Origin of the sequence: Paenibacillus phoenicis (assembly GCF_034718895.1) — a bacterium.
GTDB lineage: Bacteria > Bacillota > Bacilli > Paenibacillales > Paenibacillaceae > Fontibacillus > Fontibacillus phoenicis.
Map to the genome: position 1 here is coordinate 1,956,041 of NZ_JAYERP010000001.1, position 115,343 is coordinate 2,071,383.

Annotated in this window: 100 protein-coding genes, 2 tRNA genes, 1 other RNA gene and 2 pseudogenes (1 of these 105 cut by a window edge); 14 read left to right on the top strand and 91 right to left on the bottom strand. The window is 52.7% G+C overall.

Annotated features, from left to right (window positions below):
• Nucleotides 1–448 precede the first annotated feature (448 nt).
• The gene (locus U9M73_RS09305; protein WP_323076132.1) at nucleotides 449–1,567 is read right to left on the bottom strand and encodes an IS110 family RNA-guided transposase; all 1,119 of its coding nucleotides are present in this window, start codon (nucleotides 1,565–1,567) and stop codon (nucleotides 449–451) included.
• 164 nt (nucleotides 1,568–1,731) lie between these two features.
• On the opposite strand from U9M73_RS09305, the pseudogene U9M73_RS22260 reads away from it, so the two are divergent.
• The 3 genes and pseudogenes from U9M73_RS22260 to U9M73_RS09320 all read left to right on the top strand — a co-directional run.
• Nucleotides 1,732–2,168: pseudogene (locus U9M73_RS22260) on the top strand (IS3 family transposase); the annotation flags it as partial.
• 184 nt (nucleotides 2,169–2,352) lie between these two features.
• Entirely contained in the window at nucleotides 2,353–3,243 is an 891-nt protein-coding gene (locus U9M73_RS09315; protein ID WP_323076948.1) for a hypothetical protein, read from the top strand.
• A gap of 102 nt (nucleotides 3,244–3,345) precedes the next feature.
• On the top strand, nucleotides 3,346–3,615 hold the full coding sequence (locus tag U9M73_RS09320; RefSeq protein WP_323076949.1) for a hypothetical protein: 270 nt from the start codon (nucleotides 3,346–3,348) through the stop codon (nucleotides 3,613–3,615).
• A 222-nt stretch (nucleotides 3,616–3,837) separates the two neighbouring features.
• Here U9M73_RS09320 and U9M73_RS09325 read toward each other — a convergent pair whose 3' ends face one another.
• Nucleotides 3,838–4,227: a hypothetical protein gene (locus U9M73_RS09325; protein ID WP_323076952.1), complete on the bottom strand. Its 390-nt coding sequence runs from the start codon at nucleotides 4,225–4,227 to the stop codon at nucleotides 3,838–3,840.
• Between the two features lie 434 nt (nucleotides 4,228–4,661).
• Between U9M73_RS09325 and U9M73_RS09330 the strand changes: the two genes are divergently transcribed.
• Nucleotides 4,662–5,960, top strand: coding sequence for an IS110 family RNA-guided transposase (locus tag U9M73_RS09330; protein ID WP_323076954.1), 1,299 nt, complete (start codon nucleotides 4,662–4,664; stop codon nucleotides 5,958–5,960).
• Between the two features lie 685 nt (nucleotides 5,961–6,645).
• On the opposite strand, the gene U9M73_RS09335 is transcribed toward U9M73_RS09330, so the two are convergent.
• The 9 genes from U9M73_RS09335 to U9M73_RS09375 form a co-directional block, all read right to left on the bottom strand.
• The gene (locus tag U9M73_RS09335) at nucleotides 6,646–6,864 is read right to left on the bottom strand and encodes a LexA family protein (protein WP_323076955.1); all 219 of its coding nucleotides are present in this window, start codon (nucleotides 6,862–6,864) and stop codon (nucleotides 6,646–6,648) included.
• A 565-nt stretch (nucleotides 6,865–7,429) separates the two neighbouring features.
• Nucleotides 7,430–7,503 (bottom strand) — tRNA-Ile (locus U9M73_RS09340).
• Nucleotides 7,504–7,517: 14 nt separating this feature from the next.
• Nucleotides 7,518–7,591, bottom strand: a tRNA-Met gene (locus U9M73_RS09345).
• 61 nt (nucleotides 7,592–7,652) lie between these two features.
• A complete protein-coding gene (locus tag U9M73_RS09350) occupies nucleotides 7,653–7,817 on the bottom strand; it encodes a hypothetical protein (protein ID WP_009225643.1) in 165 nt (54 codons plus the stop codon).
• A 143-nt stretch (nucleotides 7,818–7,960) separates the two neighbouring features.
• Nucleotides 7,961–9,457, bottom strand: coding sequence for an ABC transporter substrate-binding protein (locus U9M73_RS09355; protein ID WP_009225642.1), 1,497 nt, complete (start codon nucleotides 9,455–9,457; stop codon nucleotides 7,961–7,963).
• Nucleotides 9,454–10,338: an ABC transporter ATP-binding protein gene (locus U9M73_RS09360; protein WP_260070732.1), complete on the bottom strand. Its 885-nt coding sequence runs from the start codon at nucleotides 10,336–10,338 to the stop codon at nucleotides 9,454–9,456. The genes U9M73_RS09355 and U9M73_RS09360 overlap by 4 nt, the downstream gene beginning before the upstream one ends.
• 3 nt (nucleotides 10,339–10,341) lie before the next feature.
• Entirely contained in the window at nucleotides 10,342–13,242 is a 2,901-nt protein-coding gene (locus tag U9M73_RS09365) for an ABC transporter permease (protein ID WP_009225640.1), read from the bottom strand.
• A complete protein-coding gene (locus tag U9M73_RS09370; protein ID WP_323076958.1) occupies nucleotides 13,242–14,342 on the bottom strand; it encodes an efflux RND transporter periplasmic adaptor subunit in 1,101 nt (366 codons plus the stop codon). Before U9M73_RS09370 ends, U9M73_RS09365 begins: the two co-directional genes overlap by 1 nt.
• Nucleotides 14,305–15,156 (bottom strand): ABC transporter ATP-binding protein, encoded by an 852-nt coding sequence (locus U9M73_RS09375; RefSeq protein WP_009225638.1) that lies wholly within the window; start codon nucleotides 15,154–15,156, stop codon nucleotides 14,305–14,307. Before U9M73_RS09375 ends, U9M73_RS09370 begins: the two co-directional genes overlap by 38 nt.
• Nucleotides 15,157–15,414: 258 nt before the next feature.
• Between U9M73_RS09375 and U9M73_RS09380 the strand changes: the two genes are divergently transcribed.
• Nucleotides 15,415–17,010, top strand: a complete 1,596-nt coding sequence (locus U9M73_RS09380) for an S-layer homology domain-containing protein (RefSeq protein WP_323076959.1) — start codon at nucleotides 15,415–15,417, stop codon at nucleotides 17,008–17,010.
• Nucleotides 17,011–17,239: 229 nt separating this feature from the next.
• Nucleotides 17,240–18,016: pseudogene (locus tag U9M73_RS09385) on the top strand (transposase).
• Between the two features lie 124 nt (nucleotides 18,017–18,140).
• Here the strand turns inward: U9M73_RS09385 and pyrE are convergent.
• The 12 genes from pyrE to lspA form a co-directional block, all read right to left on the bottom strand.
• Entirely contained in the window at nucleotides 18,141–18,785 is a 645-nt protein-coding gene (pyrE, locus tag U9M73_RS09390) for an orotate phosphoribosyltransferase (protein WP_009225634.1), read from the bottom strand.
• Nucleotide 18,786: 1 nt separating this feature from the next.
• Nucleotides 18,787–19,554 (bottom strand): orotidine-5'-phosphate decarboxylase, encoded by a 768-nt coding sequence (gene pyrF, locus U9M73_RS09395; RefSeq protein WP_050769776.1) that lies wholly within the window; start codon nucleotides 19,552–19,554, stop codon nucleotides 18,787–18,789.
• A gap of 226 nt (nucleotides 19,555–19,780) precedes the next feature.
• Nucleotides 19,781–22,993, bottom strand: a complete 3,213-nt coding sequence (gene carB / locus U9M73_RS09400; RefSeq protein ID WP_323076961.1) for a carbamoyl-phosphate synthase large subunit — start codon at nucleotides 22,991–22,993, stop codon at nucleotides 19,781–19,783.
• A 4-nt stretch (nucleotides 22,994–22,997) separates the two neighbouring features.
• Nucleotides 22,998–24,134: a glutamine-hydrolyzing carbamoyl-phosphate synthase small subunit gene (gene carA, locus U9M73_RS09405; protein ID WP_009225631.1), complete on the bottom strand. Its 1,137-nt coding sequence runs from the start codon at nucleotides 24,132–24,134 to the stop codon at nucleotides 22,998–23,000.
• 52 nt (nucleotides 24,135–24,186) lie between these two features.
• Nucleotides 24,187–25,494, bottom strand: a complete 1,308-nt coding sequence (locus U9M73_RS09410; protein ID WP_260070727.1) for a dihydroorotase — start codon at nucleotides 25,492–25,494, stop codon at nucleotides 24,187–24,189.
• 91 nt (nucleotides 25,495–25,585) lie between these two features.
• A complete protein-coding gene (locus U9M73_RS09415) occupies nucleotides 25,586–26,497 on the bottom strand; it encodes an aspartate carbamoyltransferase catalytic subunit (protein ID WP_036645636.1) in 912 nt (303 codons plus the stop codon).
• A 1-nt stretch (nucleotide 26,498) separates the two neighbouring features.
• Nucleotides 26,499–27,044, bottom strand: a complete 546-nt coding sequence (gene pyrR / locus U9M73_RS09420; RefSeq protein ID WP_009225628.1) for a bifunctional pyr operon transcriptional regulator/uracil phosphoribosyltransferase PyrR — start codon at nucleotides 27,042–27,044, stop codon at nucleotides 26,499–26,501.
• Nucleotides 27,045–27,708: 664 nt separating this feature from the next.
• The gene (locus U9M73_RS09425; RefSeq protein ID WP_009225627.1) at nucleotides 27,709–27,852 is read right to left on the bottom strand and encodes a hypothetical protein; all 144 of its coding nucleotides are present in this window, start codon (nucleotides 27,850–27,852) and stop codon (nucleotides 27,709–27,711) included.
• A 12-nt stretch (nucleotides 27,853–27,864) separates the two neighbouring features.
• On the bottom strand, nucleotides 27,865–28,131 hold the full coding sequence (locus tag U9M73_RS09430; RefSeq protein WP_323076964.1) for a hypothetical protein: 267 nt from the start codon (nucleotides 28,129–28,131) through the stop codon (nucleotides 27,865–27,867).
• Nucleotides 28,132–28,206: 75 nt separating this feature from the next.
• Complete coding sequence (locus U9M73_RS09435) at nucleotides 28,207–29,460, bottom strand: LL-diaminopimelate aminotransferase (protein ID WP_009225625.1); 1,254 nt, start codon at nucleotides 29,458–29,460, stop codon at nucleotides 28,207–28,209.
• 191 nt (nucleotides 29,461–29,651) lie between these two features.
• Nucleotides 29,652–30,599 carry an RluA family pseudouridine synthase gene (locus U9M73_RS09440; protein WP_323076966.1) on the bottom strand — a complete coding sequence of 316 codons (948 nt, stop codon included), beginning with the start codon at nucleotides 30,597–30,599 and terminating at the stop codon, nucleotides 29,652–29,654.
• The gene (lspA, locus tag U9M73_RS09445; protein ID WP_036645669.1) at nucleotides 30,596–31,090 is read right to left on the bottom strand and encodes a signal peptidase II; all 495 of its coding nucleotides are present in this window, start codon (nucleotides 31,088–31,090) and stop codon (nucleotides 30,596–30,598) included. Before lspA ends, U9M73_RS09440 begins: the two co-directional genes overlap by 4 nt.
• A 209-nt stretch (nucleotides 31,091–31,299) precedes the next feature.
• Between lspA and U9M73_RS09450 the strand changes: the two genes are divergently transcribed.
• Nucleotides 31,300–32,037: a TraR/DksA C4-type zinc finger protein gene (locus tag U9M73_RS09450; RefSeq protein ID WP_009225622.1), complete on the top strand. Its 738-nt coding sequence runs from the start codon at nucleotides 31,300–31,302 to the stop codon at nucleotides 32,035–32,037.
• Here the strand turns inward: U9M73_RS09450 and U9M73_RS09455 are convergent.
• Both U9M73_RS09455 and ileS read right to left on the bottom strand, forming a co-directional pair.
• Nucleotides 32,024–32,386 (bottom strand): DUF5665 domain-containing protein, encoded by a 363-nt coding sequence (locus tag U9M73_RS09455; RefSeq protein ID WP_323076968.1) that lies wholly within the window; start codon nucleotides 32,384–32,386, stop codon nucleotides 32,024–32,026. The genes U9M73_RS09450 and U9M73_RS09455 overlap by 14 nt on opposite strands.
• 154 nt (nucleotides 32,387–32,540) lie before the next feature.
• A complete protein-coding gene (ileS, locus tag U9M73_RS09460; RefSeq protein ID WP_260070720.1) occupies nucleotides 32,541–35,636 on the bottom strand; it encodes an isoleucine--tRNA ligase in 3,096 nt (1,031 codons plus the stop codon).
• A gap of 704 nt (nucleotides 35,637–36,340) precedes the next feature.
• Here ileS and U9M73_RS09465 point away from each other — a divergent pair.
• Nucleotides 36,341–39,451, top strand: a complete 3,111-nt coding sequence (locus tag U9M73_RS09465; protein ID WP_323076969.1) for a family 78 glycoside hydrolase catalytic domain — start codon at nucleotides 36,341–36,343, stop codon at nucleotides 39,449–39,451.
• A gap of 112 nt (nucleotides 39,452–39,563) precedes the next feature.
• Nucleotides 39,564–40,478: an AraC family transcriptional regulator gene (locus tag U9M73_RS09470; RefSeq protein WP_323076970.1), complete on the top strand. Its 915-nt coding sequence runs from the start codon at nucleotides 39,564–39,566 to the stop codon at nucleotides 40,476–40,478.
• A 162-nt stretch (nucleotides 40,479–40,640) separates the two neighbouring features.
• Here U9M73_RS09470 and U9M73_RS09475 read toward each other — a convergent pair whose 3' ends face one another.
• The 36 genes from U9M73_RS09475 to U9M73_RS09650 all read right to left on the bottom strand — a co-directional run bounded on the left by U9M73_RS09475 (nucleotide 40,641) and on the right by U9M73_RS09650 (nucleotide 79,584).
• Nucleotides 40,641–41,147 carry a DivIVA domain-containing protein gene (locus tag U9M73_RS09475; protein ID WP_036645630.1) on the bottom strand — a complete coding sequence of 169 codons (507 nt, stop codon included), beginning with the start codon at nucleotides 41,145–41,147 and terminating at the stop codon, nucleotides 40,641–40,643.
• Between the two features lie 180 nt (nucleotides 41,148–41,327).
• Nucleotides 41,328–42,110 carry a YlmH family RNA-binding protein gene (locus U9M73_RS09480; protein WP_323076971.1) on the bottom strand — a complete coding sequence of 261 codons (783 nt, stop codon included), beginning with the start codon at nucleotides 42,108–42,110 and terminating at the stop codon, nucleotides 41,328–41,330.
• Between the two features lie 2 nt (nucleotides 42,111–42,112).
• A complete protein-coding gene (locus tag U9M73_RS09485; protein ID WP_009225615.1) occupies nucleotides 42,113–42,397 on the bottom strand; it encodes a YggT family protein in 285 nt (94 codons plus the stop codon).
• Complete coding sequence (locus U9M73_RS09490; protein ID WP_009225614.1) at nucleotides 42,397–42,846, bottom strand: cell division protein SepF; 450 nt, start codon at nucleotides 42,844–42,846, stop codon at nucleotides 42,397–42,399. The genes U9M73_RS09485 and U9M73_RS09490 overlap by 1 nt, the downstream gene beginning before the upstream one ends.
• On the bottom strand, nucleotides 42,846–43,538 hold the full coding sequence (locus U9M73_RS09495) for a YggS family pyridoxal phosphate-dependent enzyme (protein ID WP_036645624.1): 693 nt from the start codon (nucleotides 43,536–43,538) through the stop codon (nucleotides 42,846–42,848). The genes U9M73_RS09490 and U9M73_RS09495 overlap by 1 nt, the downstream gene beginning before the upstream one ends.
• Before the next feature lie 8 nt (nucleotides 43,539–43,546).
• Nucleotides 43,547–44,383 (bottom strand): peptidoglycan editing factor PgeF, encoded by an 837-nt coding sequence (gene pgeF / locus U9M73_RS09500; protein WP_036645622.1) that lies wholly within the window; start codon nucleotides 44,381–44,383, stop codon nucleotides 43,547–43,549.
• 274 nt (nucleotides 44,384–44,657) lie between these two features.
• Nucleotides 44,658–44,993, bottom strand: coding sequence for a YlmC/YmxH family sporulation protein (locus U9M73_RS09505; protein WP_009225611.1), 336 nt, complete (start codon nucleotides 44,991–44,993; stop codon nucleotides 44,658–44,660).
• Nucleotides 44,994–45,164: 171 nt separating this feature from the next.
• The gene (gene sigG, locus U9M73_RS09510) at nucleotides 45,165–45,947 is read right to left on the bottom strand and encodes an RNA polymerase sporulation sigma factor SigG (RefSeq protein ID WP_009225610.1); all 783 of its coding nucleotides are present in this window, start codon (nucleotides 45,945–45,947) and stop codon (nucleotides 45,165–45,167) included.
• A 152-nt stretch (nucleotides 45,948–46,099) separates the two neighbouring features.
• The gene (gene sigE / locus U9M73_RS09515; protein WP_009225609.1) at nucleotides 46,100–46,822 is read right to left on the bottom strand and encodes an RNA polymerase sporulation sigma factor SigE; all 723 of its coding nucleotides are present in this window, start codon (nucleotides 46,820–46,822) and stop codon (nucleotides 46,100–46,102) included.
• A 19-nt stretch (nucleotides 46,823–46,841) separates the two neighbouring features.
• The gene (spoIIGA, locus tag U9M73_RS09520) at nucleotides 46,842–47,813 is read right to left on the bottom strand and encodes a sigma-E processing peptidase SpoIIGA (protein WP_009225608.1); all 972 of its coding nucleotides are present in this window, start codon (nucleotides 47,811–47,813) and stop codon (nucleotides 46,842–46,844) included.
• Nucleotides 47,814–48,001: 188 nt separating this feature from the next.
• Nucleotides 48,002–49,117 carry a cell division protein FtsZ gene (gene ftsZ / locus U9M73_RS09525; RefSeq protein ID WP_036645617.1) on the bottom strand — a complete coding sequence of 372 codons (1,116 nt, stop codon included), beginning with the start codon at nucleotides 49,115–49,117 and terminating at the stop codon, nucleotides 48,002–48,004.
• A 56-nt stretch (nucleotides 49,118–49,173) separates the two neighbouring features.
• The gene (gene ftsA / locus U9M73_RS09530) at nucleotides 49,174–50,424 is read right to left on the bottom strand and encodes a cell division protein FtsA (RefSeq protein ID WP_009225606.1); all 1,251 of its coding nucleotides are present in this window, start codon (nucleotides 50,422–50,424) and stop codon (nucleotides 49,174–49,176) included.
• Nucleotides 50,425–50,679: 255 nt separating this feature from the next.
• On the bottom strand, nucleotides 50,680–51,447 hold the full coding sequence (locus tag U9M73_RS09535; RefSeq protein ID WP_323076974.1) for a cell division protein FtsQ/DivIB: 768 nt from the start codon (nucleotides 51,445–51,447) through the stop codon (nucleotides 50,680–50,682).
• Between the two features lie 116 nt (nucleotides 51,448–51,563).
• Nucleotides 51,564–52,844: a UDP-N-acetylglucosamine 1-carboxyvinyltransferase gene (gene murA, locus U9M73_RS09540; RefSeq protein WP_009225604.1), complete on the bottom strand. Its 1,281-nt coding sequence runs from the start codon at nucleotides 52,842–52,844 to the stop codon at nucleotides 51,564–51,566.
• A 16-nt stretch (nucleotides 52,845–52,860) separates the two neighbouring features.
• Entirely contained in the window at nucleotides 52,861–53,766 is a 906-nt protein-coding gene (gene murB, locus U9M73_RS09545) for a UDP-N-acetylmuramate dehydrogenase (protein WP_009225603.1), read from the bottom strand.
• A 228-nt stretch (nucleotides 53,767–53,994) separates the two neighbouring features.
• Nucleotides 53,995–55,104: an undecaprenyldiphospho-muramoylpentapeptide beta-N-acetylglucosaminyltransferase gene (gene murG, locus U9M73_RS09550; RefSeq protein WP_260070713.1), complete on the bottom strand. Its 1,110-nt coding sequence runs from the start codon at nucleotides 55,102–55,104 to the stop codon at nucleotides 53,995–53,997.
• Between the two features lie 4 nt (nucleotides 55,105–55,108).
• Nucleotides 55,109–56,206: a stage V sporulation protein E gene (gene spoVE, locus U9M73_RS09555; protein WP_009225601.1), complete on the bottom strand. Its 1,098-nt coding sequence runs from the start codon at nucleotides 56,204–56,206 to the stop codon at nucleotides 55,109–55,111.
• Between the two features lie 49 nt (nucleotides 56,207–56,255).
• Nucleotides 56,256–57,680: a UDP-N-acetylmuramoyl-L-alanine--D-glutamate ligase gene (gene murD / locus U9M73_RS09560; protein ID WP_323076976.1), complete on the bottom strand. Its 1,425-nt coding sequence runs from the start codon at nucleotides 57,678–57,680 to the stop codon at nucleotides 56,256–56,258.
• 5 nt (nucleotides 57,681–57,685) lie between these two features.
• Nucleotides 57,686–58,651, bottom strand: a complete 966-nt coding sequence (gene mraY, locus U9M73_RS09565; protein WP_323076978.1) for a phospho-N-acetylmuramoyl-pentapeptide-transferase — start codon at nucleotides 58,649–58,651, stop codon at nucleotides 57,686–57,688.
• A gap of 23 nt (nucleotides 58,652–58,674) precedes the next feature.
• The gene (locus tag U9M73_RS09570; protein ID WP_323076979.1) at nucleotides 58,675–60,075 is read right to left on the bottom strand and encodes a UDP-N-acetylmuramoyl-tripeptide--D-alanyl-D-alanine ligase; all 1,401 of its coding nucleotides are present in this window, start codon (nucleotides 60,073–60,075) and stop codon (nucleotides 58,675–58,677) included.
• A complete protein-coding gene (locus tag U9M73_RS09575) occupies nucleotides 60,072–61,562 on the bottom strand; it encodes a UDP-N-acetylmuramoyl-L-alanyl-D-glutamate--2,6-diaminopimelate ligase (protein WP_009225597.1) in 1,491 nt (496 codons plus the stop codon). Before U9M73_RS09575 ends, U9M73_RS09570 begins: the two co-directional genes overlap by 4 nt.
• A gap of 86 nt (nucleotides 61,563–61,648) precedes the next feature.
• Nucleotides 61,649–63,613, bottom strand: coding sequence for a stage V sporulation protein D (locus U9M73_RS09580; protein WP_323076980.1), 1,965 nt, complete (start codon nucleotides 63,611–63,613; stop codon nucleotides 61,649–61,651).
• Nucleotides 63,614–63,696: 83 nt separating this feature from the next.
• Nucleotides 63,697–65,943, bottom strand: coding sequence for a penicillin-binding transpeptidase domain-containing protein (locus tag U9M73_RS09585; protein WP_323076981.1), 2,247 nt, complete (start codon nucleotides 65,941–65,943; stop codon nucleotides 63,697–63,699).
• Between the two features lie 19 nt (nucleotides 65,944–65,962).
• Nucleotides 65,963–66,361: a hypothetical protein gene (locus U9M73_RS09590; protein ID WP_009225594.1), complete on the bottom strand. Its 399-nt coding sequence runs from the start codon at nucleotides 66,359–66,361 to the stop codon at nucleotides 65,963–65,965.
• Nucleotides 66,362–67,336, bottom strand: coding sequence for a 16S rRNA (cytosine(1402)-N(4))-methyltransferase RsmH (gene rsmH / locus U9M73_RS09595; RefSeq protein WP_260070711.1), 975 nt, complete (start codon nucleotides 67,334–67,336; stop codon nucleotides 66,362–66,364).
• A gap of 53 nt (nucleotides 67,337–67,389) precedes the next feature.
• Nucleotides 67,390–67,827 (bottom strand): division/cell wall cluster transcriptional repressor MraZ, encoded by a 438-nt coding sequence (gene mraZ, locus U9M73_RS09600; RefSeq protein ID WP_009225592.1) that lies wholly within the window; start codon nucleotides 67,825–67,827, stop codon nucleotides 67,390–67,392.
• A gap of 535 nt (nucleotides 67,828–68,362) precedes the next feature.
• Nucleotides 68,363–69,631, bottom strand: coding sequence for an adenosylhomocysteinase (locus tag U9M73_RS09605; protein ID WP_323076984.1), 1,269 nt, complete (start codon nucleotides 69,629–69,631; stop codon nucleotides 68,363–68,365).
• Nucleotides 69,632–69,643: 12 nt separating this feature from the next.
• On the bottom strand, nucleotides 69,644–71,281 hold the full coding sequence (gene bshC, locus U9M73_RS09610) for a bacillithiol biosynthesis cysteine-adding enzyme BshC (protein WP_323076985.1): 1,638 nt from the start codon (nucleotides 71,279–71,281) through the stop codon (nucleotides 69,644–69,646).
• A gap of 171 nt (nucleotides 71,282–71,452) precedes the next feature.
• On the bottom strand, nucleotides 71,453–72,394 hold the full coding sequence (locus U9M73_RS09615; RefSeq protein ID WP_036645611.1) for an ABC transporter ATP-binding protein: 942 nt from the start codon (nucleotides 72,392–72,394) through the stop codon (nucleotides 71,453–71,455).
• Entirely contained in the window at nucleotides 72,391–73,386 is a 996-nt protein-coding gene (locus U9M73_RS09620; RefSeq protein ID WP_036645609.1) for an ABC transporter ATP-binding protein, read from the bottom strand. Before U9M73_RS09620 ends, U9M73_RS09615 begins: the two co-directional genes overlap by 4 nt.
• 11 nt (nucleotides 73,387–73,397) lie before the next feature.
• Complete coding sequence (locus tag U9M73_RS09625; protein ID WP_009225587.1) at nucleotides 73,398–74,360, bottom strand: ABC transporter permease; 963 nt, start codon at nucleotides 74,358–74,360, stop codon at nucleotides 73,398–73,400.
• Nucleotides 74,361–74,365: 5 nt separating this feature from the next.
• Complete coding sequence (locus tag U9M73_RS09630) at nucleotides 74,366–75,298, bottom strand: ABC transporter permease (RefSeq protein WP_009225586.1); 933 nt, start codon at nucleotides 75,296–75,298, stop codon at nucleotides 74,366–74,368.
• A gap of 186 nt (nucleotides 75,299–75,484) precedes the next feature.
• Nucleotides 75,485–77,200 carry a peptide ABC transporter substrate-binding protein gene (locus tag U9M73_RS09635; RefSeq protein ID WP_323076989.1) on the bottom strand — a complete coding sequence of 572 codons (1,716 nt, stop codon included), beginning with the start codon at nucleotides 77,198–77,200 and terminating at the stop codon, nucleotides 75,485–75,487.
• Between the two features lie 225 nt (nucleotides 77,201–77,425).
• Nucleotides 77,426–77,809 (bottom strand): DUF3397 domain-containing protein, encoded by a 384-nt coding sequence (locus U9M73_RS09640; protein WP_260070710.1) that lies wholly within the window; start codon nucleotides 77,807–77,809, stop codon nucleotides 77,426–77,428.
• An 82-nt stretch (nucleotides 77,810–77,891) separates the two neighbouring features.
• Nucleotides 77,892–78,827: a ketopantoate reductase family protein gene (locus U9M73_RS09645; protein ID WP_323076990.1), complete on the bottom strand. Its 936-nt coding sequence runs from the start codon at nucleotides 78,825–78,827 to the stop codon at nucleotides 77,892–77,894.
• Nucleotides 78,828–78,930: 103 nt separating this feature from the next.
• Nucleotides 78,931–79,584: an RsfA family transcriptional regulator gene (locus U9M73_RS09650; RefSeq protein ID WP_260070452.1), complete on the bottom strand. Its 654-nt coding sequence runs from the start codon at nucleotides 79,582–79,584 to the stop codon at nucleotides 78,931–78,933.
• Nucleotides 79,585–79,929: 345 nt separating this feature from the next.
• On the opposite strand from U9M73_RS09650, the gene U9M73_RS09655 reads away from it, so the two are divergent.
• A complete protein-coding gene (locus tag U9M73_RS09655; protein WP_009225581.1) occupies nucleotides 79,930–80,166 on the top strand; it encodes a DUF2626 domain-containing protein in 237 nt (78 codons plus the stop codon).
• A 129-nt stretch (nucleotides 80,167–80,295) separates the two neighbouring features.
• A complete protein-coding gene (locus tag U9M73_RS09660) occupies nucleotides 80,296–81,372 on the top strand; it encodes a coiled-coil domain-containing protein (RefSeq protein ID WP_260070453.1) in 1,077 nt (358 codons plus the stop codon).
• Nucleotides 81,373–81,386: 14 nt separating this feature from the next.
• Here the strand turns inward: U9M73_RS09660 and U9M73_RS09665 are convergent, their stop codons facing one another.
• Nucleotides 81,387–82,649, bottom strand: a complete 1,263-nt coding sequence (locus tag U9M73_RS09665) for a sugar ABC transporter substrate-binding protein (RefSeq protein ID WP_260070454.1) — start codon at nucleotides 82,647–82,649, stop codon at nucleotides 81,387–81,389.
• Between the two features lie 658 nt (nucleotides 82,650–83,307).
• Nucleotides 83,308–84,639, bottom strand: a complete 1,332-nt coding sequence (locus U9M73_RS09670; protein ID WP_036645603.1) for a PhoH family protein — start codon at nucleotides 84,637–84,639, stop codon at nucleotides 83,308–83,310.
• 124 nt (nucleotides 84,640–84,763) lie between these two features.
• On the opposite strand from U9M73_RS09670, the gene U9M73_RS09675 reads away from it, so the two are divergent.
• Nucleotides 84,764–85,339, top strand: coding sequence for a YhcN/YlaJ family sporulation lipoprotein (locus tag U9M73_RS09675; protein WP_036645601.1), 576 nt, complete (start codon nucleotides 84,764–84,766; stop codon nucleotides 85,337–85,339).
• Between the two features lie 40 nt (nucleotides 85,340–85,379).
• Here the strand turns inward: U9M73_RS09675 and U9M73_RS09680 are convergent, their stop codons facing one another.
• The 6 genes from U9M73_RS09680 to U9M73_RS09705 form a co-directional block, all read right to left on the bottom strand.
• Nucleotides 85,380–85,832 (bottom strand): pyridoxamine 5'-phosphate oxidase family protein, encoded by a 453-nt coding sequence (locus tag U9M73_RS09680; protein ID WP_009225576.1) that lies wholly within the window; start codon nucleotides 85,830–85,832, stop codon nucleotides 85,380–85,382.
• Nucleotides 85,833–85,938: 106 nt separating this feature from the next.
• Nucleotides 85,939–87,033, bottom strand: coding sequence for an LCP family protein (locus U9M73_RS09685; RefSeq protein ID WP_036645599.1), 1,095 nt, complete (start codon nucleotides 87,031–87,033; stop codon nucleotides 85,939–85,941).
• A 93-nt stretch (nucleotides 87,034–87,126) separates the two neighbouring features.
• A complete protein-coding gene (locus U9M73_RS09690) occupies nucleotides 87,127–87,435 on the bottom strand; it encodes a YlaH-like family protein (protein WP_009225574.1) in 309 nt (102 codons plus the stop codon).
• Nucleotides 87,436–87,472: 37 nt separating this feature from the next.
• The gene (gene typA, locus U9M73_RS09695; RefSeq protein ID WP_009225573.1) at nucleotides 87,473–89,314 is read right to left on the bottom strand and encodes a translational GTPase TypA; all 1,842 of its coding nucleotides are present in this window, start codon (nucleotides 89,312–89,314) and stop codon (nucleotides 87,473–87,475) included.
• 205 nt (nucleotides 89,315–89,519) lie between these two features.
• On the bottom strand, nucleotides 89,520–90,020 hold the full coding sequence (locus U9M73_RS09700) for a hypothetical protein (RefSeq protein WP_009225572.1): 501 nt from the start codon (nucleotides 90,018–90,020) through the stop codon (nucleotides 89,520–89,522).
• A 156-nt stretch (nucleotides 90,021–90,176) separates the two neighbouring features.
• A complete protein-coding gene (locus tag U9M73_RS09705) occupies nucleotides 90,177–90,836 on the bottom strand; it encodes a TerC family protein (protein ID WP_323076995.1) in 660 nt (219 codons plus the stop codon).
• A gap of 223 nt (nucleotides 90,837–91,059) precedes the next feature.
• On the opposite strand from U9M73_RS09705, the gene U9M73_RS09710 reads away from it, so the two are divergent.
• Complete coding sequence (locus tag U9M73_RS09710; protein ID WP_407673909.1) at nucleotides 91,060–91,671, top strand: TerC family protein; 612 nt, start codon at nucleotides 91,060–91,062, stop codon at nucleotides 91,669–91,671.
• A gap of 61 nt (nucleotides 91,672–91,732) precedes the next feature.
• Here the strand turns inward: U9M73_RS09710 and thiI are convergent, their stop codons facing one another.
• The 7 genes from thiI to U9M73_RS09745 form a co-directional block, all read right to left on the bottom strand.
• Entirely contained in the window at nucleotides 91,733–92,965 is a 1,233-nt protein-coding gene (gene thiI, locus U9M73_RS09715) for a tRNA uracil 4-sulfurtransferase ThiI (RefSeq protein WP_009225569.1), read from the bottom strand.
• A gap of 15 nt (nucleotides 92,966–92,980) precedes the next feature.
• A complete protein-coding gene (locus tag U9M73_RS09720) occupies nucleotides 92,981–94,120 on the bottom strand; it encodes a cysteine desulfurase family protein (RefSeq protein WP_036645596.1) in 1,140 nt (379 codons plus the stop codon).
• Between the two features lie 119 nt (nucleotides 94,121–94,239).
• The gene (locus U9M73_RS09725) at nucleotides 94,240–95,007 is read right to left on the bottom strand and encodes a lytic transglycosylase domain-containing protein (protein ID WP_009225567.1); all 768 of its coding nucleotides are present in this window, start codon (nucleotides 95,005–95,007) and stop codon (nucleotides 94,240–94,242) included.
• A gap of 187 nt (nucleotides 95,008–95,194) precedes the next feature.
• Entirely contained in the window at nucleotides 95,195–95,605 is a 411-nt protein-coding gene (locus U9M73_RS09730) for a hypothetical protein (RefSeq protein WP_009225566.1), read from the bottom strand.
• 29 nt (nucleotides 95,606–95,634) lie between these two features.
• Complete coding sequence (locus U9M73_RS22195) at nucleotides 95,635–95,889, bottom strand: DUF1540 domain-containing protein (protein ID WP_397376595.1); 255 nt, start codon at nucleotides 95,887–95,889, stop codon at nucleotides 95,635–95,637.
• 107 nt (nucleotides 95,890–95,996) lie between these two features.
• Entirely contained in the window at nucleotides 95,997–96,500 is a 504-nt protein-coding gene (locus U9M73_RS09740; RefSeq protein ID WP_009225564.1) for a YpuI family protein, read from the bottom strand.
• Between the two features lie 314 nt (nucleotides 96,501–96,814).
• The gene (locus tag U9M73_RS09745) at nucleotides 96,815–98,059 is read right to left on the bottom strand and encodes an IS110 family RNA-guided transposase (protein WP_016310842.1); all 1,245 of its coding nucleotides are present in this window, start codon (nucleotides 98,057–98,059) and stop codon (nucleotides 96,815–96,817) included.
• Nucleotides 98,060–98,464: 405 nt separating this feature from the next.
• On the opposite strand from U9M73_RS09745, the gene U9M73_RS09750 reads away from it, so the two are divergent.
• Nucleotides 98,465–100,414, top strand: coding sequence for a S8 family peptidase (locus U9M73_RS09750; RefSeq protein WP_323076998.1), 1,950 nt, complete (start codon nucleotides 98,465–98,467; stop codon nucleotides 100,412–100,414).
• 89 nt (nucleotides 100,415–100,503) lie between these two features.
• Here U9M73_RS09750 and rnpB read toward each other — a convergent pair.
• The 15 genes from rnpB to U9M73_RS09825 form a co-directional block, all read right to left on the bottom strand.
• Nucleotides 100,504–100,916, bottom strand: an RNA gene (gene rnpB / locus U9M73_RS09755) — RNase P RNA component class A.
• Nucleotides 100,917–101,036: 120 nt separating this feature from the next.
• Complete coding sequence (locus U9M73_RS09760; protein ID WP_323077000.1) at nucleotides 101,037–102,152, bottom strand: Nif3-like dinuclear metal center hexameric protein; 1,116 nt, start codon at nucleotides 102,150–102,152, stop codon at nucleotides 101,037–101,039.
• Complete coding sequence (locus tag U9M73_RS09765) at nucleotides 102,128–102,889, bottom strand: tRNA (adenine(22)-N(1))-methyltransferase (protein WP_036645658.1); 762 nt, start codon at nucleotides 102,887–102,889, stop codon at nucleotides 102,128–102,130. The genes U9M73_RS09760 and U9M73_RS09765 overlap by 25 nt, the downstream gene beginning before the upstream one ends.
• Nucleotides 102,890–103,206: 317 nt before the next feature.
• Entirely contained in the window at nucleotides 103,207–104,331 is a 1,125-nt protein-coding gene (gene rpoD / locus U9M73_RS09770; RefSeq protein WP_009225560.1) for an RNA polymerase sigma factor RpoD, read from the bottom strand.
• 46 nt (nucleotides 104,332–104,377) lie between these two features.
• Nucleotides 104,378–106,201: a DNA primase gene (gene dnaG / locus U9M73_RS09775; RefSeq protein ID WP_260070460.1), complete on the bottom strand. Its 1,824-nt coding sequence runs from the start codon at nucleotides 106,199–106,201 to the stop codon at nucleotides 104,378–104,380.
• Nucleotides 106,202–106,302: 101 nt separating this feature from the next.
• A complete protein-coding gene (locus U9M73_RS09780) occupies nucleotides 106,303–106,752 on the bottom strand; it encodes a YaiI/YqxD family protein (protein WP_036645591.1) in 450 nt (149 codons plus the stop codon).
• Nucleotides 106,753–106,906: 154 nt separating this feature from the next.
• The gene (glyS, locus tag U9M73_RS09785; protein ID WP_260070461.1) at nucleotides 106,907–108,988 is read right to left on the bottom strand and encodes a glycine--tRNA ligase subunit beta; all 2,082 of its coding nucleotides are present in this window, start codon (nucleotides 108,986–108,988) and stop codon (nucleotides 106,907–106,909) included.
• Nucleotides 108,981–109,868, bottom strand: coding sequence for a glycine--tRNA ligase subunit alpha (gene glyQ / locus U9M73_RS09790; protein ID WP_036645656.1), 888 nt, complete (start codon nucleotides 109,866–109,868; stop codon nucleotides 108,981–108,983). The genes glyS and glyQ overlap by 8 nt, the downstream gene beginning before the upstream one ends.
• Nucleotides 109,869–110,309: 441 nt before the next feature.
• On the bottom strand, nucleotides 110,310–111,059 hold the full coding sequence (gene recO / locus U9M73_RS09795; RefSeq protein WP_323077001.1) for a DNA repair protein RecO: 750 nt from the start codon (nucleotides 111,057–111,059) through the stop codon (nucleotides 110,310–110,312).
• A 39-nt stretch (nucleotides 111,060–111,098) separates the two neighbouring features.
• Nucleotides 111,099–111,236: a YqzL family protein gene (locus U9M73_RS09800; protein ID WP_323077003.1), complete on the bottom strand. Its 138-nt coding sequence runs from the start codon at nucleotides 111,234–111,236 to the stop codon at nucleotides 111,099–111,101.
• Between the two features lie 119 nt (nucleotides 111,237–111,355).
• Nucleotides 111,356–112,258, bottom strand: coding sequence for a GTPase Era (gene era / locus U9M73_RS09805; protein ID WP_009225553.1), 903 nt, complete (start codon nucleotides 112,256–112,258; stop codon nucleotides 111,356–111,358).
• A gap of 501 nt (nucleotides 112,259–112,759) precedes the next feature.
• Nucleotides 112,760–113,170, bottom strand: a complete 411-nt coding sequence (cdd, locus tag U9M73_RS09810) for a cytidine deaminase (RefSeq protein WP_323077005.1) — start codon at nucleotides 113,168–113,170, stop codon at nucleotides 112,760–112,762.
• Between the two features lie 51 nt (nucleotides 113,171–113,221).
• Nucleotides 113,222–113,596 (bottom strand): diacylglycerol kinase family protein, encoded by a 375-nt coding sequence (locus tag U9M73_RS09815; protein ID WP_323077007.1) that lies wholly within the window; start codon nucleotides 113,594–113,596, stop codon nucleotides 113,222–113,224.
• The gene (gene ybeY, locus U9M73_RS09820; RefSeq protein ID WP_323077008.1) at nucleotides 113,596–114,093 is read right to left on the bottom strand and encodes an rRNA maturation RNase YbeY; all 498 of its coding nucleotides are present in this window, start codon (nucleotides 114,091–114,093) and stop codon (nucleotides 113,596–113,598) included. Before ybeY ends, U9M73_RS09815 begins: the two co-directional genes overlap by 1 nt.
• Nucleotides 114,065–115,343, bottom strand: the 3' portion of a protein-coding gene (locus U9M73_RS09825; RefSeq protein WP_009225549.1) for an HD family phosphohydrolase. 1,013 nt of this gene lie beyond the right edge of the window; only the last 1,279 of its 2,292 coding nucleotides appear in the window; its start codon lies beyond the right edge, outside the window; its stop codon occupies nucleotides 114,065–114,067. The genes ybeY and U9M73_RS09825 overlap by 29 nt, the downstream gene beginning before the upstream one ends.

A 115,343-nucleotide genomic window follows, 5' to 3' on the forward strand; every position in this document is an offset into this window, starting at 1 on the left:
TACAGCGTTTTTTCGTATATAGTTTTTCTCGATTTCAGAATTTATGTTAGCAAATCCGTTGCTATGAACGTTTTTGTCAAGCCCTCGGTTTTAAATCTGCCTGAGCACGTGGCGCGAGAGCAAAAATGCGAGCGACGGTCGGCACGCTGCTATCCGTGGGTTGGTTACCACATGTTATGCCTTCGTCAGGGAGAGCCCTTGCAAGCTAGAAACGCACGTTCAGTTTCTTTCAAAACCTAGTGCAAACGGACTACGCAAATTCTCTCCTGAACCTTCGTTTGCTCCCGGGCCTCGTGCTCCGGCGTGAGCTTGTCAAGCGTCTTCCTTGACAAGCGGTGGGGTACAATTCAACACTTTTCCAAATCCTCATCGAAGATGAGGAACGCCACACGGCGAGTGTGGGGGTGCAGGGGGCAACGTCCCCTGCGTCCTTCATCGTCCAAAGGCGTTAGGAGGCTGCTGGCTGCTCCACGGTTCGAGCAACCGCCCATATGAACCCAATCAATTCCCGGGCCACCGCACCGACGGCCACATTCTTGTGCTTGTTCTTTCCAAACACAAGATGACGGTATTTGTAATGCAATCTTTCTTGCGCCTTCCAGGATAACAGCTGTACGTCGGCGGGCATACCATCTAATCGCTTAGCGAGATCCCCTTTTACGGCAGGACGGTGACGGTAACTCCAAGCGGACTCCACCAAAGTCCGTCGTAAGCGGCCATTTCCGGCTTTGGTCATGCTGCCGCGTCGAGTACTTAGGCCCGTGGAATACTCACGAGGGACCAGTCCCAAGTACGCCATCAGTTGCGCAGGGGAGCGAAAACGCGCAAAGGTTCCGATTTCAGCCGCAAGGGTAATGGCTGTAAGCAATCCAATCCCCCGTAGGGACTGAAGAGCTTGGATCAGAGAAGCCTTAGAACCGGTCGCAGCTTGCTGGACCAGTGCTTTTTCTAGGCGCCCCATGCGTTGCTCGATCTCATCCAAAGTATGAAGCATTTCGCTGAATGCCACGTGCATGGACTCATACGGGAACGTAAGCTGCCCTAACCAGACGCGATACTTCTTGGTCCAGCGACGCTTTATGGTGGCGGGTGGTTCAATCTGGTGACGAAGCAGGAATTTCAAGATCCGCTGACGAGCCCGGTGGGCATCTTCCTTGGCAGCTTCACGGGCGCGAACCAATTCCCGTAGAGCCTCATCTTCCCGTTCGGGGACGTAAACGGGAGTGAGCTCTCCTGCACGATACAAACGCGCGAGTTGCTCGGCATCCCGTCGATCTGTTTTCACTTGGTCGCCGGGGCGTTTGGGAATGAGCGATGGAGCAATGACGACACAGTGGGCCCCCATGGAGGTGATCCAGCGATAGGTTTCGTAACCTGTGGGTCCTGCCTCGTAGCAAAACGATAGCGTTTCGGCCGCTCCCAGCTCTTTGATAAGCTTGCGTAACGCTGCCGGTGTGTGGGGAATGGTTCCGTAATAGCGTGGAGCTTCCCCGCTCACATCTGCAATCGCAACCGAAATTTTTTCTTTGGATACATCTAAACCGACGAATTTTGTGGTAGACTGCATAGTATCAGCTCTCCTTTGCTATGTAGCTCTGAAATGGTTTGGGTTAATCACTATCCATTTTAACCTACGAGATGTAGCAATTTGGAGGGCTGTCTTTGTTTTACGTTCATCTTAGCTAGCAAATTAACATCAATTTCAGGTTCATCTAACGGATAAAACTGTAACTTGCCAGCGTTATGGACCTATGTACCCGTGAGATCGTGGGCTGGCGTTTGAATGACCGAATGACAACCGATCTTGTTCTGGACGCTCTGAAAGATGCCTATGTGGCTAAAAGGCCTAAAAAAGGGCTCATTCATCATTCGGATCGAGGGAGCCAATATGCGTCCCACGAGTACAGAGAACAACTCAAAACTTACAAAATGACAGCCACATGAGCCGTAAAGGCAATTTCTACGACAATGCTTGTATTGAATCTTTTCACAGCATCCTCAAGAAGGAGTTGATTTACTGCAAGCGATTTAAGACGAAGCAGCAAGCCTATGACCAGATCTACCGTTACATTGAATTCTTCTACAACCGAAAACGGATCCATGGTTCACTCGGCTATTTGTCGCCGGTTCGCTTTGCTGCGCAATTTAATAAGAGAAGAGTTGCTTAAAAGGGTGTCCACTTTCTTGACAGTGGTCCATTTATTCTCCTTAAACTCCGACACTAAGACGCAATACAAAAGCACTATCTAGCATTATTTCTTTTAATTTCCATTAAATATATTGACAGTTAAACTTTTTAAATATATAGTAAATGAGCGCGCAATAATAATATTTTGTAAACGGAGGGATATTATGGTCAATTTTAAAAAGATTGCTATTTCTCTTTTCGTCGCAGGATTAATTATTTCCAGTTCATCAGTATTTGCATCGGCAGAACAAGTTCAAGTAGAAACTTCTAAAACTGTAGATGTATTGGAGAGTTCGACCATCTACCAAGATGCTCCGACTACTCCTGGTCTAGTCAGAGTTGAAAAAGTTGCCGAATTAGAGGGTGTAGACAAGTCTACCGGCAAAATCATCGACAAAGAAGCATTCAAAAACTCATTATTAAAGTATTTCCGTACAGACAAGGAAAAATATTCTGATAACATCAAGAACATCAATACAATTGTTGATCGCTTAATGAATGGAGATACCAAAAGCATTCAACAAAATGCTACTTCATCTGTTATAACTCCATCTTATTACGATGGACAAGTAGTAATGGAAGGTTGGAGCAAAGAACCAACAGTAACATCAAGCGAAAATCGTGTTAGATACCAAACTTCATGGATTACGGAGGATAATTATCGTTCCTCAGTACCTATTACAGCTACATATACAAAAACTTTGAAAGTAACTATGAGTATTGGATTTGAAGGAGCTGTCGAAATTAAGAATAAATTTAATTTTAAAGCTTCAGAAACGATTGAACAAACTAGTATTATATCTCAAGGAGCTACCGTACCTGCTTGGACCGTATGGGGTACTAGACCTTATATCAAGTATAGACTTGAAAATTATTCTGGTGAATATTGTCTTACTATCTTTGCTGGTGGTTCACTAAACAACTATTACTATACAAAAACAGGTACAAACTATATACTTCAGACAAAATCTAATGAATATTGGTCACAAACAAATACAAGCAAGAGTACAAATGCAACAACACCAACGCCACCAACCGGAGCACCTAATGTATAACTAAAAAAATATCCCCTCGCTAAGTTATATGCGAGGGGATATTTGATTAAAATAGTTGTAAATAGAGCAGAAAATAAGATTTTTACTGAGGAGATGCAACAAATGAAGAAAACTATTATTGGTATTACATTCATTACCATTGGTACGGCGATCTGCTTATCAATTATTGAATTAGCTTCAAATTTAATCAATACAATTGATGTATGGAGAGGAACTAAACTATGGTTTGCTATATTTGGAGCAAGGGATTTAAGAGAAGAGCCAAGTTTATTTTTGGGTACTCCATTTATTTTAGGAGGCATTTTATTTTTTTTAGGCTTAATTATGCTTATTGTTGAGTATTTGAATCTATTTGATAAAAACGAAAAATAATGTAAGATAAAAAATTTGATCAATACTATATCATCCTCAGAATAGTCTAAACCGTAGCAAACTAGTAATACTTTGTGGAATCTTTATTCCAAGGGTTAGGCTATTCACAATTATCAAATCCTCCAAACTTGTCATTATCATGCTCGAAAAATCCTATCAGCTTTAATGTATTCGCGATGCTTCTTTCCCCTTCTTCAATCCGACGGCGAATTGTACTTTCACTCATGCTGTGCCGAAATAATAAAAGAGTCTCTTTAGGCGAGTAGCCCTGCAGATAACGGTAATCAACCGCCTGTTTAACCTCTTGTCCTGAATCAGCCCACACGCCCGCCGGATCTGTGTAGTGTAGAACTTATACTGCTTGTACACCCAGCGCTGTTTTTCAACGAGAATCGCTGCGTTCGCGATCTTATCCGCATGCAGATCCTCCTGATCGATCCGTCGTGCCGCTTCCCCATCTACGGCGACCTGGATCATTACAGGCTCGTACGCCTCAAAATCCCGCATCAATGAAACCATCTCTGTATATTTGCTGAGCAGGAATTTCGTCCGCTGGACCTCAACTTCATTCGCGGAAGGAAAAAGTTCTTCTTGTCCCCATACCATTGCCATTCCCCTCATTCCCCTTTGTGATATAATGTCAAGAGGAATGGTTTTCCAACCATTAAAGACCCCCGCGCCCCGCCAGGTTATGGGGGTCTTATCTTTTCAACAGTTAGTGCGCATTCCTCAGTAAATAGTTCGTTCAAGTTCCCATTTATAAATTACCGGCTGTTTTCTAGGATGCTGATTTCGCTCTCTACTTCCAACCCGTGACACTAGCTCACCATTCTTGCTAAGTTTACAATTCAACATCTGAATTTTTGCCATAGCAATCAACTCCAAGGAATATATTGGAGTAGTCAAGTCCTTCCTCCCACAAATGACATAAGGAGCTATTCCTGTAATGAATTAAAATGCGGTTTGAAAAACAAAAAGCGCCTCCTGTATGCTGGGTCTCGGAATGACACACATTCACTGCCCTAATTAAGAGGAGGACGCTCACTATGAAGTTTAACCAATTGAACAAGCAAAATCAACGGATTTCGAGAATTTCTGAAACGACGCTGGTCATCGGAACCGACATCGCGAAACACAACCACGTCGCTCGTGCCTTTAATTACCGAGGCATCGAACTAGGCAAGCGGTGCTTGTTCCAGAACGACGACAATGGCCTGTTGAACCTGCTAGCATGGGCTGAATCCATCAAGCAAGAGCATGGGCTAACGGACGTGCTGCTTGGCGTAGAGCCAACCGGCCACTACTGGTTCCCGCTGTTTCACTTCCTGAGGCAGCGCAGCATTGAGGTCGTTCTTGTGAACCCGCATCATGTCAAGAAAAGCAAGGAACTCGACGACAACTCGACGACTAAGAACGACATCAAAGATGCGAAAGTCGTCGCCAAGCTCGTCATCGACGGTCGCTATACACAGCCGCAGCTGCCGGAAGGCGTTTACGCCGACCTGCGTGTGCTGATGAACCAGCGAGACCGTCTGTGCGGGGATTTGAACCGGGTGAAAGGAAGAATCCACAATTGGCTGGATCGCTTCTTTCCCGAATATAGGCAAGTGTTTAAAAACTGGGAAGGCAAGGCCTCGCTCATTACGCTAACGAACTTTCCGCTGCCGCAAGATGTCGTCGCCGCTGGCGAAACAACTGTGGTGGCTATCTGGAAGAAGAACGACGTGAAACGAGCCGTAGGCCCCAAGAGAGCGGAGTTGCTCTACCGGAAAGCCCGAAAGTCCATCGGCCTCACAGAAGGCGCTACGGCGGCCAAGCATGAGCTAGCCATGTATTTGGAGCAGTATGCCATGCTGTGCAGGCAGATCGAGCAACTGATGGAGCTTGTGGCGGGTCTGGTGGAACAGATTCCGGGCGCCACCCACATGATGATCATTCCGTGCATCGGTCTTATTACCGTGGCAGGATTCCTGGCGGAAGTCGGAGACTTGAGCGGGTACGATCACAGCCAACAAATCGTACGTCACGCCGGTCTCAGCCTGCGGGAAAACAGCTCCGGGCTTCACAAAGGGGAAACGACCATCAGCAAGCGAGGTCGCTGTCGCCTCCGGGCCTTGCTGTTCCGGGCGGCACTGACGATGGTCGCCAAGAACCCGGAATTCCGCGCACTGCATCTGTACTTCACGACGCGCCGGGATAATCCGCTGAAGAAGAAACAGTCCATGATCGCGATCTGCAACAAGCTCATTCGCGTTTTATTCGAGCTAGGCCGCAAACAGAAGGAATATGACGCTAACAAGGTCCTCGGCCCCCATCGGGAGGCTCAATTGCAAGCAGCAGCCTAATTCATTCACAGCTTAAGAGCTCACTTTCGTTTCACCGCTTATGCACATGTTGATCTTTGACAAACGAAGCACGGATAGGCTGGGAGAAATCATCACCATAAGGGCATCGACCCCGCTAAGGAGCTAACCTGGCCTCCACCCCTTGAGAGGTAGAACGAAGGAATGTAAGGGCATCGACCCAGGGAGATATGGGAGGGTTAACCGCAAGGGTACATGTGGAGATCCATATGCGACCATACGGCTTTTAAAACGAGGTAACCACCACATCTATTCCCGCCAACAGGTCGATCCCATATATTCACTCTCCGTCAAATATTATCCTCAAGCGCTTCGTGCGGCAAAGATGAAAACATGCGAAATAGCGAGAAAAACGGAGAAAACATTAATTTATTGAGGGAGATGAATAATAATGGGTGAGTTCTCGAATATAGTTGTTTCAATTATGCTTCTGTTAGGTGCAGGTGTCGGTGCTTTCGAAGCTTACCAGATTGGACTAGAAAACAAAGGAGCAAAGAAGTTTTTAGGGATGAGCATATTATTATCGTTTTGTTTTTCCTCTGGCTCCTTACCCCCGATAGTTTAAAATAGTGGCATTTGCTCCACCTGCCGCGGTGCCCGCGGTGTTACTTAGATGCAGTTCCATGCATTCTTCATGGGTGGCTTTCTTGATTATACTTACACTTCTTTATCCTGGACAACACGAAGCGTACGGGGGCCGGGACCTTTGGTCACGAACCCCTTTCGAACGAGCTGCTGGATATACTGGAAATGCCGTTGACGATGCTTTTAGCCCCATGTGTTCGGCAATTTCCCGGACGGTAGGCGGATAACCATTTTTTGCTACGAATGCTTTGATAAATTCGGGCACTTCTGCTTGGCGCCTGGTTAATGGTTTGTTGTTCATTGTGATCCCCCCTGTCAATATGGTGCTACCCCAATGAAGCTACCTGTTTACACAGCTTCTTGTTGGGATCCAAACACTTGCTGATTTGAATCGCATTCCCATCACCTCCGAGATTTAAGCCATTCGTAAAACTCCCATTTCAGACAGCGGATGGACTCACCTTTCTTACGTGCTCCATCCAAGTGTGGAAAAGTTGGATCATTAGCTGCAAAGCTCAATGTGGTCTTCGACCACCCCATCAATTCGAGGATGTGCTTTGATTGAAGAACCTCCGGAGGCATCAATCCCAAAGTAGCTGCAGAGCGCCTCGGTATGACCCCGGCAATGTTCAACGAGCGATACTCTCACCTACTCCCCACGATGCAAGACGAAGCTGTAGATCGCATCGAAGCTGAGCTCAAGAAACACACCGAAAAATCCGAAAATTCTCCGGAAATTTAAGCTGTCGTTAGCAAATGCGTTAGCAAATCAATATTTCCGGCCATATTTGATCGATTATCGGACAACTCTATCAATACCAAACAAAGCAAAACCCCCTTGCTAATAGCAAGGGGGTTCGCACTTATGGGCCCTACAGGACTCGAACCTGTGACCAATCGGTTATGAGCCGACCGCTCTAACCAACTGAGCTAAGGGCCCGGGAGAACTTGGGATTGCGGGGGCAGGATTTGAACCTGCGGCCTTCGGGTTATGAGCCCGACGAGCTACCGGGCTGCTCCACCCCGCGTCAATAAATTGGCGACAATCAATAATATACACGATTCTCGCAGGGCACGTCAAGCCTAAGATTATGGAATAAATCGCACGCCATATTTGCCTTTGCGCGAGCGGAAAATTTCGATTTGCCGCATATCATCAAAACCGTAAATCCAACCGTCTTGCTCCAACCGTCGGGCGAGACATCCCGCTTGGAATTTCGTTCGATACAATTTATTGAAGTATACCCAACGCATGACTGTTTCGTCCATCCTTTCGTAAATTAGAGCAAATTGTTCATGTCTATAGAATGCCCAACCTTAACAAAAAAAGCCGCCGGATTTCGTCCGGCGGGCTTATATATATTTGGTAATTTTTTGTGCTCAATGCAAACCGCGATTTATCCTTTATATACGGCTCCTCCTGCTGCAGCCCCTTCCTCAGGAACAAATGGCGTACCATCCTCCTGGAATTGGGTTTTTGGATTGTTTTTAATCTCCTGCAGCATCTTGTTGCCCTTCTCTTCCCATTCCTTGAGCGCTTCCGCCGGCGTTTTCTTGTTCTCCAGTACCTCTTGGAAGAACTTACGTCCGCTGTCGGTCACGCTGTAAAGCCCTGGTTTTTCGCTCATCAGCTTATCTTGCTTCGGATCCGTTGGCGGCGTCGGCTTCAGCAAATAGAACGCTTGAATATTGTAGTCCAAGCCCATTTTCGGTTGGATGTACGATTTGCGGGCCAGCATTTCATAGGAGTTGCTCCGGGATTTCAGTTTTGCCCAATCCTCACCGTTAATGAATTTAATGAAGTCCCAAGCGGTTTCGGCATTTGGAGCGGCACTGTTGATCGCAAACGTATTGCTCAACCAAATACTTCCCCCGACACCCGGCTTTTCAGGATGGACCGGAACGGTTACGACGTCCCAATCTACAGGGGTAAAGTTTTTAATTTTCGAAGCGTTGTTGTTGGCGTCCGTAATTTCATTTACATAGTAGTTCTCACCGATCGCCATAGCTACTTTACCGGAGAGGAACAGGTCGCTGGTTACAGGGTTCCACTCGCCGTCCATCATCCCGCTGTTACTGTCCGGAATGATTTTATCCTTCGCCAGCTTGCTGATGGTTTCCCATACCTTCGTCCATTGCGGGGTATTGACCGTCATCGTTTCCGCTTTATCATCAAAGGTTTTGAGCTGCAGCGAGTTGACATAGTTGCTCTGCATATCCCAGAACGGATCGCTTCCGAGGTACCGGCTAAACGCGAAACCGTAAACCCGGTCTTTCCCTTCCCCTTTCGCCACACGGCGAGCCAAATTGAAGATATCGTCCCAGGTCATATTATCGGTAGGCGGTTCTACCCCAGCATCCGTAAAGAGCTTCTTGTTATAGAACAAGGCGGAGGAGGAGAACGAAGGAGTTAACGCGTACAGGCTGCCTTCTCCAAGATCCTTGATCCCGTCAATGACTGCCGGTACGAAGTCTGACGTATCGAACTTATCCTCCTGAATCATCGGATCAAGTTGTTTGACCATATTTTCCTTGATCAGCTGATTCAATACGGAAGTATCGGTTACCACGACATCCACCGGATTGCTGCCGGTCATAATTTTCTTCATGCTTTCCAGGTAGTCCGGCTGAACATATGGCTGTGAGTAGTCCTGGTAACGGTATTGACTTTGGTCGATGGCCGGTACAACCTCGATGCGAACATTGTGCGTGAACTCATACACATCGGTATACTGCTGGCGGAAATAAGAATCGTCATATCCCCCGTAAAGCACGCCGATGCGCAGCACTTTCTCCTGCTCAGGGTCTGCCGCTTTGCTGCCGTTACAGCCAGCCAACAGGCCAAGCGCCAGCGTGGCAGCCAGCGATACGGACAATAATTTCTTGAACCTCATGATGGATCCCCCTCCAATGATTTAGGTGCTGTAATAATGATTTTCTCTCCGTCAAACTCCATGCTCGCCCGTCCGTTGATCCCGACGGATTCCAGATATTCCTTCGGAACCTGTAAGCGTCCGACGCGGTCAACCACAACAAAGGCTTCGTGAACCTCCTGCAATCCCCCGCCTAGCTCTGCTGCCGCCAAATCCAGATTCGGATTACGCTTCAGGAATTCGGTGCTCGTTAAGCCGTCGCGGATGGCGACCACGCGGTCCACCTTCCCGGCCAGGTTCAAATCGTGCGTGACGATGACGACCGTGATGCCGAGCTCCCGGTTCACTTGCCGAAAGATCTGCATGATCTGATCAGAGGTGGCCGTGTCTACCGACCCCGTTGGTTCGTCAGCCAGCAGGAGCTTCGGTCGATTCGACAAAGAGATTGCGATCGCAACCCGCTGCTGCTCCCCGCCGGAGAGTTGATGCAGCTTGTTATGCATCCGGTCCTTTAAGCCAACCCGCTCCAGCAGCTCTTTTGCATAAGCCCGGTCCAGCTTACCGGTGAGCAGCATCGGCATCTCCACGTTCTCCAGCGCGGTTAAATAGGGCAGCAGGTTGCGGGCGTTGTTCTGCCAAACAAAGCCAACGGTGTTGCGTTTATATTCCACCAGTTGGTCATCGCGGATCTTTAGCAGATCCCAGCCTCCAACGGTAACCTGACCAGCTGACGGGCGATCCAGCCCGCCCAGAATATTCAGCAGCGTTGATTTGCCGCTGCCGCTGTTGCCGATGATCGCCATCATCTCGCCTTGTTCAACGGTTAAGTTTAAGCCTTGGAGCGCCACAACTTCGATATCTTCGGATTTGAAAATCTTGACGAGTCCTTCGCAATGAATCATCTCTTAGCGCTCCTCTCCCATTTTTACCGCCTGATGCACGCGCAGGCGCCGGATTTGCCAGAGTAGCAGGCCGGCTCCCATCAGGAGCATCACGAACACAACGACATAAAGCTGAAGCGTGTCTTGGTTATCGAATACGATTCGGAACGGCGGAACTTGCGTTGTGACATTATCCGCAGTTTGCAGGAACGGCAAGTATAGCTTGCCGGCAATCTTCCCGATCACGATCCCGAGCACGATGGATAAGCCTGCTGTCAAGATCTGTTCGGCCAGCAGCATAAACGTCAGCTGCTTGCGGGATAAGCCCATCGCCCGCAAGATCCCGAACTGGACGACCCGGCCCGATAAGTTGAAAAACCAGTACAACACGTATCCGATCAACGAAACGATAACCGAGACGAGGAAGCCGAGGCTTAAGATTCCAAATACACCTCCCCGGGTTGGGTGCTTGCTTTGGGCCGCCAATTCACTGCGGACATCATCAACCGAATAAAGCTCAATTCCTTCCTCCGCCAGCTTCGGAATCAGCGGGGCGACTTTGGCCCCCGGCTTCATCTTCAGCCAGACTTCATAAGGAATAAGCGGAACTTGATCGTAGATATAGTCCAAATTCGCAATGATAAACGGCGTTTGATCCGGATATTGACTTGGCCAATACGGGATAATCCCGTATACGGCAAATTCCACCGCTTGCTCACCCAAGGCGACCGTGAACACGTCTCCCGGCTTCAGCTTGTATTTCTCCGCCAAGTTCGACGGGACTAAAGCTGCGCTTTCGTTCATCCCGAGAAAGTTCAAATAATTGTAGGGATGCGTGGGGAACAGGTCGTTCCGGAACCAGGCCACTTTGGCGAAATCGACATTGTCGATCCCCATTACATTCCCTTGGCCTGCCGAACGGCCGGAGATGATGATGTTCCCCTTCGTTTGGAGCACACGTGCCGCATGCTCGACGCCATCCAGCCTCCGAAAGATCTCAAACGGGGGCTCGGAATAGATCAGTTTGGACGGGGGTGGATTTTGCCCGCCGCCGCCCGGACCGCCGCCAGGTACTCCACCCGGGTTCCCGCCGCCGCCCGGAGCTCCCGAGCCGCCGCCTTGACCTTGGCCGGAGCCTCCTTGTGAAGGACGGGTGATTTCCGGCGTGCCTTCCCATACTGTTCGCATAATCACATCCGCTCCATATTTATAGAGCGTCCGCTCCGTCGAATTCAGATCGATCGTCCGAGCAGCTGAAGCGTTATATACACCAAGCCCCAGCGTCAGAACGAGCAGAATCATCAGCGGATAATAGGAAGAAGACGACCTGGACAGTTGCGTCAAACTTAAATAGTAAGGAACCGGCAACCACTTTTTGCCGATCCAGCCGATCAGCTTCAATAACCACGGGAACACCCGCAGGAAAAACAGTCCGATGGAGAAAATCGCCAGCGCCGGTACGAAGAAGAGGAACGGTTGAACCTGCAGCTCATCCGTCGTCATCCCCGTCTGGAACGTCAGCATCTGCCGCTCATTAAACAGGTAGTACCCATAACCCGAAATCACCATCAAGACGATATCGATAAACCAGCGTTGCCAAAAGGGCGCCCGATCGGAGCGCGCTTGCTTCTGCTTCGCCTTGACAATCGAGGAACGGGCGAAGGAAATTGCCGGCAGCAGCGTCGACAAGATCGCGATCACAACCGCCACCGCCCCCAACACCAAGGCGTCGGCATTAAATCCTACCGGAATGGACTTGCGGTTCACGAACGTCAGGAAGCCGTCCGCCGAGCCGATGCTCTTTGACATAAACCAGCCGAGCAAAGGGCCTGCAATCAGTGCAACCACACCAAGGATCAGGCTCTCAAATAAATAGATGAAAATAATCTGCTTCGTAGAAGCACCGCGGCTGCGCAGAACAGCGATGTCACTTTGCTGCTTGTCGAGCGCCTGACGAGCGTTCATCACGATGAAATAGAACACCATGGCAATCATCGGTGCCGCCAGGGTAAACAGCAGCGTCTGCATTTGCAGGCTCTGCTTGCGGAAGTCGTTCAGCAGACTGCCGAAGGAGACATCCACCTTCGTATCTTTCAGCTTCTGATATAACTCTACATTCAGCCGCTCCAGCGTATCCGATAGCGGCGACAGCTGACTCGTCTTGATCTCACCAAGATCAAAAGCGTAATACCAGCTGGAGCTATGCAGCGGAATCGACAATCGATTCAGCAGTCCTTCATTAAAGGCTTGATCCGAGATGTAGAAACTGTTCATCATCCCTTCAAAGCCTTGGTACCAATACGGATCATTCTCATTCTCCGGCTGGAAGGTGCCAACAATCTTCACCTTAAGCGTCACATCCACGCCGCTGTACACCGGATACTCCATCACATCGCCAACGTGCAGATCCTGACGGTACATCGCTTCCTCCAGCATCAGAGCCTCAAGCGTATCGCCATCCCCCTGATCCGAAAACAACCGGCCGCCGGATATTGTCACATGATCCTGTAAACCGCTCATGGACACGATGGACATCGTCCGCGTACGGCTCGCGTCAACCTTGGTTGGATCCTCCGGAAACACCTCCGTACTGCGGATGGATCTGGTGTTCACGTAAGCGTCAAACGGGAAGCCGATTTGCTCCGGCACCTCGTCGACAATGTATTGATTGACGGCGGATAGTGCACCCAAATCCGTCTTGGTACCGCCCGGCGCCTGGTAGCTCATGATCAACGAACCTGCGGGCAGCCCTTCGCTCTCCGCTTTCAGGGTGGTCGCAACGACCCGCTTCAGCGAACCGTCGGAATACATCGGAATGCTGACCGTAAACGAGACAGCGACGATGAGGCCCAAGAGTGTACTTAACGTCAGCCATTTCGTGTTCCACATTTTGCGGAACAACAAGCGTAATAAAGGAAGTCCCATTAACGACCCACTACTTTCTGCCCCGGCGTGAGTCCTTTAACAATTTCCACGTCGGTCGAGGTTTGCAAACCCACCTCAACATCGGCTTCACGTTTCGAACCGTCTTCCTCTACAACCTGGACGTAAGTACGCGAGCCGATCGTCCGCAGGGCGGAAATCGGAATTAACACTGCGTGTTCCTTGCGTTCCGTTACAATGGACACGCTAAGCGGCCGTCCACGTTCAAGCCCCTCCGGCCATTTGTCCAGTTCCACGATCAGGTACTTATCGATCGTATCTTTCTCTGGAGGGGTGCCGCTTCCGCCGCCGTTATCGTTGTCGGACGATCCGGTATCCACCGGCATCACCTTCACTTTACCATCGAACACACCCATCGCATTAATATCAACCTTGGCTTTCATGCCAACGGCAATCTTCGCTAAATCCTCCTTGGCAAACTGAGCTGCCACTACCAACGAGGACGTGTCGGACAGCACGGCTACCGTATCATATGCTTTGATAGCGGCGCCTTTCTGGGCGGAGACGGAAATGATCGTTCCGGAGAACGGCGCACGGAGTGTGCCGTCGGCGATCGTTTTCTCCAAATCCTCCAGCTCTTGGCGCTGTTCCTCAAAGACGATGGCGGCCTCCTCAAATTCGATCGGGTCCTTCTCGTCCTTCGTGCGCAGCAGCTCCTTCATGGAGATTTCCTGCTTGCGGAACTCCAGCTTCTTCTTCCGCAATTCCTTCTGCAAATCTTCGACATCCAGCTGAATGAGGGCATCGCCTTTCTTGACTTTGTCGCCCGCCTTTACCAGCACTTCCTTCACGTGAAGATTATCCTCTGTGAAAAATAACGGCTCCTCGCGCTGGCTCATGATCTTCCCGACCGCGCTGACGCTAAGCTCGATCGTCTCCGTGCGCACCTCGTACTCCGGCTTCTTCGAGATTGTCGGCGGCGTGATCACCGGCAGGTCCTCCTCCGCCTCTTCGTCCGGCAGCAAGGCGCAGCCTGTGGACGCAATTAACGTCAGGGACAGGGCGAATACCCCAAGCGTTCGAACCAGCCTCATCCCCCCTTTTTTATTCGATAAATCTGCCATCCACCATTTCGTAAACATGGTCCGCTACCTCCAGGATTGTAGGATCGTGAGTGGTCATACAGATCGTCACGCGTTCGGTCTGTATGATGTTCTTGAATACTGCCATGACTTGTGCTCCCATTTGCGAATCGAGGTTGGCCGTTGGTTCATCCGCCAACAACAGCTTTGGGCGATGGGCGATCGCTTTGGCGATGGCCACCCGCTGCTGTTCGCCCCCGGATAATTCGAACGGGCGGTGAAACATCCGTTTCCCGAGCCCGACGAGCTCCAGGCAATGCTTAACGCGCGGCTTCCATTCCTGAGGCGGAACTCCTGCCATACGCAGCGACAGTTCGACATTCTCCCAGGCAGACAGCAGCGGAAGCAAAGCATAGGCTTGGAAAATAAAGCCGATCTGATTCCGGCGCAGCAATGTACGCTTATCGTCGTTCAGCTCATGAAGCGGCTGGCCGCGGAACCAGATTTCACCGGAAGTCGGCTGATCCAATCCGCCAAGCATGTTGAGCAACGTCGTTTTGCCCGAGCCGGAGCGGCCTTTGAGCATCACCAGCTGGCCTGAAAGCACTTCCATGTCAATTCCCTTCAATACCTGGATTTCTCCTCCGCCCACCGGGAATGATCGGTGAACGTCTTTGACCGACAGAATCGGTCCGGTCTCCCTCTCTGCCTCCTCCTCGTGCACATCTTGGGCTGCAATAACCTCGGCATCTGCTTCTGCTAAGGCCGTCTTCTCCACGGCAGCGGCGGTCTCCCCCTCCGCACTTTCCGGTACCGGAGAATCAGCTCCGGGCTGAACTTCGACTTTTTCTTTTTTGCGAAGCCATCGCATCATTGTGTATCGGTCTCCCATTTCCCTAATTTGTGCTTCTCCTCTTCTTCCTTTACTTCCTTTTCTTGGATTTCTTGGTCTAGTTGGCCTTGTCTAACAATACATTCACGTCTTGCATTATAAACGAATTAGGATGGCAAAAAGTTACAAGGTCATTAACGAAATCGTTAAATTTTTACCATATTTTTCGCACTGATGAATGGTTACAATTCTGTTAGAATTAAGGAGATTTCTACTAATTTCGGCAAGGAGAACTACTTCATGAAAAAAAAGATTCCCATCCTGCTCGCGGTAACGCTCTTATTCACCAATGCCGTTCTTCGGCAAGAGCCGGCCGCTGCCGATCTCCCCTTTAACGATATTTCAAACAGCTATGCGAAAGACGCAATCCTCCGCTTAAACGCGAACAATGTGATGAAAGGAACCTCAGGTTCAGAATTTTCTCCAACCCGCTCCATCACCCGGGCCGAGTTTATGACCACGTTGACGCGAATCTTTAAGGTGGAAGCGGCCAAATCCGCTGTTCCCGCCTATCGCGATGTACCAAGAAGCGCCTGGTACTACGGCACGATCCAAGCAGCCACGGAGCTTGGGCTTACCAACGGCTTGGGAGACGGGATCTTTAAGCCAAACCAGCCGTTAACCCGGCAGGAAGCCGCTTCATGGATCGTCCGCGCATTAAAACAAAACGCTGCCGGGAATTCGTCCTCCGGTTACAAGGATGAAGCGATGATCGCGACTTGGGCCAAGCCTTCGGTCAGCTCGATTACCGAGCTTGGTTTGATGCAGGGCAGCGACGGATTATTTCATCCAACACAGCCGATTACCCGACAGGAGACCGCCGTTATCCTGGATCGCCTGCTGCAGGACACCCGATGGACCGATGCGCTCGCGGCTAACGCGAACGAGGCAATCAAGCTTGGTTGGCAATTCGGTCAATCGACCGAGGCCTACAAGAAAGCGGTGCTGAAATCGAACGTGAATGTGCTGGTGCCTCGGTGGTTTTTTCTCGAAAGTACCGGCAAATTATCCGACTCCAGCGTCCCGTCCCTCGTAACCTGGGCAAAAAATAACGGCAAACAGGTTTGGGCCATGGTCGGAAACCGATTTGATCAGGAAACGACACATAAGCTTCTGGCTTCCAGCTCGCTTTCTTCCGAAGCGATCCAAACCTTGAAGTCCTACGTTCAAAAATACGGGCTGCATGGCATCAACGTCGATTTCGAAAATGTCGCAGCTTCCGATCGAAGCTTGTATACGGCCTTTATCGCCAAACTGGCACAGGAGCTTCATTCCGTCTCTGCCGTCTTGTCCGTAGATTTACCGCCGGATCTCGACACCGACTGGTCGGACGCTTACAATTACACGGAACTGGCGAAGAGCGCCGATTACCTTGTGATTATGGCCTACGACGAGCACTGGGGCGGATCTGCCGCCGGTTCCATCGCATCGCTTGGCTGGGTGGAGAACCACCTTCAAAAGCTGCTCGCCCAAATCCCCTCCGACCAACTCATTATGGGGATGCCGCTATATACGCGGGATTGGAGCCTAAGCAGCACTGGAGCTACGTTGTCTTCCGAGGACATCACCCTCGCGGATCAAAATAACCGGATCAACCAATACGGCCTGAAGCCGAAATGGAACGACACGTTGGGCCAGTACACCATGGAGTATCGCAAGAACGGCACGATCCACAAAATTTGGCTGGAGGATGCCCGTTCCCTTTCGGAGAAGCTGAGGTTAGGCGCGAAGTTGGGAGTGGCCGGTTATGCTTACTGGCACATCGGCGGCGAATCGCCGGACATCTGGACGAGTCTGAAAAACGCGGAGAAATACGCAGGATATTCGTTTAAGTAACAAGCAATCATATGTAAATCATACGTTAAAGAAATGACCACCTTTGAGACAGAGCGATGCTGCTTCTCTTGGGTGGTCTTTTGGTGAAGGGCTATTGTTTAGACAAAAAAACAGCCCCTGCTGGAGAGCCCTGCAAAAGTCAACCTAAAATCTGTAAAAAGACAAACCCCGTGCCACGTAGGTACTGGGTTTGTTATATAATAAAAAGAAACCGAGAGAGATGGGACCATTGCTACAGTCTGCCAAACAAATGACGGCATCTTTCCATGCCGAACTATACAAACTCATTCCCGAAGACCATCAATTGCGTAAAATTCATGAAGTCATCGACTTCTCTTTCATTCATGAACTAGTTCGTTCTTCTTACTCTGAATATTATGGGAGACCGGCTAACGAGCCAGAGCTCCTGTTTCGTTTGCTGTTTTTGCAGGTTCTTACAATCTGTCCGACGAACGGATGATCCAAGAAGCACAGGTAAACCTTGCTTATGCGGCAAAACGCCTATTCCGTGTCGTAGTCAAAAAGCATCCGAAGCTCGAAAAGAAACTCCCGCGGCTACCGGAACTGAAGAAAGATCAGGAGGATGCGGATTTCGTGATTTGCCCGGCAGGTGAGCACAGTATTCGTAAAGCTTTACAAGGAAGCAAGAAAAGTGGCGAAAGCCGTTCACTTGTCTTTTACTTCGATACGGAGAGGTGCAAGACTTGCCCGCTTAGAGAAGGTTGCTTGAAACCGGGAGCGAAAAGCAAGACCTATTCCATTCGGATCGTGGCAGAGCACTTCAAGGAACAAATCGAATTTGAGAACAGTGATACGTTTAAAGAACGCATTCGCCGCCGACCGATCATTGAACATAAGAATGCCGAACTGAAAAGATTTCATGGGATGACCAAGGCCAAATACCGTGGTCTATTTCGCATGCGAATACAAGCCGTACTTACCGCTTTCGTGGTAAATTGTGAAGCGAATGGTAAAGCTGAAAGAACAAATACAGCCCGCCTCTTAAAGGAGAACGGACTGCATTTATTTGTTTTATGCCACATCTTAGTCGGAAGCCCCAGCGTCTTATGCCCTCAACCCAAAATGAGGGTGTTTTGCAGGGCTCTTCTGCTGGGGGTTGCTAACATACACTATGCATTTCCGAAGGAAGCCGGGTCTTGCCGCCAGGACTTTAATAGCTCCAGGTCTTCCGGCTGAATATCCCCGCGCTGTACGGCCACATCCATCAATGCCGTATAGTTGGATAAGGTTTGCAGCGGGATGTCGGCTTCAGCAAACGCCTGCACCGCTTTATCGAGCTGATAGCTGAAGATCGCCAGCACGGCCAACGGTTCTGCACCCGCATCACGCACCGCCTGCGCCGCTTTGATCGAGCTGCCGCCGGTAGAGATCAAATCCTCGATGACGACGACCTTCTGCCCTGGCTTAATCAGGCCTTCGATTTGATTCTCCTTGCCATGTCCTTTCGCCTTATCGCGAATATAGGCCATCGGCAGCCCCAGCTTCTGCGCCGTAAACGCGGCATGCGGAATGCCGGCCGTAGCCGTTCCAGCGATCACCTCGGCCTCCGGATAGTCTTTACGGATCAGCGCGGCAAACGATTCAGCGATCAGATCGCGGATATGAGGATAGGACATCGTGAGACGGTTGTCGCAATAAATTGGCGATTTGATCCCGGAGGTCCAAGTAAACGGCTGATGCGGACGAAGCGCAACGGCTCCGATCTCCAGCAGGCTGCTGGCAATTTGCGCTTCGACGGATGGGGTATTTGTCATGCTACATCATCTCCTTAATGATCGTCTCCGCGGCTTCACGCGGGTTGGGGGCGGCGATGATCGGGCGGGCAACGACGATATAGTCCGTGCCTTGCGCCATCGCTTCGCCAGGGGTTAACGTGCGCGTTTGATCGCCTTTGGGGCTGTTCGCCGGACGAATCCCCGGTGTCACCGTCAGGAAGGCTTGTCCGCACTTCTCCTTAATTGCTGTAACCTCCAGCGGGGAGGCGACCACACCGTCCAAACCGGCTGAACGGGCCAGGTCCGCGTAATGCACGACAGAGGCTTCGACTTCGCCCGGGATGCCGATCTGCTCATTCATCACTTGCTTGCTGGTGCTCGTCAGCTGCGTAACCGCGATGATCTTCGGCATCGCCAGCGACGGGTCGGCTTCCAACGCCGCCAACGCTCCTTCTTTCGCCGCCTTCATCATATCGAGCCCTCCGGCAGCATGCACGTTAAACAGATCTACGCCGAGCTTGGTGACGCTGTTGGCACCACCTCTTACGGTGTTGGGAATATCATGCATTTTAACATCGAGAAAAACGGAGTATCCCCGCTGCTTTAATTCCCGGATCAGCTCCGGACCCGCCGCGTAGAATAGCTGCAGCCCCACCTTCATGAAGCAAGGGATGCCTTCCAGCTCCTTCAGCAGCTTCCGCGCCTGCTCCGCATCAGGGACATCGAGGCCCACGATCAGCTTCCCGGCCGCTTCTTCAAACGAACGCAAATCCGCTCTCCTCCATTCATGCTTGCGGCTCCGAAGCATCCTGCTTCCGAGCCGCCTTTTTCTTTGTCCTCTAACAGACCTGAGAGACCTTATTTATCCATTTCCCGGCTATTTCCCGCTGTAACGGACTCCATGGACTTTATTCAGCCCTCATGGAGCCACTCAGCTGCGATTTAAGCGAAATAAGGTCTCCTCGGTCCGTTAGAAATCACCATACGCTTAAAATCAGGTCAATAACGCCTCTGGTGTCCGTTAGCGCCTGCGATTAAAGCGCGGGCATCGCTTGGGAAGAGAAGTTGATCGTCTCCAACATCTCCAGCAGCGCCCGAACCGTATCCAGCGAGGTCATGCAGACAACGCCGTTCTCCACCGCTTCCCGGCGAATCCGGAAGCCATCGCGCTCCGGCTCTTTGCCCTTCGTCAAGGTGTTGATTACGAAGTGAGCTTCTCCGTTCCGGATCAGATCGAGGATGTTCGGCACCCCTTCGGACAGCTTGTAAACCGTCGTCACATGAATCCCCGCCTCGATCAGCGCAGAAGCTGTACCGTCGGTAGCAATGATCTTGTACCCCAGGCGGTAGAAGCCGTGCAACAGCTCAACCGCTTCTTGCTTATCCTTGTCGGCTACCGTAGCGATAATCGCCCCGGTCGAAGGAATCTTCATTCCCGCGCCGATCAAGCCTTTATACAGCGCCTTGGCGTATTGCGGATCGCGGCCCATGACCTCGCCGGTCGATTTCATTTCCGGCCCCAGCGTCGGCTCAACACGGCGCAGCTTCGCGAAGGAGAATACCGGCACCTTCACCGCAACCTGATGGCTTTCCGGCCACAGGCCATTGGAGTAGCCCAAGTCGCTTAGCTTCGTACCGAGAATACATTGAGTTGCCACGTTTGCCATTGGAATGTTTGTCACTTTGCTCAGGAACGGTACCGTACGCGAAGAGCGCGGGTTCACCTCGATGACAAACACTTCGTTGTTGTAGATCACGAACTGGATGTTCACCAGACCCACCGTCTTCAGCTCGCGGGCGATTTTGACCGTGATCTCAACGATCTTCTCCTTCAGCTCTGCCGACAGATGCTGCGGTGGATACACGGCAATCGAGTCCCCGGAGTGAACCCCGGCACGTTCGATATGCTCCATGATCCCCGGGATCAGCACCGTCTCCCCATCGCTGATAGCGTCGACCTCTACCTCTTTACCTAGCATATAGCGGTCGATCAGGACCGGATGCTGCGGATTGATGTTCACCGCTTCTTCCATGTAGCGCAGCAATTCCTGGTCGGAGTAGACGATTTCCATCGCCCGGCCGCCCAGTACATACGAAGGTCTAACCAGTACCGGATAACCGAGCGCTTGAGCGGTTCCAACCGCTTCTTCTACAGAGGTTACCGTGCTGCCCTTCGGCTGAGCGATGCCCAGCTTCGACAGGAGCGCTTCGAACTTCTTGCGATCCTCCGCTTCGTCGATGCTTTCCAGCGAGGTTCCGAGGATGCGAACGCCTGCCGCTTGCAGCGGCGCCGCCAAGTTGATCGCCGTTTGGCCGCCGAACTGAACGATAACGCCCACCGGCTTCTCCTCTTCGATGACGTTCATGACATCCTCGAAGAACAGCGGTTCAAAGTAGAGGCGATCCGACGTGTTAAAGTCCGTGGATACCGTCTCCGGGTTGTTGTTGATGATTACCGCTTCGTAGCCGGCTTTTTGAATCGCCCAAACCGCGTGTACCGTCGAGTAGTCAAACTCGATGCCTTGCCCGATACGAATCGGTCCGGAGCCAAGCACCACGATCTTCTCTTTGTCCGTTTGAACGACTTCGTTCTCCGTTTCATAGGTCGAGTAGTAGTAAGGCGTAGAGGCTTCAAATTCAGCCGCGCACGTATCTACCATTTTGTAAACCGGCTTCAGTCCATGCTCCTTGCGGAAGCTCCTCACTTCAGCCTCCGTCAGGTGCGTGCCTGTCGGCTGTCCGGCGGCACGCAGTTCGGCAATCGCCCGGTCAGTAAACCCTAAGCGCTTCGCTTCATACAGCGTTTCATAGGAAAAGAACTCTTCTCCCGCAATCCGTTTCTCGAATTCCACCAAACGCTCGATTTTATCAAGGAACCACCAGTCGATTCCGGTCAGATCATGAATGAGCTGCAGCTTGTAGCCGCGGCGGAACGCTTCGGCAATCAGGAACAGTCGCTCGTCGTCCGCTTTGATCAAGCGATTTCTCAGCGTTTCATCGTCGATCTTCTCCACGCCTTTCAGATAGAGGCGATGCGTGCCGATCTCAAGCGAACGGACCGCTTTATGAATCGACTCTTCGAAGGTCCGGCCAATCGCCATGACTTCGCCGGTCGCTTTCATCTGCGTGCCCAGCTTGCGGTTGGCGTGAACGAATTTATCAAACGGCCAGCGCGGGATTTTGCTGACGATGTAGTCCAGCGTCGGCTCGAAGCAGGCGTATGTCTGCCCCGTAACCGGGTTGATGATTTCGTCCAGCGTGTAGCCCAGCGCGATTTTGGCTGCCATTTTCGCGATCGGATAACCCGTCGCTTTAGACGCGAGCGCCGACGAACGGCTGACCCGCGGATTTACTTCGATGACGTAGTATTGGAAGCTTTGCGGATCCAGTGCGAACTGCACGTTACAGCCGCCTTCGATGTTCAGCGCGCGGATAATCTTCAGCGAAGCCGAACGGAGCATTTGATACTCGCGGTCAGACAGCGTTTGGCTTGGCGCAACGACGATACTGTCCCCGGTATGTACGCCCACCGGGTCGAAGTTCTCCATGTTGCAGACAACGATACAGTTGTCGTTCGCATCGCGCATCACTTCGTATTCGATTTCCTTCATGCCGGCGATCGATTTCTCGATCAAGCATTGGCCGATCGGGCTGTAACGAATCCCCGACGCTACCGTCTCGCGCAGCTCCTCTTCCGTAGCGCAGATCCCGCCGCCGGTACCGCCCAGCGTATACGCCGGACGAACGATTACCGGATAGCCAATTTCGTTTGCGAATTCCAGCGCTTCTTCCACCGAGGTGATGATCGCGCTTTCCGGCACCGGCTGCTCCAGCTCGCGCATCAGCTCGCGGAACAGGTCGCGGTCTTCCGCTTTCTCAATCGAGGTCAGCTGTGTGCCAAGGAGCTTCACATTCTCGCGCTCCAGCACGCCTGCGCGGGCCAGCTCCACCGCCATGTTCAGACCGGTTTGCCCGCCGAGCGTGGGCAGCAAGCCGTCCGGCCGCTCCTGGCGAATGATTTGGGTGACGAATTCCAGCGTGATCGGTTCAATATAAACCTTGTCGGCCATGTTGGTGTCGGTCATGATCGTCGCCGGGTTGCTGTTGATCAGCACCACCTCGACGCCCTCTTCCTTCAGCGCTTGGCAAGCTTGCGTTCCGGCGTAATCGAACTCAGCCGCCTGACCGATAACGATCGGTCCGGAACCGATGACGAGAATTTTCTTAAGGTCTTTGTTGATCGGCATTGATTTACAGTTCTCCTTTCGCAGCGGCCATCAGTTCGGCTTGGCGAGGCTTTTGCGGATTTTGCCGCTTGTGCTCGCGGATCATCTCGATGAATCGGTCGAACAGGTAGCTGTTATCGTACGGTCCCGGTGCCGCCTCTGGGTGGTATTGCACAGAGAAGGCCGGGTATTTCTTATGCTTCAAGCCTTCGATGGTTTTGTCATTGTTGTTGATATGCGTCACTTCCAGCTCCGTCCCCGCGATGGACGCTTCGTTGACGGTGTATCCATGGTTTTGCGACGTGATGTAGCAGCGGCCGGTGGCCAGCTCTTTCACCGGGTGGTTCCCGCCGCGATGGCCAAATTTCAGCTTTTCCGTATCGGCGCCGCAGGCGAGGGCAAACAGCTGGTGACCCAGGCAAATGCCGAAGATCGGGTATTCGCCAAGCAGCTCGGAAATCATCTTCACCGCATGCGGCACGTCTTTCGGGTCCCCCGGTCCGTTCGACAGCTGGATCCCGTCTGGATGCAGGCGGCGGATTTCATCCGCGGTCGTATCATGCGGGACGATCACCACGTCGCAGTCGCGTTTGTTCAGCTCGCGCAGAATGCCGCTTTTCGCGCCGAAGTCGACCAGCACGATGCGTTCCTTCGAGCCGGGACTGCTGTACACGTGCTTCGTCGAGGTTTGCGCCACTTGATTGCGCAGCTCGGCGATGCTGGTCGCCAGCATCATTTCTTTTAATTCCTCCACCGATTTATTTGAGGTCGTCAAAATCCCTCTCATCGTCCCCTGATGGCGGATAAGTCGCGTCAGCATGCGCGTATCGATGTCGGCAATGCCGGGAATTCCGTATTCCTTCAGCAGGTCACCCAAATTGTACTGTGCCCGCCAGTTGCTTGGGGTCGGTTCATAGCGGCGAACGACAAAGCCGTGGATCGACGGCGTAATCGATTCAAAGTCATCGCGCGAAATGCCGTAGTTCCCGATCAGCGGATACGTCATCGTAACGATTTGTCCGCAATAGGAAGGATCCGACAGCACCTCTTGGTACCCCGTAATTCCCGTATTAAAAACGACCTCGCCGGTTTTGTCTCCTTCCGCTCCGAATGAGGTTCCGGTAAACAACGTGCCGTCCTCCAACAATAGTCTTGCCTGCATCCTGAAGCACTCCTTTATCCATAAGCTTAACTACTATTTTCTTATCCGCCCGTTAACGGGTCAGTTCTCGTTCATCGTTCCATACCAGTCTTCCTCGGACGATCGTTGCGACCGGCCAGCCCTTCAGCTTCCAACCGGCAAACGGGGTGTTGCGTCCCTTTGAGGCGAAGTCCTCAGGATCAACCGTCCGTTCCGCCTCCAGATCAACGATCGTCAGATCCGCTGGAGCTCCTGGAACCAAACGTCCGGCTTCCAGGCCAAACACCCGCGCCGGATCCGCAGTCATCCGCTGCACCAGCATCTCCAGACTCCAGCGGCCAGTTGCCACAAACTTCGTATACAGCAGCGGGAAGGCCGTCTCAAAACCAACGATGCCAAACGGTGCCAGCTGCATGCCTTTCGCTTTTTCCTCTTCGCTGTGCGGAGCATGGTCCGTTACGATGATGTCGATCGTGCCGTCCTCCAGCGCGGCGATGCAGGCTTCCACATCTCGGCGGGAACGCAGCGGCGGGTTCATTTTCCAGTTGGCATCCAATCCGGGGATATCCTCCTCCGACAAAACCAGATGGTGCGGACACACCTCCGCGGTGACGTTGATGCCAAGCTGCTTCGCCTGACGAATCAGCCGAATCGACTGCTCCGTGCTGACGTGGCACACATGGTAGTGAACCCCGGTCGCTTCCGCCAGCAAAATATCCCGCCCGACATGAATCGCCTCCGATTCGTTCGGGATCCCTTTCAGTCCGTGCTTGCGGGCGAATTCCCCTTCAGCCACCGGCGCACCTTCCACCAGTGAATTGTCTTCGCAGTGGGCAATCACCGGCATCCCAAGCGCAGCGGCCTGCCGCATCGCATCCTTCATCATTTGCGCGCTTTGCACGCCCACGCCGTCATCGGTGAAGCCGATAGCACCGGCCTCTTTCAAAGCGGCAAAGTCCGTCAGCTCGCGGCCCAGCTCGCTTTTGGTGATCGCCGCATAAGGCAGCACGTTCACCAGCCCGGCTTCCTCAGCCTTCTGCTTCACATAGCGGACTGTGTCCGGATTGTCGGTCACCGGCCGAGTGTTCGGCATGCAAGCGATGGTGGTGAATCCCCCTTTCGCTGCCGAACGCGAACCGCTTTCGATCGTTTCTTTATGTTCATACCCCGGTTCCCGCAAATGGACGTGCATATCGATAAATCCCGGAGTGACCAGTCTGCCTCCTGCATCGATCACCTGCGTCCCTTCCTCGGCGACCGGCTGCTCAATGGGTCCGGTTTTCTCGATGTTCGAGATCACTCCGTTTTCGATGACGATTTGAGCGAATTCTTGTTCTCCTTGTTCGTTTAAGATCTTGGCATTCATTACGACAAGCCGCATTCTGTTTTCTCCCCCCGCTGATTTTGAAGTACGATCCGAAAAATAACGTCCATCGCCCGTCGCCTAAGCTTCCAGGCACTCTACCTATTTGCTACAGCAAAGCGCGTTCCAGAACCGCCATGCGGATTGGAACCCCGTTTTGCATCTGCTTGAAGATGCGGGATTGCGGGTGCTCCACCACCGCATCGTCGATCTCAACGCCCCGGTTCACTGGTGCCGGGTGCATGATCAGCGCGTGCGGCGCAAGGCTCGCGGCCCGCTCCTCCGTCAAGCCGTAATGCAGTCGATATTCTTCGGCCGACTTAATCAGCCCGCCAACATGGCGTTCCAGCTGCACTCGCAGCATCATCACCACATCGGCGCAAAGCGCTTCGTCCATCGGAACGTAAGGCGCATACGCGCTGAGCTCCGGTGCTTGCATATTGTCCGGCGCGCACAGCTTCACTTCGGCGCCGAATTTTTGCAGCGCCCACAGATTCGAACGTGCAACCCGGCTATGCTTGATATCCCCGATGATCGATACCTTCAGCCCGCCGAGTTCCCCGAAGTGCTGCCTCATCGTATATAGATCCAGCAGCGCTTGCGTCGGATGCTCATTGTTGCCGTCTCCGGCATTCACCAGCGGTACCGATACCCGCTTCGCCAACTCCTCCAGCACACCGATCGGCTTCAACCGGATCACCCCGGCGTCAATCCCCATCGATTCCAACGTGCGAACCGTGTCGTAAATCGACTCGCCTTTCTCTACGCTGGAGGCGGCTGCCGCGAAGTTCAGCACCTGGGCACCCAGCCGTTTCTCTGCCATCTCAAACGAGAAGCGGGTGCGCGTACTGTTTTCGAAAAACATATTCGCAACAAAGTGCTCCTTCAGCACCGGAATCATCTTCTCTTCCTTGGCATCCCAATAGGCGGCCCGGTCGAGAATCGAGGAAATTTCCGCTGTGCTTAAATCCTTCAGCCCGAGGAGGCTGCGTTCTTTCAGTGCGGTTGCGGTCAGCGCCATCTTAGTTCCCCTCCCGTGCATGCAGGATGCGAACCAGATCGGTGCCGTCATGCTCGGTCAAGAGCACTTCGATTTCTTCCGATCGCGAGGTTGGAACGTTCTTGCCAACGTAATCAGCCCGGATCGGCAACTCCCGGTGTCCCCGGTCGGCGAGCACCGCCAACTGGATCGACTCCGGACGGCCGCAATCCATGATCGCGTCCATGGCAGCCCGAATCGTCCGTCCCGTGTAGAGGACATCGTCGAACAGGATCACTTTCTTGCCTTGAATCGATACCGGGAACGTGGCCTTGGCAGCCCCTTGGGCAGCATCCACTTTGTCGTCGCGATAGTTCGTTACGTCAAGCTCGCCCCATGGAATGGCGGTTCCTTCGATGCTCTCCAAGCGTTCAGCCAGCCGTTTCGCGAGGTAGACCCCTCTTGTTTTGATGCCGGCCAATACACAACCCTCGATGCCTTTGTTACGTTCCAATATTTCATGTGCAATTCTTGTCAGTGCCCTCCGAATCGCGGTTTCGTCCATAATGATATGACTTTCGTTGCTCACAGCTGCGACCTCCTTAGGGATAGGGTCACCTTGCATCGGTCCGTGATAGGCGCATAAAAAAACTCCTTGCCCGATATCCAGGCAAGGAGTCTTCAGCCATAGTTAACCTATGACTATCATGTAGGATTTGGGTATAGAGAACCGACTTAAATAAGCGCAGTTCGCCCATTTCCCCACTCACGTTACCTTGCCAGCCTCACGGGACTGAATTAAAGGTGCTTATGGTTTACATGAATTATGACAGAATGAAAATAGCCTGTCAAGACACCCTGCCGAGTTGGTAACCCCCCGATGCTAAGGTTGATTCATCTCCCGTGTTGAAGCCTGCTGTGATGCAGTTTTTAATAATTATACATTCAATGTTATATTTATTCAACCTTTAGTTTTCCCGGCTTATCCTTGATCTAAAGCTGGTTAATCAGCGCTCACTCCGTTCCTGATCTCTGTATAATCTCCCTAACATTCTGAATATTTAACCGGGATTCCAGGTGATGTAGGACAGCAAGGCCATAACGCAGAACAGGAGACTTGACGTAACGCTGATCAGAAACGCTATTTGGAGAAAAATGGGGCCTCATGCAACGTAACGCTTACAGGGGAGCTTATTTGCGATTTTTCAGTGCAAATGAGGTAGGTTTTGCCTAAATAAGACAGCTGGCCAGCGTTAAACGTAAAAATCTATGATTTTCGCCAAAATAAGCATTCTGGCAAGCGTTAGAGCAAAAGCGGCACCGGCATCGGCATCAACAACAGCAACAGCAACAGCAGCAGTAACCAGTAGCTGCAACAGCAAAACCAACATCAGCATCAGCAGAACCCATCAGCACCACAGCAGCAACAACATCAGCAACAGCATCAGCAACAACATCAGCAACAACATCAGCAACAACATCAGCAACAACATCAGCAACAACATCAGCAACAACATCAGCAACAACATCAGCAACAGCATAATCAACAGTAGCCCCCAGCTCCAGCAGAACCTGCACAGCACCGGCACACCACCACTAGCATCAAAAGCATCAGAATCAGCAACACAAACACCAACACTAGTATCAGCCACCAGCAGCAACAGCGGAATCCTCAAATCACACATCCTCCACACAAATCAAAAAACGCCCCTTGGATCAACCCAAGAGGCGTTATGGTCTAATTTCTTCTCTTAAAAAATAAACTTCAAATCGCCAAGGCGGCGTTTGATTTCGGAAATGACGCGGCGTTCTTCTTCTTCACCGTCGGCGATAAACGTCACGGAGAACCGCACGTAATGGCCGGCATCGTCCCACGGCACCGTGGAAATCAGCTTCTCCCGGATCAAGAACTGCGAGAAGTCTTCGGCCGTCTCAAACGTTGGTCCGCCTTCCACACCCTTCGGCGCTTGCACATAGAGAAAGAACGATCCCTTCGGCTTCTTCGCCTTAAAGCCCAAGTCGTTAAGGGCGTTCACCAGCAGCTCGTGGCGGCGCGAATATTTCTCAGCGATGCGCTCCGTGATTTCCGGATGGGCCAGCCCGTAAGCTGCCGCTTTCTGAATTGCGATAAACTGGCCGGAATCGTTGTTGTCCTTCACGTCGCTGAACGCTTTAATGATCAGCGGGTTGCCGGCAACAAACCCGATTCTCCACCCCGTCATGTTGTACGACTTGGATAAGGAGTGCAGCTCGACACCTACGTCCTTCGCCCCTGGCACGGACAAGAAGCTCAGCGGCTTCAAGCCGTCATAAGTCAAAGCAGCATACGGTGCATCGTGTACGATCACGACATGATATTTCTTCGCCCAGTCCACGACTTTGGCAAAAAACTCCTTTGTCGCGCTCGCGCCCGTCGGATTGTTCGGGTAATTCAAATACATCAGCTTGGCCTTACGTGCGATCTCTTCCGGAATCGCGTCCAAATCCGGCAGGAAGTCATTTTCCTCCGTCAACGGCACCGTATAAACCTCGCCGCCCAAATACTTCGTATGGGTCCCGATAATCGGGTAACCCGGCACGGTCATAATCGTGATATCACCAGGATTGATGAAGCAAGAAGGCAGCATGGCGATCGCCGGCTTGGAGCCGATCGAGTGCACCACTTCCGTAACCGGATCGATGCCTTCAACGCCAAAAACATCATGAAGATACTTTGCCGCCGCTTCCTTGAACTCGGCGATACCGTTGTCAGCGTACCCGCGGTTCTCGCGTTTCGCTGCTTCCTCCGCCAGCTTGGCCACGATGCCCGCATCGGCCATGTCGTCCGGTTCGCCGACGCCCATGTCGATCAGCTCAATATCAGGAAAATCCTTCTTCGCAGCTGCTTTGGCACGTTTGATTTTCTCAAATTTATAAATAGCGGTGTCTTTGCCGTAATTTGCCCCGCCAATGCGCTCTGCAAATTGCTGTTGAATATAAGTTTCCTGTCCATTCAGCGTACTCATCTCAAACGTCCATCTCCTTCGTATTCATGAAAAAATCCATCCTCAAATGGTTCGAACTCGCACTTTAAATATGCAGGAATTCGGCCTATTTAGAGAATGGATTAATCACCTGATCGTTTGTACTTTTTGATCAAGCTGTCTCCTGGAGGTGAACATTTTATAGGTTAAACAACCATTTCTGAACAATTTTCTTAACGGTTTCTCAATGATTGCAACACATTTTCCATATCCGCAGGGATCGGCGCGCTGAACTCCAAATACCGTCCGTCTTCCGGATGATCAAACCCCAGCACAGCGGCATGCAACGCTTGTCCGTCCATTTTGATTCCTTTGCTGCGTCCATACAGCGGGTCTCCCACTAACGGATGGCCGATAAACTTCATATGCACGCGGATTTGATGCGTTCGTCCGGTTTCCAGCTTGAGCTCAAGCAGCGTATAATCGCCAAACCGTTCAACCACTTGAAAATGCGTTACCGCATGCTTGCTGTTCCGTTCAATCACTGTATACATTTTGCGGTCATGGGGATCGCGGCCAATCGGCGCATCCACCGTGCCTTGGTCATGGCTGACGTTGCCATGCACCAGAGCATAATATTTCCGCGTCACCGTATGTGCCTTCAGCTGAGCCGCCAACGAGGCGTGCGCTTTATCGTTCTTAGCCGCCATGATCAGGCCCGACGTGTCCTTGTCGATCCGATGCACGATCCCAGGTCGAAGCTCGCCGTTGATGCCCGACAGATCCTTGCAGTGGAACATCAAGGCGTTCACCAGCGTCCCGGAAGTATGACCCGGTGCCGGGTGCACAACCATGCCGCGCGGCTTGTTGACGACGATGACATCACTGTCTTCATAATAAATTTCGAGCGGAATGTCTTCCGGCACGATTTCCGTTGGCTCTGCCTCCGGAATCACCAGCACGATGCGGTCGCCTTCTGCCAGCTTGTAATTTGCTTTCACCGGGGCCCCGTTTACAACCAAGTTCCCCGCTTCAATCCACAGCTGAATCTGGCTACGAGAGAACTCTTCACCCAGCTGCGTTTTTGCATATTTATCGATTCGCTCTTTCGCGTCGGCCGGTCCGGCCACCCACTCGAGCTTCTCCTCTTCAAAATCCTCTAGTGTTTGATCCAAACTCATACGTTTTCCTCATGCTCCTGTTGAGCTGCGGTCTGCTTCTCCCGGCGAAGCTCCAGCAGCGAATCCAAAATGATCAGCGCCACGCCAACAACAATGCAGGAATCCGCAACGTTAAAAATCGGGAACGTGTACGAACCGAAATTAAACATCAGAAAATCAACGACTTCCCCGCTGACGGCACGATCGAGGAAATTGCCGATTGCCCCGCCAAGCACCAGAGACAACGCCACCGGCAGCATTTTGTTGGGTTGATTTTTTACTTTAAGCAAATACCAGACGATCCCAATCACCACAACCGTAGTCACCACAATAAAAAACCAGCGCTGATTCTGCAAAATGCCAAACGCCGCGCCGCGGTTCCGATGGGAGGTAATCAGGAAAAAGTTGCCGATCACCGGGATCTGTTCCCCGATCGTCAGTCCGGTTGCAATCCAATATTTCGTGCCTTGATCAACCAGAAAAACGATTAATGCAATCAAAAAGTATACCACGCGGTCCGTCACCTCGTTTTTCATTTCCCGCTCGCAACAAGCGGCAGGATATTCCTCTTCTAAGCCTTGTATATTGTAGCACAGCCGGAAATGGCCCGTCCATGCGCGAAAGGATTTTCCTTAGGTATTTCGTCATGGTTCTGCACAAAATACCGCTAGGAGAGACGTTACAAATCACCGCTCTAGATGCAGGAAGGAAGGAGCAACACATGCCGCATTTGACGAAAGCCCAACTCGCGGAGCTTACCGCAAAACTGCAGGAAACCAAGTCCGCTTTAACCGAACAGTTGTCGGATAATGACCATTACGGTATGAATGAATCGATGCGCGATAATACCAATGAGCTGAGCCAGATCGATAATCACCCCGGGGACCTCGGTTCGGAAGTCTACGAGCGGGGAAAAGACCTCGCGCTCGCCGAGCATCATGAGCTGCATTTGGCCCGGGTCGAGGATGCGCTCGAACGGATCGAGGACGGCAGCTACGGCTACTGCGCGACGTGCGGCAAGCCGATCAGCTACGAACGGCTCCGTGCGATCCCGGAAACGGCCTACTGCAAGGATCACAGCCCCCAATCGTTCGTGTCAGCCAAACGGCCGATTGAGGAAATCTTCTTGTCCCCTCCTTTTGGCCGCACGAGCCTGGATGAACGCGAGGACCAAAATGGCTTCGACGGGGAGGATGCTTGGCAAATCGTCGAGAGCTACGGTACTTCGAATTCACCGGCGATGGCCGAGGACCGGGAAATCGATGATTATAACGATATGGAAATCGAAGCATCCGAAGAGCTCGACGGATTTGTGGAGCCTTACGAGTCCTTTGTTGCCACCGATATTTACGGCAAAAACGTCTGCTTTTACCGCAATGGGGTTTACCGGAAACATATGAGTGCTACGGAGCATTTGGATAGCGAAGATTCGCTCGGAACCGGCCCTAATACGTATTAAGCTCCAGCTGTCTTTGCACGATCCGCACGATGTCCGCGATATAGTCGCCGATGATCGGCAGATTCAGCGCCCCCAGGATCTGCAGGATGTAGATGATCGTTGCCGCAAAAAAGGTAAACCCGATCGCGATCCCTACCCCCCGGGCCGTGCCGGATAACAGGTTTAACCAGATCAAGCGCCACGGGCGGTTTAGCAGTTCGGTGTATTCGGCGATCCGCGATTTCTCTAGCTGCCTGGTCCAATTCAAGGTCAGGCGGTATACGGCGTTCATCTGCTCCTCCGGTGTTTTCGGCAAAAGTTCCGCCGCCGCAGGTACCGCAGGTTCAGGCCTCGGTTTTCGACGAATCATTTACACCCCATCCTTTGCTCCCCAGTGTATCCCAAAACACAAACGAGCCCGTTCTCCATCCCGAGAGACCGCAGGCTCGTTTGCTTCAATTACTAATATTATGACCTTCCTGGAAAAGCTCCATTCAGGCGAATCCGCCATTTCCCCTTAACGGTTAAGCATCAATCGAAATGGCGATCGTTTTACTGCCGAGATCCACCGTTTCTGCCGGGCCTTGCGGCTTGCCGAAGGCGACGTCCGTGATCAAGACGTTCTCACGCAGCACATGTTCAAACGCGGTGATGGCCGCTTTTAATTCATCGTCAACATCCAAGGTGAGGTGTACCCGTTTCTCGATCGGCAGATCGAGCTTCTTACGGGTATCCTGCACCGCGCGGACGACTTCACGCACCCAGCCTTCTTGTTCCAGCTCCGGCGTGATGTCCGTGTTAAGCGCAACGGTTATGCCGTAACCGGAAGCGGAAGCGTAGCCCGGCTTTGCTTGTTTCTCAACGAGCAATTCGTCCGCAGTAACCGTCAGCTCTTCGCCTTCCGGCGAGGTCACGGTAAATTGACCTTGCTCCACGATGGCGCGGGTTTGCTCCGGTGCGAGATTCTTCAGGTAGCCTTGCAGGAAGCCGATGTTTTTGCCGTATTTCTTGCCGGCCACCTTCAGGTTCATCTTCAGCGTGAAATCAACGAACCCGCTGTCGCTCGTTTCGATCTCGATCGCTTTGACGTTGATCTCTTCCTTGATGATGTCTTCGTATTCACTCACCGCAAATTCCCGGTCCATGGAGACGATCAGGCTGGACAACGGCTGACGCGTTTTGATGCCGCTCTCGTTGCGGACGTTGCGGGCCAGCTCAACGATTTGCCGTGCGCTCTCCATGTCTTGTTCCAGCGCCAGATCGATCAGCGATTCATCCGCTTGCGGATAATCGGCCAGGTGGACGCTTTCCCCGCCGCCCAGGTTGGTGAAAATATCCTCGGCGATCAACGGCGCAAACGGAGCGATCACCTTGGAGATCGTAAGCAACACATGAGTCAGCGTTTGGTAAGCGGACAATTTGTCTTCGTTCAGGCCGCTGCCCCAGAACCGGTCGCGGGAGCGGCGGATATACCAGTTACTGAGCTCATCGATAAACCCTTCGATCGCTTGCGAGGAGTTCACGAAGTCGTTAACCGCCAGGCCTTTGTCTACCACCTGAATCAAGCTGTTCAGACGGGACAGAATCCAGCGGTCCAGCTTATTCTCGGAAGGACGGTAAGCGTGCTCCTCCGGTTTGTAGCCGTCGATGCCGGCGTAGAGCGTCAGGAACGCATGGGTGTTCACCAGCGTATCCACGACTTTGGATTTGGCTTCAGCTACGATGCCTTTGGAGAACCGTTTGCTGTTCCAAGGCGCACTGTCGGACAAGAGTGCCCAACGGAATGCGTCCGTGCCAAACTCGTTGATGATTTCCCAAGGATCGATGACATTGCCTTTGGATTTGGACATCTTCTGCCCGTTTTCGTCCAGCACGTGGCCGGTGGCGATGACGGCTTTGTACGGCGCTTTGCCGGTGAACAAGGTAGACACGGCCAGCAAGCTGTAGAACCAGCCGCGCGTTTGGTCGATCCCTTCGCAGATCATGTCCGCCGGGAATTGCTCCGCGAACGTCTCTTGGTTCTCAAACGGATAATGATGCTGGGCAAACGGCATCGAGCCGCTGTCGAACCAAACGTCGATGACTTCGCTCGTCCGTTCCATCACGCCGCCTTCGCAATGCGGGCAATGCACCTTCACTTCGTCGACATATGGCTTATGCAGCTCCAGATCCTCACTGACATGGCCTACTGCATGCTCACGCAGCTCGGCGATGCTGTGCGGTGCGAACTGCCCGCCGCAATCCGGACAAACCCATACGTTCAGCGGAGTACCCCAATAGCGGTTCCGGCTGATGTTCCAGTCGACCAGCTCTTCGAGGAACTTCCCGAAGCGGCCTTCACGGACATGCCCTGGATACCAATCCACAGAATTGTTGTTGGCGATCAGCTGATCCTTCACTGCCGTTGTTTCGATAAACCAGCTCTCCATCGCATAGTAGAGCAGCGGCGATTTACAACGCCAGCAGAACGGATAGCTGTGCTCGTATTTCTCTTTGCTGTACAGCGTTCCTTGCTCGGACAGCATCTTCACGATGTCGAGGTCGCAGTCCTTGACGAAGCGGCCGGCAAAATCAGTCACCACATCCGTATAACGACCTTGGCCGTTCACGACGCTGACGAAGGTGATGCCGTTCTCGCGGCAAGTACGATAGTCGTCTTCCCCGTGAGCCGGTGCCATGTGAACGATCCCTGTACCGCTGGCATCGGTAACAAACGAAGCGCCAACGATCACGTTGATGTTCTCCGCCTTGATATAGGTGAACGGCGGCGTATAGGTTTTGCCTACGAATTCCGAACCTTTATGCGTCGACAATACCGTGTAATCGCCTTTCATGACTTTTTCAACGAGGTTCTTCGCAACGATATATACGCCGTCTTCCTGCTGCACTCTAGCGTATTCCATGTCCGGATTCACAGCCAATGCCACGTGGGACGGCAGCGTCCAAGGCGTGGTCGTCCATGCCAGCACATATTCGCCGGTGTCGTTCAGCTTAAATTTCGCTGTGGCGCTGAGATCCTTCACGTCCTCATATCCTTGCGCCACTTCGTGGGAGCTGAGCGATGTTTGGCAGCAAGGGCAATACGGGCTGACGCGATGACCGCGGTACAGCAAGCCTTTGTCGTGGATCGTTGCCAGGATGTTCCACACGCTTTCGATGTAGCTGTTATTCAGGGTGATGTACGGATCGTCGAGATCCACCCAGTACGCAATCGCTTCGGTAAATTCGCGCCATTGCTTTTCGTAGCCAAACACGCTGTCTTTACATTTTTTCACGAATTCCTCAATGCCGTATTTCTCGATTTCCTGCTTGCCGGAGATGCCAAGCTCCTTCTCCACGCCCAGTTCTACCGGCAATCCGTGCGTATCCCAGCCCGCTTTGCGGACTACGCGATAGCCTTTCATCGTTTGATAGCGGCCAATGAAGTCCTTGATAACGCGGCCCAGCACGTGCCCGATATGCGGCAATCCGTTAGCCGTAGGCGGTCCTTCAAAAAAGACGTAGTTCGGCCGGCCCGCCCGATTTTCGATACTCTTTTTAAACGTATTTTCTCGGCTCCATTTGTCCAGAATCCGCAGGTCGCGCGCCCGCGCATTTTCTTTGACGTCAACCTTCTTCATGTTTCTCTTCCTTTCTTTAATCAGCCTGAAAAATAACAAAGCCCCGTCCCTAGAAGGGACGAGGCATTAGCTCGCGTTACCACCCTTGTTTCATGCGCTTGGCTCGCAGCCGCCCGTAAGGACGAGACCACAAATAGGCATGACACCTTGATCCCATACGCTTCATATGGGGTCGGTATAACGGCCGACAGCCGGCAAAGCTTACTACATCGGATTTTGATCACGAAGCAGATCAAGTAGCTAATTCGACATCGAATCTTGAATTCAGCCGAGTCTTCCGTTGCTCACGTAGGTCTTCCTACGCTCCGCTACTCAGCCTCTAGCTTCATCCAACCTTCTCGGTGCTGAAAATCCGATTTAGAAGAGTTCAGCCTTGCTTCTCCGGGAGGATCTTCCGTCCGTGCATTGAACGTTGGCTTTCAGCAGGATGCCAACTCTCTGGGGAACAAACATCACGGCGTACTGGTCCCATCATCGAATGATTCGTTATGCAAGTACAATATGTAAATAGTTATATCGTATTTGCCTTCCTCATGTCAACATCCTGCCCTCAACCTGGGTTTCCGCCCTGAAGACAAGTCATGATTGCCCTGGAAATGTCCGTTCTCCCCCTCCATTGTACATTTTCCCCCTCCTCTGTTCCTTCGATGCCTCTTTTATAATGAAAGGGATTACAATTCATGTGAGAAGGAGCGAGCATACCGATGGAGACCCTCTGGCAAGGAAAATGGATCTGGCATTCCGGTGAATCCAGCCCGCGCAACGAGTGGCGTTGTTTCCGCAAAACATTTGCGTGGACTGCAGCCCATAGCGGGCGAGCCGCGATCAAACTTACGGCGGACTCCAGATACGTACTGTACGTAAACGGGCAGCGGATTGGGCAAGGCCCTCCGCGCTCCTGGCCGTTTCGGCTGGCTTATGACGAATACGACATCGGCCATTTGCTGAGACCGGGACAAACGAACGTCATCGCCATCATGGTGATGCATTTTGGGATCAGCAACTTCTATTATTTACGGGGACGCGGCGGATTGCTGGCCCAGTTGGAGCTTGGTGACAGCTCTCCAGCCCAATTAACAGACATACCCACTCCAGCCGCTAACTCCTCTAGGCCGCAAATCCTAGCAGCAACAGACGATACGTGGTTAACCGCTGTCCATTCAGGCCATGGCCGGCGTTCCCCGCGAATGTCCTGTCAGCATGCTTTTGCCGAGAAAATCGACGCCCGGCTGTGGGACGACAACTGGATCCAACCGGATTACCAGCCCGGTCCCGAGTGGCAACCGGCCACGGTGATCGGTCCGGCGGGCTGCGAGCCTTGGGGAATGCCGGTGCCGAGGGACATTCCTTATTTGACGGAGGAACCCGTATATCCCCGGCGCATTGAACGCCTGAGCAAGGTTAAGCCCGTTCAATATACGGCGGCCATCGACCTGCGCAATCAATTTTTTCAAGAGAGCACCGATACGGCGAACCCGGCCGAATTCCTTGGATTCCTCGCTACCGTTGTTCGCTGTCATCAGAAATGCACGGTTACGCTGGGGCTCATCGATGTTGGCGGGACTTTTCGGGGCTGCAGCCTGGACGGGGTTTGGTACGATGAGAAGTCACTGACGGGTGAAGCCCCCGAACGCTTCCTCCGCCTTGAGCTTGAGCCGGGAGAGCATTTTTTGCTGATCGATGTCAGCGGAGGGACGCACGGAGGCGGGCATCATTTTGCGGTGGATGCGGAGGTGCCGCTGGAGTTCTTATCGCCTCTCTCGTTCATTCAGGCAAACCCAAACGCTCAAGAAGGCGATTCGTCCGCATTTGTAACCCTCGGCCCCTTCGACGGCGGAATCCGTTACGACCATAAACCAAGTCCTCCGATGAATCAAGCGCATCCCGATTATTTGCGGGCCCGAGGGATTGCAGATGCAGCAGGTCTTGTGCCGTTTGCGAATTGGCTCCGTCCTGTGCCCAAAGCGCTGGTCAGCGAGGAGGATGTCTTTATCCTCTCCGTGTGGAAAAGGCATGAAGCTCCCCTGTCCATTCCAAATACGCTGCAACAAGCGGTGATTCCCAGTTTCGAGCTGGCAGAGGTCCCCTGGTATCCCGACGCGGATACCGAATTCGTGATCGACTTTGGCAAAGAGCTGTCGGGTTATTTAGAGTTCGAAGTCGAAGCACCGGAGGGAGCGATCCTCGATTTTTACGGATTCGAGTTTATGCATGAAGGTCGACGCCAGGATACCTATGGATTGGACCATACGCTTCGTTACATCTGTGCCGGGGGACGACATCGGTATACGTCTCCGGTGCGACGAGGTCTGCGTTACTGTCAGGTTACCGTACGAAACGCAGCGGTTCCTGTGCGCCTCCGGTACATTCGAATGCTGCAAAGCAATTATCCGATTGCCGAGATCGGGCAGTTCCAGTCATCGGATCCACGCCTAAATGACATTTGGCAAATCAGTCAACATACGACCCGGCTGTGCATGGAGGATACCTTCGTTGATTGTCCGATGTACGAGCAGACCTTCTGGGTTGGTGATGCCCGGAATGAAGCGCTGATCAACTATTATTTATTTGGGGCAGACCGGATCGTCGAACGTTGTCTTCGGTTGGTTCCCGGCTCCAAGTTTCAGACTCCGTTTTACGCCGACCAGGTTCCCAGCGGATGGAACAGCGTCATCCCGAACTGGACGTTCTTCTGGATTATCGCCTGCTTGGAACTGTATCGCTATAATGGGGACAAATCCTTTGCTGCGGATATTTTCCCCCACATCGAATACACCCTCAAGCATTATTTAGAGCGGCTGGATGAGCGGGGATTGCTATGGATCCGCAGCTGGAACCTGCTCGATTGGGCTCCGCTGGACCAGCCGAACGACGGCATCGTTTCGCACCAGAACATGTTCCTAGTGAAAGCGCTGATGTCCACCACCGCTTTGGCCTCGGCCCTGGGCAATGACGAAGCCAAAGTGTTCTATACGGATCAGGCGAACCGCTTGGCGGCCACCATCAACAAGCATTTATGGTCGGAAGAACATCAAGCTTATCTCGATTGCATCCATACGGACGGGCGGCGCTCTGACATCTTCAGCATTCAAACGCAAGTCGTGGCCCTGCTGTGCGGCATTCCTGAACAGGCTAAGGACGAGAGCGTTCCGTTAAAAGAAGACCAAGGCTCCAACTCTGCAGCCGCTCATACAGTTGAAGCATCGCTCGCGGAGCGCCGGCTTGCTTCCGTTGAAAGACATATTCTGCATCCGCCCAGCTCCTTCGTGCAACTCGGCAGCCCGTTTATGTCCTTCTTCTATTACGAGGCACTCGCTAAGCTGGGCAAATGGGATGTGATGCTCGAGGATATGCGTGGCGGTTATGGGCAAATGATCGATTGGGGAGCAACAACCTGCTGGGAGATGTATCCAAACTTCACGGAAAACCGAGCAAAAGCCGACCTTCTGACCCGGAGTCATTGCCATGCCTGGTCTGCAGGTCCCGCTTATTTCCTAGGCGCTTACGTCCTCGGCGTACGCAGCCTGGAGCCCGGGTGGAGCCGGGTGCTCGTGGCACCACAGCCTTGCGGCGGATTGACCTGGGCGCGCGGCACCGTTCCCGTTCCGGGTAGCGGCAGAATCGATGTCTCCTGGCGTCTGGAATCCCCGGCAGCCGTTGCAGCGGAGGAAGGTCAAGCGCATCCCGGCCTGCCCCGGATGCATTTGCGGATCGTTTCCCCAGAGGACATCGATATCGAGGTTCAATCCCCAAGCGAGGTTGAAGTCGTGATTGAGCATATTCGTGTGGCTTCCGGTTCCAGTCCTTCAGTATAGGCAACGTAGTATCTTGCATCTTGCCTCTTCCCCGGGCTTAGCGCATTCGAAATTGACCCTTGCCGAGGCTGACCCTATAATAGGGGCAACCGCAGCGAAGGAGGGATCACGGTTGTCTTTATACCGAGGGGAGAAGGTACTGGATGGGGCTGAATTTTTTACGGATTCCTTACCTTTTTACTTTAACCGGGTCGAGGAAACATTTGATCTGCAGATGCATAGCCATCGTTTCGTGGAGATTGTGCTTGTAGATGAAGGAGAAGGGTTTCATTTTATCGATGAGGACATTGTGCGCGTCACCAAAAACGATGTGTTTCTGCTCCCCGCCGGAACGAGGCATGTGTTTCGCCCCGGACATGCGGGATCTCGCCGTCCGCTGATCGTATACAACTGCTTATATGAGCCGGGCAAGCTGCTATCTTGCCTGGAACACCTGCCTGGCTTTCACGAGTTAATCCGCTCCAGGCCGTATTTGTTCGAGGGAGCTGCGCCCCCCTCTCCGGGATGGCTGCACTTGAGAGATGGAGGAAGTCCGTGGAATATCTGGTTTCGGGGCGCCTACCGTGAGTTTACAGAACGAAAGCCGGGCTATCTCCTTCAACTGTACGGCCGGTTTATCGAGCTGGCCGTCATGCTGGAACGTCATCTGGAGCGCCTTGGGTCCAGCTCTGCCGCGGAACCGGAAAATCGGATGATGGAGGAAGTCCTGCGCCGGATCGATACGGACTACGCTTCACGATCGTCTGCCCGGAGTTTTGCTGCAGCAACCCATCTCAGCGAACGCCATTTTCATCGATTGTTCCGGCAATACGCCGGTTGTACCTTTCACGATTATGTCCGGAACAAAAGAATGGAGAGAAGCCGCGAGCTGCTGGCCTCCACCCGGCTCCCTGTGATGGAGATTATGAGGAGTGTGGGTTACGCAGATAAGAAGCATTTTCTGTCCCTCTTTAAGCAATCGACCGGCGTCTCACCCACCGAATACCGACGGCAAGCCAGCCTGCATCATCCTCTTGAAGGCAAATAAGAAAAACGTCTATCGACGTACATTCAAAGTAGACAGACCGCGTTTAGCGGAAGTTTTTCTTGCGATATCAGGATGCCAATGCCCCGAAGTTTATACTTTCTGATATCTTAAAAAAACGCCATTTGGCGCTCCCTCATGGAAGCCAAATGGCGTTTGTTGTGATTAGTACAATTCCTGTACTTCTTGACCTTTCTCAGGGACACGTTCGCGGCTCTCCAGCGTATCCCAGGTTTCGCTGCTAAGCAAATCCAACTGGGCTTCCACCAGCGTACGGAAACGAGCGCGGTAAATGGAAGCCTGCTTCTTGAGCTCTTCCACTTCCATCGCGATTTTGCGCGATTTGGCCAGCGATTCGTTGACGATCCGGTCGGCATTCTTCTCCGCTTCCTTCACGATCAACTGGGCTTCCTTCTTCGCGTTGTTCTTCACTTCATCGGCCGCTTCCTGTGCAACGATAATGGTCTTGCTAAGAGTTTCCTCGATATTCGCGAAATGATCCAATTTCTCTTGCAAAGTCAACAGTTGGTTATGAAGCTCCTTGTTCTCCCGGATCACGATCTCATAGTCTTTAATGACTTGGTCGAGAAACTCGTTAACTTCATCTTCGTCATAACCGCGCAAACGTCTGGAAAACTCTTTGTTATGTATATCCAGCGGCGTTAATGGCATGATCCTCACCTCCTAGAAATTTCGAAACTCCCCGTGAAGCGATAGTTCCATCAGGTAATGGTCCCGTTGTTGAACTCGCACCTCAGCGGGAAGACGTGTCCAATTCAATCACGAGATACATTCAAGAACCAGTTCGAACTATCATATTCGACAAGAATCCACCATCTCCTGCAAAACGCCTTATACAAATTTACCGATTTTGACACGATGTCTGCCTTTCTTGGTCAGACCGCCTGCTTCCAGCACCTTAAACCGCCCGAAGCCCTGCAGTGCGACGACATCGCCAACCTTCAACGGTGTGGAGGGGTCCTCCTCCGTTCTCCAGTTCACTCGGCAGCGGCCGGCTTTGATCGGAAGCAGCACTTTGTTGCGGCTTAAGCGAAATACATCGCTGGCGATCCCATCCAGCCGCAATGAAGCCACCGTTAGCTCCATCGGTTCCAGCTCTTTCTCCATCGTCCGCAGTTCGCTGAGGTTCAGCACATCGGTCATGACGTTGACGCGATGCACTTGATGGAGGTTCATTTGCAGAAACGGCGCAATCTCTTCCGCAACGATGACGTGACATCCGTCCTCGCGAACATGGATGTCGCCGATTTTATCGCGTTTGAGTCCTAATCCCAAAATCGCCCCTAAATAATCGCCATGCTGCAGGGTGAGAAATTTCTGGTCTCCTGAGGTGATATCGAGCACTTTCAGTCCCATCGGCTCTTGGCTTAGATCCCGGTAATCCGGAGCAATTAATGCCCGCCGCCGTTCCGCGCCTTCATAACCGCCGTCCAGCCGAATTTGCGTGTCTGGATGACGATTCGCCAGGGTCTCCAGAATATAACACTGCCGCGGATCCAAGAAGTCGCTGAGCTTGACCTCATGATAATCCCCGGCATTCACGACCCATTCCCAGGCTCGGTCGACAAACGGCCGTTCCTCCGGTTTAAAATGCTCATAAATATCGGCTTTCATCATTAGTACCCAAAGATATAGTGGAGAACACTACTTAATCCGAAGAAAGCCAATCGGAGGACAAACAAGGCAATAATCGGGGAGATGTCGATCATCCCCATGATCGGTGGAATAAACCGCCGGAAAGGAGCCAAATAAGGTTCAACCAGCTTGCCGAGCAGCTCGCCGATAAAGCTGTCGCGGGCGTTAGGCACCCATGACATCAAAATGTAAACCAGGATCATATAAAAATAAATGTTGTATAGCAACATCACGATGGAATCAATATAGCCTGCCAAAGCTGTCATCACCTCATTCTGTTATAATCGGAATCCTCCGTTAAAATCTCTGTAATGGATCCCTGAATCTCGACGGTATCCGGCGTGCAGAGAAAAATATTCGATCCAATTTTGGATATGCTTCCGCTAAGCGCATAAATCGTTCCGCTTAAGAAATCGATAATGCGCATAGCTTGATCATTGCGAACCCGCTGCAAATTGATGACGACCGATCGATGGGAACGAAGATGGTCAGCGATTTCCTGCGCTTCTTCATAGGAGCGAGGTTCATAGAGGATCACCTTGACATTCTTCTGGGAGTGAATGCTGACCACGTTGCTTCCTCTCTGATTTTTACGGGATTCAAAGCTTGGGGTTTCAATTTCCGTGTCTTCTTGACCAGAAAACCGTTCGCGCTCCACAATCTCTTCTTCTTCCTGCAAGCCCAGAAAGTTCATGAACCGGTTCATTACTCCCATTACGACAATTCCCCTTTCCCCACTAACAGCGTTCCGAGGCGAACCCATGTCGCCCCTTCCTCAATCGCCACTTCAAAATCTCCCGACATGCCCATCGACAATTCCGTCAACGGCTCCGCCGTCACCGATTGAGCGTTCAGTTGATCACGCAGCTCGCGCAGCTTGCGGAAGACTGGTCTTGTCCGCTCTGCATCCTCCTCGATGGGAGCCATGGTCATGAGACCCACCACGCGGACATGCTTCAAATCAGCGATTTCCTTCAAAAAATCAGCAGCGGCCTCGGGTGCAATCCCTTGCTTGGACGCCTCGCCGGAGACGTTCACCTGCAAAAATGCGGTAACGCTCGTTCCCATCGCAGAGGCTCGTTTCTCCAATTCACGGGCCAGCGACAGCCGGTCCAACGAATGAATATATTGAAATCTTCCAATGACGTCCTTGACCTTATTGCTCTGCAGGTGGCCGATAAAATGCCAGGTCCCTTGCCCTCCGAGCGCTTCCCATTTCGGAACGGCGATTTGCGGGCGATTCTCGCCGATATGCACGATTCCTGCCTCCAGCACTTCGCGCGTAGCTTCAACCGATACATATTTGGTTACGGCGACGACATGGACCTCCTCGCGCTTCCTGCCGCTTCGCTCGCAGGCTGCCTTAATCTGCTCTTCCACGTGCTGTATCCGTTCCTTCAGCGACACGGGAAGGATCACCTCTCTTTTATGCCAATCCAGCTTGCCATTCTCCCTGTAACGCCATTTTGCGCCCGGTAAGAGTAAAAATACTCCGGATGACAGCTTGTACACCACGTTGTACATTCGATATGAGTCGGCAATATTCCTGCTTTAATCATAATGATTCGATTCATTTCTTTCAAGTTCAGCATTGTTTTTCCTGCACGGGGAGATGCGGAAGCATAATGCTGCTCCTCGCCTGGTAGGGCCTCACGAACCTTCTCCATCACCACTTCGTCCACCTCATAGCAGCATTCCCCAATGCTGGGGCCAATCGCCGCCCGGATCTCGCTACGCTGGCTGCCGAACTCGCGCTCCATCGTTTGGATCATTTCCGCAGCGATCAGACGGACGGTGCCTTTCCAGCCGGCGTGGGCCAAGCCAACGACGCCTCTCACGGGATCAGCGAAATAAAGGGGAACACAATCGGCATAAAACGAGGTGAGCAGCACGCCCGGCACGTTCGTCACCAGCCCGTCCGTTTCCTGGAAAGCGCTGCTGCGGTCCAGGTATCCTTTGCCGCGATCTTCGGCACGAACCACGGCGACGGCGTTGGCGTGAACCTGCTCCCCGCAGGTCCATGCCTCAGGGGCAAACCCCAACGCTTCAGCTAACCGGCGCCGGTTCTCAAGCACGTGCTGAGGATCATCGCCAACGTGGAGAGCCAAATTTAAGGCATCATACGGCGGTTCGCTGACTCCGCCTGACCGTCCGGTAAATCCGGCGCTGATTCCCGGAAAAATATTCGCCCACGGAGCCAGCTCGAGCCGTTCCGGTTGTTGGTCTTTAGCATTCCTTACAAACGGTTCCATCATCCATCTCCTTATAGGAATTAAAATTTAACGGACCTAAACGACCTTATTTATCAAAAAAGCCGCCTAATTTTTTTGTAACGGACCGGAGAGTCGTTATTAGCTTGAAATCGCAGGAAATCATGCCCAGTTCAGCCGAATAAGGTCTTTAGGGTCCGCTACATTTTGTTTCCGGCAGAAATCGGCAGAATAACGTCTCTGAGGTCCGTTATAATTCAAGACACTGTATTTCCTTCAAGTCTACCACAAATCGGCACTACACCGCTTGTGGATTCTAGCTCCGCCGTTCCGCCCGTCCGTCTCGGTCGATATACACCGTCGTGTCGTAGGTCGTCTGCGTTCTTGGTTCTCGGAGTTCCTCCATTTTAACCAACACGACATCAGATCCGATTTTCACGATATTTTTCCATGGGATGATCAGATCGCTCCCTCCGCCAAACAACCCCATAAATTTAGCCCCGACAGGCACAACAATCGCCTCAATAACCCCCTGCCTCAAGTCCAGTTCCAGGTCGCTGATATGCCCAAGCCGTTTCCCGTCCACGACGTTGATGACGTCCTTCGTCTGAAAATCGGATATTTTCATACTCGCCCTTACCACATTGTCCATGGTTCTACCGCCCCCGTCCCGTCTAATTACTCCGTCCCTTTACTATATGAGCGCGGGATTCGGAGCATGCGCCTTGGCCACAGGAAAAGAGACGTCCAAACAACACACAAAAAAACTCCGTAGCGAAATCGGCAGGAGCCCAAATAAAAAAGGTCCCCGCAGGGACCGGATTTACGACTTCACATGCTTCTGCATTTGTAAAATAGCGGATTTCTCGAGCCTGGACACTTGGGCTTGGGAGATCCCGATCTCATCGGCGACCTCCATTTGCGTTTTGCCTTCAAAGAAACGCATGGACAAGATCATCTTCTCACGGTTGCCCAACCGCTGCATCGCTTCGCGTAAGGCGATTTCCTCGATCCAGGATACGTCCTTGTTCTTGTCATCGCTGATTTGGTCCATCACGTAGATGGGATCCCCGCCGTCATGGTAGATCGGCTCGAACAAGGAAACCGGGTCCTGGATGGCGTCGAGGGCAAAGACGACGTCCTCCTTCGGTAAGCCCAAAGCCTCAGAGATTTCAAAAATCGTAGGTTCACGGGAGTTCTGATTGGTCAGGTTGTCCCGCATTTGAAGCGCCTTGTAGGCGATATCTCGCAAGCTTCGGGAGACGCGGATCGGGTTGTTGTCCCGCAGGTAACGCCGAATTTCCCCAATGATCATCGGCACAGCGTAAGTGGAGAATTTGACGTTCTGCGATAAATCGAAATTATCGATGGCTTTCATGAGTCCGATGCAGCCAACCTGGAATAGGTCGTCCACATACTCCCCCCGATTGTTGAACCGCTGGATGACGCTCAGCACGAGTCTCAGATTGCCATTTACTAACTTTTCTCTGGCTGATCTTACGTGGTCCTGCTGCAACGAGTGGAACAATTCACGCATTTCCGCATTGGTTAGAACGGGCAATTTTGCGGTATCGACACCGCAAATTTCGACTTTGTTTCGGGTCATCGTGTCTTACCTCCCAAGGAGAAACTAATGAACAGTATCTCCCGGGACTGCATTTTTATTCCGCCGTCATCTTCCAGGTCGAAGCGAAAACACTTAAGTCGACTTCTGTCGAAATAATTGGAGATTGGGAAAATTGCGCTTCCATCAGGCCATTACACCATCTTGTTAAATTCCTTGCGCAGCCGTTTAATGATCCGTTTCTCCAGACGCGAGATGTACGATTGCGAAATCCCCAGCAGGTCAGCTACATCCTTCTGTGTCTTCTCATCGCCGTCAACGAGCCCGAACCGAAGCTCCATAATCATCCGTTCGCGCTCGGTTAATTTATCCAGCGCTTTGTGCAGCAGCTTGCGGTCGACCTGCTCCTCGATGTTACGATAGATTGTATCGTTCTCCGTGCCGAGCACGTCGGAGAGAAGCAGCTCGTTGCCGTCCCAATCGATGTTCAGCGGCTCATCAAAGCTGACCTCGGTGCGGATTTTGCTGTTCCGACGCAGGTACATCAGAATTTCGTTTTCGATACAACGGGATGCGTAGGTCGCCAGCTTGATCTTTTTCTCCGGGTCAAACGTGTTGACCGCTTTAATCAAGCCAATCGCGCCGATGGACACCAGATCCTCGATATTAATTCCCGTGTTCTCGAACTTTCTAGCGATATATACGACCAGCCGCAGGTTGCGCTCGATCAGCATCGCCCGGATGGCGGAGTCGCCGCTGGGCAACCGCTGCAGCAAGTATTCCTCCTCTTCGCGCGTTAATGGCGGAGGGAGCGCTTCGCTGCCGCCGATATAATAGATTTCTTCACTCTTTAATCCAAAAAGAAACAGCAGCCGGTAATACTGCAGCTGCAGCATCATTTTCCACTTTACATGCATCGCTTTGTATCCTCCTAAGTTACGTTCCCGTTTTACTGATGGTGTCCATGCTTTCATTCGCCTCTGCTGTCTCTACCAGTGCGGGATGAATAATCGCTTGGTAAGTGCCTTCCGTCGATAACCGCCCTCCATCCAAGCCGATCAGCACCCGGGACGTCCGGTGTTCCTGGCCTTCCAGACGGACCGTTACCTCGTCAGGCTTCAGCGCCAGCATGAACTGGGTTCCTTTGTTGATCCCGCGATACGGAACCAAACGCAGCCGCTCCGGCCATGGAAAATCCCCCGCTTCCGTCAGCTCCAAGATGAGGTTGTCCGCACGCTCGTCAGCCAGCTTTCCCCGATACGACGGGGGGAGAACCCGCTCCCAAAGCGCAGCTTCCATCACCGTCACCGGCAGCCGGCTCAGGGGATCGGATAACTGGTTGCCCGTATCGATCAACCCCGTGCACGTAATCGCCGTATCGCCAACACGCACCTCCAACTCGGCCAAGAACGAGCGAATCCGCTCCTGACGCTGACGTGCATCGATCACCCGCTTAAACCAATACAAGACGGCAAAGAAGCATACCAGAATAAACAACGCTCCGATTTTCAAGGAAAACGAAAGCCCGCCGGAAGCCGAATACCATATCCCGCTCCAGATTTCTCCGGAGTCTTGCAGCAAATAATGTACACCTAGAATCCCGCCGGCCGCTGCAAAATTGACGATATAAAAAGCTCCCATATTCCGTAAGTAGTTTTGTAAACTTCCAAATCCGAACGCAACCCACAGCATCACGACAGAGAATAGAAATTTCACCAGAAACGTGTACAGAAATGAGAGCTCCGGCAAAAACATCATGACGACGTACATCGCCCCAACCACCGCCGACAAGGCCAGCCGCCAGAGAACGACTTTTTGCTTCCGCATCCAAGCCGTGACCAGGAGCAAGCTTGCATCGATCAATAGGTTCATCAAAAATATGAGATCGATATAGACAACCAACGGCATTCACCTGCCTGGGTAGATGGTTATCAGTATAAAGAGAACGAGCGATAAAGTCTGTCTAAAATTGAAAGTAGAATGCCACTATTTTTGTCGACATCGCTGAAGAGATTCGCAGGACTGGAGGAGAGAAAAAAAGACCTTGGCCCATACTCGGGTCAAGGTCTCGGGGAAGACGTTTAATAGCTCCTAACCTATTCGTTGTTGTTCCGCGAACGGTTACGAAGAAACGTCGGAATATCCAGTTGGTCGCCGCTAGGCTGGTTGCCGAACGGTCTCAGCGTGGAGGTCGATCGGGTTTCCTGCGGCTCCGGAGCACCAGGGGCAGACACTGCCGGCTTGCGGCTAGGCATCGGCTTGTTCTCGAACCCCGTGGCGATCACGGTAACTTTGATCTCTTCTTTCATATTCTCATCGATGATTGCACCGAAAATCATGTTCACTTCTGGGTCAGAAGCGGCAATCACGATCTCTGCTGCTTCATTAACTTCATACAACGACAGGTTGGCCCCGCCGGTAATGTTCATAATGACGCCGCGTGCCCCTTCGATTGAAGTCTCCAAGAGCGGACTCATGATTGCTTTGCGTGCAGCTTCGGCAGCACGGTTCTCGCCGGTTGCAAGACCAATACCCATCAGAGCGGATCCGCGCTCAGTCATGATCGTCTTCACGTCGGCAAAGTCGAGGTTGATCAGACCCGGCACGGCAATCAAGTCAGAAATGCCTTGCACGGCTTGACGCAGGACATTGTCCGCTTCGCGGAACGCTTCCAGCATCGGCGTCTTCTTATCCACAATCTCAAGCAAGCGATCGTTCGGAATGACGATCAGCGTGTCTACCTTTTCCTTCAATGCTTCAATGCCCATCTCCGCTTGCGTGGAGCGCTTGCGGCCTTCAAACGTAAACGGACGGGTCACGACGCCAACCGTCAACGCGCCGCATTCTCTGGCGATCTCGGCGATAACCGGCGCTGCACCAGTTCCCGTACCGCCGCCCATACCGGCAGTAACAAACACCATGTCGGCGCCTTTCAACGTATTGGCAATCAAATCGCGGGATTCCTCTGCCGCTTTCTTACCCACCTCCGGATTGGCTCCGGCGCCGAGACCGCGGGTCAGCTTGTCCCCGATTTGCAATTTATGTTCGGACTTGGCCAAATGCAGCGCTTGAGCGTCCGTGTTGACCGTAATAAATTCCACGCCCTGCACGCCGTTCTCGATCATTCGGTTAACCGCGTTGCTTCCGCCGCCGCCAACCCCGATCACCTTGATTTGTGCCAAGCTCTCCATTTCGAAATCAAATTCCAACATACTCTTCCATCTCCCCCTCAATATGCATGGATCGCCCATGCATCATTCCTGAACCACTATATAAATTCGCTAAACAAGTTCTTGAGTCGTTCCATCAATCCGCTCTTCCGAACGGTTTCCTGCGGTGCCGGAGCCTTGCTCCGGTTCGCGTTCTTCTTCGGGCTGGAAGCGCTGCGGATCCGCATGTTTCTGACCACCTTATGCAGAATTCCCACCCCGCCGGTGTAAGAAGGATCACGAACGCCGATGAAATCAGGCACAGCAATTCGAACCGAAGCTTCCAGCTCCTGCTGGGCAATCTTGAGCAATCCCGGCATGGACACCGTACCGCCGATCAGGATATATCCCCCCGGCTGCTCGCTGTAGCCAAGACGCTTGACTTCCTGGCGGATCAACTGAAAAATCTCCTGTACGCGCGGCTCCGCAATCGCGGCTAAATCCTCCTGCGTAAACTCCTTGTCCACATTGCTTCCGATCCGTGTCACCTTAAAGGTTACATCCGACGCCGCGTCCTCGATTGAAGCGCAGCCGTATTTCAACTTCGCCTTCTCCGCATGATCCGTTAACGTCCGAAGACCGTAGGCAATGTCGTTCGTTATAAATTCTCCCCCAATCGGAAGCGTGGATGTCGCAACGATCGTGCCGCTTTCAAATACAGCGATCGTCGTGGAACCCGCACCGATGTCTACCAGGACGGATCCCATCGTTTTTTCGTCTTTAGACAACGCCAATTGACCGGCAGCAAGCGACAGCAATATCAGATCCCGAACCTTAAGGCCGGCCTTCTCCACACAGCGAAGCAGATTGTGAATCGCCGTCTTGGAGCCGGTGACGATCGTCGCTTCCACTTCCAGCCGAACGCCAATCATCCCGCGCGGGTCCGAAATCCCTTCCAGTCCGTCCACGATATATTGCTTGGCCACCACATCGATAATTTCTCGTTCCGGCGGCAGGGCGATCACCTCGGCCGCCTTCAGGACCCGCTCGATGTCTTCTTCACCGATTTCCCGGTCTTCATTTTGTACGGCTACAACCCCGTGGCTCGTTTGGAGTCCGATGTGATTTCCCGAAATGCCGACATACACTTCAGATATTTGAATATCTACCATCCGTTCTGCATGATCCACAGCGCTGCGGATCGATTGCACCGTTTGGTCAATATCTACAATCGCGCCTTTTCGAATTCCTTCCGAGTCGGCAGATCCAACCCCAATAATATTAAAGGTTCCATTATTAATTTCCCCAATAATAGCACGAACTTTGGATGTACCGATGTCCAAACTAACAATGATGTCATTGTTGCTCAAGCCCCTGGCACCTCCTATTTCCCCATCAAAATATACTTGCAAAATATGCTTGCCGTGTTAGATGCACTATCTACTAATTCAACGCCACTTAACCTTTCCCTCTTTTTTCTACAAATTTTTTGATTTCCAACTTTTTACATCTCATAGACAGGAAGTAACCTGACTGTGGCAGAGACCCTGCCCCTATCTGAAAAATTAGAAGAAAAAAGAGGGAGAACGCCAACTAGCCCATAAAATGTATTTTATCATTGTTTTTCAATCATGAGTAGTATCATTTTGTCCATCGTCTCCGTCCTCCGTCGTGGAGTAAGGAACATAAGAATCCGCGTCCAGCATCGTCAGCTTTCCAGGGTCCTGTGTTTGCAGAATTTCGTTCATGTATTCCGCCTTTTTGGCTAGGAGGGAAGTGGCTGAAATGATTTCGAATTTGGACCGGGTATACAGCTTAATTCGGTCCGGATAAGACAACGTTGGTGAAGGTACGATCTCCGAAATGTCTGCGGTCAGCTCGTCCGGAATTTGCGACAGCGTTTGGCAAAGTTTGACCAAGCCCTCGTCATCGTCCTTCCAACCGGTTAATATCGGCTTGTCCACCGGCATCGACCCGTCCTTCAGGTCGATGCGCGTTCCGTTGGCGAGCAAGCCTCGCAGCTTCCCGTCCTCTGACAGCACATACGCTGCAATCGGATATTCCTCGATATGGATCGTTACGCTGCCGGGAAACGTTTTGTCTACCTCAGCTTGCTTCACCGAAGGAATCTCTTCCAGCTTGCGGGCGATATGATCGGCACTGACCGCAAAAAACGGCGAACCCACCTGAAGCCCTGTGGCGCCCAACAGCTCCGTCTCCGTCGTATACGTATTGCCTTCAAACGTAATGACAGAAATTTTGCTCAGAGATGAACGGAAAAATAGAACGCATAATAACGCGAGGAACAGCAGGATAAGTATGGTTTTGATTTTTCGTCCGCTTTTCTTCTTGGGCGCAGGTTCTTTTAGGACGGGTACATTCGCTTTTGGCATGTCATTTCTCCGCAACTTTCTGAATAAGTATTACAAAGCTTATTATCCCCTCCAGGGGAGGGGACAAAAGTTTAGGGCTATACTACGAAGGTTTCGCAAATCAGCATCACATTGGCCTAGGCCAGATCCAGCTGACGCAAGGCTGGAGATTCACGGCGTACCGAGCCTCCAAGCCGTTGGAACATCGTTTCGATCCGATCATAACCACGGTCGATATGATGAACCTGCTCCACCACGGTTTGACCCTGGGCCGCCAAGCCGGCGATCACCAGCGCCGCCCCTGCACGCAGGTCGGTTGCTTCCACGGTCGCGCCGTAAAGCCGGGGCACCCCGCGAATAAACGCGGAATTCAGGTCCACCGTAATGTCGGCTCCCATGCGAACCAGCTCGCCCACATGCTTGAACCGGCCTTCGAACACGGTTTCTTTCATCACGCTCATTCCGTCCGCCAAGGATAACAGTACCATCACTTGGGACTGCAAATCGGTAGGAAACGAAGGATAAGGTGAGGTCACAATCCGTTCCACCGCTTTCGGACGGCCTGCACTGCTCAACGTTATTATATCATCGCTCACTCCGATTTGAACACCGGCCCGCTTGAGCACGTGCAGCAGCGATACCAGATGCGAAGGGTTGCTGTGGGTCAGCGTGACGCTGCCGCGGGTGGCAGCAACAGCAATTAAAGCAGTACCCGCAACGATACGGTCCGGGATAATCTCGTAATCGCAAGGGAAGAGGCGTTTCACTCCTCTGATCGTAATCGTGTCGGTACCAGCGCCGATGATGCTGGCGCCCATGGCATTCAAGAAGTTTTGCAAATCCTGAATCTCCGGCTCCCGTGCTGCGTTCGTAATCATGGTTGTGCCTTCAGCCAACGCTGCAGCCATCATGATGTTCTCCGTTGCACCCACGCTGGGGAAATCCAGATGGATGTCGGTACCAACCAGCTTGCTGGCTCTGCACCATATTTGCTGATCGTGCTCTTCAATCTTCGCTCCTAAAGCTTCAAGTCCCTTCAAATGCAGATCGATTTTCCGTTCCCCGATCGCACAGCCTCCCGGCTGATAGATGCATACTTCCCCAAACCGGGCAAGCAGCGGCCCCATCAAAAAGATGGAGGAGCGCATCTGTTTCATCAAATCCTCAGGAACATGGCTGGAATCTGCTCCCGAGGTATCGACAGTCACCGTATCTCCCAAATGGACGGCTTTACAGCCCAGTCGACCGAGAATGCCTAACATGACATCAATATCGAGCAGGCGGGGGACATTTCGAAGTTGCACCTTACCTTCCGCCAGCAGCGATGCGGCCAGAATCGGCAGTGCGGCATTTTTCGCTCCATGGATACGAATGGTTCCTGATAGGGGTTTCCCGCCTTCGATCACCAATTTGTCCAATGTATCACCTCCGAGTTTACCGTTCACCCACGAAGAAGACCTCCGGCACCAGCGCCACCCCAAATTGATCTTGGACGGCTGCCTTGACTTGCTCCATGAGCGCAAGAACGTCCTCTGCTGTCGCTTGCCCGGTATTGACGATGAAATTGGCATGCAGCGTGGACACTTCAGCCCCGCCGACCTTCATCCCTTTGAGACCCGCCGCTTCGATCAACCTGGCGGCATGATCGCCGGGCGGATTGCGAAATACGCTGCCTGCACAAGGCTGCGAGAGCGGCTGCGTTTTACGGCGGCGGTCCTTGTACGCCGCCATGGCCGCCGCGACCTCCAGCCGGTCACCCGCGGCAAGCGAAAAACGTGCCTGAGCCACGATCCCTCGCTGTTCATGCAGGACGGAATGCCGGTAGGCAAACTTCATATCCTCCGCTGTGTATGTGACCAATTCACCCGTCTCCAGAACAATGTCAGCGGATTTAAATATACGTGACACATCGGACCCGTGGGCACCGGCATTCATGTAGACGGCGCCGCCGACCGTACCCGGGATCCCCCCGGCGAATTCCAGCCCGGTTAACCCCTCTTTGCCCGCCATGATGCTGAGCCGGACGGTGGATGCGCCTCCTCCGGCGCTGACTTCCGTACCGTCGAAAACAATCTGCTCGAACTCACCACCCAGCCGGATGACGCAGCCTCGGATGCCTTTGTCGGAAACCAGCAGATTGGAGCCTTTTCCGATCATCATCCACGGGATTCCTTCTGCGTGGAGCAAGCGCATCAGCTCCGCAAGCTGCCGGGTCGTTTGTGGAACGGCCATCGCATCCGCCGGACCGCCGATTTTCCAAGTCGTGTACTTCGACATTGGCTCATTCGGCAACACCTCCAAGGCCTCCAGCCTGGTCAATTGTGATATCCACTGCTGCATCGTATAACCCTCCTTGACTTGAATGGCGGATACCTTCGGCGGTATTTCGCCGGGTGCCACTGTTCCATATCGGCAGCCGATGACTGCCGGAGCCCGGGTCCTGCAGGGCTGATCATCTTGCCCCGCTTGGTTGTCACGATTTATAGAGTATCTTATGCCTCCCTCACGGAGAGTGTGACAATCGCCCAGCCCCCGGCACAAGGCCTTACGCCGCCCATGAACAGCGCCTTATTGGTGTTTGACGAGCCTCCGCATCTCTTCCACGATAAGATGAGCGGAATCCGGTTTGCCCAAGGCACGGGAAGCGGTCGACATCGCGCTGTGCTGACGCAAATCGCTCATCACGCGCTCGATGGACGCATACAGGCTGCGGCCCGTCAGCTCCGACTCCAAAATCACTTCGGCGGCACCGGCGCTCTCCAGCGCGCGGGCATTTTTCTCTTGATGATTGTTCGTCACGTTAGGGGATGGAATTAGAATCGCGGGGATCCCCAGCGCCGTAATTTCCGCCAAAAAAGAAGCCCCAGCACGGTTCACGATCAGCGAGGTGCAGGCCAGAACCTCCGGCATGTTATGCACATAAGGAAGCACCTGCAGATTGGCGGGCAACTCGCCCAATTTCGCCGAAATCGCCTCCACCGTCGAGGCATAATAGCGGTCTCCGGTGACGTACACAAATTTTAAGTGTTCGGACTGTTTAAGCAGCGGAGCCATTTCAACCATCGCTTGATTGATGGCTCGAGCTCCCTGACTGCCGCCGACCACAAGGACAACCGAGCTGCTAGGCGGCAAACCAAGGGATTCAAAGCCCTTTTGTTTATCGGCTGCAAATACGGTTGTCGCCCGCGGATTTCCCGTGTAAATGACGTTTCGAGCTGCGGGGAACGCCTTTTCCGATCCCTCGAAGCTGACGGCAACCGTCGATGCGTATTTGCTCAGGAAGCGGTTCGTTAAGCCCGGAATGGCGTTCTGTTCATGAATGATGCTGGGAATGCCCAGCTTGGCCGCAGCGTACACCACCGGACCGCAGACATATCCGCCGGTTCCGATGACGACATCGGGCTTAAATTGTTTTAACAGTTTCTTGGAAGTTTGCACTCCCTTGAGAAAACGCATGACCGTTTTCACATTATCGAATGACAGCTTCCGACGGAAGCCGGTAATCTCAATCGCTTCAAACGGAATTCCTTGCTGCGGAACAATCGAGCTTTCAAGCCCGCGCTTGCCTCCGATGTACAGAAATTCGGAGCCGGGAAATTCCTTGGCGCATTGGCTGGCGACGGCCAGAGCCGGGTAAATATGCCCCCCGGTTCCGCCGCCGCTTAGTACGACGCGCATATTCTCACCTCGCATAACGGGATAAATTCAGTAGAATGCCCAGCGCGGTCAGCATCAGCGTCAGCGAAGATCCTCCGTAACTGATCAGCGGCAGCGTAATGCCGGTGACCGGCATCAGGCCGATGACAACGCCGATGTTGATCACGACCTGCACGCCAACCATGCCAACGATCCCAACGGCAAGCAAGCTGCCAAACAGATCGTCGATGGTCATGGCAACGCGCATACCGCGCCATACTAAAATTAAAAACAATAACAGAACCAAAAGTCCGCCGATAAAACCTAATTCCTCTGCTAGGATCGAGAAGATAAAGTCGGTTTGCGGCTCAGGCACGTAGCTGTATTTTTGCCGGCTCATCCCCAGTCCCAAGCCCGCCAATCCGCCGGGTCCAATCGCATACAGCGACTGGATGATCTGATATCCTGCGCCCAGCGGGTCCGACCAGGGATCAAGGAAGGCGGTGATCCGCTTCAGCCGGTAAGGCGCTGCCAGGATCAAGCCGACGAAGCCCAGCGCTCCCACGGCCGCCAGGCCGGCTAAATGCCGAATGCGTGCACCTGCGGTAAACACGATCAACAGGGAAGCGCCCAGCATGACCGTCCCCGTCCCCAAATCGGGCTGAAGCATGATTAAGCCGAAGGCAAGTCCGATAATCCCAAGCGGCGGCAGCAGGCCTTTCGTAAAATTCGTGATCTTGTAATCTTCCTTACTCAGCCAATAGGATAGAAACAAGATCATGCCAAGCTTCATAAACTCGGAGGGTTGAATCCCAAACGAGCTGATGCCCAGCCAGCTGCGCGCCCCGCCGCGCACGACCCCGATACCGGGAATCAGCACGATCACGAGCAGGATGAAGCATAGAACCAGCCCGATTTTGGCGTATTTCCGCAGCAGACGGTAATCTACATTCATCATCAGGAACATCGCGATTAACCCAAGTACAGCAAAGAGCAGCTGCCTCTTGACGAAATAGAAAGAATCGCCGTAATCATGGAAAGCGAGTACGGAACCCGCGCTGTATACCATTACGATTCCGATCGCCAGCAATCCGAGAATGCTGGCCGCCAGCCAAAAATCCGGCGCCGTACGGCTCTTGCCCATCGTGGATGCCACCTCTTAACCGAAAGTAGGGGCTTTTCCACCCCCCTACTTAAAGGGTATGCACCGCCTCTTTAAAAATGCGTCCACGCTCCTCATAGGAAGGGAACATATCCCAGCTGGCACAGGCTGGCGAGAGCAGAACGATATCTCCCGGCTCCGCCAGGCTTGCAGCCTCCTTCAGCGCAGCACGCAGCGTATCTGCGGCGCTGTCCACAGTATCGACCAGCACGATGTGCGATAGACCCGCCAGCTCAGCGACTCTAGCAATTTTTTCTTTCGTTTGCCCCATCGCCACAACGGCTTTCACCTTCTCTTTGAAAACCGGCAGCAGCTCCATATAATCCGAGCCGCGGTCCAAACCGCCGGCGATCAGCACGATGGGTGCCTGCAGCGCGCCGAGGGCCATGACCGTCGCTTTGGAATTGGTCGCTTTGGAGTTGTTATAGTAAACGACGCCTTGCTTCTCGTCCACATACTCCAAACGATGCTCCACACCGTGGAACGTTCGCAGTGGCTCCGCAAGCGCTTCTGGTGCGGCACCCGCCGCAATCGCCGCCGCAACCGCCGCCAGCGCGTTCTCGATGTTAAAGCGGCCCGGCAAGGCGATGTCGGCAATGTCGACGATGACACGCACCTCGCCATCAGCCCCCCGATACATGATGCGGCGGGCCAGCCCGTCTTCAACGTCCGGAATGTATGCCGGCTCGACGTAAACACCCTCCGACTGCAACTCCTCGGTCATGGAGAAAGGGATCAGCTTCGCTTTTATGTAAGGCACAAGCTCCCGGCACACGGGGTCGTCCCAATTGAGGACGGCGCGGTCCGTTTCCCGTTGATTCGCAAACAGCTTGGCTTTCGACGAGATGTAATCATCCATTGTCCCATGATAATCCAGGTGCGTCTCCGCCACGTTCAGCAAGCAGGCTACCTCCGGGCGGAACGCCCGGGTCCCCTTCAGCTGAAAGCTGCTGAGCTCGGCGACCAGCCAATTGCCTTCATCCGCCTCCTCGGCGGCCTCGCACAGCGGGATGCCGATATTGCCGGCGACAATCGGTCTCATGCCGGCAGCCTCCAGCATGTTGCCGATCCACGTTGTCGTGGTCGTTTTACCGTTGGATCCGGTGATCCCGAGAATGGGAGCCGGGCTGATCAAATAAGCGACCTCCACCTCCGTCACAACCTCGATGCCAAGCTCAATCGCCCTGGCCACGGGAGGCGCGGTATACGGGATTCCGGGGTTTTTAACGACCAGCGAAACGCCCTCATGAATGAGATCGTCCGGATGACCTCCGCATACAACAGAAATTCCCAAAGCCTCCAATTCGGATGCTTCGGGACACTGTTCTCGTTCTTTTTTATCGTTGACCGTGATGACGGCGCCATAATGATGCAGGGTTTTGGCGACCTGAACGCCGCTTCTCGCCAAACCGAGAACGACAACCTGACGTCCCCGGTATTCTTCTGGATGATTCATCTTCATTACAACCCCTTGTTCAAGTAAAGTCCTATGACCGCCAGCACCAGTCCAACCGCCCAGAAGGTGACGTCAACGCGCCATTCCGACCATCCGGACAACTCGAAATGATGGTGAATCGGGCTCATTTTAAATACCCGTTTGCCGCGTGTCTTAAACGAAATGACCTGGATGACGACGGACAACATTTCGATGACGAAAATTCCGCCGATGACCAGGAACAACAGCTCGGTTTTGGTGACGATCGCAATCGCTCCAATCGCCCCGCCGATGCCCAGCGAACCGGTATCGCCCATGAACACCTTGGCCGGATGAGCGTTAAATACCAGAAAGCCCAGCACGGCACCGATCATGGCTGCCGCACAAACCGCGGCAGGAAGCGAAGTCACCTGCATGGCGATCACCGCAAACGCCCCCAGTGCAATCGCGCTGACGCCAGACAGCAAGCCGTCCACGCCATCGGTAAAATTCACGGCGTTGGTCACCGCCATCATCATAATGACGATAAACGGATAATAGAACCACGGGCCCCAGTCAAACGCAATGTCCGTCCCCGGTATAACGATCGCTGTGCTATGGCCCTCCGAGATGAGCAAGGCACACATGATTCCGGCGAACAGCAGCTGTCCAATCAATTTCTGTCTGGGTGTGAGACCCAAAGACCGATTAAATACAATTTTGATATAGTCGTCGAGAAATCCGACCAGTCCAAAGCCAAGCGTGGCGACCAGAAGCACGTAGAAGTCGGTATTCACAACGGAAAATTTCAAGAAAGCTAACGTAAACGCCAATAGGATAATGATGCCGCCCATCGTTGGCGTTCCCGCCTTTTTCAAATGGCTTTGCGGCCCTTCGCCGCGGATTTGCTGGCCGAATTTGAGTCTTCTCAGCAGCGGAATGATCAGCGGAGCCGAGATGACCTCCAGAATAAAAGATACGCCGATCGTTAGCAAGATAAGTCCAAAATCCATGGGATCCCCCCCTTTCGCCGGTATTAGTGTGTCAGCTCGCTAGTTTTGATCGCTTCGACGACTTCTTCGAGTTTCATGCCTCGGGAAGCCTTAACCAAGACGACGTCCTGCGGATGCAGCAACGAAACCAGCTTGCGGATCAGTTCAGACTTATCAGTATATGCATGAATGAAATTCGGGTCCAACTGTTTCTTCGCCCCTTCGGCGATGTGGCGGGAAAGCGGACCGCAGGTGAACAGCTGATCCACCGTACCTGGTGTCAACATCTCCCCGATTTCGCGATGGTAATCTGCCTCGGAATCGCCCAGCTCCAGCATATCGCCGAGCACGGCGATTTTCTTCCGATACCCTTTCATATGCTCCAAAACGCCAAGGGCCGCTTTCATCGAAGTGGGGCTGGCGTTGTACGCGTCGTTCAGGATCGTAATGCCGCTCCGTCCGGTAATAACCTCAATCCGCATTCCGGTCAGCTCCACTTTGCTGAAGCCCTCGCGGATCGCTGCTTCGCCCACCCCGTAATGACGGGCAACCGTGATCGCCGCAAGCGCATTGGATACGTTATGCTCGCCGAGAAGCGGCAGTTCCAGCGGATCGCCTTCACTGCCATGCGGCGTAAACAACGTTTGATGGTCCGTAAACAGGATCCCCGTGGGATACTGGTCATTCTCCGGACGCAGCCCAAACGTTGCCGTTTGCAGTCCTTCCGGCTTCACCGTAGACGGCTCGGCCAACACTTGAGGGATGAGAGGTTCGTCCCCATTGTAGATGAACAGTCCTCCCGGCTTCATGCCCGCTAGAATTTCCAGCTTGGCTCTTGCGATCTCTTCCCGCGAACCCAGCTGCAGCAAGTGGGATTCGCCAATGTTGGTGACAACCGCCGTTTCCGGTTCACCGAGCTTCGAGAGCAGTTCGATTTCTCCACGGCCGCTCATCCCCATCTCCAGTACGGCGATTTCCGTATCTTCCGGCATGGCCAAGATCGTTAACGGAAGGCCGATATGGTTGTTGAAATTCCCTTTGGTTTTATGCACTTTATAAGTCGTAGACAAAAGAGCGTAAACCAAGTCTTTGGTCGTCGTTTTCCCGTTGCTTCCGGTGATCCCGACGACTTTAGCTCCGGTTTCGGTCAAGTATGATTTGGCCAGCGCCTGCAGCGCAATTAGCGTATCGTCCACGAGTACGGCCGGGCCTGGCGGCGTTCCCTTCGAGCGTGCCCACAGGCAAGCGCCTGCTCCCGCCTGCAGGCAGTCCGAGGCGAAATCATGGCCGTCGAACCGTTCTCCCGCCAGCGGCACAAACAGGCAGCCTTTCGTTATTTGCCGGGAGTCCGTCACAACGCCTTGCACCACGATGCCGGCATCGCCCGCTTCCCGAATCTGTCCGCCGCACATCGCGGCAATTTCCGCTAAGTTTCTTTTGATCACTTTGCCAAACCCCTTATCGCTTCTTTTGCAACGATTCGATCGTCAAAATCGAGCACCTTGGAGCCTATCAATTGATAGGTCTCATGGCCTTTCCCCGCAATCAATACTACATCCTCACGGCTTGCCATTTCAATAGCCTTCCCGATGGCCTCGCGGCGGTCGACGATCAGCTCATAACGCGCCTGATCCACGCCGTCCTCAACGAGTCCCTGTTCGATGTCCCGTAAGATGGCTTGCGGGTCTTCCGTGCGAGGATTATCAGAGGTCACCAGTACGTAATCTGCATACTTCGCGGCGATTTGGCCCATAATCGGACGTTTCTTCCGGTCCCGATCCCCGCCGCAGCCGAAGACGCAAATCACTCGGCCTTTCGCGAATTCATTCACCGTCCGCAGCACATTCTCCAATCCGTCCGGGGTATGGGCGTAATCCACAATCACGGCGAAATCCTGACCTTCATCCACCGCTTCCACCCGGCCCTCAACGCCTTTCACCGATTCCAGGCTGGCCTTGATCTGCTCTAGCGGTATGCCTTCCAAGAGCGTCGCCGAGATGGCTGCCAGCGCGTTGTACACATTAAACTTCCCTACCATCCGCAAGGAGATATCTGCGCTCCCGCGGAACGTATCCACGTGGAAGGACGTCCCCCGTGCGGTAATCGAGATGTTTGAGGCTCTAACGTCGGCATCTTGCTCCACGCCATACGTAATCACCTCAGCCGCCGTCTGTTTGGCAAAATAAGCGCTCGCCGGGTCGTCAACATTCAGCACGGCATAGCTGCGCTCCTCTGGATTTTCCGCATACGTATTGCCCAGTCGGGAGAAAAACAATCCTTTGGCCCAGCGGTATTCGTCCATTGTCTTATGATAATCCAGATGATCCTGGGTCAAGTTCGTAAAAACGGCCGTCCGGAAGCGGGTTCCTTTCACGCGCCCTTGCGCCAGCGCATGAGAGGACACTTCCATTACACAATACTCACCGCCGCCTTCAGCCATGTCATGCAAATATTGCTGCAGCTCCAGCGACTCCGGCGTTGTCCCGGACATCGGATACGTCTGCCCGGCGAACCGGCGTTGGATCGTGCCGATCAATCCCGTTTCCCTGCCTTGATCTTGCAAAATCCGCTCGATCAGATAAGTGGTGGTCGTCTTGCCGTTCGTGCCGGTCACGCCGATGACTTTCAGCCGCGAGCTTGGCGCGCCGAAGAATACGCCTCCGAGCACAGCCATCGCCTGCCGGCTGTCCTTGACTTTAAGCTGCGGCAAGGCAACATCGTCCAGCCACCGTTCTACTACAAGTGCCGCGGCACCTTGTTCTTCCGCCTGCCGGGCATAATCGTGACCATCCACCGTATGGCCGGGAAGGCAAATAAATAGATCCCCCGGCTGTACCTTGCGCGAATCGATCGCAATCCCCGTACAGGACGTTTCCCCATCCCCTCGTATCTGCGATGTCATAAAATACGTTGCTAGTTTCTTAAGCAGCATAGGTTACCCCTCCGTCTTTCAACTGCGTGTTGTACCGCTACACACTCATACTATATTATCACCAAATTTAACTAAATTCAGGATTATTATTCACTTGTGATCGAGTTATGATCATGCTGTTGCTCTGCCTCCGCTTCTGTCCCCATGTAGATGCGGATCGTCGATCCTTTCTCTACCCGGGCCCCCGCTTTCGGAGCTTGGTTGATCACCACATTGCCGGTGCCGGATCTCGCCAGGTTGAAGTTCATGTTCAAATCCTCGTAGATTTCCTGGGTCGTGTGGCCGATCAGATCAGGTACCGTTACGATTGGCGTCTCTCCGTATTTATACTTCTTGTTGACCTGCTGCTCGCGAGGCGGAACCTTCATATATTCCAGTGCATCCTCCATGATGTTGCGTACGATCGGAGCGGCCACCACGCCGCCGAATTGAATGCCTTGCGGGTTATCCACCGCCGTGTATACGACGATTTGCGGGTCGTCTGCCGGAGCGAAGCCGATAAACGAAACGATATGTTCATTTTGCGAGTAACGCCCGTTCACAACCTTTTGCGCTGTCCCGGTTTTGCCGCCAACCCGATACCCGTCGATAAACGCGTTCCCGCCGGTTCCGTTAGCGACGACGCTTTCCAGCGCCATGCGGATCTGCTTGGAGGTCTCTTCCGAAATGACCTGCCGCACCAGCTGCGGCTTGTTCTCCGAAACCACCTCGCCCGTCTCCGGATTCGTCCACGCTTTGGCTACATAAGGTTTATACAGCTTGCCGCCGTTGATCGCCGCGGATACCGCCGTAATCTGCTGGATCGGAGTCACCGAAACGCCTTGACCAAACGAGGTCGTCGCCAGTTCCACCGGCCCTACTTGCGAGAGCTTAAACAGAATCCCGTTCTCTTCCCCGTTCAGGTCGATGCCGGTTTTGCTGCCGAAGCCGAAATTTTTGATGTATTGGAACAGCGTTTCTTTCCCCAGCCGTTGACCTAAGGCGACAAACCCGGGGTTGCAGGAGTTTTCTACGACCTGAAGGAACGTTTGGCTGCCGTGGCCGCCTTTCTTCCAGCAGCGCAGGGTTGCCCCGCCCACCTTGACGTAACCCGGATCAAAAAAACGCTCATTCAGCAAATCCACCTTTTTCTCTTCCAATGCCGCAGCCAATGTAATGATTTTGAAGGTGGAACCTGGTTCGTACGTCATCCAGATTGGTAAATTCCGGTTATACACTTCTGCATCATATTCTTGGTAGGCTCCCGGCTCATACCCCGGCCGGGCAGCCATGCCAAGGATTTCTCCCGTCTTCGGGTTCATCGCAATTGTCAGCGCTGAATCAGCCTGCAGCCGGTCCATCGCCTGATCCAACTCCCGCTCGATGATGCTCTGGATCGTCTTATCGATCGTCAGCGTCAGATTCAGGCCGTCCTTCGGCTCCACGTATTTCTCCGACGAACCTGGCATCAAGCGCCCGCCGGCATCGGACAAATAAGACACGCTTCCGTTCATGCCGCTGAGCAGGTTGTCGTATTTGCTTTCCACGCCGGTAAGGCCTTGGTTGTAGCCGCCGGTGAAGCCCAGGATATGTGCTGCCAATCCCCCGAAGGGGTAGTAGCGCTTATTGTCTTCGGCAACAACAATACCCGGAAGAGCCAAATCACGAATTTGCTGCGCTTTTTCCATCGTAATTTTGCGTCCGCCGGGTTGCAGCCTGACTATGGATTGTCTCTTGGTGATCGTCTTCAGTACCGATTCCTCGGTCATCCCAAGCAGCGGCGCCAGGCTCTTGGCCGTCTGCTCCGGATTTTTGATCTGCACCGGAATGGCCATCACCGTTGGCGTCGTAATATTATAAGCAAGCACCGTGCCGTTGCGGTCGCTGATTTCGCCGCGCTTCGCCGAATACGGGATGTTCCGGCGCCAGGAATCCTCCGCTTTGGCGGACAATTCAGCGCCTTTCCCGATTTGAACGTAGGCAAGACGCACGGCCAGCGCCGCAAACAGCAAACACAACACCATTAACAGCCAGAATAATCTTCGTCGTACAGTAAATCTGGATACTTTCACAGGTCGCCCCCCTTACCCATCCTGACATCATCATGATTGCACTCATCACATGACTATTCAGGACAACCAGGGGTTAGAACAAGCTATGGCGAGTCCGAGGTCTCCTTCTCTCCGGCATCGTTCCCTTGATCGCCGCTGGTTGAGGCATCCTCCACCTGCTCATCGTTGGACGAAGTTTCCTCCTTATCCGGCGGTTCCAGGGTAAGGATTACACGTCTGCCGCCGTTCTCGTTGACAACCTCCTGTGAGACGACGTAGCCTTCCCCATTCGCCGTAACCGGGATTTGAAGGACCGATAGTAACTCCAAGGCATCGCGCAGCGATTCGCCTTGCAGGTTTGGCACATTGATGTCCGATCCCTTCTCCGTAAGCAAGTAAACGAATTGCCCGGATTTGAGCGTCGTTCCCGCCTTCGGGAATTGGGAGATAATCGTATCCCCTTTCCCATATGTTGCATAGGAAATGCGACTTGCCGACAGTTTGTCCTTGGCTTGTTGAACTGGCAACCCGCCGACATCCGGAACTTTTGGTCCCGAAGCCGCTGTCTTCGAGGAGTTACCGGACGCGCTGCCTTCGATTTTTTTCGGAACTCCCATATACTGCAGCGTTTGATTTACGATCTGCTTAAACACCGGAGCGGCGGCGGCCCCCCCGCCCAGTTCCGAGTCCTTGGGTTCGTCGATCAAGACGATAACCGCGATCTTCGGATCATCCACCGGCGCATAGCCGATAAATGAAACGACCTGTTTCGTGTAATCATATTGGCCGTTAACTACCTTTACTGCAGTCCCCGTCTTACCGGCAACCCGATACCCTTCGATGTAGGCGTGACGTCCCGTCCCGATCTTTTGGTCCGAGACCACCTGCTCCAAATAAGTTCCAACTTCTTTCGCTTTGTCGGGAGAGATCACCTGCTGAAGCACTTTAGGTTTGGTTTCCACCGTCTCCCCGGTTTGCGGATCGGTGATGGACTTGACGATATGCGGCTCCATCAGCTTGCCGCCATTCGCGATGGCCGATACCGCCACAATTTGCTGCAACGGCGTCACAAGCAGCTTCCCGTGGCCGTATGACATCGCCGCAAAGTCAGCCTGCTGCACCGGATCCACGATCCCTTTGGATTCCCCCGGCAGCTCGATGCCCGTTTTTTTCCCGAATCCGAATTGATCGACGTACGTCTTCAGACGTTCCGGACCCAGCATCTCGTAACCCAGCTTGACGAAAGCGACGTTACTGGAGCGTTTCACGCCTTCCAGATACGTGATCTCGCCCCAGCCGGAACGCTTCAAGTCGTGAATCGTTTGCCCCGGCACCCGGATGCTGCCGGATTTGTATGTAGCATTTGGATTAAATAAGCCTTCCTGTACCGCCCCGGCCAAGGTCACGATTTTAAATGTGGAACCTGGCTCGTAAACGGATTTGATCGCGTGGTTATAGAAATTTTTCTGATCGACATCCGCCCAATATTCATTGGGGTTATAGGTCGGCATATTCGCCATGCCAAGGATTTCCATCGTCTTCGGATCGGCCGCAATCACCGTCATACTGATCGGCTGCAGCTGATCGTACGCTTCCTTCATCGCCTGCTCGATGTAGTACTGGATCGTGTAGTCAATCGTCAGCTTCAGGTTGTCTCCGTTCTTCGGCGGGTTATAAATTTCGCTGGCTTTCGGAATCTCAATTCCCCGGCCGTCCCGCTTGTACTCGAGTGAACCGTCAACGCCCTTGAGCTGCTCATCGAAGTAGGCTTCAATACCGGATACGGCTTTGCCTTCGCGGTCGATGTATCCCAAGACGTGGGAAGCCAAGCTTTGATTCGGATAATACCGCTTCTGATCCTTGATCAAGTAAATGCCGACGTCCTGCAGTTTGCTATGCTTTTCCTTCAGCTCGTCGATCAATGCCTGCACCTGATTCTTCAGGTCTTGATCAATCTTCCAGCCCTCGTTCCGGACCTCGCGTTGCGTATAGTACTCGCCGGACTCTTTTTTGGCATTGACGATTTTCCGGAGTTCACTTTCATCTTTACCGAGGACCTTGCCAAGCCCTTCAACTACCTCGTCCTGAAGGCCGTACTTGTTAATCAGTTCGGGATTGACGGCCACCGTGTAAGCCGGAGCATCCACCGCCAGGACGTCGCCGTTCCGGTCCGTGATCGTCCCCCTCGTTGCGGGCAGCAACTTTTTGGTCGACCACAGCTCCTCCGCATGCGCCTGCCAAAAGTCCGCTTGCACGACCTGCAGCCAAAACGCTCTACCGATCAATACAGCAAAAAAGAGGGTAATACATCCCCCTATCAGCAGTGTTCGAAGCTTTATTCGCTTGATCATGGCAAAACCTCTTTAGACATTATTTCTTGGCCGTTTCAACGCCATCTGCCGGTACATTCACATGAAAACCTTCTACCTCCGGCTGAACATAACCGAGCTCCTTCGCCTTCTCCGGAATTTGCTCCTCCAGCTTTTCCTTTTGGATGCTTAGTTCCTTCACTTCCGCGTTGATCGCTTGAATGTCCGTATTCAAATTAAACATTTGGCGCTTAATGTTGTAAAGTGACACATTTTGCCATAACAACCCGCCCATCACGGCCACGCAAAAAATAACCGTCATCATATACAGCAACTTCTCACGAACCGGCAACGGCGAACGGCGGGTTACCACCTTCGTTGTTTCCCGATAACGCTGCGGTTGATAGCTGCGTTCCGCTTGCTTCTCCTTGACTGCCAGATTCCCACGCGTATAAGCCATTTACGATACCTCCACACCGGTTTGCAATTTCTCCGCCACGCGTAATTTCGCGGAACGGGCCCTCGGATTGTCAGCCAACTCCTGCTCCGACGGAACGATTGGTTTCCGGTTGATTAATTTAAGTGATCCTTTGCCGCCGCACACGCACATCGGAAAATCGGGCGGGCAAGTACATTTCTCCACATAGCTGGCAAAGATTTGCTTACAGATTCGGTCCTCCAACGAGTGGAAGGTGATGACCGAAACCCGTCCTTCCGGCGCCAAACAACGGATGGCCGCATGCAGCCCTTCTTCGAATGCGCCCAGCTCATCGTTAACCGCGATGCGCAATGCCTGAAAGCTGCGCTTCGCTGGGTGGCCCCCCGTACGCCTTGCAGCCGCCGGGATGCCCTCCTTGATCAGCTCGACGAGCTGCCCCGTCGTTTCGATCGGCTCCTGTGCTCGCCGGTCTGCAATGACCTTGGCGATCCGCCTGGAAAATTTCTCCTCGCCGTATTGGAACAAAATACGAGCAATTTCGCGTTCCGGCCACGTATTTACGATCTCCCGAGCCGTCAATGCGGCCGATTGATCCATCCGCATATCGAGCGGCGCGTCCGCGTTATAGCTAAACCCCCGCTCCCCTTCGTCAAACTGAGGGGAGGAAACACCGAGGTCGAACAATACGCCGTCCACCTGGGGAACCCCGTTTAGCTGCGGCACCCCTTCGATCTCCCGCAGTTTTTGCTCGATGTAGCGGAAATTGCTTTTTACCAAAGTTAACTTGTCCGCATAGGCTGCGAGCCGCTCCTTGGCATTGTCCAGCGCCCAGTCGTCCTGGTCGAAAGCGATCAGCCTTCCCCCTGGACCTAGCTTGGATAAGATGACGGAGCTGTGGCCGCCGCCTCCCAGCGTACAATCCACATAAATGCCGTCCGGCTTGATGCGCAGCCCTTCTGTCGCTTCTTCTTTGAGTACCGTGATGTGATGGAACAAGACTTACGCCCCCAAACCTGAATTCATTTGACTAGCTTAAAGAATAACTCCTTCTAAAGATCGAAGTTGAAATCCACCAGCTTCTCAGCAATTTCGTTAAACGTATCTTCCGACTGCTGGAAGTATTGCTCCCACGTGTCTTTGCTCCAAATTTCCACGCGATTCGACACGCCTAAAACAACGCAATCCTTCTCCAGCTTGGCATACTGCCGTAAATTACTTGGCAAGTTTACCCTTCCCTGTTTATCCCATTCACATTCGGTTGCACCCGAGAAAAAGAAGCGGGTAAACGCACGGGCGTCGGATTTCATCAGTGGCAAAGCCTTCAGCTTCTGTTCCAGCACTTCCCATTCCTGCATCGGATAAACGAAAAGACACTGGTCCAAGCCGCGGGTAACCACGAAAGAGCTGCCGAGGAGTTCACGAAACTTAGCCGGAATAATAATCCGGCCTTTATCGTCAATGCTATGTTGGAACTCCCCCATAAACATTGGTGACTCACTCCTTACCTCTTTCCCCCACTTTGCACCACTTTACACCACTGTGATATGTAACTATTCCACACTGAACGAGAAAATCCTTCTCTGGTTCAAAATTTTTTTGACAGGCGGTTGGTGGGAAGGAGGTATTACTTTAGGGCTGCAACCGCGGTTGACGCTTCGTTCGGCGCTAAATAAGCAGCAAAAAGGACTATCCCGGCAGATTTGATCTGCCTCAGATAGTCCTTTATTGGTGTGTTAACAGTAAAAAGTACCTTTATTTTATTGAACAATCCGCAGTTTCAGCGAATTAACAGGATTTTGTACCGTTATTTTCGGTGAAATCACCCGACTTCGCCCAATCCGGCAAAATTAGCGGTAGGATTTACCGTTAATCATCGTCTAGCGGCGGATAAGTAACAATTAGCGGTACGATTTACCGTTAATTATCGTCTCCCGGCGAACACGCATCAATTTACAGCGGCCGTAGCGTTTCACCGTAACGCCTGTCCACCGGCGATCGAGCTGTAATCACCGCTGCGACGAATTAATGCTCCTGCCAGCTATCCAGGTAAGCGCGTTGCTCAGCGGACAGCGTATCGATGTTCACGCCGAGGCTTTCCAGTTTGAAGCGGGCCACTTGCTCGTCCAGCTCATAAGGGACGTTAACAACCGTTTTCCCGATTTCCTTATAACGGTCATTCACGTATTTCAAGGACAACGCCTGCAGCGCAAACGTCATGTCCATGATTTCGGCCGGATGTCCGTCGCCGGCGGCCAAGTTCACCAGACGGCCTTCGGCGAGCAGGTACATTTTGCGTCCGTCCTTCAACTGATATTCCTCAATGTTCTTGCGCACGGTGCGAACCGAAACCGAACGCTCCGCAAGCTCAGGCTTGTTGACTTCCACGTCGAAGTGGCCGGCATTGGACAGAATCGCGCCGTCCTTCATCACATCATAATGCTCGCCGCGAATCACGTCGCGGTTGCCGGTCACAGTGACGAAGAAATCGCCGATCTTCGCCGCTTCCAGCATCGGCATCACTTGGAAGCCGTCCATCACGGCTTCCACCGCTTTGATCGCGTCAACTTCGGTAACAACGACGTTAGCGCCAAGGCCTTTGGCCCGCATCGCCACGCCTTTGCCGCACCAGCCGTAGCCGACAACCACGACGGTTTTCCCAGCAACGACCAGATTCGTCGTCCGGTTAATTCCGTCCCACACCGATTGGCCGGTGCCGTAGCGGTTGTCGAACAAGTATTTGCAATAAGCATCATTTACTGCAACCATTGGGAATTTCAGCTGGCCTTCCTTGTCCATCGCTTTCAGGCGCAAAATCCCGGTGGTCGTCTCTTCAGCGCCGCCCCGCACATTCTCCAGCAAATCCTGACGTTCCGAGTGCAAGATCGTAACCAAATCACCGCCATCGTCGATGATCAGATCCGGCTTCGTCTCCAGCGCTTTAATTAACAACGCCTTATATTCTTCCGGTTCAGGATTATATTTGGCATAAACGGTGATGCCATCTTCAACGAGTGCAGCACAAACATCGTCCTGCGTCGACAGCGGATTGCTGCCGGTAATCGTCACTTCCGCCCCACCGGCTTGGATAACTTTAGCCAAGTAGGCCGTTTTGGCTTCCAAATGAAGCGAGATGGTCACTTTCAGTCCTTTAAAAGGCTGCTCCGCCTCAAATTGCTTCCGAATCCGGTTCAGCACCGGCATGTGGGCTTCCACCCAATCGATCTTCAAATGCCCCTCCGGCGCAAGCTTCAAGTCGGTAATGATGCTGTTCTGAATCGCTAACGAACTCATAAATGTCTCCTCCTATAAATAGATGATTCGATGTTTGCCAGTTAACTCATAAGGGATATTCATCAGGCCTTCGATCCAATCCGTCCCATATCGATTTAATGCATCAAAGAGATTGTAAACTCTCTCCTGCGGCTTGCTTAGAGGGAATAGCGAGAGTTGAATCCGGTCGAAATGGCGTAAGCCGGTCTCATGAATTTTCTCCAACGCATCCTTCGCCTTGCCGCGCAAATACTCGATTTGGCCGATGATCTTGTCTCGGTTCACCGCCCCGAGTCTGGACAAATCGCTTTGAACTCCTGCCAGCTCCTCAATGAGCGGATTGTATAGCTCTCCAAACGCAGCGATGACCTCATCAAACCGCTTGTCGACCGGCATCCGCTCCTGCGCCGCAAGCCAAGCTCCACGTCTGCGGCGGAAGCCTTCGGCATCCTTCACATCATCCCAGCTGAGCTGATATTTCTGCATATACTTTTGCACGGTTCGATCTACCACCGTAAAAGCTTCCCGTGCCAGCAGCAGTGGCATTTTCAGCCCAAGCTTATGAAACGCCTTGCGCGTCAGCCCCCAGTAAGCAATTTCGCCGGGGCCGAGAACCGAGCCAAGGACGGGAAGCAAACTGTCCTGCATCAAGGGGCGAGTTAACACATTATTGCTGAACCGCTCCGGATGCTCCCGCAGCTCGGCGAGCAGCTCGTCAGCCGTAAAGGAGACTTTGCCCTTGCGGTCTTCGAAGCGCCCTTCCTGTTTAAACAACAGCAGCCGTTCATGTTCATTAATATAGAACAAATTCGCTCCATTTTCGGCCACTTCAGCCGAAGGTTCAAATCCCAAGCCCGCCAAATCCCGTACCGTTTCGTGGTAAGCCGATTCCAGCTCATCATTGTGGCGAATCATTTGCTCAAACACCGGTACTTCCAGCCGGCGCAACTCAGGATCTGACGAGTCCAGCAGCACCAGTCCGTATTTTCCAAACAAAGCTCCCATCAGCTTGGCAAAAGCTGCCGTCAAGTTATCCGCATCCGCTGACGAGCTTCGTGCCAAGTCCAGGAGCGCCGCCTTATGCTCGCTGTCGGGCAACAGCTGCTCCAGCTCTGAAATGGCCTTGTCCCACGCCTCGGACGTCACCTTCGTGAAGCTGACCGGCAGCCGGTCCATGCTGCCGCGGTGCATGCGAATCCGACGCACCTGTAAATCCGGCGCCAACACATAGGTGTGATTGACCTCATCCCAGTCGTGATCCTCGCCGGCAATCCAGAACACCGGCACCACCGGACGATTTAACCGGGCCGAAGCGGCCTTCGCCGCTTTGAGGATGGTCACGGCTTTATAGATCACGAGCAGCGGCCCGGTGAATAACCCGCTTTGCTGCCCGCCGACAATCACCGCCGTCCCCGGCTGCTCGAGTTGATCGATCGCCTGTTCAACGGCCGGGGACGGGTTATATTGTCTGTTATATTCACGAAGTCGGGCAGCGACTGCCTTCCGACTTATGCGCGTATGCTCTGATTGATCAAGCCATGCGACTCGTTCAGCCCAGCTGTTGGCCTCCGCCGGGTCGCTCTCATACAATTGCTGAACCGTAGCAAACTGATTGACGTATACTTCAGCCAGCGGCCCCACAAATGAAAGTTGCTCTTGAACGACATTCATCAGTTTGCGTCCTCCTGTCTGCATCAAAACCTTCCTTGATTGTAACGGATGTCCTACCGCTCCGTCAAAGAAATCCTTACTTTTGCTAAACCTCTAACTTTCCGTAATGATCAGGCGCAAAAAAAAACTCCCGCAACCGTCATGAACGGCTGCGGGAGTTCGCAGAATCGATCAACCTTTTTTCGGCATGGAGACGAAATGTCCTTTAGACACTTCAACCAGCTCGGAGTTCTCCAAGTCGTACAAACCTCCGCTGGCAACCCCTTCTTTGCCGATTGGACCGCTGGTGGTATCCTCCAGAACAATCCGTTTCTTGTTAGCTTCAATTTCCGGATCCGGGATCGGAATCGCGGACAGGAGCGTTTTTGTATAAGGGTGCATCGGGTTGGCATACAACTCTTCGCTGTCTGCCAGCTCCACGATCCGGCCCAGATACATCACGGCCACACGGTCACTGATATGCTTCACCATGGACAAGTCGTGCGCGATAAACAGATACGTTAATCCGAGACGGTCCTGAAGATCCTCAAGCAGGTTGACAACCTGTGCCTGAATGGATACGTCCAGCGCCGAAATCGGTTCGTCACAGATGATGAACTTCGGATTCACCGCCAGCGCACGGGCAATCCCGATCCGTTGGCGCTGACCGCCGGAGAATTCGTGCGGATAACGGGTTGCATGGTCCGGGTTCAAACCAACCATATCCAGCAATTCTTCAACCCGTTTCTTGCGTTCTGCTTTAGATCCGGCCAAACCGTGAATATCCAGCGCTTCCCCGATGATATCCGTAACGGTAAACCGCGGATTCAGCGATGCATACGGATCCTGGAAGATCATCTGCATGTCGCGGCGCATCGCTTTCATTTTCTTCGGCGGCAATTTGCTGATGTCCACGCCGTTGAAGCGAACGCTGCCAGCCGTCGGCTCGTACAAACGAAGAATCGTACGGCCCGCGGTCGATTTACCGCAGCCCGATTCGCCAACGAGGCCAAGCGTTTCGCCTTCGGCAATCGAGAAGCTGATGTCGTTGACCGCCTTCAGTACGTTACCGCCGCCAACGTTAAAGTATTTTTTCAAGCCTTCAACTTCAATTAGAGTTTTGCCTTTGCTCATGACGACTGTACCTCCTTGGCCATCGGATGAAGATCCCAGCAGCGGGCTGTATGCGTTTCGCTAAATACAGTCGCGCCTGGGTCGATGCGTTCGCAAATCTTCATCGCTTGGTCGCAACGAGCGGCGAATGGGCAACCAATCGGCGGCTTGATCAAATCCGGCGGTGTACCGATAATCGGAATCAGCGGTTCGCCCTTCTTCTGATCCAAACGCGGCATCGAACGCAGCAAACCTTTGGTGTATGGATGCTGCGGGTTTTTGAAGATCTCCCACTTCGTTCCGGTCTCCACCACTTCACCGGCATACATGACGATGACGCGATCACACATGCCGGCTACGACGCCAAGGTCATGGGTGATCAAAATGATGGAGGTGCCCAGCCGGGATTGCATCTCTTTCATGACGTCCATGATTTGAGCCTGAATCGTCACGTCGAGCGCCGTTGTTGGTTCGTCAGCGATCAACAGCGCAGGCCGGCAGGCAAGTGCGATGGCGATCATGGCGCGTTGCCGCATCCCCCCGGAGAATTCGTGTGGATATTGGTTAAAGCGGGCTTCTGCATTTTTGATGCCTACAAGCTTAAGCATCTCGATAGCCTGTTTCTTCGCTTCGCCCGCTGACATTTTCTGATGTTTGATTAATACTTCAGTGATTTGTCGGCCTACTTTGATCGTAGGATTCAAGGAGGTCATCGGGTCCTGAAATATCATGCCAATATCTTTCCCGCGGATCGATTCCATTTGCTTGTCGCTTTTCTTCAAAAGGTCTTGCCCTTGGAAAATAATTTCACCTTGCTTAATGATGGAAGGAGGAGACGGAATCAGGCGCATAATCGTTTGGGCCGTGACGCTCTTGCCGCTGCCGGATTCGCCGACGATCGCAACCGTTTCACCTTTCCCCACTTCAAAGTTCATGCCGCGGACGGCCTTCACTTCTCCACCTTTGACTTGGAAGGAAACATGCAAATCTTTAACTTGTAAAATCGGCTCCATCATTCCACCTCCTACTTCTTCAGTTTAGGGTCAAGCGCATCGCGAAGACCGTCACCAAAAATATTAAACGCCAGCATGATGATACTGATCAAAATGGCTGGGAACAGCATCCGCCACGGGTAATACAACCAGCCGGTCAAGGCATCATTGATCATCGAACCGAGCGAAGCAACCGGAGCTTGAACGCCCAAGCCAAGGAAGCTAAGGAACGCTTCGGCGAAAATCGCGTTAGGTACAGACAATGTCACCGTAACGATGATAGGTCCAACCGCATTTGGCAACAGGTGGCGGAACAACAAGCGTCCGTGGCCTGCGCCCATCGAACGGGAAGCCAACACGTATTCGCGGTTCTTCAACTGCATAATTTCACCGCGGACAATCCACGACATGTTAATCCAGCCGGTAATTGTTAAAGCAAGGATAATCGTTCCCAAGCTCGGCTCCATCACGACCAGCAACAGAATCGTAACGAGCAGATAAGGGATGGAGTACAAAATCTCTGAAAACTTACTCATAATTTCATCGACGCGGCCGCCAAAGTAACCCATGATTCCGCCGTAAATGACGCCAATCAAAAGGTCGATACACGCTGCCGCCAGACCAACGATCAGGGAAATGCGCGCCCCCATCCAAGTTCGGATAAACATATCGCGGCCAAGGTCGTCCGTACCAAACCAGTGCGTGGCCGATGGCGCTTTGTTCGTATTTAAAAGGTCGTTTGAATAATAGTTGTAGCCGTAGATTTTACCGACGATAACCGGAGCGATAATCGCAGCCAACGTTACCAGCGCCAAGAAGATCAAAGCCGTCATCGCCAGCTTATTGCTGCGCAATCTTTGCCATGCATCTCGCCAAGCTGAGATACTTTCGCGTTGAATGACTTCGGCTTCTTTCTCGTCCGCGCCGATTTTGCGGAAATCGTCCGCCGTCAGGTCGACCGGAGTCGGCATCACTTTGATTGGATTCGTATCCATGCGCATTATCCCTCCTTCCCTTTCGAAAGCTTAATTCTCGGATCCACTAGCACGTAGAGGATGTCCGTGATAAACCGGGCCAACATCAGCAATACGCCGTAAAAAATCGTAATCCCCATAATCAGCGGATAATCGCGGACGCTGATCGCTTGCACGAACTGTTTTCCGATACCGCCAATCCCGAAGAGCTGCTCGATAACCACAGAACCGGTTACGATGTTTGCCGTCATCGGTCCCATATAGGTGATTACCGGCATAATCCCGTTACGGATCACGTGACGGAACAGAATTGCCATCCAGCCCAGGCCTTTCGCCTTAGCCGTTTTGATGTAATCTGCATGCAATACTTCCAGCATGCTTGAACGGGTCAAACGGGCGATAAACGCGATCGGCTGCGCCGTGAGGGCCGCTACCGGCAACACATAATACATCGGACCTTTAAAGCCCATCGTCGGCAGCCAGTGCAGCTTCGAAGCAAATACGTACTGCAGCAAAGAAGCCACGACGAAGCTAGGTACCGCGATGCCCAGCACCGCTAACACCATCGCCACATTGTCGATCAATTTGCGATGATACAGCGCTGCCAACATACCAAGCAGTACCCCAAGGACTAACGCGACGATAATCGCAACAATCCCCAGCTTCAAAGACGCCGAAAACGTTTGACTAATGATGTGAGATACATCCTGGTTGATCTGCTTCATGGAAATTCCCAAATCGCCCTGAGCAATTTCACCCAAATATTTCAGATATTGCTGGTAAACGGGCTTATCGAGTCCTAACTGTTCTATAAGACGCTCCTTAATTGCCGGAGGCACCTGTTTCTCGGAAGTAAGCGGATTCCCCGGAATCGCCTTCATCAGGAAAAAGGTAGCTGAGATCAAAATAAACAGTGAAATTAACATGTAAAAAAACTTACTGGCAATATAGCGTACCATGCCCGTTCACACCTCCTTCTTTTAAATTTCGACATATATCGATTTTAGGTGAAAAGAAACACTTTGTCTATTCCATATATTTGTATAAGGACGCAATGCTTGGAAGAAGAGGGCACACAAAAAAAACGGGATATATATGGAACACCCACATATATATCCCGAGATTTCTATGCGATTAACAATGACTTATTTACGATCATCCGTAATATAAGCGCGGCTGTAATCGATCGCACCGCTGTAGTCGAGAACTACACCTTTCAACCACGGTTTCGTAGCCGAAACGTTCGTGTAGTAGTAGATCGGCATCAAGACTTGGTTGTCCTTGATCAGGATTTCTTCGGCTTTTGCGAAGTTCGCGTCACGAAGTGCCATATCTTCGCTATTTTTCGCTTCTTTGATCAGCTTGTCGTATTCTTCGTTCGAGAAGCCGGTGTCGTTGTTACCGCCACCTGTTACCCACATATCCATGAATGTCATCGGATCGTTGTAGTCTGCACTCCAACCAGCACGAGCTACTTGGTAGTTCAGGTTTTGACGGTTTTCGATGAATACGGCCCATTCTTGGTTTTCCGTTTTCACGTCAACGCCCAGGTTTTTCTTCCACATATCCGCAACTGCCAAAGCGATTTTCTTGTGCCCTTCACTGGAGTTGTAAGTCAATGTGATCTCAGGCAATTTCGTATAGCCTTCTTCTTTCATACCTTGTTCCAGAAGCTTCTTCGCTTCTTCCACGTTTTCTGTGAAGTAGTCGTCTTTGTGTTCATTACGATATTCGTCATTCAGACCTTTGATACCCGGAGGTACGAAGCCGAATGCCGGAACTTGACCACCCAGCGTTACGTTGTCAACGATCGCTTGACGATCGATAGCCATCGCAAACGCTTTGCGGATATTCACGTTATCAAACGGTTTAGCCGTTACGTTAAATTCATAGTAGTACGTACTTGCAATCCCTTTGATCTCCAATTCGTCTTTCAATTGATCTTTCAGGATCGGAATTTGGTCGGTTGGGATTTCGCCGTTAGGCGCACCTGCGCGATCCAATTCGTTGTTTTGGTAAGAAGCCAACTCAGTTGCGCCGCTGTTAACCAGAGACATGGTGATTTTGTTCAGCTTGATGTTAGCTTTATCCCAATAGTTTTCGTTCTTCGTTACTTCGATCGATTGGCCTTTCACCCAGTTGGTCAGCGTGAACGCGCCGTTAACGATCATTTTGCTTTGGTCAACCGCCCATTTCGGATCATCCTTAACGGATTGGTGAACCGGATAGAACGTATAGAAGGAAGTCAGACCAAGGAAGTAAGGAGTTGGAGCAACCAGTTCCACTTCCAGCGTATAGTCGTCAACTGCTTTTACGCCGACTTGGCTGAAATCCGTGATGGTTCCTTCGTTATATTCTTGAGCATTTTTCAGGTAGTACAATTGATAAGCATAAGGTGCAGCCGGATCTGTGTTCGGGCTCAGGACACGTTCCCAAGCGAATACGAAATCGTTCGCCGTAACAGGGTCGCCATTGCTCCATTTAGCGTCTTTACGCAGGTGGAACGTATATTTCGTCCCGTCGATGTCCCAGCTTTCAGCTGCAGCGGGGATAACTTGACCAGATTCGTCCTGGCGTGTAAGACCTTCGTACATCAACTTCAGAACGGTGTTAGCTTGGCTGTCTTGAGCTTGAGCCGGGTCGAAAGTTGGTGGCTCGGCGCTCAGGTTAATTCTCAGCGTTTGATCTGCGGCCAACTTCTCTCCGCCGCTGTTGCCACTGTCGGAAGCTGTATTGCCTCCATTCGCTGCGCCATTATTAGCAGCGCCATTGTTTCCGTTGTTCGAACCGCATGCGGCTAGCAATGTGCCGACTGCAAGAACGAGCGTCAGAAGAAGCAAAAGACTCTTACTCTTCTTCATCTAGCAATATCCCCCTTAAAATGGTTTGGTATATGTTTTTAGATTATACAACCAGCGGTCAAAAAAATCCAACATAAAATTCAAGATTTTTCGCGTTAATTGCTAAAATTCGCGCTAGACTTTAACAAAATAGTCCAATATACAATATTGACATTTGATTTTCTTAACAATTAACCAAGAATGTCATCCCTTTATTCGGTATTGGGAAGGCAACCCTAGTTTGACCTAAGCGGCGGTGATATATGTAATAAAGCTGATTAAAAACAATAAAACGTATGCTAATCCGGTTGCCGCAAACGCCAAACGCCACACCACACGCAGCAGCTTGCGGGCGTCGACCCTTCCCTTCAGGCGAGTCTGCGCCCCGCCAATCAATCCGCTAACAACCAATAGAATTAATACGATCAGATAGAAGCCAAAGGTCGAATGGAACACATTATTAAACAACGCAGAGACCGACAAGATCAGAAACAGCGTCGTTACGTCCATGGCCAGCTTCAGCGCTCTTTTCTTATCCCGCTTGACATAATAATGAATGAAATAAACGAGCCCAAATGGAATGACCGGTATCATAGCCAACACGATCAAGGAAGAGACCAACGCTTCCAAAGCCTCACCTCCGCATCAATTTTGGTTATAGAAAAAATCAATTCATAAAAGTAAGTAACTATATTTTTATATCCATGTCAGATTATAATGCTCGGACCAACCGCCAAACCATCTCGTGTCCGGGAACCGCGATTCCTTTGCTGCGCGCCATCTCGACCAATTTCCCATTAATATGATCAATCTCCGTTGGCATGCCCTGCTGCACGTCCTTTAGCATGGAAGAGATATTCGTTGAGGTCGACCGGCAAACCGCAGCGATTTGATCAAACATGTCGGCATTGTAAGGGATTCCGTAAGCCTCATAAACGCGTAATCCTTCATCGCAAAGTTGCCGGAGCAGGCGAATTCGTTCGTCGTTCTCCAGCAGTTGGCCGTTATTCAGCCGCCACAAAGCCGTTAAGGGGTTGATCGCCGCATTGATTAGCAGCTTCCTGTAGATTTCTCTCCCGATGTCTTTCGACAAAAGGGCTGTAAATCCTGCCTTCTCCAGCATTTTCACGAAACTTTCTGCTGGAGACTCCAGATCGGCCATACCGCCGTTCGCGCCAATTTGCGTTATCCCCTGACCTGCACGGTTCACGCTGGATTCGTTCAGCCGTTTTGCGCCTTCCGTCGTAATTGCCGCATAAAGCGGAACCCCTGGCAGCGCATTGCCGATCAGCTCTAGGTGCCCTATGCCATTTTGAAAGCATACGACCTTCGTCTTCGGACCCACAATTCGACTGAGAAAAGTCAGCAGATTAGCATCGATATGGCGTTGTTTCGTGGTTAACAACAGCCATTCGGCCGTATCGCTCGCTCTGTCCCTACTGCCTTCTCCCACGGGATAAGCTTCGAGCCGCTGGCCATCCACAACGGTTGCGGTCCCGTCGGCTTCGGCAAGCCGAATCCCTTCTTTCTTTAGCTTTGCGGCCTGCTCAGGGGTTCTTGTCCAAAAACGCACCGGCACGCCGAACGCCGCCAGCTTACCGCCAAACAACAGCCCCAATGCACCGGCGCCGATGATGTCAACCTTCATGAAGCTTCACGACCTTTCCTTTCTTCTAATCCCTTTATACCAAACTCCCCCCTAACAACACAAAAATCCCGCCATTTTGGCGAGATTTTGCGATAGGTTTCTGTTATTCGATCCGTTCTAAATTTCCGTTCGCGTCCATCTTGAATCTGGATTTGTTTTCCTCGTCTTCTTCGTTTAAAAAAGCTAACCGTCTAGCCCGGTCCATGATCTGAATCAACGCCTTATAATCGTCGTTCACGACCCGGTAATCGGTCTGTACCTCATTGACCTGTGCCGACAACTTCTCGTTTTCCTCGCGAAGCTTAGCAATCTCCTCTTCTTTCTCTCTAAGCTCCTTCTCCAACGCTTTCATTTGACGATTGGTTTCCTGAATCGTGTTTTTCCACCCGCGCAAAAAGCGGATCACCGCATCGATGGAAATCGTCTCCTCCGACACCCCATCTCCGCGATAACCGTTGTCGTCCACATCGACGGAAGTAAGCGAGGCCATGCCGGAACCGGCCGTTAGCGAGTTTTGCTTTTTCATATAATTACGCTTCTGTCTTTGTGCTTTCGCGATGCTGATGGCCGCTTCGTACTTCTTGCGAACGCAGCTGTTCCATCGGAAACCGCAGGCCGCCGCCGTTCTGCCTATCCGTTCTCCGACCTCTTCGAAAGCGTTTAATTGGGTGCTGCCCTCCCGTATATGCCGAAGGGTAACCTCGGCCAGAATCAAATCATCTTCTGGGCTCCATGCATCTTGTCTCACAGCTGTCATGCTATAAAAACCTCCTAACGACATCCTAATCTAACCGTCATCCAACCGGCGGTCTCCGGCAGGCGTAAGGGTAAAATGCTTCTTACTCCATTTCTATGCCTCTCATAGAGTTCATAGAATCTATTTGATACTAAAATGTATTTCCAAAATCCAGCTCCTCCATACATGACGTTTCACGAAATGAATAACAAGAGCAGGCGCCGCCAACACTACTGTTAGGTTTGTCACAACAACACCTGCGTAATTTGGCTAAATCATGACTTTTCGTTTACACTTTTCAGCCTAACGGGTATAATGGGGAAAGGAATGGAAGCTCGTTGATACATAAGAAAGGGGGATTACCTCGTGGCACGCATGTTCCGCGTCCTTGGCTTCTTCACATTGGCTATTGGGCTTATGGCCTTTGCGGGCGATCTGACGGAAATGGCTTTGCTGTTCTTCTTGCAAACCGCCTTTTTCGTCCTTTTCGGCTATCTGAAGCTTACCGAGAGAACCTATATCCTGCTGTTCTGGGGATATATGATCGTCGCATTTACCGGTTTCAGCTACTGGACGGTCTTCAAAATGGGTTTACCCCTCTAATCCCAAATCTCATAAATGTTCCAAAAAGGCGTTTCGGCTATGTGCTGGAACGCCTTTTTTCGTGAGTTCTGCTATTTCCGGGCCTGTTATCATATATATAGGACAACTACAGATGGGAGAGGATCGTTGTTGAAGATACGCATCATATCGCTCTGTCTATTGCTGTTGCTGGCGGCTCTTCAGTTTGCCCGTTTGTCGGCCGCCGCTGCTCCGCTGACTGCCGAAGAACAACAGATCCTGGAACAAAGCTTGTCCATTCAGGAAATCGACCGGGAAATCGAGCGGATCGAATCCCGCCAGCAAGAGACGGAAATGGACCTTCGCGAGCTGCAAGAGCAATTAACCGAAAAAAACGAACAAATCCGTATCAGCCGCGAACAAGCTGGCTTAAGACTACGCGCGTATTATATGGGGGAACGGGAAAATCTGCTGTACGCATTGCTAAGCGTGAACAGCCTCAAAGATTTTTTTACCGTATTGGATTATTATCAACTCATTATGGATCGGGATCGTACCATATTAAACCAATACAAGTCGGAATATGCTGAACTGACGAAGACCAAGCAGAAGCTGGAAGCCACGTCCACCGAACTCGACCGCATGAAAGAGGAGCTGCAGCTCCAGCGCACCCGGGTTGCCGCGCTTCGGCAAAGCGTCGACGAATCCCTTGGCCTCAGTGCCGATCCCGAGAAGCTCAAGGCGTTAATTCAAGAGTTGACCGCCTATTGGGAGAGCGTTGGGCTGTATGAGCTCCGCAGATATTTTCAGGCACTCAGCTCCGCCATGTCGCAATTCTCCGACTTTTTGAAGCAGAACGAGAGCAGTTTGATCGCTGAAAAAGGGGGATACCGTTTGGAAATCCACGAGGATGATCTGAATGCGTTCCTCTATGGCAAGAGCGAGTTGCTCAAGGATATGAGCTTTCAATTCAAAACGGACAAGATCATCGCGCGCGGCAGCCGGGAAGGCTTGGAGCTCGAAGTCGAGGGTCATTATACGGTGGAGCAGGAGCCGGAGAACGCGATTGTTTTCCATGTGGACCGCCTGCTGTTTAATGGGTTGGCCCTCCCGGATACGACGCGGGCCGAGCTGGAGCGGGATTTCGACCTTGGCTTTTATCCGAAAAAAATTGTCCCCTTCGTGGAAGCCACTGAGGCGGTGATCTCCGAGGGGACGTTAACGGTGAAATTGAAGTTGGCGTTGTAAGCGCTGGTGATGCTTTACCGACTAAGCTCAGCCAACCGTCCGCGATATTGCTTGCCAGTGATCGCTCCGCTTAAATAATCGGAGGTGAGCGGCGCGAAGCGCTCGAGCTGTTCCGGCAGCGACGGACTCGCCGGCAGCACAATTCCGGATCCGGCAGCCAGCGTGGCGGGGATCCAAGTGGGGAGCTGATTTCGGACGGCTTCGTAATAAACGGTTTTGAGAACAGGAAGATGCCCGGTTGTTTCATACCAACGCGCTTGATTATAAAGGGAGGTCATTTCTGAAATCCACAATCCGGCCGCATCGGGATGATCCGTTTGCGAAGAAACGGCATAACTTCGGCCTAGGATCCAGGTTGACGCTAGATTCGGCTGGAACTCCGGCATCCAGATTTTCGAGCGGGGATGACGATGCTTCTCGGCTTCCGTCGCCGTGGTGATCATCATCGCCAGTTCGCCGTCACTCAGCTTGCTCCACGAATCCGATCGGGCCAAGCCCGAATCCAAGAGCGCGGGGCGCAACGATTCCAGCTGTTGCAGGGCGTACGTCATATTGCCCTCCACTGTATAGAATTGCCCGGAACCGGCCGGCTTCCAGCCTCCGCCGACTTGCCACAGCAAAGTCGCTGCCGCATAGGGATCACGGTAATCCAATCCTAACAGGTAGGGCTGGGAATGTTGTTTTTTGAAGGTGGAGACTAAGACGTTCCAATCGTCCGCTGTAGCCGGCGGGCGTTCCAGTCCAAGCTGCTTCAGTTTGTCCTCATGATAAACCAGCACATAGGGATCCACATCCAGCGGAACTCCCCAGACGTAACCGTTCCACTCGTTTGGAATTAAGGAAGCGCTTAACACTTCGCCTGACAAGGAACCAGAGAAATAGCCCTCCGTGGGCAGCAGATAACCGTCCGCTGCAAAACGGCGAATCCAGACATTGTCCAAGAGCAGGACGTCCGGCGATTCCCCGAGCTTCATCAGCTGGCGCTGGTACGCAGCATAACTCTCCTCTAACGGCACATTCACCAGATCAACCTCCACCGGATGGCTCACCGTAAACTGCCGGTTCATCTCCTCCAGGCGACGGAAGTCAGTCTCATTCATCTGCACGGCCACGTGAATGTGGCCGGTCTCCTCCTTGGTTTGCGCTTCAGGCGGTGTAACCGGCTGAGCCTCCCCGCCGTCTTCTTGGCGAACTAGCGTCATTTCTTCGCTAGGCGACAGATTAATTAAAGCGAGCAGGAGGATTGCAAAAAGCACCCAATGATTTTTTCGCTTCACGCCTGTCCTTCCTCTCCACAATTTAGGAGCGCACGTCACGTCAATAACCTTCTGATACTCCGTATTGTAGCAAATCGCCGGATGAATTGTCCCGTAAAAAAATGTATATGTGTATGGCGGTGGGGTGCTTGGACTTTAACTCTCCTGTAATGTATGCGATTCCTGCAAAAATGCAGTTTTTTGAGGTGAAATCGCCGCTTTGTGCAAAATGCCTGCAAAGGTGCAGGCTTTGCGCCGAATTGCCCCATTTGTCCGAAATCGTGAAAAATAACTGTACTTTTGCAGGCTTTGGCCGAGAAATCGGGATTTAGCCGAAAAAAACTGCACTTTTGCAGGTTTCCCCCTTCGAGCAAAAGCGTGCAAACGAGCAAAAAAGCCCGGCGAATTAAGATAAACCGATTCGCCGGGCTTTTACTATTATTTTCCTCGCGACGGACGAGCGGTATGCTCTCGGTCAGCAACTTCCTGTTCCAGGAAGGCAAGTAACGAGCCGGAGGAAGTTTACGTCCGCATTTGGGAGCCGGTTCTCCTCCTTCTACCTCATCAGGGACAACTGGCGGACAAGAGCGGGCCGTGGTCGTTACTTGCTTCCGTTGACCTGGCTATCACTGTATCCGCCACAGTTGGCCAAGGCCAAGTCCAGTCCGAGCTCGCCCTTCTACAACAAATCCGCCGCCAGCTGAGCCAGCTTGGAGCGTTCGCCCTTCTCCAGGGTGATATGCCCGCTGATGCCCTGGTCGCGGAAGCGTTCGACCAAAATGGTTAATCCGTTGCTGGAAGCGTCCAGATACGGATGGTCGATCTGCTCCGGATCGCCAACCAGCACGATCTTGCTGCCTTCCCCGACGCGCGACACGATCGTCTTCACCTCATGGCGCGACAGGTTTTGCGCCTCGTCCACGATGATGAACTGCCCGGGGATCGAGCGGCCGCGAATGTACGTAAGGGCCTCCACCTGAATGCTGCCAAGCCCCATCAAGATTTTCTCGATGTCGCCGGATTTCTTCGTATCAAACAGGTACTCCAGGTTATCATAGATCGGCTGCATCCAAGGCCGCAGCTTTTCTTCTTTTTCCCCGGGCAGGTATCCGATATCCTTCCCCATCGGGACAACGGGCCGGGCAATCAGCAGCTTTTTGTATTTGTGCTCATCCTCGACCTTCAGCAGACCGGCGGCTAACGCAAGCAACGTCTTACCGGTGCCGGCTTTACCGGTGATCGTAACGAGCGGAATATCATCGTTAAGCAAGAGCTCCAATGCCATGCGCTGCTGGGCGTTTCGAGCGCTAATCCCCCAGACCGGCTCATTACTAAGATACAGCGGCTCCAAGCGGGTGGCATCTTCGTTCACTTTCAGCAAAGCGGATTTGCCAGTCCCCATCTCATCTTTTAATATCACAAACTCATGCGGGTAAAGGGAATAATTAGCCCCAAGCGGTTTAATTGGCAAAAAGCGATACGTATAAAATTCATCAATCACCGACGGATGAACCTTGATGGTTGAATAACCTCCATATAGGTCGCTGGGGCCTACGGTCCGGTCCGACAAATAATCTTCGGCATGGAGTCCCAGAACGTCGGCTTTGATTCGGACCAGCACATCCTTGCTGACCAGAATGACCGGCCGCGGCGTTTCCATCTCCGCCTGCTCCAGGTGATAGTTCAGGGCTACCGCGAGAATCCGGTTGTCGTTGGTGACTTCCCCGAACTTTTCCTGAACCTTGACGAAGCTGCGGTGATTTAACTCGACCTTAATTCGCCCGCCGCCCTCCAGCGGTACGCCATCATGCAAATGGCCCGTTGACCGCAAGCCATCCAGCAAGCGAGAGACGCCCCGCGCATTCCGGCCGATCTCGTCGGCATTGCGCTTTTTGCTGTCGATTTCCTCCAGCACGACAGCCGGAATGACCACATCATGTTCGTCAAAGGCAAATACGGCACCCGGATCATGCAATAATACATTCGTATCCAATACAAAGATCTTCTTCATCATTATCCCCTCCACCGCGGTCATTGCAGCCTTATGAGCATACATATTTTTTGGCGTCCCGGGAACTCTATAACCGATATTAGAACCGGTATCGAGAGATCAATTCCGAAAGGACGGATTGAACATGCGATTATGGCTGTGTTTGTTACTGACGGCTACCCTGCTTACAAGTTGCGGAACTCGTTCTGAAAAGGCATCACCCTCTCCAAATCATCAAACAGGGAATGCGCCCCAGGCACAAAGCGTGAATCCTTATGCCACCAACGCCAACGACAAAGAGGTCATGTCAGACCGTGACAGACAAGTTTATTTGGAAGAACTGGTGAAAAAAGTCCCTGGCGTGAAAGGCGCGCATTGTGTCATTATGGGCAAAACCGCCATCGTTGGTATCGATGTGGATAGCCGCCTCGAACGTGCAAGGGTAGGGAGCATTAAATATACGGTAGCTGAAGCGCTTCGAAAAGATCCGCACGGAGCCGGCGCCATCGTCACCGCGGATATCGACTTAAATCAACGACTTGCCGAGATCGGCAAGAAAATCCGCGAAGGTCGGCCGGTTTCCGGCTTCGCCACCGAGCTGGCTGACATTATCGGACGGATCGTCCCTCAGATTCCGAACGATACCCGGCCGCCGGAAGGCAATCCGAAGCAAATGCAAATCGCCCCTGACGGCGGAGCAACGCGGCAAAATCTGCGTTAAGTTTGTCCCAAGAAGGAAAAAAAGCCTAGCGATCAACTCGCTAGGCTTTCTTCATGGCTTCAAACACTTGACGATCCAGCATGTCCGCAGCACGCTGGTCATAAACTTTGGCATATTCCGGCGGTGACACCAGCTGCGCGCCATAAAACAGCGCGTTTCGCACCGCATCGATCTCGATGTCGAAGCAGCACATATTAAACGGCACCCCGTCCAATGGATCCTGTACAACGGTAGCTCGGCCATTGATGGCGTAAATCGTATCCTGGCCAAACACTGTGACCGTCGCCCGCGGATTGGCCTTCAAATTGCCGACCAGTCTGGAGCGATGATCCAGCGCCAGCCGCAGCTTCGAAGGATCCACGGCATACACCCAAGAAATGGCGCTGGACGTAGGGCCGCCGGATTCCTGATCCACCGTGTTCAACAGTACATACGTTTCGGACTGGAGAAGGGAATAAAGTGAATCAGATAATTGAGTTACGACTTCGGACATTAGACCAGCCCTCCTGTACAGTGTTACATCGGATTTCTGCTCAATACGCTTCAGCTATCCTTAAGTCAATTGTATTATAGCATGCGGCAAAACTTGCATTCAATCGTCAGTTCACCTGTCCGTCGTCCGTCTCCCCGCTATTTGCCTGCGCGGAACTTGCCTTCCCGGCGAGCTGATCCTTCAGCGCCTGCTTGGCCGCTTCCAGTTCATCCTGGTGCAAGTAGACGTACGGGCTCTTCCAATCCCCGGTCACTGGCACGAATGCCACATTCTCCTTAGAAATGTTCCAATACGCTTGAATGATATTTTTCATTTGCTGCGATTCCAGGTCGGTCTCCATATTCTTTCCGACGGATTCGATCACTTTGCCGGCCCCCATGACACCGTTCAGCGACTTCGCTTGGTCGATCAGGGCGTGCAGCACTTCATTCTGCCGGCGGTTACGGTCGAAATCATCCGAACCCTTCGTCTGCGGCTTGCAGTTCGATTTGCGGTAGCGCACGTAGCCTAACGCATCTTCCCCGTTCAGGTGCTGCTCGCCTTTCTTCAGGTTGATGTTCGTACCGTCCGCCGTATCGCGGTAACACATGTCGGCATCCACATTGACGTCAACGCCGCCCAGCGCATCCACCACATCGCGGAACCCTTGGAAATTCAGCACCGTCACATAATCGATATTGATACCAAAAAACTTGCCCATCATCGTTTTCATTTCCTGTGTGGCGGGAATCCCTGTTTTCTTCTCAGCCGCCAGGAAGTTCGGATAGTACGCGTTGAGCTTGTTCGTCTTATATCCGTCCAATTCCAGCTTGGTATCGCGCGGAAGAGAGACGACCGTTGCCGATTTGGTATCGGGATTCATCGCGATGACCATCATCACGTCACTCAGATGGGTGCCGGTCTGCGGACGGTAATCCGTCCCAAGCAACAGCATCGTAATCGGCTTCACCTTGGCGGATTTCTCAGGTGCTACTTTGTCTGGAGTCCCCGTTGCATCGATCACCTGATCCGCGGTATAGAATAAATACCCTGCATAAAGGCCAACCCCGATTACCCCGAGGATGAGGAGCGTCAGGACGGTTTTGAAGAACCGTTTCAGGCCGCCGGATTTTCTTTTTCGAGTGGAGCCCGCTTTTGCACCTTTTGTCGATCCTCTTTGGCTTTGCCCCCGTGGAGGTAAGCCGCTGCGGTTAGAACTCATGAACTTAAACACCTTATTTCTGTAAAAATGTTGTCGCATTCATTAAGACGTACCGAGCTTCGGAAAAGTTACCGGTTAGAAAGCGGAGGCAAATTATGCCGATTTATCGCTTGACGGCGAACCCGTCTTGTTCTCCTTGTTCCGTCGACCCTCGACAAAATAACGAATCCGCACCATCAGCATCAAAACGACAGCCACCAGCAAACATTGAATGATCGGCAGCTTGTCAATTTGGAAGATGAGCAGCAGGAAGGAGCCCAGCGCCATAAGGAGGTACAGAATAATCTCTTTAAACAGCGGCAGCTTCTGCTGTGCACGGAACACTTTATTGTAAACATAAATGATCAGCACGAAGATCAGCACGTAGGAAATGATCGGATGGCTGGCAAACCAAGCCTGCATAACGAACCCCTCCTTCAAATGGCAACCTTATTCCTAATTATAGGTTGGCTTCCGCCATTTTGCGATGTTTTTCTGCCCGTTCCCGTTCGCTCTTGTTCAAAATCTTCTTACGCAAGCGAACCGATTTTGGCGTAATTTCACAATATTCGTCGTCATTCAAATATTCCAGCGCTTGTTCCAACGAGAAGAGCCGCGGGGTCTTCATCTTCACCGTTTCGTCCTTCGTGGCGGAGCGCACGTTTGTCAGTTGTTTTTCCTTACAAATATTCACCACAATATCGTTATCGCGGGTATGCTCCCCGACGATCATGCCTTCATAAACTTCCGTTCCCGGTTCCACGAACAGAATCCCGCGATCCTCAATGGACAAGATCCCGTAGAGGGTGGAAACGCCGTTTTCACTGGAAACAAGCACGCCTTCATGACGTCCGCCAACCTGTCCGCCAACGAATGGACCATAGCTGTCGAACGCGTGATTCATAACGCCGTAACCGCGAGTCAACGTAAGGAAATGCGTCCGATACCCGATCAGGCCGCGGGCTGGAATCAAGAACTCCAAGCGAACCTGGCCGTTACCGTTGTTAACCATATTCACCATTTCCGCTTTGCGGGAACCCAAGCTTTCCATGACTGCGCCCATGCTTTCTTCCGGCACGTCGATCAGCAGGCGTTCGATCGGTTCCATTTTCACGCCGTCGATTTCCCGTACGATGACCTCAGGCTTAGATACCTGCAGCTCGTACCCTTCACGGCGCATGTTCTCGATCAGAATGCCCAGGTGAAGCTCACCACGGCCAGATACGATAAATGCGTCCGGGCTGTCCGTCTCATCCACGCGCAAGGAAACGTCAGTTTCCAGCTCTTTAAACAGGCGCTCGCGCAGTTTACGGGAAGTCACCCATTTGCCTTCGCGTCCTGCAAACGGGCTGTTATTAACGAGGAACGTCATTTGCAGCGTTGGTTCATCGATCTTCAAGACCGGCAAGGCTTCCGGGTGATTTGGATCGGCGATCGTTTCCCCGATATTGATGTCCTTGATCCCGGCAACAGCGACGATGTCCCCGGCTCCGGCTTCTTCGATTTCCACGCGGCGCAGGCCCTGGAAGCCAAACAGCTTCTCGATACGAGCGGTCTTCTTGCCGCCGTCGCGCGTCATCACCGCCACAGATTGACCTTGGCGAATCACGCCGCGGTTCACACGGCCGATGGCGATCCGGCCCAAGTATTCGTTATAGTCCATCAACGTCACGAGGAATTGCAGCGGCTCGTCAACGTTCTCCGTAGGCGCCGGAATATGGTCGATGATCGTTTCGTAAAGCGCCAGCATATTGTCATCCTGCTTCTCTGGATCCAAGCTGGATGTACCGTTTAACGCGGAGGCGTAAACGACCGGGAAGTCCAGCTGATCCTCACTGGCTTCCAACTCGATAAACAGATCCAGCACCTCATCGATCACTTCGGCCGGACGTGCAGCCGGGCGGTCGATTTTGTTCACCACGACGATTGGCGTCAGGTGATGCTCCAGCGCTTTACGAAGCACGAATTTCGTCTGCGGCATGCAACCTTCGTAAGCATCAACTACGAGCAGCACGCCGTCGACCATTTTCATAATCCGTTCCACTTCCCCGCCGAAGTCGGCGTGTCCCGGAGTATCTACGATATTAATCAAATAGTCCTTGTACGTAATGGCAGTATTTTTCGCCAAAATGGTAATCCCGCGTTCCCGCTCCAAATCGTTGGAGTCCATGGCCCGCTCTTGCACCGCTTCGTTCTCCCGGAAAATCCCGGATTGCTGCAGCAGCTTGTCGACGAGCGTCGTTTTCCCGTGGTCAACGTGGGCAATAATCGCAATATTGCGAATTTGTTTTCTATCATGCATAGGTTTGTCTCCAGATCCTTTCGTCTCTATAGATTATTGAGATGGTTTTATAAAATACAATTTGCACTTCGAACAGGAATTAGTTTACAAGACCAAGTGCAGCCTCATCCACCACAAAACAAAGCGTCGACTTAAATGCCGACGCTTGACATATCCCTTATATTATACGTGAAATCTTGAAATTTTCAAGAATTATCCCTGTGACTCACCAAGATCTCCGGCGGTTGCCCCGGCCAGCGATCAACCAAATCCCGGCAACGATCAGAACAATAGCTAAGAAATAAACGATCGTCGAAGCAAACAACGTCCAGCCAAGCAAGAGGAGTGATATCGCTCCCAATATCATGGCGGCGATGAATATTCCGTTCTGGCGCTGAGGCGCGAAATAACCATATTCAAACAAACCGACGGCAACGCCTAGGAAGAAGATCGGCCAGGTGTATTTCAATGTTTGCCATCCGCCGATGACCCCGGTAAAAAATACGAGGCTGTATACGACCAGAATGGCTCCGGGAAGCAGCAGTTCCGCAGGGCCTTTCCGCCAGAAATGCCATACGTGAAGCAAGATCCCAGGGATCAGCAGCAGCAGCGGCCAAAGCGCTCTTCCAAGAAAGCTGAAAAACCCTAATTTACCGAGCAGGATAATCACTCCGGCAGCGAGGATCAAGACGCCTGTCATGAGTTTGTTGTTGTCGGACATATCCATCACACACCTTCCAGAAGACAATGAGGGACAAGACGTTGCAAATTACGACATCCCCTTCACTTCCAGTTTATATGAATTCTGCCCAAAAAACCACTCGGCCTAAGGCGGGGGCCTGATGTTTTTTTCGGATGGTGTGGATGGAACTGCTGAGTGCGGTTAACCGCGCCCGGCGTTACATTTTCGCAGCCAGCCGAACATAATAACGACCGCGGCGGTTCCCGCCGGTACGACTCGTGCCAATGCGGGAGCGGCCGCCGCAAGCGCCGGTCCAAGCTGCGGATCCTGCAGCAGCATTTCTCCGGCAGTGTATCCGAGGATGCCTGCACCGGCATAAACGAGGAGCGGCAGACGCTGCAGCCAATCGGCGATCAGGTTGCTGCCCCAGACCACGATCGGAATGCTGATGGCGATCCCGATCACAAGAATCGACACATCGCCCTCTGCCAGCGCGGCGATCGCCAGTACATTATCCAAGCTCATAATAAAATCGGCGGCAAGAATCGTCTGCACCGCCTTCCACAATGAGCTTGCGCCCGCCACGCGGGAGTGTTCCTCCTGCGGCAGCAGCAGCTTTACGGCAATAGCAGCCAGCAGTACGCCGCCTGCCGCATGAATAAACGGGATTTTCAACAGTAACACGGCTACCCAGGTCAAGACGCAGCGCAGCAGTATGGCTCCCAGCGCTCCCCACCATACCGCCCGCTTACGTTGTTTAAGCGGCAAATTCTTGCTCGCCATAGCTATAACAACGGCGTTATCGCCGCTGAGTACGAGATTGATGATTAATATTTCCGATAACAGCAGCAAATGTTCCAAGCTTATCCCTCCCCCCTACAACTTGTATGAGGGATGTAGCCAAGCTATGCCACTTTAAAAAACAACTCTGGACAAATGAATCCTTTTAGAGATTTAATACGTATATACGTCTATAGAGGAAGTGACATAACGTGGACTTATTTAGCGCTGCTTTTTTCTCGCCCTGATCAATATCATTTTTATCGATCTCATTTTGGCGGGTGATAATGCAATCGTCATCGGGATGGCGGCAAGAAAACTGCCCCACTCGGTCCAGAAGAAAGCCATTTTATACGGTACCATCGGTGCCGTGGTACTAAGGATCGCCGCAACGCTGATCGTCGTATGGCTGTTGCAAATCCCCTGGCTGCTGGCGGTAGGCGGATTGATGCTGGTCTTTATCGCCTACAAGGTGCTGGCGGATGAAGGCGGCCATGACAACATCGAAGCGAAGGATAAGCTATGGCCGGCGATCCGTACGATTATCATTGCCGACGCCGCCATGGGACTCGACAATGTCATCGCCGTAGCGGGGGCGTCCAAGCAGCACATGGTGCTGGTGGTGATCGGCCTGCTGATCAGCGTCCCGATCGTTGTTTGGGGTAGTACCTTGTTTATTAAACTGTTGGACAAGTTCCCTTGGATCGCATATCTTGGCGCTGCAGTACTTGCCTACACAGCCGCCAATATGATTACGGAGGAACGCCATTTCGCGCATTTCTTCGAGGAGAACCCGTCTCTTCGTTATCTGCTGATCGCCATTGTGATCGCCGGCGTGCTGTTGGCGGGTTACATGAAGAAGCGCCAGCAGCGCAAAGAAACCGAAGGAGCTCAGACCCATCCGGCAACCCGGTAGAAAAAAGCAAAACCCGCATGCGGCCATTTGAATTTGGCCCGGGCGGGTTTTCTCTTTAGGGTTAGAACCAACTTTCCTGAACGACGTTGTCCGCGTTATCCCGTCGCTTGATGCTGCGCCCGGGGCGGATAAAGATCGTTTCCGTATCCTCTACGGCTTTGTCAATCATCTCATCCAAATTCTCCAACGAACGCTCAACGTTCTCCAGGACCCTCAGATTCGGGTTGGTTGCTGGAGATTTCGGAACAAATAACGTGCAACAATCTTCATAAGGCAAAATCGACAAGTCGTACGTGCCAATCTGCTGCGCCATCGCAATGATATCCACCTTGTCGGTCATCACCAAAGGCCGCAGGATCGGGAGATTGGTTACGCGTCCGATCGCATTCATGCTGGACAACGTTTGGCTGGCTACCTGGCCCAAGCTGTCTCCGGTGACTAGAGCCAAGGCGCCATTCCGTTCCGCCAGCTTCGTGGCAATGCGCAGCATCGCTCTTCGCATCATCGTGATGATCAAGTTATCCTGACCAGTCTGTGCCAGCTTGGTTTGAATTTCGGTAAACGGCACAAGGTGCAGCTTGATGAAGCCGGAATATTGAGCTAACACGTTGGCTAAATCAATGACCTTTTGCTCCGCTTTTTTACTGGTAAATGGATAGCTGTGGAAATGAACGCATTCGATTTCCAATCCGCGCCGCAGCGCCGACCAACCGGCAACAGGGCTGTCGATCCCTCCGGACAACAGCAGCATGGCTTTGCCGTTTGAACCGAGCGGGAACCCTCCCGCTCCCGGTATCACTTCGCAGAACAGATACGTGCCCTGCTCCCGAATCTCTACGCGCAGCTCCAGTTCAGGATGATGGACATCCACCCGAAGCTCGGGGCAGGCGTTCAGGATCGGGTTGCTGACCAGCTTGTTCATTTCCTGCGACGAGTGGGGGAACGGCTTCCATATCCGGCGGGCGGTAACTTTAAACTTCGTTCCCGGGGCTGGCCCCAGCTCCTTAATGAAATCGACCGCGGTCTGAAGGATATCCTCCAGACGGGACGGTACAACCTTGATGGGAGACATCGAAGTGACGCCAAACACGTTCTTCAGCGCCGCGATCATCGGTTCAAGCGGCTCTCCGTTTATGGCAATAAAGATTCTTCCGTATTCTTTGATGACTTCCGCCCGGGGGAAGTCATGCATCAGCGCTTTGACATGGTTGTGGATCACTTTCTCGAAGCGCGAGCGGTTTCGCCCCTTGAGGGTAATTTCTCCAAAACGGAGCAGCAGCATATCATATTCCATTTTAACATTTCTCTCCTATCGTAAAACCTGCAGCCGCTTAACACATTGCTTTAACGCGGCGAGCAAGGCGTCAATGTCTCGTTCTTCATGTTCTTCGCCCAGACTGATCCGAATGCCGGACGAGGCCACTTCCTTGGATTTGCCCATGGCCAGCAGGATGCGGCTCGGTTCACTTCGCTTGGAAGAACAAGCCGAGCGGGTGGATACGAAAAATCCTTCTTCCTCCAGCATGTGCAGCAACGCTTCGGCTTTCATCCCCGGATAAGAAAAATGCACGATGTGCGGCGCTCCTTGCGCCGGGGAATTGATCGTCAGCTCTGGCAGCTCTGCAAGCCCATGCATTAGACGCTCACGTAAGCCATACAGCTTGGCTGCCCGAGTCTCGCGGCCTTCCTTCGCCAGACGCAACGCCTTGGCGAAAGCCACGATATAAGGGATGTTCTCCGTACCTGAACGGTAGCCCCCCTCCTGTCCGCCGCCTGCCAGCAGCGGCGCAAGCCGGAGCCCCTCACGGACGTACAGCAGACCAACTCCTTTGGGTCCTCTTAGTTTGTGCGCAGACAGGCTGTATAAATCAATTCCGCTGTCAGCCAAGGACAAGGGCAGCTTTCCAAAGCCCTGAACGCCGTCCACATGGAACAGCACCCGAGGCGCAACCGCTTTAAGCATCCGGCCGATTTCCCCCACCGGCTGTACGGTCCCGGTTTCATTGTTGACATGCATGACCGACACCAGTACGGTGTCTGGACGCAACGCTTCCCGCACCTGTTCGACAGTCACGCCTCCATCCTCGTCAACCGGAAGAATGGTCGTCTCCCAGCCCCAAGTGGCCAACTGCTTGACACTCTCGAACACGGAGGGATGCTCCGTTGCCGTCGTGATCAAATGCTTGCCCCGCTCAGTAAACTGAAGGGCGACCCCTTTAATGGCCATATTGTTGCTTTCTGTCGCCCCGCCGGTAAACACGATTTCCCGCGACTGAACTCCCAGAGCAGCGGCGCTTACCTCTCTCGCTTTGTCCAGCAGCTTCGCACTCTCTTCGCCCAGCCGGTGTAACGAAGACGGGTTCCCATAGTGCCGTGCCATAACTTCTGCAACAGTCTTGGTGACGTCCTCGTAGGGCGGGGTCGTCGCCGCATGGTCGAAATAGATCATTATTTTCACCTTCATCTCAAAAAAGATCAAATGAAAAACGCGTATACCCGAAATCACCGCGATCGGAGCGTTTTCCCTTTGATCTTTCGAATCATGTACTACTCAATTTTTATAACCAATTAAGCCTCGTATTTCGCTTGCGCTCGCATAATCTTGGCAATATAGCCCTGCGTCTCCTGCGGCAGCAAATGGAACTTCTCCATCAGTTGCTCATCGTTGCTGATTCCCAGCCGCTGCAGTCTGCCCGGTCCGGCATTGTAGGCCGCAAGAGCCGTTTTGATATCCCCGCCGTAACGGTGGATTTGATAAGACAAATATTTGGTGCCTCCGTCGATATTCTGCGCCGGATCAAACGGATCGCTGACCCCCAGCCCTTTCGCCGTAGCGTCCATCAACTGCATCAGACCTTTGGCACCGGCGGACGATACCGCCTGCGGATTAAAGGACGACTCCGTGGCAATCACCGCTTTGATCAGGCTTTCCGGCACTCCATATCGCGCACTAGCCTGGGCAATCAAAGACTGCAAATCGGCTATACCCTCCGACTCCTGCCCCGGGACATCCCCTACCGTCTCTGCCGCAGCGGCCGTCAAGTAATTGGGAAGCATCTCTGCGAAGACTCCGTCCAACGATTCCCCAGAGTCAATACCAGCAGAATACAGATACCCTTGAAGCGACGCTAACAAAGATTGAGTATCGGCATTGGATTCGGTCTCAGGTGACGATTTCTCGCCCTGTTCCGCCAACATCAACTCCTGAAGCAATATATCAAACAACGAGCCGTCCGTATCACCGGTTACCCGCTCAGATGACGATTGTTGCAAGTTTAATGGGTTTAAAGACTGAAGCTGAATCAGCTGTTCCACCGTTCGCGGATCGATTTGCATGCGTTATAAGCTCCTTATCGAGGAATAACTAGTTCAATGCCTATATTTTACACGCAATCCGCGACTCATACCACCCTTTTTCGATAAAAGCTGCAGAAAAGAAAAGGCCAACGCCCTAAAGATGACGTTAGCCGATTGATATGACGGTCATGATTCCATCGCCACCAGCAGCCCCATCGGACGACTGTTAGCGGGTAAACGGCATCAGTACAAAGTAGCTTAACGTGGATACGAGCCCTAGGCCGATCGCCCAAGCTCCGGATGTTTTGTTGCCTTGGCTGTAGGCATAGAAGCCCATAACCGCAGCCAGCGGACCTAGAATAATCGACCATAAGAACAACGAGGCGATCCCTAAACCAACGCCGACGTAACCTACGGTACGTCCCGCCGTATTGGCGTTATCCGCAAGTTCGTTCCGGGAGGCATCGTGAGGTTCTTCGGATCTTTCACTGCGGACCACGTTACCGCTGAACGTCCCGGCCGGCGTGACCTCGGCCGCATACTCCTCACGGTGCTCACGATTTACTTTACGCGGATAGTCGGTGCGGCTCTTTTCGGCCGATTTTTTGTGGGGTTTGTCTGCTTTGGTATCCGTCATCTGAAGCACCTCCTTGAAATGTGTTTTCCTTACGACGATTTGGACTTAGGTTTAAACGTATGGCAGCAAGTGGAAGCGGACGATGAAGCGGTATCTCGGTGTTCCGTATCAAACGTTTCGCCGGCGAACTCTGCCGAATAACGGCTCTTCGCATGCTGATCGACATCGATCATAATGACGTCGGCATTGCACACGTTTTTCTCTCCCCAATAGGTGCAGTTGGATACGCTACATTTAACTATGGGTTTTTCCCCATTTGGCATATTGATCACCTCGCGTATCATTTTCTCCCCGGCCTGATTCCCTTATGCGCCGCACAATTAGCAAATCGTTCCCAAAAATAAAAAGATGCCGTGATCGCGGCATCTTGTCGTTTCATTTCATCCATCATTTATTTGGCGGAACGGTTTAATCGTAATTGGGTTAAATAATCGCTTTCATAATAATTTAGATCGTCCCGCAATTCCTCAAAAATCCCCGTGATATCCAGCACGATGTCGCGCGCCGCGCGAACCGGCTTCTTACGGAATCGAATGGCATCCTGCCCGGTATAAGCGTATCTGCCATCTTCGGAATAGCTTTCATTTTTAGGATAGAAGAAGTTATTAACGCAGTCATGGTACACATGGTATAGCACTTTCTCAGCAGCTTCGTCGTCAAAGGTTCCGCGACGGAGGGCAACGCCCAGCTTCTCGTAGCAAACCTCACTGAACACAAGCAGGTGACGCAGATCTGACAAAAATCCTTGGTAAAACAATACTCTGTCTTCGTCTTGGCCTTCCATAAGCTGCGGCAGAGAATGTTGGTTCAAGAACGTTTCAAGCTTCTCCACCGCTTGTTTTAATTTCTCTCGAGTGGTTTCACACAGCTGCCTGATGTTATTGGCTTGTGGCATGCGAACAATTCTCCTTCACCTGTAATGATCGGTATAGTCATTATCGAAATTATCGTAACACAATTTTACAGAATACGGTATCCCTCAAGAATAAAATCAGAGACATCACCTCACGCTATGGCTATGGACATTGGACACATGTTAAAGTCCAGCGGTATGATGTCAAGCTGTTGATTTAATCGAATTGGAAATTTCCCGTGCCTGTTGAGCGCGGAGTCACGAAAAAAGGGCGCATCAAACCAAACCCAGCCAAAAACCATGTCAGATACCAGATTTTTACTGGGAATTCGTGAAGGACTAAGGCAAAGGAGGCGTTAATCCTTGGCGCTATTCACCTTCCTTCGAGGCGTGTAGAGTTGGCCGCTGCGTAGCAGCACATCGACCAGACGCACGAGTTTTCTTGCCGTTAAGACGAGGGCGCGTTTGTGTTGATTCTTGGGCACTTCGTGATACTTCTTCCGGTAATATTCACCGAATTCTTCATCGCGCATCCTAACCGAGTTGGCAGCTTCAACGAGGTAGTAGCGCAGGAATCGGTTGCCGGATTTGATGCGGGCGGTGTCCTCCGCCTCGAAGACGCCGGACTGGTGCCTGCGCCACGTCAGACCCGCGTACTTGGCGACGGCGGCTTGATCCTTGAACCGTTCAATATCGCCGAGTTCGCCGAGCAGACCGGCTGCATAGACTTTGCCGATGCCGGGCACTGACAGCAAGCACTGAGCGCCTTGAATGCCGTCGAGGACCCGCTCGATCGCTTTGTCGAGATCCTTGAGCTGCTTCTGGATGCTGCGGATGGATTCGATGGAGGTGCCGAGCACCAGGTCAATCGAATCCTCCACGACCTTGGACAGCCGATAGGAGGCGCGGGCAGCTTGCTGAATGCAGCGGGCGACCCGCTCGGGATCGGGGAAACGATTGCGTCCCTTGTCCCGCAGATAGTCGGCCAGATCGGCCACGTCCATCTCGGCGATGTCATCGAGGCTGAACTTCTCGGAGAGCATCTCCATGAGCGCATGGCCAAACACGGAGCTGTCGACCTCGGTTGTAAACGCATTGCACTTGTAGAACAGGTTCTGCAAGAAGTACTGCTTCTCGCGAGCCAAGTTATGGACCAAGTGGAAACGCATGCGCGTGAGGCGTTGAAGGGCGACATACTGCTCCTGCATGACGATGGTGGTCGTCAGGCGGCCGAAGCGCAGGCGATCCGCAATGACCCAGGCGTCGAGCCGGTCGGTCTTGTCCATATCCGCATAGGCTTCTCTGAACTTGCTGATGAGCTTGGGGTTCAAGGTGAACACCTTGGCCTTGCGCTCTCGAAGCGCTGGATCCTGATGCAGGTACATGGCAGGGTGCCAGCTGTAGACGGAAGTGGCTTCCAAGCCGATGTGAATCTCGGTGACGGCCAACTTGTCCGCTGCAGCGACGATTTGGTCACGCAAGTGCGAGGCGCCATTCAAATTGTTTTTGACGGTGAGTGTCTCAAGCTTGTCACCGTCAGCGTTCATGAAACACGCTTCGAGCTCTTGCGAGCTCACGTCAATACCGACAAAAAGCTTCAAGTGAAATTCCTCCTTTCGCTAGGGATTCAGGGAATGGACGCTCCGGGATGCCTCCGGCGCACGCGCAGATCTATCACCCTCGCGTATGAGGACACACTTCGGGCCATGAGCTGCCCCGGATCTGCTAAAACCGGGCATGGGATGCCGAAGGGAACAGCCAGCGGGTAAGAAGCTCAGACGCGTACCGGAGAAACAGACTTAAGGAGTAGACGATGCTACTGGAGGCAGAAGGATTTCCCCGAATGGACCCTACGTTCCATTGTCCAGAGGCATACCGGAAAGTCCAGTCCCTGATAGAATTTTCAAAGAACAAGCTGAAAATTTGGAGGCTGTTTTCCATCCCCCGGGGGGATGGAAATGAACCTAAAAGAGCTTTTTAAAGATACTATACGAGGAGGTTAACTGATGAACTGGCGCAGATGGACCGCTTTGGGGTTAACGGGTGCTGCGGCGGTAGCTGCGGTTTCGCTTCTTCTCCCATCCGCGGACAATGACAAGACAACTCCACGGAAATCCGTAACTCAGCTAACCGTGCCAAAGCCGGCGGAGGAGCAGAAATTAAAGCAAAGCATGCTGAAACGGGATATGACCGCAACCGAACGGTTATCTCGGATGGACGCTCGGGGGCATCTTCGTTCGCTTGCGGCAAGCTCTCCCGGCAGCATAGGTGACAAGCTGCAAGATGCCGCGCAGAAATTGCAGAAGGATCATAAGCATTTTCAGGCGATCCTCTGGTACGATGCCACAAAAGGGCAAACCCGGCAGTTTCGGCGGGAGGATTTTAAACCGGATCCGGCTGTAAGTAAGCAGCTCAACACCTATTTGGGTTACGCGAAAAAAGCGTTAAGCAAATCAAGCAGTTATGAATCGCCTTCCTTCCCAGAGAAGCAGCCGAAATATTTCATTGCTGCAGAGCCGGTGAAGGGCAAAAAGCAAGGGATTATCGCAGTAATGGATATCGGAATCTTAGGGCGGGTGCAGGATCACCAGCATAAAAACCTGCGTTTGATTCCTTATCCGAAGGAAGGCAAATTCAAGGTAGAATCGGTGCATGCGGACACGCTGAAAGACATTACGGTGAAGACGGGGCATGACAACGAAAAAGCAAGCCATTACTACGAGAACGAAATCGTTGTAATGTTCCACAGCAAGCCAACAGACGAGCAAATAAAGCAGATTTTGGCCGACATCTCCGGCAAACCGCCGCGGAAGCTGAACAGCACCTACATCTTCCGTTCGGACACGATGAGCATGAATCAGCTGAAGCAATATTTTCAAAATAAATGGCAGCCAAAGTATATCGAGCCGCATTATCTCTATCTGACCAATGAAAACGGCGACAGCATTTGGGACGATCCGGAAAGCTACTATTACAAAGACGATAAGGTAGCTGGCACCGAAGGCACCGAAGATAATCCCGAGATTCCAAACGATTTGCTGTTCTCCGAATACCAATGGAATCTGCCGATTATCGAGACGAACCGCGGCTGGAAATTGTCGAAGGGCAGCAACGACGTGATCGTAGGGGTCGTGGATACCGGCGTGGATCTGACGCACCCTGATCTGCAGGGCCGATTGCTGAAGGGCTACAACGTGATCGAACCGGACAAGGAGCCTACCGATGATGTTGGGCATGGCACGCATGTGGCGGGCATCATTTCCGCCAATGTGAACAATGGCGAAGGGATCGCCGGCATGATGTGGGGCGGCAAAATATTGCCGGTGAAGGCGCTAGACAAATCCGGTTCAGGCACAACGTATTCGGTGGCCCAGGGCATCATTTGGGCGACGGACCACGGCGCTAAAGTGATTAATATGAGCCTTGGCAACTACGCCGATGCCCAGTTTTTGCATGAAGCGATCAAGTACGCATATGAGCGGGATGTGGTGCTGATTGCGGCTACAGGGAACGATAATACCGAACGTCCAGGGTACCCTGCCGCTTATCCTGAAGTGTTGTCCGTGTCGGCAACCGACTATAACATGCAGAAAGCTTCCTTCTCCAATTACGGCGATTACATCGACGTGATGGCCCCAGGTGAAAGCATCGCCAGCACCTATCCGGATAATCAGTATGCCGCGTTATCCGGGACATCGATGGCGAGCCCGCACGTCGCAGCTCTCGCTGCTCTGATCCGATCGGTGAATCCAGACCTGAAGAACACCGAGGTCATGGACATTATCCGGAAGAACGTCATCGATCTTGGTGAAAAAGGTCGGGACAAATATTACGGGTACGGGCAGATCGACGTCTATGCCGCGTTGCAGGCTGCTGGTGGCAGTGCAGCTCCGCTGCAGTTCTGGCCGCAGTCAGTCCAACGTAAAATGGAGCGTGCGGTGGATCGCGTCAAATAACTTCCTAAACCAAAAGCCTCCGCATCGCTGGAAGTTCATCCAAGCGATGCGGAGGCTTTGACATTGATATAAGTCATGTTCCCTTTAGTGATGAAAGTTTGCCATAAGCCGGGTTCTGTACTCGTTGCGGTATAACGGGAACCACCCTCCCGCCTTGAGTGACAATCATCTATCTAGGCCGCACATTACTGAGCGGCTCCAGCAACCAACCCGGACGCGCCTCGGGCAAAGGCCGCTTCACAAAGAAGCTGCGTCCCATTAGGTCTTGCTCCAGGTGGGGTTTACCAGGAACGAAGTCGCCAGCGTTCCTCGGGGTCTCTTACACCTCGGTTCCATCCTTGCCTGTGACCCCTCCACGAAGTGGAGAAGTCCATCGGCGGTCCATTTCTGTGGCACTATCCTTCAGCTCGCGCTGACTGGACGTTATCCAGCACCCTGCCCTGTGGAGCCCGGACTTTCCTCCCGCGGCTTTGCAGCCGCCGGCGATTGTCTGTCAAACTTTCGTAAGGCAACACTAGTTAGTATACAGACATTGCCGTCCGCTGACAAGAGCGCTTTTCCGGTAAGGCTGACGTTTCCTGCCAGCTTTGGAGACGGATATTCGTAGGTCCCAGACGCCATTTTACATAAATCGAAACGGCTCGGTGTTGACCTGGGAAGCATGTACCCGGGTTGCATATTTGTCTTCGCTTAATTTTTCAGTCAGCCAAGCAGCAACGCGAGGCTTCATGATCTTCTCCGCATTATGCCCCGGGTCGACGATCGCAACCCCAGCCATCCAGGCATCCTGTGCGGTATGGTAATCTACGTCCCCGGTGACGAGCACGTCCGCCCCGCGGAATTGGGCATTTTTCCAATACCGTCCGCCTGAACCGCCCAAGACTGCAGCTTTGCGAATCGGCCGGTCCAAATCCCCGACAACTCGAACCATCGGCACGTCCAGTCGCTCTTTGACGCGCTGCACGAAGTCCCGGAGCGTAACAGGCTCCGTTAGCTTCCCAACCCGTCCAAGTCCAAAAGTGCGCCCCTTCAAATCCATAGGATACAGATCATAGGCTACCTCTTCATACGGATGCTGCTTCAGCATCGCTTGAATGACCTTGTTGCGCAGGCTATGCGGCACAACGGTTTCGATGCGTACCTCCTCGACCCGCTCCAGCTTGCCTTGGCTGCCGATATACGGGGCGGTCCCTTCTCCCGGCTTAAACGTGCCGAAGCCTTCGAGGTTGAAGCTGCAGTGGCTGTAGTTACCGATGTGGCCTGCCCCTGCGTTCAACATCGCCTGAAGCACCGGCTCGTGGTGATCCTTGGGCACAAATACGACCAGTTTATACAGGTTGTCCGTATGCACATCTTCAAGCGAGCCGGCGCTTTCGATGCCCAGTGCTTCCGCCATCCAGTCGTTCATCCCGCCGTCCGTGACGTCGAGGTTCGTATGCGCGATATATACCGCGATATCGTTTTTGATCAGCTTCTCGTACACCTTGCCCATCGGCGTGTCGCTCTGCAAATGAGCCAGCGGACGATAAATGATGGCATGATGGGCGACAATCAGATCCGCCTCTAAGGCAATTGCCTCGTCTACAACCTCCTCATTCACGTCCAATGCTACGAGCACGCCCCGAATTTCCTTCTGCAGGCTGCCTAGTTGGAGGCCAATTTTGTCCCCCTCCATCGCCACATGCTTAGGAGCCAACTGCTCCATGTATTGCACTACTGTTTGTCCTTTGGCAAACATGCCAGCACCTCCTTTAACTGCTCCGATAACCGGGTAAGCTCCGCTTCCTTCTGACGGGATGCCTCCAGCGTTGAGGAAGCCACCGACCGGCGGATCCCCTCCAGCTTACGAAGCTCTGATTCCCATTTCCTGAAAAAGACTTCATTGGGGGCCGCGGTTAATCGAGGCCCCATCATGAGCAGGAGCTCGCGAGTCAAGCTGACCCGGCCTCCCGCCAGCTGGCGTTCACGGTACAGCTCAGCGTTCCGGACCTCGGCATCCGGCTGGGCTTCGGCCATAAGCACTTCGTAAATTTTGCCGTCCTCCTCCAAGATCGCCTCTTCGGCCAAATACCAATCGTGCTCGAGCAACCAGCGGCGGACAAATTCTCCGCCAACGTTCGGCTGCAGCACGAGCCGCTTGACACCGGCCAGCTTCGCTTGGCCGGCATCGAGAATGGAGGAGATCAGCGCCCCGCCCATCCCGGCGATGGTGATCACGTCAACTTCGCCGGGTGCAATCACGGCGAGTCCGTCCCCTTTGCGGACAGAGATCCGCGCCGTCTCCCCGGCTTCAGCCACCTGACGGCGTGCCGCTTCCAGCGGGCCGTCGTTCACTTCGCCGGCGACGGCGAAGACCGCTTGTCCGCTGCGCACGGCAGCCACGGGCAGCAGCGCGTGGTCTGAACCGATATCGGCAAACCGGCATCCGGCCGGAAGCCAGTCGGCAATAAGCTGCAATCTAGCTGACAATTTCATGTCGTTATCCACACCACCCATTTTTTCCTTAATTCACAACAATAGCAGATATGCCACATAGCGATCGATAATAAAGTGCCAGGGCATCACATACCGCGGAAAGCAGCTCCACAGCGATTTGCAATGCCCAGGGAAAAACGGTAAAATAAAAACCAATAAAGAAAAAGAAGGAAATTATTCCAAAAGAAAGGGACGACGCTTAACGGACATCAGAGCCGTTATCGACCTGCTTCCGGGTCTACGTCCATAAAGCGCCGCTGTAACAAAAATGACCTTGCTGCTTGGCTGCAGAAGGTCAAGATTGCAGGCGATGACGCCTATTCGAGGAAGTCCTTCAACCGCTTGCTGCGGCTAGGATGGCGCAGCTTACGGAGCGCTTTCGCTTCGATTTGCCGGATACGCTCCCGCGTTACGCCGAAGACTTTCCCCACTTCCTCAAGGGTTCTTGTACGTCCGTCGTCCAGTCCAAACCGTAAACGGAGCACGTTCTCTTCGCGTTCAGTGAGCGTGTCCAGTACATCCTCCAGCTGTTCTTTCAGCAGCTCGTAAGCCGCTGCGTCGGCTGGCGCCAAGGCTTCCTGGTCTTCGATAAAGTCGCCAAGATGGGAGTCGTCCTCTTCCCCGATCGGCGTTTCCAGCGAAACCGGCTCTTGGGCGATCTTCATGATCTCCCGGACCTTCTCCACGCTAAGATCCATCTCCGCAGCGATTTCTTCCGGAGCAGGTTCGCGTCCCAGCTCTTGCAGCAGCTGCCGGGATACCCGAATCAGCTTGTTGATCGTTTCGACCATATGAACCGGAATCCGAATCGTTCGGGCCTGGTCGGCAATCGCACGGGTAATGGCCTGACGGATCCACCAGGTGGCATAGGTACTGAATTTGAAGCCTTTCTTGTGGTCGAATTTCTCCACGGCTTTAATCAAGCCCATATTTCCTTCTTGGATCAAGTCCAAGAACAGCATGCCGCGACCAACATAACGTTTGGCGATGCTGACAACCAACCGCAGGTTGGCTTCAGCCAAGCGCCGCTTTGCCTCTTCGTCCCCGTTTTCGATCCGTTTGGCCAGCTCCATTTCGTCGTCCGCCGACAGCAGCGGTACACGTCCGATTTCCTTCAGATACATCCGAACTGGATCGTTAATCTTGATTCCCGGAGGAAGCGAGAGGTCGTCGTCATAATTAAAATCATCGTCATGCGAGTCGTCTCCATCGCCGCGGCTCCGATGATCATCGTCGCCGTCACCGGTAATGTCGATGCCGAGATCGGCCAATTGTTCAAAAAACTCGTCCATTTGCTCGGGATCCTGATCGAATGGCGAAAGCTTCTCCATAATTTCTTTATAAGTTAAGGATGATCTTTTCTTCCCTTGTTCGATCAATTGATCCCTTACCTGATCCAAGGTGAGTTCCGTTTCTAGTTCAGTATGTTGTTCATTCGTCATTTCTGGCTCCCTCCTCCCTAGAAACATCATCGAAAGTCCGTTCGTCTTACTGTCTCTCTAGGGCAATAATCTCACTTGCAATTTGCGCCGCACGCAAATAGTCACCGGCCCGTTCGGCCGAAACCATTTCCTCTTTCTTACGTTTGATCTGCTCCAGCAGCGGCACCTTCTGAATTTCACGGATACAATCGTCCAGCTCCTGTGTTGTCCATTCGGCCGGTGTATCCATCATCGCGATCGAGATGACCGTCTGCTCTAGCCGCTCATCTTGAAGTGAGGAAATGAAACGGCTGGCATCCGGGGGTTTCCCTTGCGCGTAATAGGCGTATAGATAAGCGGCAATCGCCACATGATCTTCGATGTTAAAGTTCGTCCCAAGGCGTTCGCCTACATAGCGGGACACCTCTTCGTCCTGCAGCATGAATGAAAGCAGTCTCCGTTCCGCCACATGAAAAGCGGGCAGCAACGTCGGCATGGATGCCTGCCCTTTTTTATGCCTACCATTATTCCACCTTTCGGGCTTATTATCCCCGGCATTTGCCTTTTTTTGCATAGCCGTTCTCAGCTCGTTACACTCTTGCTTCAAGCTGTCGAAGGACACCTGCAATTCGGCGGAGAGCTCCTTCAAATAAATTTCGCGTTCGCTTGGGGAGGAGAGCGCCGCAATAATCGGCATCGCCTCTTTGATATAAGCGATCTTTCCGTCTTCTTCTAGCAGTATATGGTTTTTTCTCAGATATATAAGCCTAAATTTAACGGAAGATACCGCACCATCCAAAACTTGATGGCGGAACCGTTCGGCTCCGTACTTTTGGATAAATTCATCAGGGTCCAGCCCTTCGCTGAGCATTGCGATTTTTACCTGGGAGAATCCTGCGCCTTCGAGGATCGGGATGCTCTTTAAGGCTGCAGCCTGACCGGCGGAGTCTCCGTCATAGCAGACCAATACCTCATCGGCAAGGCTCCGCATGATCGCCGCATGGTGTTCCGTCAAAGCGGTCCCCATGGTGGCGACACCGTTGTGAACTCCGGCTTCCCATGCGCTGATGACATCGCCGTAACCCTCAAACAGGACGATTTGGCCCGTCTTGCGGATCTCGTTCTTGGCTTGATGCAAATTGTAAAGAACACGGCTCTTCGTAAACAGCTTACTTTCCGGCGAATTTAAGTATTTCGGTTGCCCGTCGCCGAGCACTCTGCCCGCAAACGCAATCACTTTGCCGTTTCGGTTGTGCAATGGGAAGATGACCCGGTCGCGGAAGCGATCCACGTAACCGGAACCGTCCTGCTTCGATGACAGCAATCCACCCTTCTCCATCGTTTCTAGATTAAATGATCTCTTGTCCAAAAACTGGACGAGCGTATCCCATCTGGCGGGTGCGTAACCAATCTGGAACGTATCGATGGCCTTGTCGGTAAAGCCGCGGGATTTCAAATATTCCATCGCCGGCTTTCCGTATTCGGTGTTCTTGAGCAAATAATGATAAAGCTTGGAGGACCACTCATGGGCCTGCAGCAGCTCTTCCAACTCCCGGTTACGCGGGGTATCGGCGTAACCTCTGCCCTTATCCTCGTAAGGGATATGCGCCTCGTCCGCCATGATTCTGACAGCTTCGGGAAAGGTTAATCCTTCGATTTCCATCCTGAATTTGATGGCATTTCCGCCTTTGCCGCAGCCATAGCAATGGAAAATTTGGCGTTCGGGTGTGACTGTAAACGACGGGGTCTTCTCCGAATGGAACGGGCATAACCCCTTCAAATACTTCCCCTGCTTCGTTAGATGAACGTGCTTGCTGACCGTATCGACGATATCGTGCTGACGCAGAACCGCCTCGATGACTTCCTCCGGAATGCCACGCCCGGTACTCATCCAAATCACCTTCATCTTTCACGCGTGAGTATCGCTCAAAATGTCAAAAGCACCGACATTTTGCTGCTCTCGGGTGACACGTAAATAGTAATTCGCTAAAACTATACATTCTCCTGCAAACGAATCAAAAGTTTTGACAAAGCGTCCGTAAACCGCTCACGGTCCTCGATGGTAAAAGGCTTGGGGCCCTTGGCGCGGTGCCCTGCCCGCCTTGCTTTCGCATGGTGATGACGGCGTTCGAGCAAATAGTCGATATTTCCCGGATGGTAGATATCGCCGCGCGGAGATATCCCGTGACAATCTCTCGCAATGATCAATGCCGCCAGCCCGTAGTCCTGGGTCACAACGATATCGCCCTTCTCTACATGAGCGGCGATATACATATCCGCGCTTTGTCCGCTGCGATCAACCTGGACAACCGTCACTCCCGGCTCCGGCTGCAGAACATGATCATATGAGGCCACCATGATCACAGGTACACCAAATCTGCCGGCCGTTTCGACAATTTCAGCCTTGACCGGACAGGAATCCCCATCGACGACGATCCGCATCCACCACGCCTCCATGTATTACAATATAACCTCGAAATGCCTGAATCTAAACAAGACCGTGCCGAAACTCATCGATATGTGCCGAATAGCGATGGATGGCTGACGGCAAGCCCTTCGCTTGCCGTCAGCCACACTTTTGCTTCATTGCCTTCGATTATGCCCAAACCAGTTTGCCGAAATCGGCAAAGGCTTTGAGATCTTCATCAATAGCCGCCAGCAATGCCAACCGGTTCGTCCGGATCGCATCGTCCTCGGCCATAACCATGACGGCATCAAAGAAAACCGTAATCGCATCTTTTAACCCGCCGATCAGCTCCAGCGCACCAACCGCGTCGCGGGAAGCCAGCGTTTCCCGGTATTTATCCGAGATCGAACGCCATGCCTCATACAGCGCTTGCTCCGCCGGTTCGCTTAGCAGATCGGAGCGAACCTTCTCTCCGGTGGCTTTGGCCGCCAGGTTGCTGACCCGTCCAAACGATTCAACAGTTGCTTTGAACTCTTCCTTCGTATCCACCGCTTCCATTAACGCCTTGCCGCGAGCTACCGTGGAGACGACATCATCATAACCTGCCGACAGAACGGCATCCACGACGTCGTAGCGTAGGTTTTCGTCCGAAAGCGTCTTTCTGACACGCAAGCCAAAGAAATCCATCAGATCCTTCATGATTTCATCTTCGCTGCGTTTCAGCCCGCGGAATTGCTGATGCGTTTCCAGCGCCAGCTTGAAAATGTCAGTGAGCGAAACAGACAGCTTATGCTCCACAATGATCTGCACGATGCCGGCAGCCTGACGGCGCAGCCCGTACGGATCCTGAGAGCCGGTTGGAATGATCCCAATCGAGAAGCATCCAACAATCGTGTCGATTTTGTCAGCGATGCTGACGATCGAGCCAACGGTCGAAGCGGGTACGGCATCATCGGCAAATCGCGGCTGGTAATGCTCAAAGATCCCTTTCGCCACCACTTCCGGTTCGCCGGCTTTACGGGCATAATCTTCACCCATAACCCCTTGCAATTCAGGGAACTCGTAAACCATCTGGGTAACCAGGTCAAACTTACAAATTTCAGCCGTACGCGCAGCAGCTTCGGCCGTTCCGGTATCCGTCCTCAGCATCGCCGACAGCTTCTCCGTATTGCGACGGATGCGGCGCACTTTGTCCCCGATCGTGCCAAGCTCCTCATGGAACACGATGCTCTCCAGTTTAGACAACGCGTCCTTGATCGCCAGCTTCTGGTCTTCCTCATAGAAAAATTTCGCGTCGGACAAGCGGGCACGAAGCACCTTCTCGTTACCGCGGGCAATCACGTCCAGCGACGTGTTGTTCCCGTTACGCACTGTGACGAAGTAAGGAAGCAGGTTGCCTTGCGCATTCAGCACCGGGAAGTAGCGCTGATGCTCACGCATCGAGGTAATAAGCACTTCCTGCGGAATGTTCAGGAACGACTCCTCAAACGTACCATACAGCACCGTTGGCGTCTCGACCAAGAACAATACTTCCTCCAGCAAATCTTCCTTCACGGCGATATGCCAGCCTTTTTCTTTGGCCAAGGCTTCGATTTGGTTCTGAATCAAGGCTTGACGTTCATTGACGTCCGCGATCACGTGCTGGCTGCGCAGCGTTTCCACATAGGCTGCAGGCTCTTCGATCACCGTTTCCGTTCCAAGGAACCGGTGTCCCCGCGTAACATTGCCGGACTTCACCCCGGCGATTTCCAGCTCGATAACGTCTTTGCCGAACAACGCAACCAGCCAGCGAATCGGGCGAACGAACTTAAAGTCGTAATTCCCCCAACGCATGTTCTTCGGAAAATTCATCGCCTGCAAAATGCCCAGCAATCCCTCGGCAAGAAGACTGGACGTCTCTACGCCCATCCGGCTTTTGCTGACATAAACATACTCCGTGCCGCCAACCTCACGGAACGTAAACTGTTCCGGGCTGGCACCCTGGCTGCGGGCAAAGCCAAGCGCCGCTTTACTCCACTGTCCGTTTTCATCCAGGGCGATTTTACGCGAAGGCCCTTTAACCTCCTCATGCACGTCCTCTTGCTTCTCTGCCACGTCTTTGACGAGAACGGCCAATCGGCGAGGGGTCGCATAAGCTTCGACTGCTCCGTGCTGTATGACCGATTCCTCCAGCCATTTCACCGTCCGCTCCTTTAATTGCTCCATCGCAGCGCGGATAAACCGGGCCGGCATTTCTTCAAGTCCAATTTCAAACAGCAGGTCCTTAGCCACGTGCAGCACCCCCTTTCTGAAGCATTGGGAATCCAAGCTTCTCGCGTTCCTCCAAGTAAGTTGCGGCAACCTGACGGGCCAAATTCCGCACCCGCGTAATATACCCTGTCCGTTCGGTGACGCTGATCGCGCCGCGGGCATCCAGCAGGTTAAACGTATGCGAGCATTTCAACACATAATCGTAAGCCGGGTACACCAAATGCTGCTCCATCGCTTTGTTAGCTTCTTGCTCGTACATATTAAACAGCGTAAACAGCATTTTCACGTCAGAGATTTCAAACGTGTATTTGGAATGCTCATATTCGGCCTGATGGAAAACATCACCGTAAGTCGTGCCATCCACCCATTCGAGCTCAAACACGTTCTCCTTGTCTTGAATGTAGGAGGCCAGACGCTCCATCCCATAAGTGATTTCTACGGCTACCGGATTCGTTTCGATCCCGCCGACTTGCTGGAAGTAAGTAAACTGCGTGACTTCCATGCCGTCTAGCCAAACTTCCCAGCCGAGGCCCCATGCGCCCAAGCCCGGATGCTCCCAGTTGTCTTCGACAAACCGGATGTCATGCTCCAGCGGATTGATGCCCAGCCGTTTCAAACTTTCCAAGTAAATCTCCTGGATATTATCCGGCGATGGCTTCATGATCACCTGGAACTGATGGTGCTGGTACAGCCGGTTCGGGTTCTCCCCGTAACGCCCGTCCGCTGGACGCCGGGAAGGCTCCACGTAAGCCACATTCCACGGCTCAGGGCCAATCGAACGCAGGAACGTCATCGGGTTCAGCGTACCGGCCCCTTTTTCCACGTCATACGGCTGCACGACGATGCAATTCTGTTCTGCCCAGAACTGCTGCAGCGTCAAAATCATTTGTTGAAAGTTGATACTCATGGCGAACCTCATCTCCTAACCTTCAGGTTTGTTCAGCAAGCATGGGCTAGAAGGGAGAAATAAAAAGCCCCCGCCTCTACGCCTGCTGTCAGACGTAGGGACGAGAGCTGTAAGAGGCCATTTCCTCATACGTATAAGTTCCCGCGGTTCCACCCTACTTGATTTGCCGCGGCCTCCTATCGGTGACCATTGCCGGCAAATCCGCTTTTCACGATCGGTTTGTGCTCCCGGGCTGCCGCTTCACAAGACCGCCTATCCGGGCTCCCACCCTCCCCGGTCGCTTGTTCCTCTCCTGATCCACCAACATCGACTCAGAAAAAGGAGTTCATAGACTTCTTCTTGTTACTCTTCCCGTTCAACGCACAAGTCTCCCTCTTGAAAATGACACTTCGAGGGAGAAATTCTTTTATATATTAACTAATTTTATCGCGTTCGTCAAATTTCATACTTGTCCAGTTGATCGAGAAAATGGCGTGATTTCAGCTTCATCCCAAGCTGCATATCCATGAAGGCGCGCATCACGGTCTTTAGCTCCCGTTTCGTCTCGTCCTTGACCTCTACGTTTCCGAGCCGGCGCAGGTCCATTTTTTCAAATAACATGAGCAATTTAAGCACTCCCGGTGTGACCTGCATCGCGGCCGGATCTTGGTGACGGCAGGATCGGCAGAGCCTCCCGCCTAGCCGCGGGCTGACATACGGTGAATCGTCAACTCGCCCGCAGGAAACGCAGCTTTCAAACGAAGGACCGTAGCCTGCAGCCTGCAAGATTTTCATTTCGAACAGGTGGGTGACGATCTGCGGGTCCTTGCCCGACGATAAACCATCCAGGCAAGCTTTCAGTTGAGCGAACCAGAAGCTGCCCACCTCTTCATCCTGCAGCGTCTTGTCCAACAGCTCGCAGGCATACGAAGCGTAAGCCGCGAGAAATAGGTCCTCACGCAAAGAAAAGTGAGACTCAATCATCTCACCCTGGTTTAAGGTGCCCAAACCGCCGTTTTGGCGGAAGAACACATATTCTCCATGTGTAAAAGGCTGAGTCAGGGCCCCGTGGCGGCTCTTCACCTTCTTGGCGCCGCGCACCAGTACCCCGATTTTGCCGCTCGTTTCGGTACATAATGTAATAATTTTATTGCCTTCCCCATAATCCATGCTGCGGATGACGATTCCTTCCACCCTGTAGAGCATTTCGTTTCCCCCAAACTCGCCTCTCCCGCCAGATTCGTACTACTCGGCTTCTGCCTCTAGAATCAGCTCTTCGGCAGCCGCAGCCTCCTCCTCATACTCGCTGCTGGCTTCTTTATAAAGCAAGTAAGCATCGACATCTCCAGTCATCGCAAAATACTTCCACGAAAAATCTCGCATTCGTATTCACCCTTTCTTCGGAAATGACGCCTGCATCTACAAAGAATAGGATGTGCGCATGAACGGGATCTATGCGTTGCAATAACTCCCAGTATAAAGCTAGAACTAAACGTTACGCCTTAAGCGTCCTTATGGAACCCGAGGTCCTTCAAGATCCGTTCTTGGTTACGCCAGTCTTTCTTCACCTTCACCCATAACTCAAGAAAAATCTTCGATCCAAGCAGGTTCTCGATATCTTGCCGGGCCAGCTTACCTACTTCCTTCAGCAGCGCCCCCTGCTTGCCGATAATGATCCCCTTCTGGGAATCACGCTCGACGAAAATGACCGCGGAAATGTACACCACGCCGTTCTCCTGCACGCGCATATCTTCAATCGTGACAGCGATCGAGTGCGGCACTTCCTCGCGGGTGAGATGCAAGATTTTCTCACGGATCAGCTCGGCGCAGACAAATTGCTCCGGATGGTCCGTGACCTGATCCTCCGGATAATACTGCGGTCCTTCCGGCAGGTATTTGCCGATCTGCTCCAGCAGCCGGTTTACGTTGTTCCCCAGCATTGCGGAAATCGGCACGATTTCGCTGAATGGATAAAGCTTGCTGTACTCTTCAATCAACGGCAGCAGCTGCTCCGGCTCAACGCGGTCGATTTTGTTCAGCACCAGAATGACCGGCGTCCGTACATCCTTTAGCCGTTCGATGATAAAGCGGTCGCCGCCGCCCAATCCTTCCGCGGCATCAACGAGGAACAACACGGCCTCGACTTCGCCAAGCGTGTTGAGCGCCGTCGTATTCATATAGTCGCCAAGCTTGGATTGGCGTTTATGAATCCCCGGCGTATCCAGAAATACGATCTGCATCTCTTCCGAGGTATAGACGCCGTGGATTTTATTCCGCGTCGTTTGCGGTTTATCGGACATAATGGCGATCTTTTGCCCGATGATATGGTTCATCAGCGTGGATTTACCCACGTTTGGGCGTCCCACAATCGCCACAAAACCGGATTTGAATTTTGCTTTTGCCATATATTGAGTTCCTTTCGTGTGACCTGATCCGTTTTTCTGACGGGATCGGTCTGTGTTGGTTCTGTGAGTTCGTGTTGTGTGAGAATCTGTGGTGGTTCGCTTTGGTTTCGCGGTGTGCTGTGTCCCCTAGCGTTTGGTTCGGTTCATCGACCGTTTGGTCCGCGTTCCCGGTCCGTGTCTCCAACCGTTCGTAACGGAACGTAATGACCTTATTTGCCCATTTCCCGGCGATTTCCCGCTTTAACGGAACTCAGAGCCCTTATCGGCACTCACGACGTCCATTTTCCGTGAAAAGTCCGAAATAACGTCTCCTGGTTCCGTTAGAATTCCAAATCGCCTCTATACAGCAAAATAACGTCTCTCAGTTCCATTAGAGATACTGCAAGGAGCGTTCGATCGCGGTTGGAGTAACGTCAGGATCGGAAAGCCCAGCTGAATCCAAGATTCGACGTCGAATCCGCATCAGCGCGCCGCTTCGTGATCCGAAGCCGCCTTTTTGAACTACTTCTGCTCCTCCAGATGGGAGGGGCCGAAGGCGTAGGGGAGCAACTCCCGTACCGTCGTCTGACGGATGTCGCCCTTCAGATTGCCCAGGATGACAGGCATGTCCGGCCCGCACAGTTCCAGCAGCACCTGGCGGCAGACCCCGCAAGGCGCAACCGGTTCCTCTGTGTCGGCAACCACGGCGATAGCTTGGAACGTCCCGGGTCGATGCCCATCGGCAATCGCCCGAAACATCGCGGTACGCTCCGCGCAGTTCCCAGGGGAGTAAGCCGCATTCTCGACATTGCAACCGTGGTGAACCTGTCCTTTGCTATCGAGCAGAGCTGCCCCAACGCCGAATCCCGAATACGGAATATAAGCCGCTTTGCGGGCTTCGATCGCTTCTTTCATCAATTGACCGTAATCCATAACCATATCATCTCCTTCAACCAAAGCAAAAATAAGTTACGGGCTCCAATCTTACAGCAGCCCCAGACAACGCATCAATGGCTCGTAAAAAATCAATATCCCGATCACTAAGGCAAAAACCGCAGCGACCAGTACAGCCCCGGCTGCAGCATCCTTGGCGATCTTGCCAAGACGATGCCACTCAGGGGCTGCGAGATCTACAACGGCTTCAATCGCCGTATTCACGAGCTCAAGAGAAATAACCAAGGCGATGACGAGCAGCAATAAGGCCACGTCTCTCGCGGGAAGGGATAACGCAATCGCCGCGGCAATCACAATGACCGCCGCGACGCAATGGAACCGCACATGACGCTGAGTCCTTAGCGAAGTAGCGATTCCCTCCAACGCGTATCGAAAAGATGAACTCCAGCGGCGCGACGGCTTCATTAGCGAACAAGCCCCATCTCGGCGAGCGCCGCTTCTTGTTTGCCCATCATTTCCGCTTCGCTAACCGCGTCTTGATGATCGTAACCTAGCAGGTGCAGGAACCCGTGCACAAACAGAAATCCGATTTCCCGCTCCAGCGAATGACCGTACTCCTCACTTTGCGCTTTGGCCCGTTCCACGGAGATGATGATATCTCCAAGCATTTCGGTCATATCGTCCAGCTCTTCGTCTTCTTCCAGCTCATAGACGATTTCCGGCTCTTCCTCCAGCGATTCGTTCATCGCAAACGACAACACATCGGTCGGCCGGTCGATGCCGCGATAATCGCGGTTTAATTCGTGGATCGCCTCATCGTCCACGAACGTGAGCGCCACTTCGCCTTCCGTGATACCTTCCGCTTGTCCAGCGATCTGCAGCACCCGCTCCAAGAGATCGATCAGCTCCTGACTGATCTCCATTTTATCCTGCTCATTGCTCCAAGCCAGCTGTAGGCCCATTTACGTTTTGCCCCCTGTCCTTCTCCTCGTTCTCTTTACTCTTCTTGACTTCCTCCGGATATTCAATCCGCGAATGGAAGATGCCCATTACCGTTTCCTTCAGCGTTTGGGCGATGATATCGAGCTCCCGCATCGTCAGATCACATTCGTTAAACTGGTGATCATCCAAGCGGCTCTTAATAATTTTCTCGATCATGGACTCAACCTGCTCCACCGTTGGTTTGCGCAGGGAGCGTACGGCCGCCTCAACACTGTCGGCAATCCCGACCACAGCGGCCTCCTTCGATTGAGCCTTAGGCCCCGGATAGCGGAAATCATCCTCCGTGAAATCCGGTTCAACGCCTTGTTCCTCCGCCAATCGCAGCGCCTTGTGGTAGAAATAATGCAAAAACGTCGTTCCATGATGCTGCTCGGCAATATCCCGGATCGGCTTCGGCAGCTTATATTCCTTTTGCATCTCCACCCCATCCCGGGCATGGGCGATAATAATCGATTTGCTTAACTTCGGATCGATAAAGTCGTGTGGATTTTCCATGTTGTTCTGATTTTCGATAAAATAGCTCGGCCGCTTCGTCTTCCCGATATCGTGATAATACGAACCGACGCGGCACAGCAGTCCGTTGGCACCAATCGCTTCGGCTGCCGCCTCCGACAGATTGCCCACCATTACACTGTGATGGTAAGTCCCCGGCGTTTCCGTCAACAGCTTGCGCAGCAGCGGGTGGTTGGGGTTCGACAGCTCCACCAGCTTAAGCGCCGAGAGGATGCCGAAGGTGACCTCGAAGAACGGCATCAAGCCGATGACCAAAATCGTTGTCAACAATCCCCCAGCAACGGAAAATCCAAGCGCATATAACGTGCTGGTTTGCGTCCAGTCCTGATTATCAATCAGCTGCAGGGCAAAGATCGACAGCGCGCCAAACAAGCAGATCATAATCCCCGCCTTGAGCAGTGTAGAGCGCTGGCTGGCCCGGTGAATCGCGAAAATCGCAGCAAACGAAGTCACCAAAGCGAAGAACCCAAACTGAAAATCAAACATTTCGCTTTGCCGCTGATTTAAAATGATGCTAGCCAGAACGCTAAACAAAAAGGAGCAGAGATAAGCGAGCGGCAAATCCAGTAACAGCGTAATCAGCATCGCACCGGTGGCAATCGGGGCTAAATACCCGATAAAAGCCTGCTGTTCACTCTGCAGAATGTTGATGACATGCATCGAAGCAATCGTGATAAAAATAATTAGCAGCAGCATA

Coding starts and splice junctions, on each gene's coding strand:
- U9M73_RS09305 (WP_323076132.1), bottom strand. CDS start 1,567: ATGCAGTCTACCACAAAATTCGTCGGTTTAGATGTATCCAAAGAAAAA.
- U9M73_RS09315 (WP_323076948.1), top strand. CDS start 2,353: ATGGTCAATTTTAAAAAGATTGCTATTTCTCTTTTCGTCGCAGGATTA.
- U9M73_RS09320 (WP_323076949.1), top strand. CDS start 3,346: ATGAAGAAAACTATTATTGGTATTACATTCATTACCATTGGTACGGCG.
- U9M73_RS09325 (WP_323076952.1), bottom strand. CDS start 4,227: ATGGCAATGGTATGGGGACAAGAAGAACTTTTTCCTTCCGCGAATGAA.
- U9M73_RS09330 (WP_323076954.1), top strand. CDS start 4,662: ATGAAGTTTAACCAATTGAACAAGCAAAATCAACGGATTTCGAGAATT.
- U9M73_RS09335 (WP_323076955.1), bottom strand. CDS start 6,864: ATGAACAACAAACCATTAACCAGGCGCCAAGCAGAAGTGCCCGAATTT.
- U9M73_RS09350 (WP_009225643.1), bottom strand. CDS start 7,817: ATGCGTTGGGTATACTTCAATAAATTGTATCGAACGAAATTCCAAGCG.
- U9M73_RS09355 (WP_009225642.1), bottom strand. CDS start 9,457: ATGAGGTTCAAGAAATTATTGTCCGTATCGCTGGCTGCCACGCTGGCG.
- U9M73_RS09360 (WP_260070732.1), bottom strand. CDS start 10,338: ATGATTCATTGCGAAGGACTCGTCAAGATTTTCAAATCCGAAGATATC.
- U9M73_RS09365 (WP_009225640.1), bottom strand. CDS start 13,242: ATGGGACTTCCTTTATTACGCTTGTTGTTCCGCAAAATGTGGAACACG.
- U9M73_RS09370 (WP_323076958.1), bottom strand. CDS start 14,342: ATGTTTACGAAATGGTGGATGGCAGATTTATCGAATAAAAAAGGGGGG.
- U9M73_RS09375 (WP_009225638.1), bottom strand. CDS start 15,156: ATGATGCGATGGCTTCGCAAAAAAGAAAAAGTCGAAGTTCAGCCCGGA.
- U9M73_RS09380 (WP_323076959.1), top strand. CDS start 15,415: ATGAAAAAAAAGATTCCCATCCTGCTCGCGGTAACGCTCTTATTCACC.
- pyrE (WP_009225634.1), bottom strand. CDS start 18,785: ATGACAAATACCCCATCCGTCGAAGCGCAAATTGCCAGCAGCCTGCTG.
- pyrF (WP_050769776.1), bottom strand. CDS start 19,554: ATGCTTCGGAGCCGCAAGCATGAATGGAGGAGAGCGGATTTGCGTTCG.
- carB (WP_323076961.1), bottom strand. CDS start 22,993: ATGCCGATCAACAAAGACCTTAAGAAAATTCTCGTCATCGGTTCCGGA.
- carA (WP_009225631.1), bottom strand. CDS start 24,134: ATGCAGGCAAGACTATTGTTGGAGGACGGCACGTTGTTTACCGGAACC.
- U9M73_RS09410 (WP_260070727.1), bottom strand. CDS start 25,494: ATGCGGCTTGTCGTAATGAATGCCAAGATCTTAAACGAACAAGGAGAA.
- U9M73_RS09415 (WP_036645636.1), bottom strand. CDS start 26,497: ATGGCGCTGACCGCAACCGCACTGAAAGAACGCAGCCTCCTCGGGCTG.
- U9M73_RS09425 (WP_009225627.1), bottom strand. CDS start 27,852: ATGCTGATGTTGGTTTTGCTGTTGCAGCTACTGGTTACTGCTGCTGTT.
- U9M73_RS09435 (WP_009225625.1), bottom strand. CDS start 29,460: ATGAGTACGCTGAATGGACAGGAAACTTATATTCAACAGCAATTTGCA.
- U9M73_RS09440 (WP_323076966.1), bottom strand. CDS start 30,599: ATGAGTTTGGATCAAACACTAGAGGATTTTGAAGAGGAGAAGCTCGAG.
- U9M73_RS09450 (WP_009225622.1), top strand. CDS start 31,300: ATGCCGCATTTGACGAAAGCCCAACTCGCGGAGCTTACCGCAAAACTG.
- U9M73_RS09455 (WP_323076968.1), bottom strand. CDS start 32,386: ATGATTCGTCGAAAACCGAGGCCTGAACCTGCGGTACCTGCGGCGGCG.
- ileS (WP_260070720.1), bottom strand. CDS start 35,636: ATGAAGAAGGTTGACGTCAAAGAAAATGCGCGGGCGCGCGACCTGCGG.
- U9M73_RS09465 (WP_323076969.1), top strand. CDS start 36,341: ATGGAGACCCTCTGGCAAGGAAAATGGATCTGGCATTCCGGTGAATCC.
- U9M73_RS09475 (WP_036645630.1), bottom strand. CDS start 41,147: ATGCCATTAACGCCGCTGGATATACATAACAAAGAGTTTTCCAGACGT.
- U9M73_RS09480 (WP_323076971.1), bottom strand. CDS start 42,110: ATGAAAGCCGATATTTATGAGCATTTTAAACCGGAGGAACGGCCGTTT.
- U9M73_RS09485 (WP_009225615.1), bottom strand. CDS start 42,397: ATGACAGCTTTGGCAGGCTATATTGATTCCATCGTGATGTTGCTATAC.
- U9M73_RS09490 (WP_009225614.1), bottom strand. CDS start 42,846: ATGGGAGTAATGAACCGGTTCATGAACTTTCTGGGCTTGCAGGAAGAA.
- pgeF (WP_036645622.1), bottom strand. CDS start 44,383: ATGGAACCGTTTGTAAGGAATGCTAAAGACCAACAACCGGAACGGCTC.
- U9M73_RS09505 (WP_009225611.1), bottom strand. CDS start 44,993: ATGGACAATGTGGTAAGGGCGAGTATGAAAATATCCGATTTTCAGACG.
- sigG (WP_009225610.1), bottom strand. CDS start 45,947: ATGACCCGAAACAAAGTCGAAATTTGCGGTGTCGATACCGCAAAATTG.
- sigE (WP_009225609.1), bottom strand. CDS start 46,822: ATGCATGTAAAGTGGAAAATGATGCTGCAGCTGCAGTATTACCGGCTG.
- spoIIGA (WP_009225608.1), bottom strand. CDS start 47,813: ATGCCGTTGGTTGTCTATATCGATCTCATATTTTTGATGAACCTATTG.
- ftsZ (WP_036645617.1), bottom strand. CDS start 49,117: ATGTTGGAATTTGATTTCGAAATGGAGAGCTTGGCACAAATCAAGGTG.
- U9M73_RS09535 (WP_323076974.1), bottom strand. CDS start 51,447: ATGCCAAAAGCGAATGTACCCGTCCTAAAAGAACCTGCGCCCAAGAAG.
- murB (WP_009225603.1), bottom strand. CDS start 53,766: ATGCAGCAGTGGATATCACAATTGACCAGGCTGGAGGCCTTGGAGGTG.
- murG (WP_260070713.1), bottom strand. CDS start 55,104: ATGCGCGTCGTACTAAGCGGCGGCGGAACCGGGGGGCATATTTACCCG.
- spoVE (WP_009225601.1), bottom strand. CDS start 56,206: ATGGGCAAGAGCCGTACGGCGCCGGATTTTTGGCTGGCGGCCAGCATT.
- murD (WP_323076976.1), bottom strand. CDS start 57,680: ATGAATCATCCAGAAGAATACCGGGGACGTCAGGTTGTCGTTCTCGGT.
- mraY (WP_323076978.1), bottom strand. CDS start 58,651: ATGGATTTTGGACTTATCTTGCTAACGATCGGCGTATCTTTTATTCTG.
- U9M73_RS09575 (WP_009225597.1), bottom strand. CDS start 61,562: ATGCTGCTTAAGAAACTAGCAACGTATTTTATGACATCGCAGATACGA.
- U9M73_RS09585 (WP_323076981.1), bottom strand. CDS start 65,943: ATGATCAAGCGAATAAAGCTTCGAACACTGCTGATAGGGGGATGTATT.
- U9M73_RS09590 (WP_009225594.1), bottom strand. CDS start 66,361: ATGGCTTATACGCGTGGGAATCTGGCAGTCAAGGAGAAGCAAGCGGAA.
- mraZ (WP_009225592.1), bottom strand. CDS start 67,827: ATGTTTATGGGGGAGTTCCAACATAGCATTGACGATAAAGGCCGGATT.
- U9M73_RS09605 (WP_323076984.1), bottom strand. CDS start 69,631: ATGAGTTCGTTAGCGATTCAGAACAGCATCATTACCGACTTGAAGCTT.
- bshC (WP_323076985.1), bottom strand. CDS start 71,281: ATGAATGTCGTTCAAGAGCAACTTTCATTTGTGGGGCCGCTGGCTGAA.
- U9M73_RS09615 (WP_036645611.1), bottom strand. CDS start 72,394: ATGAGCAAAGGCAAAACTCTAATTGAAGTTGAAGGCTTGAAAAAATAC.
- U9M73_RS09620 (WP_036645609.1), bottom strand. CDS start 73,386: ATGGAGCCGATTTTACAAGTTAAAGATTTGCATGTTTCCTTCCAAGTC.
- U9M73_RS09625 (WP_009225587.1), bottom strand. CDS start 74,360: ATGGATACGAATCCAATCAAAGTGATGCCGACTCCGGTCGACCTGACG.
- U9M73_RS09630 (WP_009225586.1), bottom strand. CDS start 75,298: ATGGTACGCTATATTGCCAGTAAGTTTTTTTACATGTTAATTTCACTG.
- U9M73_RS09635 (WP_323076989.1), bottom strand. CDS start 77,200: ATGAAGAAGAGTAAGAGTCTTTTGCTTCTTCTGACGCTCGTTCTTGCA.
- U9M73_RS09645 (WP_323076990.1), bottom strand. CDS start 78,827: ATGAAGGTTGACATCATCGGCGCCGGTGCATTGGGGCTGTTGTTTGGC.
- U9M73_RS09650 (WP_260070452.1), bottom strand. CDS start 79,584: ATGACAGCTGTGAGACAAGATGCATGGAGCCCAGAAGATGATTTGATT.
- U9M73_RS09670 (WP_036645603.1), bottom strand. CDS start 84,639: ATGAAGAAGATCTTTGTATTGGATACGAATGTATTATTGCATGATCCG.
- U9M73_RS09675 (WP_036645601.1), top strand. CDS start 84,764: ATGCGATTATGGCTGTGTTTGTTACTGACGGCTACCCTGCTTACAAGT.
- U9M73_RS09680 (WP_009225576.1), bottom strand. CDS start 85,832: ATGTCCGAAGTCGTAACTCAATTATCTGATTCACTTTATTCCCTTCTC.
- U9M73_RS09685 (WP_036645599.1), bottom strand. CDS start 87,033: ATGAGTTCTAACCGCAGCGGCTTACCTCCACGGGGGCAAAGCCAAAGA.
- U9M73_RS09690 (WP_009225574.1), bottom strand. CDS start 87,435: ATGCAGGCTTGGTTTGCCAGCCATCCGATCATTTCCTACGTGCTGATC.
- typA (WP_009225573.1), bottom strand. CDS start 89,314: ATGCATGATAGAAAACAAATTCGCAATATTGCGATTATTGCCCACGTT.
- U9M73_RS09700 (WP_009225572.1), bottom strand. CDS start 90,020: ATGGATATGTCCGACAACAACAAACTCATGACAGGCGTCTTGATCCTC.
- U9M73_RS09710 (WP_407673909.1), top strand. CDS start 91,060: ATGGCGGCAAGAAAACTGCCCCACTCGGTCCAGAAGAAAGCCATTTTA.
- thiI (WP_009225569.1), bottom strand. CDS start 92,965: ATGGAATATGATATGCTGCTGCTCCGTTTTGGAGAAATTACCCTCAAG.
- U9M73_RS09720 (WP_036645596.1), bottom strand. CDS start 94,120: ATGATCTATTTCGACCATGCGGCGACGACCCCGCCCTACGAGGACGTC.
- U9M73_RS09725 (WP_009225567.1), bottom strand. CDS start 95,007: ATGCAAATCGATCCGCGAACGGTGGAACAGCTGATTCAGCTTCAGTCT.
- U9M73_RS09730 (WP_009225566.1), bottom strand. CDS start 95,605: ATGACGGATACCAAAGCAGACAAACCCCACAAAAAATCGGCCGAAAAG.
- U9M73_RS22195 (WP_397376595.1), bottom strand. CDS start 95,889: ATGATACGCGAGGTGATCAATATGCCAAATGGGGAAAAACCCATAGTT.
- U9M73_RS09740 (WP_009225564.1), bottom strand. CDS start 96,500: ATGCCACAAGCCAATAACATCAGGCAGCTGTGTGAAACCACTCGAGAG.
- U9M73_RS09750 (WP_323076998.1), top strand. CDS start 98,465: ATGAACTGGCGCAGATGGACCGCTTTGGGGTTAACGGGTGCTGCGGCG.
- U9M73_RS09760 (WP_323077000.1), bottom strand. CDS start 102,152: ATGTTTGCCAAAGGACAAACAGTAGTGCAATACATGGAGCAGTTGGCT.
- U9M73_RS09765 (WP_036645658.1), bottom strand. CDS start 102,889: ATGAAATTGTCAGCTAGATTGCAGCTTATTGCCGACTGGCTTCCGGCC.
- rpoD (WP_009225560.1), bottom strand. CDS start 104,331: ATGACGAATGAACAACATACTGAACTAGAAACGGAACTCACCTTGGAT.
- dnaG (WP_260070460.1), bottom strand. CDS start 106,201: ATGAGTACCGGGCGTGGCATTCCGGAGGAAGTCATCGAGGCGGTTCTG.
- U9M73_RS09780 (WP_036645591.1), bottom strand. CDS start 106,752: ATGCGGATCGTCGTCGATGGGGATTCCTGTCCGGTCAAGGCTGAAATT.
- recO (WP_323077001.1), bottom strand. CDS start 111,059: ATGCTCTACAGGGTGGAAGGAATCGTCATCCGCAGCATGGATTATGGG.
- U9M73_RS09800 (WP_323077003.1), bottom strand. CDS start 111,236: ATGCGAGATTTTTCGTGGAAGTATTTTGCGATGACTGGAGATGTCGAT.
- era (WP_009225553.1), bottom strand. CDS start 112,258: ATGGCAAAAGCAAAATTCAAATCCGGTTTTGTGGCGATTGTGGGACGC.
- cdd (WP_323077005.1), bottom strand. CDS start 113,170: ATGGATTACGGTCAATTGATGAAAGAAGCGATCGAAGCCCGCAAAGCG.
- U9M73_RS09815 (WP_323077007.1), bottom strand. CDS start 113,596: ATGAAGCCGTCGCGCCGCTGGAGTTCATCTTTTCGATACGCGTTGGAG.
- ybeY (WP_323077008.1), bottom strand. CDS start 114,093: ATGGGCCTACAGCTGGCTTGGAGCAATGAGCAGGATAAAATGGAGATC.